The sequence below is a fragment of the Planomicrobium sp. CPCC 101110 genome (assembly GCF_007859395.1).
Lineage (GTDB): Bacteria > Bacillota > Bacilli > Bacillales_A > Planococcaceae > Planococcus.
On sequence record NZ_VOHD01000008.1, the window covers coordinates 346,029 to 451,792 of the forward strand.

The window sequence follows — 105,764 nt, forward strand, 5'->3', positions numbered from 1 at the left end:
TCAATGTAAAAACGGGAGCTCGGATTGCCGATTTCTTCATCAGAATCAAAGAGAACCACCACTTTTTTATTCAACTGGATGCCCGCTTCCCGGATGGCTTTTAACGCGAACAGCCCTTGGATCAAACCACCTTTCATATCAAAAACGCCTGGTCCGCTGACCCGGCCCCCTTCAATGAGGAAAGGCATTTCCTTCAATGTTCCGATTGGCCAGACCGTGTCAAAATGCGCCAAAATCAGGATTTGTCCATCGCCTTCTCCCCATTCGCATCTGACATGGTTGCCGTATTTCTCGACTTCAATAATTTCCGTTTTTCCGCCGACCAGCTCTTCAAATGCATCCGCTAGCCAAAGGGCAAGACTATCAAGCCTTTCTTTGTCGGCTGAAAAAGATTCGTGCTCCACAATATTCCGCAAGTAATGGACCATTTGCTCATGATTCCTTTCAATCTGCTCGATTACTTTCTTCATCCAAACCCCTTCTTTCTTTGTTATGAAAAGCTTTTAAATACTCTTCCGGCAGAATAACCTCCATCCACCAACAAATTCTGGCCGGTTATATAGGAAGCTTCCTTGCTGGCAATAAAATAAACAGCAGCAGCGATTTCCGAAAGTTCCGCAGTCCGGTTAAGCGGCGCAAAAGATACTTTTTCGTTATGTTCCGCTATGGCTTTTTCGTTATTGAGTGTCCCGAGCAACGCCTCTGTTTCAACAAGCCCCGGACCGACTGCATTGACGCGGATGCTGTGAGGGGCAAGTTCGAGCGCCAGCACCTGAGTCAACATTTTCACGCCGGCTTTTGATGAACAGTAATGGGCCACTCCAGGCCGGGCCACTTCGCTCGCCGTAGAGGAAATATTGATAATATTGGCGTTTTCAGGCTTTGTTTCCACCATCAGTCTTGCGATAGCTTGTGTTAAAAAAAACGTGGCCGACAAATTCAAACCGATCACACGGCTCCATTCCTCTCGAGAGATTTGCAGAAATGGCGTACTTGGAAAAATCCCTGCACAGTTCACCAAAACGTTCACGCTCTCAAACGCTGCTTTGCATTCCGCGATAATCTGTTCCACAAAATCAGCTGATGTTAAATCGCCAGCTGCCGTTTTTATTTCAGCATCGGGATAAGCAGCTGCCAAGTGCTGCTTAGTTTCGTTGAGCAGCTGTTCTTTAATGTCGACAAGCAATAACTTGCTGCCTTCCTCTGCAAATTTTTCGGCGATGCCTTTTCCGATGCCCGAAGCAGCACCAGTTACAATGACGGTTCTTTTTCCCATGCGCTTTCCTCCTTTTCTGCCTTCCTTATCCACCGATCAGCCGTCCGGCTTCTTGCAGGGCCCAGACCACACGATTTTGCCCGCGCATCAAATGGGTTTTCAGCACTTTGTATTCATGGCTTCCCTCTTCCATTTGTTTCAGCTCTGCAGCCGGAGCCAAGTCTGGTAGCGGCGGAACATTCAACGCCGGATCGTGGCGGAATTTTCCGGCCCTTGTAAAATTAATCGGAATCAGTATTCTAGCCAGTTTTTTTTGTTTTGTGTTTGCAATGCGGATTTCGGGATCTGTCAACGGCATTTCTTTCAGCTCTTTCAGTCTTTCATTGAACACCAGCAGCTCCTGCTCCAATTTTCTTGCTTGCTTCAAGGAGGGGCTAAAGTCAAAATGCGTTTCCGCATGCTCTTGATAGAATTGAATCGTTGTTTGGAATTCTTTTGCGACAGCCGCAAAATCGAACGGATGGACAGCTGCATTGACCGCCCGCAGCACTCCAATCAGGTAAATTTTAATATCTTTTATCAAGATGTCTAAATCGGCGACATGCATCAAATCCTCTTCTGTATGCCAATCGATGTTCCCGCCGCATCCCCCCACCGGATAATAGCCTTTTTCTTTCAGGGCTTCTTCCGGGATACTCGATGACAGCATGAAATACGACGTGATCCCGATATTGTTGAACGAATAATCGCCTGCGCGAATCGGCCGTGCGCCTTTGCTTTTCTGGCCGACCGCATCTTTGATCGCCTCTTTGCAAAAAGCATCCGCTTCACTCGTCCACATCATATAATCGTAAGACGTCGCCCAGCGGCAACCTGGGGAATCGCAATTGACCTGAGCGATACAGTTCCGTTCAAGATCCAAGCCGAAGTGGTCGGCAAACCATGCCGATCCTGCATAGCTGCCGGTTGAATGCCCCGGCCAGATGACCACGCGGATGCTGCGCTTAAGCTTGCTTTTGTTCTTATGGAAAATCCGAATCATTTCCAAAAGTCCCGCATTGCCCGTCGCATTGTCGCCGATGCCTTCATGCCATGAATCCAAATGGCCATGCAGCAGGACATATTCTTCCGGTTCCTCTGTTCCTTCAATGAATGCGTCGATGAGGGGACACACCATCCATCCTTTTTCGAGGTGCGTTTCATACTCTGCAAAAACAGGGCCTCTGTTGATCATTCCCTTGAGTTCCTCGCCGTCGCTTTTGCTGACGGCAAGCACCGATATAGCAGGTTCCCGGTCTGTATTGCCGAGATCAGGGGCTCCCCAAATCGGTGTGCAGATTCCTTCGTGGATATTTTCTCCGGGGCTGATGAAGACAATGGCCCCAGCTCCCAGCGCAGTAAATTCCTGAACTTTCCCTGGCATCGTATAGCCTTCTGTCAAAACGATTTTTCCCGCCAAATCCCGCGCTTCTTCTTGAAATGCTGTGCCGAAAATATCATTGATGCCTTTTGCATAGCCTGTAGCAACATAAGCCATTTCACCGGAAACAGCGTTATTCCCCGTAATGGCAGAAAAAGAAGGAGTTTTTGCACAAAATTCTTTTGCAACCGGGAAAGTGACCCTTAACCGCGCGCTTTTCGGCAAGCTCAAATACAGTTCGGGTTCACGGAGTTTATAAGGAACCTCCCATTCATCCAGATAGCTGGCCAGAAAATCCGCAGCAATGCGTTCATCCTCACTTCCCGATTCCCTGACTAAAGTCAAAAATTTGTTTAAGACAGAAACTGGCACATTTGTATTGATTTCATCCAGTAAAACTCTTTCTTGTTCCTTTAGCAGCATTGGCACAGCCTTCCCCCCTTAAGGTCTTTTGTTTTATACATATGCAAATTCTGTGCCAAATCTTCTATGACTCCAAATTCCAGTTTTTTGAACTGTTTCAGCAAAAACAGGAAAACACTAGGTTGTATTAGGTGCGATTAGGGTGCGCAACTGACATCAGGAAATTGAGCCTATAAGCATCAAAAAAAGAGCCCACATAGGCTCTTATGCAAACAAAGTTTGTTATGCTGATCGGCTGCTAGCTACTGAACTTTATACTTCCACTTCTAAAGAAGGTTTGATCATTTTTAACAGAGACTCCCCAGAGTCGGATATTTTGCTTCCTTTACCTTTGTTTCCCGAATAGATCAGGCCATGGTCGCGCAATATGGCCATTCGCTTTCTGACTTTCTGTTCGGAAAGCGGAAAGCCTTCCGTCGCTGCAGTTTCCACAACTTTTCCTCTTCCAATATTTTTCATCTGCTTTTTCGCTTGGCTTAAGCTGGATAGAATCACATAAAATTCGTTTAAATCCCCTTCTTTCCGCAAAATCTCCAGCAAGTCATCTTCCCTTTGTTCTTCCTGGACCAGCTTTTCTTTAAACTGCTCTGGCAGATCGCTCAAGGTGATTTCATTGTTTTCCATAACGGCAGTCATGTACTGGACAACGCCAATCAGTTCACGAACATTCCCAGGCCAATCATAACCGGCCAATTCCTTGATCACTTCTGGAGAAATCGATGGAGTAGCGGCAGAATTGCTTTCGATAAAATAATGAAGCAAATCCAGTATGTCTTCTTTCCGTTCCCGTAAAGGCGGCACCCGGATTGGCAAGACAAACAGGCGGTAGTAAAGATCTTCACGGAACTTCCCTTCTTGCACCAATTGTTTCAGGTCTTTATTGGTTGCGGCAATAACTCGGACGTTAACAGGGATCAGGCTCCGGCCACCGACCCGCATCACTTGTTTTTCTTGCAGCACCCGCAGCAGCAAAGTTTGGATATTGAGCGGCGCGTCTCCGATCTCGTCCAAGAATATGGTGCCGTTATGGGCAATTTCAAACAGACCTTGTTTGCCGCCTTTTTTGGCTCCGGTAAACGTTCCGTCTTCATATCCAAAAAGTTCGCTTTCTGCCAATGATTGCGGCAGTCCAGCAAAATTCACTGGGATAAGCGGGCCTTCGCAGCGAGCCGATAAGTCATGGATAGTATGGGCAAACAACTCTTTTCCTGTGCCATTTTCGCCTAGTATCAAAACGGTATGATCGGTTTTCGCTATCTTTTTGACGATATTTAAAGTTTCTTTTATTTTTTTGCTGCTGCCAAGAATATCTTTGCTTGTATACCTTGAGGAGAAACCGATTTTCTGCATTTCTTTGCGGATGCTTTTCTCCAAATACTGGATTCTGGTGACATCTTGAAACGCCGTCAGCTCCCCAATTTTCTGGTTGTTGACTACAATTTCGCTTTTATTCACCACAAGCTTTTTTTCATTGACGGTTACTACTTCGGTTTCTTTGTTTTCAGTTGTTTTTGGATATTTGGTAAACAGCCTTGGAAAGATAAGCCCTGCATTCTTGCCAATAATGGAATCCCCATTGGACAAGCCTAGGATATTTTTCGAGGACTTGTTAAGTTTTATGATAGTGTTGTGATCGTCCGTTGCGATCAAGCCATCATGCACTGTATCAAAAATCGCTTCAAGCTGGTGATTGAGCTTTTTTACTACTTCCAAAGAGGAAGAAAGCTTTCGGCTTAATGAAATGATTTCTTTCACATAGCGAGTCGATTGGGAATTCACTTTTTCAATGTCTAAGCCCAAGCGCATAGAGACTTCTATAATAGTTGAAAAATCCAAAGGGCGGATGCCGATATCGATAATATTTTTGATAGTGGGAGGCACAAGTTCGACAACTGCCGGTACGATAGCGATATCAATGCCTTCCACTTTCTGCTCAGCTCCAGGGTAATAAGGGTGCATTTTCAATTGAATCCCTAAACTTTTCAACAGATCTATCAGCTCATCTGTGTTTTCGGGTAAATTGTTTGCAACGATGCATTCTGTATCAGGCGGCAGCTGAACTAATTCTTCCAGCATTGAAATATCTATACTCCGCCTTGCAACGATTGTCTTGCGCTGAGGAAACTTCTGGGTGTCCATTAATTTGTTTGATGAGAGCAAAATGAGGTCGCTGTCGTGGCAATTGGTACTGTCTGCAGGAACAATGCATAAATCATCTTCTTTAAAGTACTCGGTCAACTGCTGATAAAAGGTGTCATAAGTACGTTTATCTTTAGTCGCTAACATTAGTTTTGGCCGCTTCAAACATACCTCCTCCTCCCCTTTAATTCACTGAATATTTTAAACTATCCGATATAATGAGTCAATACGGCAAAAAATACAACAAAAAGAAATGCCTTCCTAAAGTGTCTTTTAAAACTTTAGGGGCATTTCTTTTTCTTTGGAAGCTCAGTTATGTGTTTAAGAGAAAGAGTTCCAGGTCCACTCCATCCGACCATAGCTTCGCCAATTAATACAAAATCGAAGTTTCTATACTTGGTCTTCCATCAGCGCTTGCGTGCCGACATAATTTTTCAACAGAACCGCCAACACTTTTGTTGTTTGGATCAAATCATCAATGTCCATGAATTCATCATAACCATGGAGATTGTTGTCGTTAGTACCGGGGCCGAAATTGATGGCTGGAATTCCGTTTTGGATAAACCAGCGCGAATCCGATTGGCCAAGCATTCCGACAACCGGCAGCACTTTGCCCGTCACTTCTTTATTGGCTTCTTGAATTTGGGCGATCAGCGGGGAATCTTCTCCTGTCACTGTCGGATTTGTTTCAAAACTTGAAATTCGGTCCACTTTGACTTTCAGTTTTGAATCTTCTTCTTTCAAGCTTTCAATCATCGCCATCACCCGGTTGTAAATCTCATCCAATGTATGTTCAGGGATAACCCGGAAGTCCACTTCAATTTGGCAATTGCCCGGGACCACGTTTATTTTGGTTCCACCTTCGATTACTCCGACATTCACAGTGGTGTATTTCATGCCTTCTATTGAAGAAGGTTCTTTTTCAAGCGATTGCTGCAGCTCTTCCAAGCCCTGAATCACTTTTGCCATTTTTCCGATGGCATTAAGCCCTTTCCACTTGAATGCCGCATGAGCAGGAACTCCTTCTACTTGGATTTTCAATTGCAAGACGCCAGCCATCGCCCGGACAATTTGGTTACTATAGCCTTCCACAATCACCATGTCCCCCCGAACCAGTTTGTTATTCGTTACATAGCCGGCTCCTAAGGCGCCGCCTGTCTCTTCATCGCAAGTTGCGACGATTGATACTTTGCCGCTGAACGGGATATTCGAATTCTTTAGCGCCAATGCAGCCATCGTGTATGCCGCCAGCCTTCCCTTGGAATCGGTGGCGCCTCTTCCGTATACTTTGCCGCCAGCAATTCCTCCTGAAAACGGCGGATATGTCCAGTGGTCCGGATCTCCTGCAGGAACTGTATCAAGATGGGCATTGAATAATAGATGCGGGCCTTCTTTTTCGCCTTTGATGGTGGCAATGACGTTTTTCCTCGGCGTTTTCAACCCTGCTTGCTTCACTTCTTCATCGGGAACATTAACCACTTCCACTTCAAACCCCCATGCCGTAAACTGATCGTTCAGGAAGCGGCTTAAATCCTCATAGTCCCCCATGGGATTCTCCGACGGAATCTGAATCATTTGCTGCAAAAACTTGACGGCGTCAGGTTTTAACTTATCAACTGTTTGAACGATAGCGTTATCCATATAATCCCTCGCTTTTTATTTTTTCATTCAGGCTATATCTTTGAAGAAAGGACGGAGCGATTCCTGGGGCACCGGTTTTGTAAACAAGCTCACAGTTACATATAAAATGCTGCTGACAATTACGCCTGGAATAACTTCGTTCAATCCGAAAGGGCTTCCTGCTATATACCAGGACAGAGCCGTAGTGAATCCGCCCAACATCGAAACGATGGCGCCCGCTGCTGTACCGCGCTTCCAGTTCAGCCCGAATAGGACGGTGGCAAAGAAGAAGCTTGCCGACAAAGAAGCTTGCAGAATGACTATAAACTGGACCAAATCAATTTGCCTTAACGCCAGGAATACGGGAATAACCCCTAAAACCAAGACCGCCAAGCGGTTGACCGTCATCAACTCTCTTTCTGTTGCCCGCGGTTTAATCATCGTTGCGTAAAAATCATGTGAAATCGCCGAAGCCGATACAATCATAATTCCTGATACTGTACTCATGACGGCTGAAATAATCGCTAAAATGATTAGGGAACCGACAATCGGCGGCAAGATATTGATCGCCATGATTGTCGACGCAATATCCGGCGTGCTCATATATGGATAAAGCGCCCGGATGGCCATGCCAGCAATTGTCACAGAAACTGCGACGATTGCCTGGAACACCATCGAAACACCAATTGCCAGCCTTACTGTTTTCGGGCTTCGCAATGTATACATACGTGCCAGTTCATACGGGGCAACGCAGATTGACAAACCGAACGCCGCTCCAAATCCCAGCAAGTCAACAAATCCATAATGCCACGTCAGCATGTTTGGGCTGAAAGACTGCAAGAACGATCCGACAAATTCTGTTCCGCCTGCCTGGTTCAGCAAAATAGGAATGGCTGCAAAAAAACAGCCGGCCATTACGATGGCTTGTACAAAGTCACTATAGGCAGTTGCCCGCATGCCGCCGAACATTGTGTAAATCAGGGTGACGCCGATTGTAATGAGTACGCCCCAAAAGAAAGGGATGCCAAATACCGTTTGGAACACATTTCCTCCAGCCTGGTATTGGGCGGTCAGATAAATTGTGTAAGCCGTCACAATCAGAAGGGCTGAAATTCCATGGGCCATTCTGCTGTTATAGCGTTTGCCGACATAATCGGGAACTGTCTTGCCTTTGAACGCTTGAAACTTCGGGCCGACTACCGTAGCCGCAATCAGCCAGCCCGTCCACATTCCAAGCCAAATCCAGATATAACTTGCACCCGTCAAATAGTGTACGCCTAACGTCCCGACGAACGTCCCGGCACTCATTTGAGTGGCAGCAAAGGCGGCACCTCCCACAATCGGACCAATTGAGCGCCCCGCAACGAGAAAGTCCTCACTGTTCTTATTTTTCCTAAACGATACTACCCCGATCCCAAGAATAACAGCGAAATAAATGACCAAAACGACATAAAATGTTGTACTGACTTCAAACATTTCCATCCCTCTTTTCCACTTTTATTCTTCGCTTCGCAGTGCCCAAATAAAAAAGCCGCCAATGAAAACTACCGCATAAACCAAAAACAAGGTAAATGGTAATCCAAAATCAAACATTGACAGATCCCCCTGTCTTTTTAGTGGATTTGAATAAACTGAAAGCCATTGCTCCGATAAATCCGAGAATGATCACTAAACCGAGTGCCGTAAAAAGCGTGTTGTAATTGAAAAAACCGGGAGGTGAAGAACTGATTTCAAGACTTACAAAATTTGGAATGTTCATCATATACTCCGTTAATGTGCCTGTATCTCCTGCATCAATGACTGGAAACGAATTTTGCAAGTATTGCCCTTCCGGAATCGTTACTGTCAGCATAATATCGTTTCCATTGCCATCTGTACTGACAGTCGGAATTATTAGCGGAATTCGGTTTCCTGCTCCTGAAAAAGTATAAGAAATTTCGTAAGTGAATTCGTCCGCAGCTCCTTCCGGAAGTGTGACGACAACTTTGTTCAAGGTTTCATCTTCTGTCAATTGAAAATCGAGCGGCTGCCCATCTGATGTAACGGCAAGGCCGGAAATCGTGCCTAAGTTCGTTAAAATATGCTCAACGGTTCCTTCCGTATAAGCCACTGTATTCGATAAAGTCAGTTGTTCGGTAACTTGGCTTTCTTGATCTCCGGCGATGACTTCAATCGTCCCATTTTGCAGAATGGCCGGCCCTTCTGCCGCAAATACAGGTACAGATAGAGAAAAAGCGAGTAAAAGCAATAGAGCTAATCCCAATAGTTTCTTCATTTTGTTCCTCCCCCTATTGAGTTGATAAATCAATACGATAGACTGTTTTATAAATGTCCTGTTTTTGCCAGTGGATTTTCAGGCTCATCTTCCAAATTCCCCAATGAAAGAACAATACGGATGGCAAACAGCAGCAAACAGGAAAACCAAATCCATTGGAAATGCCCCGACAATTCAAAAAATAATCCAAACACATAGCCTGAAATGGCTGATGCGCTTTGTCCGACTGTGTTGATAATGCTGATGACTGCACCTTCACTTTCCTTGATCAGTTCTGAAGCAATCGTCAGCATTGGAGCCATCGCCCAGGAAATCCCTGTACCGATCAAAATCGCTGTGAAGAAAATTCCAGAATCTCCGAACACCAAAAGCCATACTGCACTAGCGGCCAGCATGACAGATCCGGCGACCAATGTCGATTTCCGTTCTTCCATCCAATCTGATACTTTCCCTGATACTGGCCCCATGATAATTTGGCTGACCATCGCCACCGCCATTACCCAGGCTGCTTGCTGTTTTGAAAATCCGCCTACCGCCTCAAGATACGTCGGCAACCAAGTCAAAAACCCATGCAGCCCAAAAAGTCCGAAAAAGGATATGCCGATCAATCTTATAACTACTGGTTTTTTGATCAAATCGATAAGGCGGATTCGTTTAGTGCCAGCCATGCTCCCTATTTTTTGTTCATTTCGCTTCCCTTCGCCGGATTTTGGCAAAAACAGGAACATAACAAGCAGCAGAAGCAATACAAATGATAAAGCGATGAATAGAGTTTGGAAATTTACGTATAGCGATAATAATGGGAGCAGGGTCAAGGTCATCAGCATTCCAAGGCCTGCCCCGCCTTCCATAATTCCGATGCTGAGGCCGCGTTTGGCTCTCGGCGTATAGGCGGAAATCAATTTTATCCCCGGCGAAAACAGCATTGCTGAAGATAATCCCATTACAAAGCGCAGAAGAAGCGCCAGCCAAAACGTATGAAGAACTGCAAACAGCAAAGAAGCGGCAAACATGGTCGACACGCCAATGAAAATAAGCTTTTTCGGCGAGTAGCGGTCTGCTAATACGCCGGCTGGAATTTGGAAAAGCGCATAGCCGAGCAGAAATGCTGAAGCAAGTCCGCCTACTTCGGCATAGCCAACGCCATAAACATCCCGTAAGTCGACTAGAAACGGAACCACATTCATTCTTTGCGTGAAAGCTGAAAAATGCACCATGCTCACGAATAAGACAAGAACCCATTGATACGTCTTCATAAGCTATTACTCACCTGCAATACTGTCAAAAGAGTCCTTTACGCCAAACCCTGGGAGATCATTCGGCTCATACACGCTCCTATTGGCACTTGAACCGAACGGATCGGAAGTGATGTAATGCGGCCCCACCAATTCTTGGGCATAGCCGCCTGAAAACAGCATGGAAATATGGCCGCCTGCATGGGTGCCAAGCTGCGTATCCCACGGGCTAATCAGCACACAATCAATGCCGGACGCTTCTGCTAGATGAAAAATTTTCAGCGCCTGGGTTATTCCCGCACATTTGATCAGCTTGATGCCAAACAGATCGACGGCGCCTTTATGGATTAGGTTCAGCGCATCCTGCACCGAATGGATACTTTCATCTGCCATGATTGGGATGCCGGTATGCCGTCGTATTTCAGCGAGGCCGTCTGTATTCCAGTAAGGAACAGGCTGCTCAATATAATCGATTGCGTACTGCTCAATTTTTCCCATCACTTTAATTGCTTTTTTTACCGTATAGCCTTGGTTGGCGTCTACCCGCAGAGAAATTTCTTCTCCCACCGCTTGGCGTACTTGTTTTACGGCTTCAATATCTTTTTCAGGATCGATGCCAATCTTTATTTTGACTGTTCCAAAACCTTGTTTCGTTTTTTCCTGAGCCAAGCGAGCCATATTTTGCGGAGTATCTTCCCCTAATGCATAGACCAGCGGAACAATTTTCTTTTCCGCTCCCAACAGCTGATATACAGGGGTCTGGAGCCGTTTTCCTTTTAAATCCCATAGCGCCATATCCACAGCAGATTTCGCTCCTGTTGCCGGATACAGCACCGCGTCCATTTTTTGATGGATTTTTTCGATCGAGAAGATATGCTCGCCGATAAGGGCTGGCCTAAGTTCGCTTTCAATAGCCAGTTTCATCATTTGAGCGGTTTCTCCAGTAAAAAAAGGAAGCGGCGACGCCTCGCCTATGCCAGTAACTTCATCCTCATCTGTTATCCTGACGATGATATGCGATTGACTTGTTGGCATATCCCCATAGCTAGTCCGGAAACTCACATTGAAAGGAGTTGAAATCACCTTTGCCTCGACTTTTTTAATAAACATCTCATCTCCCCTCTCCGCTTCTAACTGCATCCAATGTCATTGCGTCAGTTGTCCGATTGCTTTCTCTGCAGCCTGAATCGCTTTCTTTAAAGCAAAGTTCACTTCGTTTCTGCTGCGGAGAAGTGAAGTTTGAAGAAATTGAAATTCATTCGAATTCCGGTCTGTCTGTATCAATTCATCGAGTTCTGCCAGCTTCGGAATCACCGGCTGTTTGAGCGCGAAATCGTGGTCAAATGCATTGCCCTTCACGTAGTTCAACGGCACTAAAATCCGTGAAAGCTCCATTATGGCTTCATTGGCAAGCGATACTTTTACGCGGTCTTCTTTATCGGCCTTGGCAATTGCTCCTTGAAGTTCTTCTACCTTGCTCTTCAATTGCCCGGCCCGCGAAATCGCTAAGGACAAATCGAATAAATCACCCGCTTTTTCCTGCCAATCCTGCACCCCTTCCTCTATTTCTTCAACTCCAGCCAACGGATCGACCGGGATGAGTGGATTGTTCAAAGCTCGGTAAACGATAATGACATAAATTTCGCAATCTCGCTTCAAGAAGTCCGGATCAATTTTGTCGATTGTGTCTTCAGTAGTATGCCACCACCAGCCAAAACCTCCCGCTTTCCCTCCGCCAAACAGATTTTTGAACGCGGCGGCGGCCGGTTCATCTGATGGCACTTGTTCAGACAACCCCATGAAAACCGAAGGCGTGCCTGTTCCAAAAAACGATTGATCGCCTGCGCGCCCAAACCGCGACCCTTCGAATTCCTCTCCTGTCAACGTGCCGATCACTTCTTTTGCCAAGCTTTTCGTTTCCTTCATGCAGTTCGCTTCCGTCAATACGACCGCATCTTTCGCGCCGACCGAATCAACATTGATATGGAGAACGCAATTCTCATACAGCTCTTCCCAATGCGTGTCGCAATACCAAGCTGAACCTGCATAGCGGCCATGCGAATGGCCGGACCAAAATGCCAAACGGAGCGTGCGTTTTAATTTACCTTGGTATTGCGAGAGTATCCGGGCCACTTCCAGCATCACGGCGTTGGCCGTGCCGTTGTCCATGACACCGTAGTGCCAGGAGTCGATATGGCCGCTGAACATAACAAATTTCTCAGGTTCTTCGCTGCCTGCAAGTTCCGCCGTCAGTGTTGGAATGGAACGGAAGCCTGTTTCAACTTCTGTCGATATCTGGCATTTGTTGCCTTCTTTAATCGCTTGCCTGATGGCTTGACCGTTTTCAAAATTCACAGAAACCACAGGAGTTTTTGGCAAATAAGGAACCGTTCTTGGAATAGGCGTGCCCCACACAGGCGAAACAATCATTTCATGTGTATACCTCGCGTTAATGAACAGTGCTGCCGCTGCTCCGTAGGAAGCTGCTTTTTGTACGCCTGCCGGGGTTGCCAACCCATCGATTAGCACTATCTTTCCATTCGCATCATTGGCCCGGTATTCTTCATCCGATCCGCTGCCAATGTCGACAATTTCAGCGGCCAGATTCTGAACCGGTTTAGACATTGAATGGGTGATGCAATCGAATTCTTTGCCATTCACTTCGAGCGATGCGCTCAGTGGGATGCTGATATAGCTGTCACTAAAAAGCAGTTCCGTTTTCAGCCCAAAACTTTCCAACTGGCTTTTTGCGTATTGGAATGCCCTTAACTCCTCTTCTGAACCCGAGAGCCGGACTTCTTTCGCAATTTCTTTTGTGAATTCCATCAGCCCTTCTTTTGAAACCTTTGACAATAATTCGTTTTCAAATTCTTGCAGCTGTTCAGTTTTATGCAAGATAATTCCTCCTCTATTTGAATTTTAATCATCTCAAGGTCTGCTTTTTATCCTTTCTTAAGATTCACTACTTTCCATAATGCAATTTCTATGCCAATTCTTATTTTTTCCAATGAACGCTTGAATCCCCCCAAAAAGGGGAATTACTAAACTTCTAAAATGGCAGATTATGATTTAGGGTTCATTAGGTTGTCTGTTGCACATCCTAAAACAGGTAAAAAGAAAAAAGCAGCGGAAATCCGCTGCTTTTACTTTTTGCCTTTATTCCATTCTTCTGCAAGCACGCCGTACACTACATGGTCGACGTAATGGTCGTAGAGCCACTCGGCTTGACGGATGGTGCCTTCTTCCGTGAATCCCAGCCGTTCAGGGATGGCGCGGCTCCTCTTGTTCTCTGTCGCGACACGGATTTCGACTTTGTCCATTTCCAAAATGTTGATGGCATAGTCGGTCAACGCTCTCGCCACGCGAGTCATGATGCCTTTGCCTTGAAAGTCCTTCCCAAGCCAATAGCCGATTTTGGCGGTTTTGTTCGACTGGTTGATTTCGTTGAATCCGGCCAGACCCGCTATTTCCCCTTTATACAGGATGACCGTGTTCATGCTTCTGCTTTCTACAAAGTTCGTCCGGCCCATCTTGATAAAATCTTCAGTGTCTTCGGGCTTTTGCGTAAAGTCCAGCCAAGGAAGCCATTCTTTCAGATAGTCCCGCGATTGGTCGGTCAACTCGAAAATCCGTTTGGCGTCCCGCATTTCAACCAGCCGCAGGGATAAATCGTCGTCAATCTTATGTATGAACACCAAAATCCCCCCTTGTCTCTTATAACCATCCTAGCATAACCGGTTCTCGCCCCATATAATATTTTTCCTGCAAAACCGCTCGCTGTTTAGAACAAAAAGGAGCGGGAAGTTAAGTGTTGTACTGAAAAATTTGAAATGGAGGTTTTTGGAATGGTTCCAGAACAGCAATTCGAATTTATTCAAAGCTTGCAAAATTGCATGGTCGCCTGCAACAACTGCTACAATGCGTGCTTGCAGGAAGACGATGTGAAAATGATGGCTCAGTGCATCCGCCTCGACCGGGAATGCGCCGACATGTGCGCATTTTTGGCACAGGCTGTCTCCAGAAAATCGCCTTTTGTTTCAGAACTCGCCACGGTTTGCGCGTTCATCTGCGACGCCTGCGGCAATGAATGCAAAAAGCATGATCACGAACATTGCCAGATTTGCGCGGATGCTTGCTTTAAATGTGCAGAAGCGTGCAGAAGTATGATGTAATAGAACAAGGAAACCGGTCATGAATCGCCAAGATTGCGCAGAAGCGGACGAGCCTCCGCTTCTGCGCAATCTTTTTTAGAAAGGAACGGACCATGATGAGTTTAACGCTTGCTGCAGAGTTTTTCCTGCTCCTCTTGCTGAATATGGCAATCGGCGCTGTCGGGTTTATCCCGAGCTTTTTCGTGACGACGCTCAACATCAATTCGTTCGGCATATCAGGCGGCACGCTTCTGTCGTTGTCAGGGGAAATTTTCGGCGCGATTCTCGGCTTTTACCTGTACCGGCTGGGCTTCTCAAAAATGGATCCGGCGTGGCGGGCCCACCGCTTTTTTCAAACGCTGCAAAGCCAGCCGCCCGGACGCGTCTTCTGGTCGGTCATTGGGTTCCGGCTGATTCCGTTTGTGCCGTCCGGCCTGGTGACCGCTGGTGCTTCGCTGACCACAATATCCGCTTGGCGCTTTGCGCTCGCAAGCACCATCGGGAAGATCCCCGCCGTCTTTTTGGAAGTCGCGGCCGCTTACGGCTATACGCAAAGCCTCTCCGCGGAGCACCAGGCCGGCATACTTGCCGCCGTTCTTGTCATTTCCTTGATTCTTTGGATGCTCAGAAAACGAAAAACCGGCTCACGGTAGAGATCAAACGTTCACTTCCTGATCAATCTGCTCGTTGATCCGGCGGACAAATATGTCAGAGGGCTCCATTCCGTGCGACTTCAATCCGGCGACAACCGCACCCGCGACCGGGGCTATCTGCGTCGGCCGGAAATTGACGTTCGGCATCGTATCGGTCGCCAAGCTTTTGAATATGCTGCTGAACAAAGGCCAGTCGGAAAAAACACCGCCTGCCAAGATGATCGTGGTCGGATGATCCGGTTCAAACAGCTGGCGGTGGCATGTCTCAATGCTATGAAGCATTTCTGCGCATGCATCAACCAGGATGCTCAGGGCGATCTCGTCTGAAGCGGCAGCTTCTTCCACCACCAATGGCGCAAGCGGTGCAATGACGGCGCGCGCGTATTCCTGGCCATAGATCTGATTGATGATTTCCGTCAATTCATCGACATGGAAATGGTTCAACAGCCTTCCTGTCAGCGAAGTGGCCGGACCGCGCAAATCGTATTCCTTGAAAACCGCCCGCAGCGCCGCTTTGCCGATCGCAAAACCGCTTCCCGCTTCGTCGAATAAAAAGCCCCAGCCGCCGGCACGGACTTCCTGCCGCTGTTCGTTGATGCCGAATGTAATGGCGCCTGTCCCTGATATCTGGACGATGCCCGCTTCGCCGACTGTGCCCGAATACAAGGCGTTGATGGCATCGTTTTGAACGATCAACATCGCGCCTTCCGGCAAAAAGCCTCGGAGCAGTTCTGCCACTTCCGCGGTTCGCCGGCTTTCATCGACGCCCGCAATTCCAGCGAAACAGACGGTGATTTGGTTGTAGACTTCTTCGTTCTGCCGTTTCAATCCAAGCAGCAAGTCTTTCATCACTTGTTCGAATCCCCGCTGTGATAACGTATTGGGGTTGCTTCGGCCAGTGGCTACCTGCATATAGATATTCCCTTTTTCATCCGCCACGATTCCAGACGTTTTTGTGCCCCCACCGTCAATCCCTAATACATACATCTTGTTGCTCCCACCTTTTTTCGGTCATATAATTGGATAAAGCATTACCGAGATTCTACCATTATACTGGTTATCAAAGGAATTTTAAAAGCCTGCGGCCGGGAATTTTCTGGTGCAGGCTTTTATAGCTGCATGAGTTCAAAGGTTTAGGACAACAATGGAATGCGCTCTTGGTATTTTTTTACGAGGCCGTTGTTATGACCGTCGGCCCCATCGATATTGCCGCTGAGGAATATAGGCGGTTCCACGCCATTGTCCGCCAGTATCCGGATCGCTTCCGCAAAGATGGCATTCAGGATGACTGCGCCAACAACTGTGGAAGTCGGACCGAACGGCACTTTCACTTTTTCGTAAGACAGGATAGCATCGCCGCTCACCGAATGGTTATCGATGACAAGATCCACCGAGTTGAACAAGTGCTTACCGCTCGTGTGGCGTGATGGCTGGCTCTTGGAATATTCCAGTGAAGTCAAGCCGATCACATATGCCCCTTTTCCACTGGCAAACTGGGCCACGTCCACCGGTACAGGGTTGCGTCCCGATGTCGACAAAACAAACACCACATCTTCTTCCCTGAAATCCTGTTCTTCCAAAAAGCTTTCAGCATATTGGTTTTTCCGCTCCAATTGCGAAGAAGTCAACGCGCCTTCGTGAAGCATCAGCGGTTCCACAAAAATCGGCTTCATCGGGACCAATCCTCCCGCCCGGTAGAACACTTCTTCCGTTAAAATATGCGAATGCCCGCAGCCGAACAATTGAATGATGCCGCCTCTTTGAATCGCCTCCGCCACTTTCCGGGCGGCTTCCAGCATATTCGTTTTTTCGCTTTTTTCCACCAGTTCAATCCGTTCTTTCGCTCGTTCAAAATAATCGTTCAGCATTCCATCAGCTCCTGTTTTTTACTTGTTATAAGTATATCCTGAAGCAACTGCTTAGAATTCGAGTGCCGAGATTTTCTTCATGGAGTTTTCGCGTTCTTTTCTAAACTATCACATGCTATACATGCATTCCTCCCTCCCTTACATGAACTTCCTTCCTCTATTTTCCCCTGCAAAATCTCCGTACTACATTTTCCCAAATAAAAAACGCCAACCCCTTTTACCAAGGAGTTGGCGCTTTCATGAAATCCGTATTATTGAGCGATGTTTTGAGAAACCAGAACTTCGTCCACTTTAGCCATAAGCGCATCTTCATCAGAACCATCTGCAACGATTTGGATTTCTCCGCCCATTGCGATTCCAAGCGACATAACGCCCATGATTGATTTCATGTTGACTTGCTTTTCTTTGTACCCTAATTTCACATCTGCCGCGAATGGAGACACCGCTGCGACTAGTGCAGACGCCGGGCGTGCGTGAAGGCCTTCAGGGCTTGTGATTTTATAGCTTTTTTCGATCATGTTACATTCTCTCCTTTTGGTGGCTTCTTTCTAGTTAAACAGCCAATGTCTCTAGGATAGCATTGACCGCTTCCAAAAGTCTATTTTGCAATCCGTATAATATTAAAAATTTGTCTGATGCGTGAACAATTCGAGCGGATTCTTAGCCTCGCTGAAGGACAGTCTTCAGCCCTTACCGCTGGATTTCGCTAGTAAACTTATAGCGGTCGGCCCGGTATGTGCTGCGGACAACTTCAAAAGGCACTTGGCTGCTCAATTTGCTTACCCGTTCGATGACCAATACGGCAAACGGCGTTTCCACATGCAGCAAATCGGCGTCTTCCTTTTTGGCCAGCGCCGCTTCCATCCGCTGTACAGCTCCGCTGATTTTCAGCTTCGCCGTCTTTTCCACGTACTTGTAAAGCGATTCTTTCAGCACTTCTCCGCTAAGATCCGGAAAAAGGGCCACCGGCAAATAGGTCCGTTCAATAGCCATCGGAATGCCGTCAGCATAGCGGATCCGCTCCACAAAATAGATTTCGGCGCTTTCCGCAATATGCAATTTCTCAGCAATCCCTTTATCCGGCTGCCTTTTTTCAAATTTCAGCAATTGGTTGCTCGGCGCCATGCCTCTGGACAGCATGTCTTCCGTAAAGCTTGTCAGACCGCTGAGCGGCTGTTCGACTTTCGGCGCGGCGACAAATGTTCCGCGCCCTTTTTCCCGGTACAGCAAGCCATCATTCACCAGGTTGGTGATCGACTGGCGGACAGTCATGCGGCTGACGCCGAACGTTTCCGTCAATTCCCGTTCAGATGGGATGGCTGCGCCAGGCGGGAATTTGCCTTCTGCGATTTGGTTTTTCAGCTGTTCTTCGATTTGCGCGTAAATCGGGATCGGCGATTGTTTATCTACCACCGCATTCACCGCCCTTCTGTTTTCACAAGCCCGTACGCCTCCTGGTCGACCATGAGCGTAACGTTGTAGTGGTTCCATAAGAACGACGCCGGAAAATCTTTTGTCACTTTTTTCTCGAGCAGCGTCTTCACCGCTTCCGCTTTGCTTTTGCCGGAGGCCAATAAAAGGATTTCTTTGCTTTTCAAAATCGATCGAATCCCCATCGTAATGGCGTGCGTCGGCACTTCATCGATCGAGCCGAAAAAGCGGGCATTGTCTTCACGCGTCGAATCCGCCAATTTGACGCAATGCGTTTCCTCATCTTCTTCGGTCCCCGGTTCATTGAAGCCGATATGGCCGTTTGTCCCGAGCCCTAAAATCTGCAAATCAATCGGCCCGATCGAGTCAATCAACCGTTCGTAGCGACGGCATTCTTCTTCCACTGAATCCGGTTTGCCGTTTGGTAGATGCCGGTTCTCTTCCGGAATATCGATAAACTTGAAAAGATGCTCGTCCATAAATGTGTGGTAGCTTCTTGGATGTTCCGGATCGAGCCCCAAATATTCGTCCAAATTGATCGTTTGGACGTTCCGGTAAGACATGCCGCGTTTTTTGACGCCTTCGCTCATTTTCCGGTAAAGGCCGATTGGCGTGGAGCCTGTAGCCAAACCTAAAACCGAAGCGCTTTTTTCCTCAATCTGCTGTTCGACCCGTTTTGCCGCTTCCTTGCTCAGTGCTTCAAAATCTTTATATACATGGACGTTCATGACAACTCCTCCTTCGAATAAGCAATGATTCCTCTGCAGATGGTCAGTTGCACATTGAATCGTTCGTCAAGAATGGTGATGTCCGCGTCTTTTCCTGCTCCGATGCTGCCTTTTTGCTCAAGCCCCAGTTCCTTCGCCGCATTGGCCGAAGTCATCGCCGCCAAGTCAGCCAACGTACAGCCAGTGATCGAGGCCACATTTCTCACAGCCGCATCCATTGTCAAGATGCTGCCGGCCAGTGTACCGTCCGAAAGCCGTGCGTCCGTTTCCGTCACTTGGACTTCCTGGCCACCAAGGTCGTATACCCCCGGATCAAGCCCTTTTGCCCGCATGGCGTCCGTGATAAGGATCATCCGGCCGGCTCCTTTTTGGCGGAAAGCAAGCGCCACTGACTGCGGATGGCTATGGACGAAATCAGCAATCACTTCGACCGTTAACGCGTCCTCCAGCAAGGAGGCGCCGACCACTCCAGGATTCCGGTGGTGCAGCGGGCTCATTTGGTTGTATAGATGGGTTACGTGGCTCGCTCCCTTGTTTACCGCTTCCTGCACTTGTTCAAACGTCGCATCGGTATGCCCGATCGAAGCAATCACGCCGCTTTTGGAAACGGCTTCGATAAATTCCAGCCCGTTCTCCGCTTCGGGCGCGACGGTCACCAGTTTGATGCGGTTGCCGCTCCTTTCCTGCCACTGCGTAAACTGCGGGATTGAAGGGTCCGTGATGTGTTCAAGCGGTTGCGCGCCTGCCCGCTTCGCTGAAATGAACGGCCCTTCCAGATGGACTCCGAGCATTTCCGCTTGGCCATCACTTGCTTTGAAGCGGCTGGCGTTTTGCAGCGCTTCTGTAATGGCATTTTCCGATTGGGTCATCGTCGTCGCCAAAAAGCTTGTCGTCCCTTCGCTCGGAAGCGCGCCCGCTATTTCCGCCAATGCCTCTGGCGTTGCATCCATCGCATCAAACCCTGCGGCTCCGTGGATGTGGACGTCAATAAATCCTGGAAGAGCACTCCAGTTTTTATCGGCCGCATCGATGTGGATATCCGCCGTCCGGTCAATCCTCGGTGCCACTTCGACAATTTTGCCGCCTCTTAAAAAGATGTCGCCGTTGAATTCGCCAGTCAAGGCATCGGCAATCGTTATGTTGGAAATCAAGATGCTGTTAGCCATTTTAGCCCCTCCTTTGGAAAACCAGGAAAATCACAATGGATCTCCTGGCCTGTTTTGTCATTATTGTACCTTGATGATAGAACCCGTACCTTGGCGTTGGTTGCCGGTTTTCAATACTTCAAGTTTCTGATCGGTTAAATTGGTGAAAACAACCGGTGTAACGGTCGATGGCGCTTTTGCTCCGACATAATCCATGTCGACTTTCAATAACGCGTCGCCTCGCTGCACGAGCTGGCCATCTTTCACGAGCAAGTCAAATCCTTGGCCCCCAAGATGTACCGTATCCAATCCGAAATGGATCAGCACTTCGACGCCAGTATCCGTCTCCAGTCCGATAGCATGTTTTGTCGGGAAGATGCTGACCACTTTTCCATCGACCGGTGAATGGATGGTATTGCCCGATGGCACAATCGCGAATCCTGGCCCCATCATGCCTTGCGCAAACACTTCATCCGGAACTTCAGAAAGCGGAATAATCTTTCCGTCTACCGGCATCAGAAAATCTTCCGGCAGGATTTCTTTGCCCGCCGCTTTTCCGCCCGGAGCAGCTGCATCAAAATCAATAGCATCCCGCTGGTCCGGCGCTGGATTGCCGTTTGCGATGCGTTTCTTCATGGCATCCGCTAAAAATTCCACTGCTGTTCCGATAACCACTTGGATGTTGGTTTTATTGATCCTCATCAGTCCGCGTGCGCCTGTACGCTTCAATTCTCTTTCGTCCACCCGGTCCGCGTCTTTCACCGTCAAGCGAAGGCGCGTCGTGCAGTAATCGACAGCAACGATATTGTCGGTGCCGCCAAGCGCCGCAATCGTCTGGTATGCTCTGGCATCCGTTTCATCCCTCCCAGCTGCTGCATGTTCTGTGCTGTCCCCTTCAACCATTTCCTCGTCTTCATCTTCCCGCCCTGGCGTTTTCAAGTCCAGCTTGATGATCAGGAGATAGAAGATGGCAAAATAAATCACACTGGTAAAGAGGCCTATCACCAAAAGCATCAGCGGATTCTCGGCAAGCCCGAAATTCAGCACATAGTCGATGGCTCCGGCCGAGAAGCCGAAACCATGCCGGATATCAAAAGCAAACGCCACCATCATGGCGACACCTGTCAATAGAGCATGGACCACATATAAGATTGGAGACAGGAACATGAACGAGAATTCAATCGGTTCTGTGATTCCTGTCAAGAAAGAAGTAAAGGCGATACTGAAAAGCATCCCGCCGACAGCCGCTTTACGTTCTTTTTTAGCCGCCATGTACATGGCAAGACAAGCCGCCGGAAGCCCGAACATCATGATCGGGAAAAATCCGGAAAGGAATGGCCCCGCTGTCGGATCGCCTTTTAGGAAACGGTTGATTTCCCCGCGCACGACTTCGCCGCTCGCATCGGTGAACGTTCCAAAATCAAACCACACGATAGTGTTGATGACATGGTGCAAACCTGTCGGCAAAAGCAGGCGGTTCAAGAAACCGTAAGCTCCGACGCCGAACATGCCGGCATTCAAAATCCAATCGCCTGCCGCGTCAATGCCTTGTTGAATCGGCGGCCACGCATAACCCAGTACGCCCGCCAACACCGTCATGGCTGCTGCGGTGACAATGGGGACAAAGCGCCTGCCTCCGAAAAACGCCAGCCAAGCCGGAAATTTCACATTGTAGAATTTATTGTATAAAAGCCCGCCGACAATACCCGAAAGAATCCCGGCAAATACCCCCATGTTGATCGACTCGTTGATCGTTACGATTGCCGAAGTCAAGACAAGATAAGCGATGGCGCCAGCGAGTGCCGCCCCGCCGTTGCTGTCATGGGCAAGTCCGAACGCGATGCCGATGGCAAAAATGATGGCAAGGTTGTCGATAATCCCCGCACCCGCCGCAGACAAAAACGGAATGCCGAGCAGATCATCCTGGCCAAACCGCAAAAGCAAAGCGGCAGCTGGAAGCGTCGCAATCGGAAACATCAATGATTTCCCTATTCGTTGCAAAAAGTTAAACAAATGGTCTCACTCCTTTGTGTATGATTAAGTTCACTATAACCAACGCCTGTATAGTTGTCTATACCAATTTAATAAATAATTGAAAGCCTTTACATTCATTTTACAAGAAGCATTCTTGTCTGTTTACAACTAAAAAAGGCTGAACGCAAAAGCTTCAGCCTTTCTTTTCAGGATTCCTTCAAACCCAAATGATTTGAAATTTAACGCCGCCCTGTATCGATGCCAGCAAAGGCCGATCTTGCTCGATGATCCTGCCAATAACATTCACTTTTTCATCCGCCTGCAAATCCCTTTTTGTCAGCTGGATTTCGCCTTGATAGCGTCCGTATTTTTCATTGTCGACCGTAACGCTTCCGCGCAGCCTTTCAATGGTATTTTCGGGTGCAGCCGCATGAGGGCCGGTCAATCCGTATTCCCTGGATTCGATTGAGCGGACGCAATCGCGTGCAGCGTCCCGGCGATTGGTCTGGACCGCGGCCAGCCTCTCCAGCAACGGCGGATCGGAAATGAATGCTTCCGCGCGCAACTGAACCACGCCTTGGTCGTACAGCGCAAATTGGGCCATCGATTCTTCGCTGATGGCCGGGTCGCCTATCAGGATTTTATCGACTGACCCTGTTTTCAACAAATCGAGATACGCTGAAAACGGCGAAGAATGCCGATGGTCCTCCAAAGTGGGAAGCCCTTGAAAAAGCGGTCCCCTGCGTTTCCCGTCACCGGGAACAAATGCCATTACCGTAAGGCCTTCCCGCTTCAGCCATTGGTTCACCCGGACGAACTCCTCTGCATCTAATCCGGTTTCCGGGCGGGGATAAAAATTATGCCACGCTTCCACAGATTCCATCCGCAGCCCGGCACTTTTCAGGCGCTTTAAATTTTCCGCCGTTAACGTGCTGGCATTCAGCGCAATTTTCATTTTGCCGGACAATTCGGCAATCTTTTTTTCATCGATTCCATAATCGATCCGCAAACCGGCTAGCCCCCATTCAAGCAGGCCATCTGCGTTTTCCCAGTCAAAGCCAAGATGGGCGAGAGATTCAGGCGAGATATCCGCCATAAGCTCAAAATCATATTTAACAGCAAGCGCACCCAAGTCCTTTAGCCGCTCTTCGTACAGCGCCGGGTTTTCTTCCGGAATATGCAGCGATGTAAAAATCGAAGAAAAGCCGTTTTCCCGTATCCTTCGAATATAAGGTTCCAAATTCTTGATCGACTCTTCGCCAAGATATACAGAAATGCCGCGCATGTTGCTGCCTCCTTTTGCAAAAATGAAAAAAGGGAGAAGCATCCCCCTTTTTCTTTTGTTTCATGAGTTTTGCGGAGAATGCTGACTTAAGCCTGTCGGGGCTAGACGGCTGCCTCCGCTTTTCTTATTGTCCAGACTTCAACGGTCAGGTTCTCGGGTCATAAGCCAACCCAGCTGTGTGGCAGAAAGCGCCACTTCGCTAAATTGTCTAAAACCTTTATTGCTCCTGCAGCACTTCGTGCTTCGTCGCAAAGAGATCGCCCAAACTTCTTTTGGGCCATCTCTTGCCTGTCGAACCTGAACGACCGTTTCCACTTTTCTATATCCCCTCTGCCATTTCTTCTTTGAAGCCGAAGAGGTAGGTGAAGAGGAAGCCGAATGTGTAGGCGACGACCAGGCCTAGGAAGTAAAGGATGTATTTGTTTTCAGCAATCAATGGAATCAAGGAAATGCCCGATACGCCGATTCCGAGGGCTGCTGTGTGCATGATTGCCTGGAACGCTCCTCCGCATGCCGCACCAAGGCAGGCTGTGACGAAAGGGCGGCCTAACGGCAAAGTGACTCCGTATAACAATGGTTCCCCGATTCCAAGGACACCCACCGGAAGCGCGCCTTTGATGATATTGCGCAAACGCTGATTTTTGGTCTTGACGAAAATCGCGATCGTGCCTCCGACTTGTCCCGCTCCCGCCATCGCTAAAATCGGCAGCAGCGCGGTGCTTCCCAGCGTATTCATCAGTTCAAGATGGATAGGCGTCAGCCCATGGTGAAGGCCCAGCATGACAAGCGGCAAGAAGAATCCTGCCAGTATGGCTCCGGCAACCACTCCGCCAACATCCAAAATCGCGATCAGTCCCGTCGTGATGCCATCGGATAAAACGCCGGCAATCGGTACAATCGCGTACAGCGATACAAAACCGACGATCAGTATTGTAATCAATGGCGTAAAGAGAATGTCCACGGAACTGTGCATAACCGTCCGGACCCTTTTCTCAATGAAAGTCATCAGCCAAGCGGCAAACACGACGCCAAACAAACCGCCGCGACCGACAACGAGCGGCTCGCCATAAATCGTTATTTCCGCCAATAACGGATTGAACAAGATTCCACCGGCAATCGCCCCCAGCACCGGAGCGCCTCCGAATTCTTTGGCCGTATTCCAGCCGACTAAGATAGCCAAGTATGTAAACACCGTGCTTCCCAGCAGCAATAAAATCTGCATCCATGTGACAGTTGCATCAACGCCCGCGTTCTTGGCAAAGTTCGCCGCTCCGTTGATGATCCCGGACGCGACCAGCCCTGGAATGAGCGGAATGAAAATATTTCCGACCCTGCGCAGGAAAAGTTTAAACGGCGTTTTGTTCTTTTCTTTCATGTTCGCTTTCTTCAAAGCAGCGCGTTCACTGAAATCCATGTCCCTTTCATCAACCGGCGCTTCTTCCCCGATTGCCAGCCCTGTTTCCTGGCTCATTTCGGCAGCCACTTTGTTGACTGTTCCTGGACCGACAACAATTTGAAGTGTGTCGTCTTCAATAACTCCCATAACCCCATCAATTCTTTTCAGGTCATTGATATCTGCTTTGCTGTCGTCTTTCAATGACAACCGCAGACGCGTCATACAATGCGCCACTTTCTGGACATTCCCTTTTCCCCCGATTTTCCCGAGAATGTCATGAGCCATTTTTTGTTCTTTTTTCATACTGTCCCCCCGCTCTCCCGCTTCTTGTTTTTTCTAAACCGCTTTACGTACAAAACCGCCTGCTGATGCTAATTTCGCTTCCGCTTCTTCTTTTGTGCAGTCAAGTAAAATCATGACGATTGCCACCTTCACCTGCCCATCCGCTTTTTCATAATAGAGCTGTGCCGTGCCGTAATCGACTTGCGCCGAATCCATGATGATTTTTTTGGAGCGCTCGATCAGCTTGATGTTGGTCGCTTGCACATCCACCATCAAGTTTCCGTAGACTTTCCCGATGCCGATCATAGAAGCGGTGGAGATCATGTTCAACACCAGCTTCTGGGCAGTTCCCGCTTTCAACCGGGTGGAACCTGTCAGCACTTCAGGCCCAGTTTCAATTTCGATGGCAATCTGCGCATATTGGCTGATTTCAGCCCCTTTGTTGCAGGAAATTGCGGCTGTCTTTGCGCCTCTTTCATTGGCGTATTGCAAAGCCCCGATTACGTAAGGCGTTCTGCCGCTTGCCGCAATGCCGATGACCGTATCTTTCTCAGTTAAAGCAACGGACTTCAAATCTTTCTTGCCCATTTCCAGGCTGTCTTCCGCTCCTTCGACCGCTTCTGAGAACGCTTTCATCCCTCCGGCTAAAAATCCCATCACCACTTCCGGGGAAATCCCGAAGGTCGGTCCGCATTCAACCGCATCAAGCACCCCTAAGCGCCCGCTTGTTCCGGCGCCCAAATAAATCAGCCTGCCGCCAGCTTTGAATGACCCGATGACCGCTTTCACCGCCTGTTCAATTTGCGGCATTTCATCCGCGATTGCAAGCGGCACTTTCTGATCTTCCCTGTTCATCGTTTCCAATATTTCCATTGTTGACATTTCATCAAGGCGCATCGTTTCTTGGTTTCTTTTTTCTGTAGACAAGTTTTCCAGCATCGGATCATCCTTTTGGAATTTATTTCTTAAATCTATTGTAATTATTCGAAATTTTAAGTCAATACTTTTTATTTAAAATATGAAATTTAATTTCAAACCATAAACAAAAAAACACCACTTGAAGCGGTGTCTGTAAAGCAGGTCTGATTCATCTTCGCAGGTTTTCCATTTCCGCGCGCGCATCGTAATATTTCTGCACCACTTTTTCGCCGATGTGATGGAACATGCTCATATAGAGCGTATCAACAACTGTCAGTTGCGTCATTCTCGACGAGATGCTGCCGATCCGGAAATCCTGTTCCACGTTCGGTGTGCAGAGCCGGATGTCCGCTTCTTTATATAAAGGGGATTTGTTGATGGTTGTCAGCGCGATAACCGTTGCGCCTCTCTTTTTGGCAAAGCGGGATAACTCGAGAACATCTTTTGTTTTTCCGGAAGTGCTGATGGCGACAAAGACGTCTTTTTCCGTCAAATGCGGAATAAGCGACAGCATATAATGGAAATCCAATGACGTGATGGAATGATAGCCGAGCTTTGTGAATTTATATTGGGCATCAACTGCGGCTGTCGATGAACCGCCGACTCCAAAAAAGACAAGTTTCTCAGCCTCTTTGAGGGCTTCCACCGCTTTTGCCAGCTCTTTCCGGTCCATGGAATCTGCGCATGATTCTATGGCCGATTTGTTGACATGGATGATTTTGTGGAACAAGTCATAAGGCGAGTCCTTCTGCTGCAGAACCGAAAAATCCGTCAAATTCGTATCCATTAGCGTCACGTCTTTCAAAAGGGCCAGCTTGAAAGTCTTGAAGCTTCCCATCCCGATCGATTTGCAGAAACGGATGATCGAAGCTTCACTCACTCCCGATTTCTCAGACAGCTCTTTTGTGGTCATGTGGGGGACCGCATCCGGCCTTTCGATGATATATTCGCCGATCCGCCTTTCCGCTTCGGACAATTGAGGCAAACTCGATTCTATTTTTGCTACCAACGATTTCATAAACAAACCTCCAACCAAATTCAGGTGCTTTTCTAGCAGCGCTTCGCTTCTACTGAATAGTATAGGAGAAATGTTTGCCGCGCAAATAAAAACTTAACGCTTATGGAAAGATTGATTGGAATTGCCCTGATGTTCCAGTGTGACAGGAAGCTGCCCCTTCACTTCCGTTTTTCCCGCCAATGCTTCAGCCGCCACTTCCAAAGCGGCTGGCGTATATTCATATGTGCAGATCCTTCGGTTTGCCCCCGGAAACAGGGCCGCATCGTAAGGCGTTCGAACGGCAACGACATCAACCGGCTTCCCGCTGTCAATCAAGTGGGCAACCAATTTTTGCTGCTCTGGAATCCTGGCGGCATTCGAGGTCAGTACCACTATGTGATCGTGTTTTTTCAATTTGGGCTCTAGGGCAGCCAATTCATCTTCATAGCGGGACAAATCTATTTCACACGCTTCGGCATATTCATGGACAATCTGCAGTTTCTCCGCCAATGCAGAATTAGCAATGTGCAGATCTTCAACGATGGCGGAATACTCATCTGCTGTATGGACTACCAGCACTTTGTCTTTTGTTTTGATAGGCGCCCCCCTTTCTCCGACTAACGTAATGCCGTCCTGATAAATCCCTTTCACTTTATCATGGTGGGCCTGCGATCCAATAAAAGCTTCCACTTCATGAGTTGTCCAGACATCATCCCAAGACACGCAGCCGGAAATCATGCGTTCGATCCGCTCAATCGACTGGTCGACTTGCTGTTCTGAAATTCCGCCTCTTTCTACAGCTTCGGCTAATTCCAGAACCGCTTGTTCCTGCACGGCATGGCTATGCGATACCATCACCATATCAACTCCGGCTTCGACCGCTTTCACGCAGCCCTTTACCGTTCCAATCCCGTTGATAATGGCATCCATCTCCATGCAGTCGGTTGTGATGACGCCATCAAACCCAAGCTCTTCCCGAAGCAGCCCGGTTATGACCGAATGCGATAAGGTGGCTGGCTTGTTGGGTTCCTTTTCCAATGCCGGAAAATAGACATGGGCACTCATCACGGCATCGGCTCCGCTGGCGATGCATTTTTTGAACGGCACAAGTTCCACTTCATGGAGCCTTTTCAAATCATGGCTGATGACCGGCAGATCCCGATGGGAATCCACAGAGGTGTCGCCATGCCCCGGAAAATGTTTTAGCGTTGACATGACGCCTGCTTCCCTCATCCCCAGCATGAATTGTTCAGCCATTTCCGCGACGCTATGGGCCTCTTCGCCGAAAGAACGGACGCCGATGACCGGGTTTTGCGGATTGTTATTGATATCAACAACAGGCGCAAGGTTCCAGTTGATGCCAAGCGCCTTCATTTCTTTCCCGGTCAGGATGCCTGCCTGGAAAGCATGCCTGGGATTTCGGGTCGCACCGAGCAGCATCGCTCCGGGAATGGCAGTGGTGCCCTCGCTGATTCTGCGGACGGTGCCATTTTCCTGATCGAGGCAAATCAGCAGCGGCGTCGCATACCCGGCTGCTTTCGCCTCTTTTTGCAGATTCCGGGTAAGTTCTAAAACTTCTGCCGGCGTGCCGATATTGCGGACGAACAATATGACACCCCCGATATGATAGGTATGGATCAGATGTTTCATTTTCTCAGATACGGTCTTGCCGTGAAATCCGGCAATCAATAAGCGGCCCACTTTTTTCTGCAATGACATGTTCTTCCTCCTTTACTCCTCCGGCAGATTTGCCAGGATGATATTATGCAAGCGCGGACGCAAGCGGATGATTGCGTCCTGGCGTCCAAAATAAACGCGGTTTGTCAGTAAAATCACGGATGTCTCACAAACAGGATCAATATAAAAGCTGGTGCCGGTGAATCCGGTGTGCCCATATGAAAGCGGCGACATCAAATCCCCCATCGGGCCGGGCCCTTCATCTTTCAACTGCCAGCCAAGCCCCCGGCATTCATCCGAAAACGGGGTGAAATTCTCGCGTGATTTCTTCAGCCAAAGCGGATGCAAGATCCGCCTTCCGGCATGCATGCCATCGTTTTCGAGCATATCCGTGAAGATGGCGGTGTCCCCAAGAGTGGAAAACAGTCCGGCATGCCCGCTGACGCCGCCCATCGATTCCGTATTTTCGTCATGGACGATTCCGTATTTATGGTCCTGCAGCCGCTCGCTCCATTCGGTCGGCGCGTATTGGGAGCGCTTGTAATCCGGCCGATACTTAGTATTGTTCATTCCCATCGGGCCAAAAAGATGCTGCTGCGCACATTCTTCGATGGATTTCCCGGTGGCTTTCTCCACAATTCCCATAAGCAAAATAAAACCCAAGTCGCTGTATTCAACTTTTGTTCCCGGTGCATAAGCCAATTGTTCACCGCAAATTGCGCTATAGATTTCCTGCACTGTTCTTTTTTGTTCAAAGTAATGCCGGTGCGAAGGCAGGCCGGAGGAATGCGACAGCAGCTGCTGAATCCGGATGTTTTCTTTTCCATGCGCTGCGAATTCAGGAAAAAAGGTGGTGACCCGGTCGTGAAGGTAGATGTCTCCCGATTCAAGAAGCTGCAAGACGAGCGGCAGCGTCACCATCACTTTTGTCAGCGAAGCCATATCGAACACATGCCGCGTTGTAAGTTCAGTTTTATCCTTCCCTAAACTGTTGGTCCCAAGCGCTTCATTAAGGAGGATCCGCCCTTTGTGCTTGACGCGGATAACAGCGCCCGGTGTTGTTTGTCGATCGATTTCCCGCTGCAAAAATGAAACCGCCTTGTCCCTCATCGTCTCTCCACCCTTTCAGCGGACGCTTTTATTTCTTCCATAAAAGCGTCGCTTGTCCCTATTCCTTGCGTCTTCAATCCCGCAATCAATGCTCCCCCGACCGGCGCAACTTGCGCTGGCTGAAACACCGCGTTCGGCAAGGATACGCGCGCCAGCTTTTCGAACAGAGGGATGAACAATTCGGAATCACTGAAAACGCCGCCTGCCAATACGATTGGCGTCGGATGCGCTTTTTCGAAAAGCTCCTGATGGCACGCTTCAATGCACAGGAGCATCTGGGTACATGCATCCTCGAGCATGCTTTGCGCCAATCCGTCTCCCGATTTCGCCTCTTCGATAACAAACGGGGCTAGCGGTGCAATGACAGAACGGGGATGTTCCTTTCCGTAGACTTTGTCGATCAAGTCCGGCACACGCCCGACACCAAAATGGTCAAGCAGCCGTCCAGTCAAAGATGTGGCAGATCCGCGGCCATCATGATGCCGGAACGCTGCGCGAAGCGCCTTCTTTCCTAAATCGAATCCGCTGCCCTCATCATCAAACAAATAACCCCAGCCGCCGGAGCGTACCGTCTTGCCGTTTTCATTGATCCCGTAAGCGATCGCACCAGTCCCGGCTATTTGGACAATGCCTGCTTCGCCGGCCGTCCCGGCATACAAGGCGTTCACCGCATCGTTTTCGACAAATACTTTTGTTTCAGGAGGCAAGTGCTCTTTCAGCAAGGCCGCAATTTCAGCATCCCGGCCGCTTTCGCCGACTCCTGCCATGCCGGCGAAACAAACCGACAGCTGGCTGAACACGGCCGGATCCTGCTCTCTTAACTGCAGCAGCAAGCCCTCCATCACTTGATGGAATTCTGCCTGTGTCAGTGTATTCGGGTTGCTACGCCCAGCTGCTGCGTGCATATAAACTTTGCCCTGCTCATCAGCGACCATGCCGGCGGTCTTCGTTCCTCCTCCGTCTATTCCTAAAACATACATCTGTGTCCCTCCGCCTTTTCGTATATTACTCTCATTATAAATTGTTGAAATATTTTTTCAACTTTGCATTTATTATCCAGTATTAAACTCGTCCTCAAAAAGAAGAGCCAAAAGCAATTCCGCTTTTGGCTCTTCTCAATTTGTTGAATTGGAAAATATACCCCTTGCTATTCCATCAATCAGTTCTGCATTCCTCGAACCCGCGCCGAAGCGGCTCAACGCTCGCCTGCGGAATGCGGCCGGCTGGAGCGTGCCAGCCGGCTTTCTCATTGTCAATCCTTGTAAGGATCCAATTCATTGGCTCCTGCCATGCAGACGCCGACCGGCTTTAGGACATGCAGCACTTCGATGGTGTCTTTATGGGCATCGAGAACCGTTTCGAGCTTCCGGTAAACGAACGGGCTTTCGTCCGTGCCAGCTCCACGGAGTTCGACGCCGAACGCTTTGACTGCCCGGTACATTTGCTTTTCCGTTATTTGGCCGCCGGAACGCTGGCGGGTTTTCCAGTTCATCTTCCCGGCCGCTTGTGTCCGGCTCATGATGCGGCCGGCACCATGCACCGTGCTGCTGAACGCATTGGTGGTTTCTTCCGTATCTTTCCCTTGGACAATGACTGAAATGTCGCCCATGCTACCGCCGACAAAACCGAGCTGGCCGGCTGCGGAAGGCGTTGCCCCTTTTCGGACCACAATCGTATCCTGCCCGAAATGATTTTCTTTCCAGGCGAAATTATGGTGATTGTGGACTGAAAACACAGATTCCGCACCAAGAATCGACAGCACCTGGTCAGCCACGTAATCCCGGCCCGCATATGCGTAGCGGCCGGCGAGCGTCATCGCGCGGTAGTACATATCGCCGACTTCCGAATCCAAATCGAGCAAAGTCGGCGCTTGTTCCATGCTTTCGCCCGGCGCTTTGTCGGAAAATTGGCGGCCGCTCGCCAAGTTGAGAAATCCACTGGCCGTTTTATGGCCGAACCCGCGGCTGCCGAAATGGTTCGCCACCCAGACGTCTTGTGTTTCTTCGTCCACAAGAAGATCGACGTAATGATTGCCGGAGCCGACCGTGCCAAGCTGTTCAATCGCCAGCTTCTTCAATTTATCGTGTTCCTGCTTGCCGATCTGCTGATAGACATTCCAGTCGGGATCGTCAAACAGTTCATGGTCGACGCGCTCTTTGTTCTTTCGTCCGATGCCGAATGAAATGGTGCTGTTGATGGCGTCCATAAGGCGCGGCAGATCGGCTTTGATGTCGCGGTATTTCAGGTTGGTCCGTACGGCTTTATTGCCGCAGGCGATGTCGTACCCGACACCGGATGGCGAAATCTGGCGGTCGTATACAACCACTCCGCCCACCGGCTGGCTATAGCCGTAATGGCCGTCGGCGCAGAGCACGCCGCCAAGCACTTGTCCGGTATTCAAGCAGTTCTGGAACTGCCGCAATGTCTGTGCTTCATGTTCTCCGAAAATGGTCGTTTTCATTCTTTTCCTCCTGACAATTCTTATATGGCGTCTTTCACTATTCTGATGATTACCCTCGGAATAAAGAGGATAATCTCCAGCAGCACACCACCCATTTCGATGATGGCATCCGGTATCCATGACCGGTCTTTCTTCTTCTTCCCCTTTTTCATGTTTATCCCCCGTTTCTTTCCTCATGCCAATCCTTACGAAAGATTTCGGGAGAAGTTTCGTTTGGCGGAAAAGTTTTGCTGCTTCTTGCGCCTCAAGCGAAAAAGAGTTCAGCCCCGCTTGAAAACAAGGGACTGAACTCTTTACCACACTTATTTTAATCCTTCAATAAATGGTCCATAGTCACGCGGAGTGTGCTGGATGGAAATCCACTTCATTGTCGTGAATTCCTCTAACACCCAATCGCCGTTGAATCGTCCAAGCCCGGATTCTTTCTCTCCGCCAAATGGCACGTGGGCTTCGTCATTGACCGGCTGGTCGTTGACATGGATCATTCCGGTGTAAATTTGATGCGCAAGCTTCGTGCCGCGTTCAATATTGGAAGAATGGATCGCACCGCTCAGGCCATACGGAAAGGCATTGACCATGTCCGCCGCTTCCTCGTCGCTGTCAAACGGAATCAGCACCGCAACCGGGCCGAAGATTTCATTTTCAGCAATCGGCATGCTGTTTGTCCCGCTCCCTAGAACTGTCGGCTGAAGGACGTTGCCGTCCCGCTCTCCGCCAAGCAGGATTTCTGCACCCTGTTCGACGCTTGCCTTGATGTCGTCCATGATGCGGTCGACTTGATTGCTGTTGATAAGCGGCCCGACATGCGTATCTTGGTCGGCTGGATTGCCGTATTTCAATTTCTTCGCCCGCTCGACAAAAAGTTTGGCAAACTCATCATAGCGGTCCTTGTGGACAAGGATCCGATTGGTTGCCATACAGATCTGCCCTTGATGGTAAAACTTGCCGAAGAGCGCCGAATCGACCGCGTAGTCGAGATCCGCGTCGTCCAGCACCAGGAAGGCATTATTGCCGCCAAGTTCCAGCGCGGTTTTCTTCAAGCTGCCGCCCGCCAATTCCCCGATGTGCTTGCCGACCGGCGTGGAACCGGTGAACGAAATCAAGCGCGGAATCGGGTGTTTGACGATATCATTCCCGATTTCCGATCCGCGGCCGACAATGACATTCAACAAGCCTTTCGGCAAGCCGGCCGCCTCAAAAATACTGGCAAAAATCAAACCGCCTGTGACCGGTGTGTCGGTCGCCGGCTTGATAACCACGCCATTTCCTGTCGCCAGTGCCGGCGCTACTGATCGCATCGCCAAATGGAACGGAAAATTCCACGGGCTGATGACGCCGATGACGCCGATCGGATTGCGGTAAATGCGGTTTTCTTTCCCTGCTGTTTGCGATGGCAGAATTTTGCCTTCCATCTTGAAAGGAAACGTCGCCACTTCTTTTATGACGTTCAAGGCCGCCCCAAATTCTGTCGCCGCTTTCATATACGTGCTGCCCGCTTCTTTGATCAGCCATTCGATGATCAGCTCTTTGTTTTCCCCCATGACGTCGACGACTTTCTCCAAGATCGCCCGCTTGTTTTGGGGAAGCTCCTTTGCCCATTCCGCCTGCGCTTTTGCCGCCGACCGGTAGGCGCGGTCCAAATCTTCTTTGTCCGCCGCCTGGATGGCAACAAGTTCCTCACCTGTAAACGGGTCCGTGTTTTTCATCATATTGTCGCTCGATCCATTTTGCCATTGCCCATCAAAATAAATTTTGGTGAAATCAGTGTGTATCATTCTAGAAACCTCTCCCTTTTGGTTCAGCATTAGTTTGGCTGTTGTCTTGGCCGGATCAGGATTTCATTGACATCCACATGTGCCGGCTGTTCGACTGCATAAATGATAGCTCTCGCAATGTCGGCTGCCTGCAGCGGCTCCATGGCGCTTCTGCTTCGGAAATTGGAAAGGACATCTTCGTCGGTTATCGTATTGCGGAGTTCGGTCTCAACCGCACCCGGCGACACGATGGTCGCGCGGATATTCAGCTCTGGATCGATTTCCTTGCGGAGCCCTTCGGTGATGGCCCGGACCGCAAACTTCGTCCCGCTGTAAACCGCGCTTCCCGGCGACACGACATGGCCCGCAACAGAAGCGACGTTGATGATATGCCCTTCTTTTTGCTGCTCCATATGCGGCAGCACCGCGGCAATCCCGTACAGCACCCCTTTGATATTCACATCAACCATCCGGTCCCATTCATCGATTTTCAATTTGTTCAGGTAAGAGAGCGGCATCAGCCCTGCATTGTTGACGAGGACATTAATCTGCCCAAAATGCTCGAGGGCCGCTTCCGCCAACGCTTTCATCTCAGCGGCAGACGTCACATCGGTCACTTTATATTCCGCCCGTCCACCAGCTTTCTCGATTTCCTCTTTCAACTCGATCAAACGGTCCTCCCGCCGCGCAGCCAGCATGACGCCATATCCTTCCTTCGCCAGCTCCTTTGCCGTCGCTTGCCCAATTCCGCTGCTCGCGCCTGTAATGATTGCCGATTTCACTTTCTCCATCTTTAGCCATCTCCATTTCTGTAGGTTAACCCAAAGATTTCGTGCATCTCTTTCTGTACCCGTCTTGGAACTGTTCTGAAACTAGGATATATTGACCTGATGGCCGGCATGCCCGGATTGTCCATATTCGTTGACCTTCTTTCTTGCCGAGTGTTACGCTTTGCCCAAACGCATTACTAAAAAACGGGGAGGAATTGCATTGATGCCAACAACACAGAAAGAAATCCATTTGGCGAACCGGCCAAAAGGCATGCCAACAAACGACGATTTCGAATTTGTCCAACAAGATATTCCTTCACTTGAAGAAAACCAAGTTTTGCTGCGGACACTGTATTTATCGGTCGACCCTTATATGCGCGGCCGCATGCAGGACACCAAATCTTATATCGCACCTTTCCAGCTGCATAAAGCGATTGTCGGCGGCGGAATCGCCGAAGTGGCCGAATCGCGTTCCGACAAGTTCAAGCAAGGCGATATCGTAACCGGAAGCTTGAAATGGGCCGAGTACAGCCGGATCAGCGACCAAAAAATCCGGAAGATCGATCCAGCTGCAGCGCCCATCACAACACACCTTGGAATACTCGGCATGACCGGGCTTACGGCATACTTCGGCTTGCTTGACATCGGCAAGCCGCAGACTGGAGAAACGGTCGTCGTTTCCGGGGCAGCGGGCGCCGTCGGGTCAGTGGTCGGACAGATTGCGAAAATCAAAGGCGCCCGTGTTGTCGGCATAGCCGGCAGCGACGAAAAAACCGCTTTTTTGAAAGATGAACTTGGATTTGATGAAGCCCTCAATTACAAAAAAGACACGTTCGCCGCAGATTTGGCAAACGCTTTGCCCGACGGTGTCGATGTGTATTTCGACAACGTCGGCGGCCCCGTGACTGATGAAGTGTTCAAACTATTGAACACCAACGCCCGCATTCCGCTTTGTGGGGCCATTTCTTCCTACAATAAAGAAGAAGATCTCGGACCCCGCCTCCAGTCCTATATGATCAAGACGAGTGCACTGATGAAAGGCTTTACCGTCGGCAATTATGCGGCCGATTTTGAAAGCGGCTCAAAACAGCTTGCCGCTTGGCTCCAAGAAGGCAAACTGAAGTATGAAGAAACGATTGTTGAAGGCTTTGAAAACACACCGGATGCATTTCTTGATCTTTTCAAAGGCACAAACGTTGGCAAATTGCTTGTCAAAGTTGCAGAGCCCGAATATGCGAAGCTTTAAGCAAAAGAAAACCCGCCATTTCACGGCGGGTTTTCTTTTGGCATGATTTTCACCAATTACTTTTATACAGGACATTAAAAAAGCGGAGAAATTTTCCGTTTTGGATTATAATGGACCATAGCAAATCTATTCTAGTTCGATAATGGAGATAGGATAACCTGAACCCGTTTGGAGGAGAAATCATGACCGAAGAACAATTGCTGGATGTAAAAGACGCCCGCACTTATTTTGTCTACCTTACGAACCGGCAAAACCAATTTTCCATGTTTGAACGAAATGTAGCGGATATTTTAGAGCGGATGCATGATGAAATTTCGACAGGCTCCACAAACTTATGGGTGATGAAACGCATCGGAATCATCCATTGTCCGGAAACCTTGTCGTATTTTCCGGACAACGAATTGATCGTCGAAGGAAAAACCATTTACGATAAGCCACAGAAACAGCCTTACCTGACATTCCTATTTTCAAAAAATGCGCCTGCTTCTCCAACCTTGCATTCCCCGCATGAGGCAATTGCACGTCATGCGTCTTTTGAAAGCGCGGCTGAATTTTCCGCTGAAAAAATACGGTCGATGAAGTCCCGTTATCCTGATCATGATTTCTCGATTTTATGCGCCAAACTGCTTTACGATATTGATTGGCATTAATAAAAAGGTGGGCCGCTGCTTGTTTTTTAACAAGCAGCGGCCCACCTTTTTTCTGTAGGGCCGCCAAAAACTTCTTCATGAAGATTTCACTCCTGCATGAGCTTTCGGCGCAGTTTTAGGAACAAGCGCCTTTCCTAGATGCCAAATTATAAATCAAACGCTTTTGCCAACAGTTCAATTTCGTTCATGCGGTTTTCAGCTTCCGCGATGCTTGGAATGATGGTGATTTCGTCCGCCTGGTAAAGCGCGGCGATTCGCTCGATTTCCGCTTTCACAAAAGCCGCGTCCCCGACAATCATCCGCTTCCGGTTGCGCGCCACTTTTTCCTGCTCGGACGCACTAAACCCGCGCTTTTTCACCGTTTCAATGGACGGGTAATAGGGAGGCGGCGTACTCGACTCCACAAACAGCAGCCACAAGTCAAACGCTTTGGCGATTTCTTCCGCATGTTCCGCCGTGTCCGCTACAATCGCAAAAACCGCAACCATCACTTTCGGCTCTTCCAGCAGTTTTGACGGCTGAAAGAGCTGCCGGTATGCATTCACGGCTTCCACTCCTGCTGCGGATGGCTTTGCAAAATGCGCGTACGCAAACGCCATTCCGTTCGCTGCGGCAATCTCCGCGCTTTCTCCGCCCGTCCCGAGCATCCAAAGCTCAGGCGCCGTATCGGTGATAGGTGTGGCAATCAATTCCTGGAAGCGATGCCCGGACGTTTTATCGTCTGTAAAGTATTTCTGCAAATCCTGCACTTGCTGCTCGTAGGAAACCTTTATCCCCTTCGATTCATTCAATGCCTGGTTCACAATGCGAAAACTCCGGGAACGGCCAATTCCTAGATCGATCCGGTTTGGATGCAGCGCTTCAAGCATCCGGAAATTCTCCGCCACTTTATACGGGCTGTAATGCGGCAGCATCACCCCGCCCGAGCCGATGCGGATGGTTTTTGTCGAGGTCGCCAAATGCATCATCAGCATTTCCGGCGAGCTGCCCGCCACTGAAAATACCTGATGATGTTCCGCCACCCAAAATCGATGATAGCCAAGAGCCTCTGCCCGTTGCGCAAGCTGCGTTGTCTGCAGCAGCGCTTCTCTCGCTGTCGTCCCCTCGTCTATAGGGGAATAATCCAAAATATTCAACGCCAGCATAAACTTCCTCCTTGATGTCTCATCCTGTTAGTGGATACATTCTTTCTCCCCATAAGTGTATCATTCCTGACAAAAATAAAAAGCAGTGCCGCTTGGCTGGGCATCAACCGGTTCCCATATCCTCTTCATGAACTTTTCGGGCTCTTACATGAAGTTTTGCTCTTCTTACATGAACTTTCAATGTCCATACATGAACTTCCGATGTTCTTTCATGAAGAACAAAGCTTTATACGCGAAGTCCTCCAGAACTCTTCAAAATAATCATCTAAAAAAATAAAACCGCTGAAGGAACACTCCCTCAGCGGTCTCAATATAAAAATCAATAAGGCCCGCGAATTTCCGGGCGCACTTCTTCCACATAAAACTGTTCCAAGCGCGATAGCTCTTCTTCTGTGAAAGGCGCTGCATTCAATGCCTGCAGATTGTCTTCCACTTGTTTTACATTTTTGAATCCCGGGATGACCGATGAAACAGCCTGGTGCTCCAAAATCCATCTCAATGCAGCGCGCGTCCGGTTTCCGCGGTTGTTTTCGATCCACGCCAGCTTGTCGCTCAGCTCGACGCCTTTTCTGAATTCCAATCCGGCGAACGTTTCACCGACATTGAAAGCGGCTCCGTCGCGGTTGAAATTCCGGTGATCGTCTTCTTCAAATTCCGAATCGACTTTGAACTTCCCAGTCAACAAACCACTCGCCAATGGAACACGCGCAAGAATACCGACCCCTTTTTCCTGGGCTTTAGGGAACAGTTCTTCTATCGGCTTTTGGCGGAACATATTGAAAATCACTTGCAGGCTGCTGACATCCGGGTTCTCCAGGCACAACAAGCCTTCTTCCACCGTTTCGACGCTGACGCCGTAATAGCGGATTTTCCCTTGTTCTTTCAAGCGGTTCAACACATCGAATACTTGGCCGTCGCGCAGAATCTCGATTGGAGGGCAATGGATCTGAAACAGATCGATCTGTTCCCGCTCCAATCGCTTTAGGCTGGCTTCTGCGTATTTCGTGACGCTTTCCAACGAATAAGTAGCGGGATTATGGATATCTCCAGCCCGGCAAAATTTTGTCGCGATTTGGATTTCGGAATTCCTTCCTTTTGTCGCTTTTGCAAGCAGCTCTTCGGCATGGCCATCTCCATAAACATCCGCCGTATCAAAAAAATTGACGCCGTTGCCCATCGCATAATCCAGAGCACGAAGCGATTCCTGGTCATCTGTCGAGCCCCACGAACCGCCGATTGCCCAAGTCCCAAAGCTCAATTCACTTACATTCAAATCCGTCTTGCCAATTTGGCGATAATTCATTTTCTGCACCTCACCATTCTGATTTAAATGAATTTCTTCTTATTAATAAAGCGCTTTACAAACAAGAGCCTCAACAAAAGGTTGAGGCTCTTATTCTATATCCTTATTTACGGAATTCTAAAAGCTTTTTGTTCAACTCTTTTGTTTGCCCGTAAACGTCCTGGTAAATGGAGAACATCTTTCGGTAAACTGCTGCTGCTTCTTCGTCCGGCTCGAATTGTTTGTCTTCCTGCAAAAACGCATCCGCGCATGCTTGAAGCGAATCAAACCACCTGCAGCCATAAGCCGCGAGCATCGCAGCCCCCATGCCCGGACCTTGTTCGCTCGTCAAGCGGACAATTTTCGCATTGAAGATATCCGCCTGCATTTGCAGCCAGTCCTCGTTTTGCGCCCCTCCGCCGATCGATACAATAAGGTCGATCTTTTTGCCGTTTTGGCGGAAGATCTCAATCGATTCGTTCAGTGAGAACGTAATGCCTTCAAGCACCGCACGGGCAAAATCCTTTCTCCGGTGGGAGCTGTCCATGCCGATAAAGCTTGCGCGAATCGCCGCATCCGCATGCGGCGTCCGCTCGCCCACCAAATAAGGCGTGAACAACAAGCCGTTCGATCCGGCAGGCACCGTACCGATTTCAGCCAGCAAATCTTCGAACGATTCATCCGGCGCAAACGTCTCCTTGAACCACGTCAAGCTGTATCCAGCCGCAAGCGTAACACCCATCGTATAAAATGCATCCGGAGCACCATGGTTGAAATAATGGACCTTGCCGCCAAAGTCTTTCGCTTCACTCGCTTCATATGACAATACGACACCGGATGTCCCGATGCTGCAAAGCGTTTTCCCGTCTTCCAAAATTCCTGCGCCGATTGCGCCGCACGCATTGTCGGCTCCGCCAGCGAACACGCGCGTCGATTCCGCAAGGCCGGAAGCTGCCGCAAATTCAGCCGTCACCGTCCCCACTTCATCATGCGAACCAACGAGCGGCGGGCATAATCCCGGATCCAGCTCCAATAGTCCGCACAGTTCCGTGCTCCACTCTTTCTTGCTGATATCAAGCAGCAGCGTTCCCGCTGCATCGGAATATTCCATCTGCAGCTGGCCCGTCAACTTGAAGCGCAAGTAATCTTTCGGCAGCACAAAGGTTCTCGCTTTGCTGAAAATTTCCGGTTCAAATTGTTTGACCCATAAGATCTTCGGCAATGTAAACCCTTCAAGTGCCGGATTTTTTGTGATTTGCAGCAAGCGTTCTTCGCCGACCGCTTCGTAAATCTGCTGGCATTGCAAAGTAGTCCGTGTGTCATTCCAGAGAATTGCTGGACGCAGCACGTCGTTGTTTTCATCCAGCAAAACAAGTCCGTGCATCTGCCCTGAAAAACTGATGCCTTCAATATCTCCGGCATCCCCCTCAAAATCCTTCAGGAGATCAGCCAAACCGGAAGTTGTCTGATCCACCCAATCTTGCGGATTTTGTTCGCTGTACCCGGTTTTTTCCTGAATCAGCGGATACGGCTTTGAAACGCTTTTCACCACTTCGCCCTGCCTGTCTACGAGCAGAATCTTTACTGCGCTTGTCCCTAAATCCACCCCAATTACATATTTCATCATGACAGCTCTCCTACCGTTAGAAACTTCTATTAACGCACGTTTGCAGTTGCGAAAGCTTGCAGCAAATACTGGTTGATTGTTGACTTGATCAATTCAAGGCGGCCAGAAGTTTGTTTGATATCCGTCAATCCCAAAGCGTACTGTTCAAGCTTGTGGAAGTCGGTGTTCCCAGAAACGATATCAAGGCCGATGCCTTCAGTGTATGTTTTGTAGCGCTCGTCCACTATGTTTTCCAATACTTTGTCATCGATCAGGCTTTGGGCAACGCGCAAGCCTACTGCAAACGAGTCCATCCCGGCAATGTGTGCGTGGAACAAATCTTCCTGTTCGAACGATCCCCGGCGCACTTTCGCATCAAAGTTCAATCCACCGCGGCCAAGCCCGCCGTTTTGAAGGATTTCATACATCGCAAGCGTCGTTGTCCAAAGATCAGTCGGGAATTCATCCGTATCCCAGCCAAGCAATGGATCGCCTTGGTTGGCGTCAACAGATCCGAGCATCCCGTTGATGCGGGCATAGTGCAGTTCATGCTCGAAAGTGTGCCCGGCAAGTGTTGCGTGGTTCGCTTCAATATTGAACTTGAATTGGTCTGCCAAGCCGTAGTTTTGCAGGAACGCATGAGCTGTAGCCACATCGTAATCATATTGATGAGTAGTCGGCTCTTTTGGTTTTGGCTCGATCAGGAACTGGGCGTCAAAGCCGATTTCTTTCGCGTAATCAACAGCCATATGATAGAAGCGGCCCAAATTGTCCAATTCCAGTTTCATGTCTGTATTCAATAGCGTTTCATAACCTTCCCGGCCGCCCCAGAACACGTAGTTTTCAGCGCCAAGCTCTTTCCCGATTTCCAGGCCTTTTTTCACTTTCGCCGCTGAATAAGCAAACACATCCGCATTGCTTGAAGTTGCCGCACCGTGGACAAAACGCGGGTGGGTAAAGTTGTTCGCTGTGTTCCATAGCAATTTCGCTTTGCTGTCTTTCATGTAATCTTTGATCATGCCGACAACCGTATCCAAGTTTTGGTTGGATTCTCTTAAATTGCTGCCTTCCGGCGCGATATCCGCATCGTGGAAACAGAAAAATGGCACGTCCAATTTGTTGTAAAACTCGAATGATGCCTCTACGCGCGCTTTCGCCAAATCCAAGGCGCTGTATTTGTCCCAAGAACGCTGCATTGTGCCGGCTCCGAACGGATCTGATCCGTCCATTGTGAATGTGTGCCAATACGAAACTGCATAACGCAGAATCTCTTCCATTGTCTTGCCGCCGACTTTTTCTTCCGGGTTATAGAATTTAAATGCGTAAGGGTTTTTTGATGTTGCCCCTTCAAACTTAATTTTGTCAATGTTCTGGAAATACGCCATAATTTTTTGCCCCCTAAGATTGTTTAAGTTATTCGGTGAATATGTAAAAACACGGGAATATAAATGAAAAGGCTTACAATTAAACTATAACAACATATCGTTAGTTTGTCTATTAGTTGAACAAAGTTTTCCTTTTATTGATGAAAAGAAATTTGCCGGCTGAAATAGTGAACTTTTTTGCCGGGTTGGTGTATGCTTTTATGGAATCCTTCTCATTCTGGTGAGAAGGCGCTAAAATCCAATTGCAAGGACGGTTATCTGAATGAATGCTGCAAGCAGTTTTATTTATAATATTTTGGAATGGATCACCCGCTTCGCCTATTTGAATTTATTGTGGCTCCTCTTTACGCTCGCCGGCGGCATCGTATTCGGCTTTTTCCCATCCACGACCGCCATGTTTGCCGTCAGCCGGGAATGGCTAAGGGGCAATACCGACAAACCGCTCTTCAGCACGTTCTGGGATTATTACCGCACCGATTTCTGGAAAAGCAACCGCCTCGGTTTGTTTGTCACTGTCATCATCGCTTTGATCGCGCTCGATATTTTTTATATCCAAGGCAGCAGTGAACTCTCAACATGGACCTATGCTCCGTTATTCGCCTTCATGCTGCTGTTCATCTTGTTCCTGTTTTACCTTTTTCCGAGTTTTGTCCATTACGATATCAAAGTGCGGAGCGTTTTCAAAAATTCCTTTTTTCTCATGCTGGTCAATCCCATCAACAATGTGCTGATCCTGCTTACCATAGTGCCGCTCTTTTTTCTTATGAGCCTGGTCCCTGCCCTAGCTGTCATCTTCGGCGGCAGCGCATACGCCTTCATCACCATGTGGTTTGCGCTGCACGCTTTCAACAAAACCCACAAGGCAGGCGGCCAGACGGAAGGATTGTCTGAATAGATCGGCTGATCCCATATTGCCACAGCGGGAACATAGTGAAAAAATCTTCTCCGTTTGAAGCCTTGGAATTTGGGAACAAGCGGGGCTGCACACAGCCATACAAAAAGGCTTCACACAATAGGGGCACATCCCCTACTGCGTGAAGCCTTTTTTCTATTTCCATTATCCTTTGACTGCGCTTGAAGAGATCCCTTCAACCACTTTGTTGCTGAAGAAAATGAAGGCGATGATGATCGGCAATACGCTGATGATAAGCGTTGCCCCGATTGCGCCCCAATCCGTCATGTACTGGCCGATAAAGTTTTGGATGCCGACAGTCAGCGTCTTGTATTTTTCCGAGCTGATGAACGTGTTCACAAATACAAATTCGTTCCAGTTGTAGATCATATTGATGACGATGGTTGTCGCCATAATCGGTGTTGTCATCGGCAGGATAATCCGGAAGAACATCCGGTTGACCGAACAGCCGTCAATGACCGCCGCTTCTTCGATCTCATGCGGCAAAGTGTAATAGAAGCCCAACAGGATCATGAGCGTAATCGGCAAGTTATACGCTGTGTACGTTAAAACAATCGCAAGTGGATTGTCGATCAGATCGACGCTTAAAAACATGCTGTAAAGCGGAATCAGCGCCGAGTGGATCGGAATCATCAAACCGACCATGAACAAGCCGAGCACCAGCCCGCTCAACTTCCAACGCATACGTGTAATGGCAAAAGCGGCCATGCTTGCGAACAATACCGTCAAAACAATTGCTGCAACGGTGATCCATACACTGTTGAAGAAATACGTGGCAATTCCGCCATCCCAAACTTTCTGGTAGTTTTCCCATCTGAACTCGCTCGGCAGCGAGAACGGCGAACCCGCGAAAATTTCCGCGTTGCTTTTCAGCGAGAACATGAACAGCCAAATCAGCGGGAGGATTTGAAATAATGCCACTGCGATCAGACATGCGTACAAAAAGAAATAACCAATGCGATTCATTAACCAAACCTCCTCTTAATACTCGATTCTTTCTTTAGTGGTGGTAATTTTCCGGATGATGAACGTCACGATCAGCGTGATGATCAGCAACAAGAAACCGATTGCGCTTCCGTAGCCGAAGTTATAGCTTGAGAACGCCAGTTTATACATATACGATGCCATAACTTCACTGGCTCCGTTCGGACCACCGGCAGTCATAACATAAATCAAATCAAAGTATTTCAGCGATCCGACAATCGCAAGGACGATCGTTACGCTGACCACTTCTTTGATCAATGGCAATTTGATGCGAAGGGCGATTTGGGCAGGTGTGGCTCCATCAATTCTTGCCGCTTCAATCAGTGATTCGGGAATGTTTTTCAAAGCTGCATAGTAGATCAAAATATAGAATCCGGCGTATTGCCATAAAATCGGAATGAAAATCGCATAAAGCACGATGGACGGATTTGCCAGCCAAGCCGGTGGGTTGTCCACGCCGATCAAGTTAAGAAATGCGTTCAACATCCCGTTTGACGGGTTATACATTTTCACCCAAAGCTGAGCGATTGCCACAGAAGACAAAAGCATCGGGATAAGATAAATCTTTCTTAAAAAATCAGATCCTTTGATTTTTGACGCCAAGATAAATGAAACGAGCAGGTAAACCGCCAAACTTAATGTCGAGAATACAGCCAGTAAAAACGAGTGCAAGGCACTATTCCAAAAAAGCTTGTCCTGGACTCCATTAATATAATTTTCTAACCCAATAAAAGTTTTAGCACCGATGCCGTCCCAGTCCATCAATCCGTAATACCCCGAAAGGAACAGCGGGATGAAGATCAATATGGTGATCATTAATAGGGCTGGCGCGATATAAAATGCGATAAACAGCTTATTAGACATGACTTTGTTCATTACATTCAACCCCATATCCTTAGAAAGTAGAAGAGGAGAGTCCAAATTCAAGGACGTCCCCTCTTTTTTAATCTGGTTTGAAACGTGCTATTTTACTGCTTGGAAAGAGCGTCTTCGTGGGCTTTTGCAAATTCTTCAGGTGTCATTTCTTTTCCGAACAATGCCTGGATCGAGTCAAGATGGGTTTGTGCTACTCCTGGGCTCATTTGAACATCCGCAAACAATGTGATGTTGCTGGCGCTGTTCAATTCGTTCAGGATATCCGTATACATTTGAGGAAGCTCCAATGATTCAGCATCCACTTTTGTTGCCGGGATTACGCCAGCTTCAGTAACGGCTTTTTCGCCCCATTCTTTGACGAAGTAAGCTGCAAAATCTTTCGCATCTTCTTTTACATCTGAATCTTCAGCTACAAACAGCCCAACTCCGGGACCGCCGACAAAGCTGGTCATGTCTCCCTGGCCTTTTACAGTCGGGAAGTTCATGTACTTGACAGAATCTCTGAATTCCTGCGGCACATCTTCATTTGTCGTGAAGTTCGGAAGGTCCCAAGTCGCGATCATGTACATTGGCGCCTGTTCGCTCATGAACATGCTCTTCGCTTCTTCATCCGCAAGGCCGTTGAAACCGTCCACGAATACGCCATTGTCTACAAGTGTCTGAACTTCTTTAGCTGCCTCGACTAGCGCAGGGTCTTCAAAGCTGCCGGAACGGTCGATCGCTTTGTTCAATGTATCAGCGCCGCCGATGCGGTCAGCCAAATACATGTACCACATCGAACCTGTCCATGAATCCCTGTTTCCTAGAGCAACCGGCTGGATGCCTTTTTCTCTGAACGCTTTTGATGCTTCGATCAACTCTTCGTAAGTTGAAGGCACTTCGATGTTGTTGTCTTTGAACATTTTTTCGTTGTAGTAAAGGGAGACAATGTTCAATTCCAATGGCAGGCCGTATGTCTTATCGTCAATTGCATATGCTTCGGCAGTTCCAGGAACGAAAGCATCTTTTAGATCCGATTCGATAACATCATCAAGCGGCGCGAACATGTTCCCGCCCACGTATGGCTCCAAGAATCCTGCAGACCAAGTCAAGCCGACATCCGGCAATTCTTTCGATGTTGATAAGACACGCAATTTATCTTTGTACTGTTCGTTGCTCAATACTTCCAAATCTACTTTAACGCCCTCGTGCTCTTTTTCATAATCCGCAATAATGTCGTTTACTACGTCATAATGCTTTTTCGAACTTCCTTCAGGCCATAAATGCATAAACTGAATTTCTTTTTCCCCACTTGCACTTGTCGCTTCGCCTGAATCAGACGAACACCCAACCAACATGAAAGATGAAGCAACCGCAGATAATAAAACTGTAAGCGTTTTCTTCTTAATCATCATCTTTTCCCCCAATGCTTCTATTGTTACAACAATTTTCTGATTGTTGTATGCGTTTTCATTATAGCAAAGAGAATTTTGTTAGTCTAGTGGATAAACAAAGTTTTTTTCTGTTAAGATTTACACATAGAGATTATTGTAGAATGGAAGCGATGAAATTCAAGGCAGCTTTCCGTCCGCCATAAGCATCCCATCCTATAGTAAATTCATATGATATTATTAACTCTTCACTTTATTTGTTAGAATGGAGAAAAATAGAGAGGGCTGGTCCGAATGAACATGAAAGAAAACAGGACGTGGAACCATCACGTTGTCAAAGAAGGCAACAAATCGCTCGTTTTGGAGAAGATCAAAAACAATTCCCCTATTTCGCGGGCAGCAGTCGCAAGCCAGACAGGATTGAACAAAGGGACTGTTTCTTCTTTAGTGAGCGATTTGCTGGATGATCACTTGATCTATGAATCCGGCCCAGGCGTTTCAAGCGGCGGCAGACGGCCGGTGATGCTTTTGTTCAATGGCTCCGCCGGCTATTCCATCGGCATCGATCTCGGCGTCAATTATTTGCTTGGGATTTTGACCGATTTGAACGGCAATATTGTCGAGAAAAAGGAAATCATCTTCAAAAAACTTTCCTATGAAGAAATTGAAGAAAAGCTTTTTGAAATGATTGACCTGCTCTCCTCAATCGCGCCGGCAAGCCCGCATGGCATTATCGGCATCGGCGTAGGCGTTCCAGGAATTGTTGATACAAACGGCGATATTTTGCTGGCCCCGAACTTGAACTGGAAAAACGTCAACCTAAAAATGGTTCTCGAAGCCCGGTACAAACTCCCGGTCATCATTGAAAACGAAGCGAATGCGGGCGCGTACGGAGAAAAACATTTCGGCGCCGGCAAGGAAAGCGATAACATCATTTATGTGAGCGCCGGCATCGGCATCGGCGTGGGCCTTATCTTGAACGGTTCTTTATACAAAGGCTCCAACGGATTTTCAGGAGAACTCGGCCATATGACGATTCAAGTGGATGGGCCTCTGTGCCGCTGCGGAAACCAAGGATGCTGGGAATTGTATGCTTCGGAACAAGCTTTGCTTGCCAAAGCTGCAGAGCTGGACCTCCCTCTTCCCTCGAAAGAAGAATTGGACTTGGCAAACTTAATCTCATTGGCCGAACAAGGCGATCAGCAAGTTATCGAATTGTTCGAGCAAACCGGCGACTATTTAGGTGTCGGCATCAACAACATCATCAACACATTCAATCCGCGCCAGGTTATCATCGGCAACCGCATGGCATCTTCTAACCGCTGGCTGGAAGACTCCCTGAACAAACGGGTGGCCAAGCAAGCGCTATGGTTCCAGCAAAATGATCTTCAAATCAATTTCTCTGAGCATTCGACGTTATCCGCGGCTCTGGGAGTCTCAGCTTTTTCAATCGAAAATTTCCTAAGCGTCTGCATGCAGCCGAAAACCTTGGTGTAGAAGCTTAGCTTTTCGGCCGCAACCAGCTTATGCTTGGTTGCATATACTTTGTTTACTTATTAAACTAAGTGTTGTATCATCAAATATAACGTTGTGAAAAATCTGATTTTTGATTTTTGGCCATATGGCTTTTTGGCTTTGGCCTCAAATAAAATCAACAATCGTTTTTTTGCATCCAGCTCTCATCTTCCGTTATTTTTGAAAGCACTTACATCATAGCTGTCGGGATAGCGATAGATGAAAATCTTACATAAAGGGTGACTCCATTGACAATTATCCAAAATCCGATTTTGCCAGGCTTTAACCCCGATCCAAGCATTTGCCGCGTAGGAGAAGATTATTACATCGCCGTTTCTACATTCGAGTGGTTCCCGGGCGTCGGCATCTATCATTCAAAAGATCTGAAAAACTGGCGCCTCGCTTCCCGTCCGCTCAATCGCATCAGCCAATTGAACATGATGGGCAATCCGAATTCAGGCGGCGTGTGGGCTCCCGCACTTTCGTACAGCGATGGCCAGTTCTGGCTGATTTTCACGGATGTGAAAGTGACTGAAGGCCAGTGGAAAGATTGCCATAACTACCTAGTGACTTGTGAAACGATCAACGGTGAATGGTCGGAGCCGATCCACTTGAATAGCTCTGGTTTTGATCCCTCCCTGTTCCACGATGAATCAGGCAAAAAATACCTGGTTAACATGTATTGGGACCACCGGGTTGGCCACCATAACTTTTACGGCATCGCACTGCAGGAATACAGCGTGGAAGAACAAAAGCTTGTCGGAAAACCGGAAATCATTTTCAAAGGCACCGATGTGATGCTGACGGAAGCGCCGCATCTTTACAAAATCGGCGGCTATTACTACTTGCTGACAGCTGAAGGCGGTACAAAATATGACCACCAGGCAACCATTGCCCGTTCAAAAGAATTGCGCGGGCCTTACGAAGTGCATCCGGAAAATCCGCTGATCACGTCGTTCTTCTCACCAAGAAATCCGCTGCAAAAAGCTGGACACGCATCTCTGGTCCACACCCACACAGAGGAATGGTTCCTGGTCCATTTGACAGGACGCCCGTTGTCGCGTGCCGGGCAGGCGCTTCTTGATCCTCGCGGTTTCTGTCCGCTTGGCCGTGAAACCGCCATCCAGCGTGTGGAATGGAAGGACGATTGGCCTTTTGTTGTCGGCGGAAATCAGCCTTCACTACAAATTGAAGGACCGGCTATCGAAGAAGTCCAATGGGAACCTGACTTCCCGGAAAAAGACGAGTTTGATTCTGAAATTTTAAATCCACACTTCCAAACGTTGCGCATTCCACTGGGCGAAAACATTGTATCTTTGAAAGAAAAACCGGATCATTTGCGCATCCGCGGAAAAGAGTCGTTAACTTCAAAATTCACCCAAGCGCATGTTGCAAGACGCTGGCAGCACTTCCACTTTACTGCGGAAACGAAAGTCGCGTTCAATCCGGATACATTTCAGCAAGCAGCAGGCCTCGTCAATTACTACAACACAGAAAACTGGACAGCTCTGCAGATTACATGGAATGAAGAAAAAGGACGCATCCTGGATATCATGACTTGTGACAACTTCACATTTGACCAGCCGCTTCAGGGCAATGAAATCGCCATTCCGGAAAGCGTGGAATACGTATACTTGAAAGTGGACGTCAATGCGGATATTTACCAGTATTCCTACTCATTTGACGGCGACAGCTGGAATTTAATCCCGATCAAATTCTATTCACACAAACTGTCGGATGATTACATTCAAGGCGGCGGCTTCTTCACTGGCGCATTTGTCGGCATGCAGTGCCAAGACACATCCGGGCAGAACTTGCCAGCTGATTTTGATTATTTCACGTATAAAGTAAACGAATAAAAAGAGAGCGGCTCATTGTGAGCCGCTCTCTTTTACTGGTTTACTATCTTGCCCCAATCCTTGTGCTGGCGATTTTTCAAAATCAGCCTCGTTCCAACCGGTCGCTTTCCTCCATCAAATTCAGTTTGCGCATTTCTTTGAGGATCATTCTTTTCAAGCCGGGATCGTCTTCTGTATGATAGAAAAACTGGGCATCCCGGATGAACGCCAGCCGACTCTCAATCGGAGCGCGTGCAAAAAAAGCTTCAGCTTGCTCTAAATCTACAGCTACATCCTTTTCTACTTGAAAACGCTCTTGCTGACCGGTTGTGTTATTTATCGGCACTACGCCAAGCCCGTCATGAGTAGCAAGCACGGTTTGCTTAGCCCGCTCTTCTTTTACTTCTACTTCGACATACTGGTACACATCTTCAATTGTTTGGCAGCCAAGTGAATCTTTCATTTTTTCGATCACCCGATTGGTTACAGCTTCATATTCCGGATATTCTCCTTCACTTTCCTTACTGTACTTTAGAAATTTCTGATAATGTGCCTGCTCGCTCATAAGAAGAAAATTAGAAACAGCCACAGCACTTTTCATGGTATAAAGAAGATCCACAAACTCAGCAGCATTTTTCGCTACTAGCTTGATATGATCGCCATAATCCGTCGGACTGAGGCAGACGACAAAAGCATTCTCTAAATCGGGCACCGTCCCAAAATCACTTAACAACCCATAATGGATGCCATCAGATCCAATATGGCCAAAAACGATTACATCGTAAGGAGTTACAGTATAGGCCATCTCGTTGTCCGTCCACATGAAGCTAATGCCGGCATCAAGCGACAGCCCTTCTTTTTTTAGCGCTGCGTCAAAGTTCCTCAACTGTTCTAAAGCAGTTGGCAGCTTAGCGTATTTGCCGTAGTCGTCCATGTCAGGTTCTCCTCATTGTCATTTTAAAACCGTTCAACTCTCCTAAAAAAGTTCTTTCAGCGTATCTAGTGGTTTTGCGCCCTTATTGTATTTATAGCGCTCGAATTCGATTTCTCCGACATTCATGCCGACATTGTATTCGCCGATTGCGGTATCAAGCAGCACGAATGCTAAGGAAATGTAATCTTCTTCGTTTTCCGCCGTTAACCCTCGTATATAGAGACACAAGTGAATCAGCTTTGTTTCCTCGCCTATTTCGTGTGAATAGAAAATATCGTCCATTGTCAGTTTTACACCGTTGCATTCCGCTGAAAATTCCTCTTCCCTCGGTTGCCGGAATGGAACGATTTCAAAATCCGGCAGTTCCGGAGCTGCTTTCACCAAATCAATCACATCTTCAAACGCTTCTACTATGCCATCCGCGCTGACAGTAAATTCACGCTTCCCGTCCACTAACTCTGCACTAAATTCCCATGCCAAATCTTGGTTGACTTTACGGATTTTCTTATCCAGTTGATAAAGCAGTTTTTCTGTTTTGTCATCCGACAAATCGTAATACGATTGGCCGTTTGCTTCAAACCATTGCCAAAATGCCACAACTTTGTCTTTTCTCTTCGGCAACCAGTTCATCCCATCTACCCCCTTAGACTAGAATGGCTTTTTTCTATCATAAACCTTTTATCTGAGTAATCCATCATTTATTTCGGCTTTCCCACAGTGAAATCAATAGATTTTCATATCATGCACCTTGAATTTATACCAAGTGAACGGACCCTCCTCGAGCAGCCACGTAATTGCAATTTCTGCTGGCACGACCATGCCATCCACCTTCATGTGCTGTTTGATTTCTGCTACACACGGAAAGCGTCGGGCATCGGCTCCACTGTCTTTGAACCGGGAAGCGATGACTTTGAACAATTCCCCTTGTTCATTCACATGAAAAGTCGCCGTCCCTTTCACTCCCCCATAAATTATCGTCGCTTCTGCCGTTGTTTCATTCATTTCTTTCCAAGTTATATAGGGAAGAAGCGCCGCAGTCGGATACCACACCATCTCCATCAAAAAGCGCTGAAGAGCCGATTCGTTTGTTTTTGCATCGTCTTCAACTTGCGCCAATGGAACAAGCGCTGCCAGTTTGATGAGCATCTGCGCCTTTCCTTCCTTGAAGCTGTCCCTGCCGATCACTGCCACAAACGGCTTCATGTTCATCTTCACTGTCCACATGAAAGAAGGCGGATCAGTTGTAATCACTTGTTCTGCTTCTGCTTTGATCCATTTCTGCTGCTCAGGCTTCAACCGCATCAGCCCACTTTGTTTCAAGTGGACGCTCTTGATTGCACTTCTTTCGGCCGCTCCGCTGTTTTTCAGCCAGCGCTGTACAGATAGGGGAAGTGTTTCAAGTTCAGCACCGAGCGCTTCAGCAGTCGAATTCACCGACAAATCGTCTATGTCTTTCTTATTTTGCGCAGTAAAATTCCAGGCAGACTTCTGATACAAAACAGCCAGTATAGCGGCAAAAATTGCGAAAATGCCTCTCATTCGTGTTCCTCCTCCGAGTGAGCAATTATAAAAGCAATAGTTTCCAGCATAGAAAAAACTCCCAATGTTGTATAGACTCTATACGACATTGGAAGCGGTTTTTCCTTTAGTTCACATTGGCAAATATGTAGTTGTTATTTTGAAACTTTCATGTTGTTCACATAGTCCAGTACTTCAGACAACGTCATGTCGGCCATCGATTCCAGCCTGTGCTCCACATCGCAAAAATCCATCGTATGCGTCACTGGGTTCGGCACGATGACACAATTCATCCCCGCCCGTTTTGCCGCCAATGCTCCATTTGCCGAGTCTTCGAATACCAGGCATTCTTCCGGGGTCAAGCCAAGGCATTCGGCTGCCAGGAAATACAGCGCCGGATCAGGTTTCACATTCTCCACATGGTCTGATGTTTTAATGCATTCAAAATATTCGTAGAGACCAAGTTTCTTGAGGTTAGTCGAGACCCATTGGAAATTCGAGCTTGATGCCAGGCCGATTTTCAAGCCCTGTTCTTTTGCGGCTTTTAAATAGTCTTCCACTCCCGCCCGCGCTTTTTCCTCTGCCATTTTCGCATGATACTTCGTGCTGAACTGTTCCCTCAGCACGTCCTGCTCCAATTTCCGTTCAAGCAGCTCTTCCAGGTAGTCGAGAGCCGAAAACCCGGAATGCGTCCCGATCTCCTGCTGCCAGCGGGCAATCGGAAGCTCAGCGCCGTGTTCAGCAAACATCTCCTGGTAAACTGCATACTGGTTGGTTTCCGTATCAAAAATCAATCCGTCAAAATCAAAAATAATGCCTTTGATCATTTCTTTGTCCTCCTCTTCTCTCCAGCAAAAATGATAAAAAGCACCCGTATTCAGGTGCACTGAACGAAAGACGGCAAAATCGGCCATCTCCTATGTTCAACTGAAAGAGGCTAATCCGTGTAATCCGATTCAATGTAAAACTTCACCCGGTCGCCCGCCAAGTAATATTTGGAGTAATGGACAGGTTTGCCGCTTTCCCCGTAAATGATTTTTTTGACCAGGATGACCGACGAAGTTTTGCTGACGCCCAAATAGCGGCAAATTTCACTTGAAGGATGGACATATTCAATTTCTTTCTTCACTTTTGTAAATTTGATTTTATACTTTTCACGGATCAGCTGAAACGTCGAAGCGGTATTGGTCAACAATGGCTCGATATCCGGATATACGCTCAACGGCAAATAAGCATAGTCGACACTGAACGGGCCTTCTCTGTCTTTTACGACACGCACCAATTCCAGAAAACCCGTTTCTTCATTTGAAAAAACTTTCGAGACTTCATGTTCGTCAAGGATGACACGCTTGTACAAAATCTCTTTTTCGATATTGTTTTCTTCTGTCGAAAGCCCTTCTGTAAACCCTTTCAGGTTCAACAGATGCAAGTCCTTTTTGGAAGCTTTGACAAAAGTCCCTTTGCCTCGGATCACTTCGATAAATCCTTCTTCGCCCAGCTCTTTGATGGCTCTGCGAATGGTGATGCGGCTCACCTTGAAAATCTCGCACAACTCCGATTCATTCGGCAATTTGTGCCCGGCCTTCAAGTTATCATTTTTAACCAGTTCCTTGATGCCGGCTTTTATCTGCTCATACAACAATACAGGACTCTCTGCATTCATACTATTCTGGTTCTTCATAGCTTCTCTCCTATAGATGCATTTTGTAGGTGCTGTTTTTTTCACTTTACAGGAGGAGAATCTGTTTTACAATTTCTAGAAACTTTTCGGATACCCGAAACCTCCGTACATCCCGCAAGTAACTTCAGCTGATCTGGTCGCTTTATCAATGGCGGCTTCCGGGCTTTCCCCATTAATATAATTCACTAAAAATCCTCCGATCAAACTATCCCCTGCGCCCATTGTATCCACCACTTGAATCGGCTTCAGCTTCTGTTCGAATCGTTCTCCATTGCAGACAAATACGGCAGGCAAGCTTCCTCTTGTCATCGCGAACACTTCAAAATTGAACGCTTTTACCTGGTCGATAAACTGGTCAAGTTCGTTGTCAGCCAAATCGGCTGCGGAAAAAAAGGCATAATTGATATAAGGCGCAATCGATTTTACATAGTCGATTTCCAGCCGGTTCGAAAAATCAAAAGAAACATTGATGGCCTTGGAGAGCTTCGGCAATTCGCTTTCCATCGATGAATAGCAGCTCACATGGCAAAGGTCGAATTCGGAGATATACTCCAATTCCTCAGGGACCAGCTGCAGCTTCAATTTATGCTGCACCGTATTTTTGGGTCCTCCGACAAAAACGCGGTCGCCTTCTTCAGTCAGCGACACTTGCGGCTGGCCGCTTAGCCCATCGGCAGTGCGGGAAAACTGGAAATCCACCGCTTCTTCGTTCAACGCGTATTTGATGTGTTCCGCCTTGTCATCTGTGCCGAAGATTCCGATATAAGCCGCATTTTCAGCGCCATTCTTCTTGGCGTTCACGGCAACATTCACGCAATTCCCTCCCGGGTAATACGTTTGTTGATCCAGGTAGCAATCCACTACATTATCTCCAACAGCAATCAATCTCATTCCATTTTCCTCCTCTTACCCCTTAACGGACCCTTCTGATAAACCTCTTACTAGGAATTTCTGCAATAATACCAACAAAATCACCATCGGGATCGAAGCGATCACCATTCCTGACAGCAATACTCCCCAATCTGTTCTAAGGGCGTCTTTGAAATTCATCAAACCTGATGGAATGGTCTTCAGCACTTCCGAATCGATAAATACGGTCGCAAACAAGAACTCGTTCCAAGCGAAAAATGCGGTCAGCACGACCGTCGTCAAAACGATCGGAATCGACAGCGGAAGATAGATTCGCGCGTAGATGCCGAATTCGCTGCACCCATCAATAATAGCAGACTCTTCCAATTCCTTAGGGATACTTAAAAAGAAAGCCCGGATCAAAATGATCGTCAACGGCAATCGAAATGCCACATAAGTCAAAATCAATGCCCAGCGCGTATTGATAAGATCGAGCCAAGTCAAAATTTCAAACAAAGGAATAAGCGCAACCTGGGGGTTCATCATGATTCCGCCGATTATGAAAATCAGCGCCGCATCGATCCATTTTGAGCGGTATCTTGAGAGCGTAAAAGCCGCCATGGAGCCGATCAGCACCACCAAGGCGATGGTCGCCAGCGTCACCACCACACTATTGAAAAAGTAACTTGAAATCCCCATGGACCAAGCAGTGGCATAGTTTTCAAAATGCCAGACCGATGGGAGCCCCCACACATTGTTGTAAATTTCGTCATAGCTTTTAAAAGAAGAAACCACCATCCAAAACAGCGGATAAAGAATCAGAAAGGCAAACAGCAGCAATCCGAGAAGAACCGTGTACTTCGAGAGGCCGGCAGTCAAGTTCAACTTCGCTTTAGCGCGCGGTTTGCTGGCAGTCCGATCCCGTTCCAAAAACTCTTCTTTGATATCCGTTTTGACCATCCTAATCATCCTTTCCTGTTCCGGAAACCCTTATTTGAATCAATGCGAAAATGGCAGACAAGACAAAGATCAATGTGGCAATTGCTGAAGCATAACCCATATTGTCTTTCCCGAACCCTTGCTCATACATCAGCACCGACAGGGTCGTCGAACTGAATCCTGGCCCTCCGCCAGTCAATATGAACGGTTCGTTGAATACAAGGATCGAGCCTGTTACTGTGATCAGGACGTTTACAAACATGGTTTCTTTCACTTGGGGAACTGTAATGTTGAAAAACTTCCGGATCTTGCCGGCCCCATCTATATCAGCTGCCTCGTACAATTCTTTAGGAATTTTTTGGATCGCTACGATGAACAGCATGGTGATGAATCCGATGCTTTGCCATTGGGACATGGCAATGACGGCGTAGATTGCTGTGGTAGCATTTCCTAACCAAGGGACAGCCAGATTTTCCAATCCAATCAATTCTAGGAAACTATTCAAAAGACCCATTTGCGGGTTGTAGACAAACGTGAACAACAAAGCGATAACGGAAATGGAAATCATTACGGGCATAAAGTAAATCACGCGCAAAGCAGGCGCTATTCGCCTAAAAACCTTATCTTCCAAAATCGTCGCAAGGATCAGCGCGAAAAACACTTGGAACAAAACGGAGATGACAGCGTATTTCACGTTATTGATGAACGCCGCCATAATCACTTTATCCTGGATCAACTGTTGAAATGAAGCGAAGCCGACAAACTCCTTTGTCGGGGAAAAGACACTAAATTCGAAAAAACTGTTGTACAGATTCTGGACCAGCGGAAAGTAGATGAAGATGCTTAAAAACAACAAACTCGGCAACAGGAACAGGGTTGGAATAAGCGGGATTTTTCTGGCGATCATACATACACCTTCTCTCATTATAATAAGTCCTAACATTCCAGGAACATTAGGACTTATTTAATTTTTGCGTTTTATTCTCTAAGGCTTTGGGCTTCTTGCTGGACTGTTTTCATAATGTCTTGTGGAGTGGATTGGCCGGTAGCCAGTTCCTGGCCGCCGCGCATAAACACATCCGCAATGTTGATGTTGACCGCGTTGTCAAACCATGGAGCCGTTGAAGTGGCATTGGTCACCAGCTCATAAGCTTCCTGGCTTGTTGCATTGACATTGTCCGGAGTCACCGCTCCTTTGACTGCATTCAATTGGCCATCCGTTTTCGTGAACTCGGCAGCCGTTTCTTCAGAAGTCAGGAATTTCAAGAAGTCGATTGTTTCTTTCGGCGCTGTTTTGCTGACCATCCAGCCTTCAGGGGCGCCTGTCAATGCTGTCGGATCGCCCTTGCCATCCCCAACAGCCGGGAAGTCGAAGAACCCGATTTCAACATTGCCTGCTTCTTCCACCATCTTGATCTCCGCGAACTGCATGTACAGGACCGGCACTTCGCCAGCAGCGAACATATTGCGGGCTGCTTCATGGTCCATCGCTGTCGAAACGTCTCCCATATAAGCCGTCAATTGCTTGAAGATTTCCAAGCCTTTGATATAGCCAGGGTCTGTGAACTCCCCTGTTTCCGCCTTATAGTCTTTTTCCAGTACAGCCGGATCGACAACCCGTTCAAAAATAGTGCCAAGATAGTGGGAAATGGCCCACGTATCAGTCAAACCTTCAACTAGCGGCTGTTCATAGCCTGCTTGCTTCAAAGAATCGAGCGCCGAGATAAATTCGTCGTATGTTTTCGGAACAGCGATATTGTTTTCTTCAAAAATGGCTTTGTTGTAGAAAAACGCTTTTCCGTCTACCGTGAACGGAACACCGTAAGTTTCATCGTCGAACTTGAAACCGTCATACTGTGATTCGATGATGCTTGATGACCATTCCTTATCTTCATTAAGAACATCATTCAGCGGCATGATTTTTTCCGATGACACCAGGTTTTCAGCAAACGAGTAGGACCATGAAGAGAAAATGTCCGGCAGGTCATCGCTGGAAACCAGAACTTTGATTTTTTCTTTGTATGAATCGTTCAATACCGAGTTGACATTGATATGGACGTCAGGGTTGGCTTCCATATACTCTTTGATTTTTTCATCGTAGAAAGACTTGCGAGGCTCGTTTGGCCATCTGTGGAAAAAGTCGATGACGACTTTTCCGTCTTCAGTGGCGGCGGTAGTTTCATCACTGGAATTACATGCAGACAAAACTGAACTGAGGAGAAGCAAAAAGATTGAGAACAACAGCATCTTCTTCATTTCAAGACCCCCTTCAAATGGTGTAGCATTTGTTTTTCGGAAAGAAAGTATGCAGAAAATCTACATACTTAATATTCCATTTTCCACATATATCTTCTGACGGACAACGGGTGGCCAGTGTGTTCTGCTAAACCGTCTGCATACAATCGCAAAACGAAACCTGTCAAAGCCGGACCAAAGTATTCCTTCAAATCTTCATCGATTCCCTCATAGTTCAAAGTCGCGATGTCCACCACTTCCACTTTGTCGCTGAACTTCTGGACAAAATCGATTGCGCGCTGATCAAGCGGACGGCTGGAACCTTCGCCTTTCACGACCAGGAACGGAACATCGTAATCCGTGATTTCGAATGGTCCATGGAAGAATTCGCCTGAATGGATCGCGTTCGAATGGATCCACAGCATTTCCATCAGCAAGCAGCTTGTGAACGAATACGCGTGGTGGATGTAAGCCCCGCTCGCCATTGTATAGATGATTTTGTCGCGTTTGTATTTTTTGCCGAATTCGTTTGCAGCTTCTGAAAACTGGTCAACGTTTTTCTGGATCAAGTTTCCAAGGTTCGGAAGCTGATTGACAACACGCTTGTATTTTTCGTTAGGAGCCAATGCATTCAATAGTTCGAAGAGCAGCGTATAGAACATGCCAGCTTCGCCATCGATAGCATCTGAGCCGTCTTTATAGTTATAGTGAACAAGATATTCTGCAGCTTGGGCAAGCGGAGATTCCGCCTCCATGGAAATCGCTACAGTCAAGGCACCCTTCGCTTTCGCAAAGCTTGCAGCTTCCACAGTTTCCGGAGTCGTTCCTGAGTGGGAGCGCAAAATCACTAAGCTGTTCTCACCAAGTGATTTAGGATCGCGGTGGATGAACTCATTAGAAGTATATACAAAGCTTGGAGTTTCAATTTCTTTGCTTAAGAAGTACTCGCCAAATGATAATGAAGCCATTGAACCGCCGCATGCCACAAAGTATACATTCTCGATATTCTTTGCATTAACTGCATCGACCACAGCGGCAATCTGAGCTGCATGTTCCGGCTTCATCTCTACTCCTTGAACGCTTTTCGTCTCTGTTGCGCCCACTACGTCTTCGATTAATGTTCCTTGATCTTGTTTCATTCCGACACCTCCATTATTTATAACGTCATATGACGTTATATTAATTGTATTATATGTCTGACTATTTGAAATAGTCAATACATTTCCGGATAATTAATTTCAAAAGTTTAAAAACCTTGTTATATCAAGGTTTTTTCTAAGGCTACAAAGTTTATGCCGGAGTCCAAGAACGCCAAAAACCCCATTCCAGCAGATAATATGCCTGGCGATGAGGTTATAACGTCATCATAATATCAGCGGCTTCTAACAAAACCTTTTCTCGTCCTTACATGAACTTTTCCGTTCTCTCTATAAAGTTTTCAGCTTTTTACATGAACTTTTGAAATCCTTATATGACGCAGCTGATTTCCATTCTGTTGGACGCTTTTACTCCACACAGCTAGTTCTCAAAAATAAAAAACGCAATCCTTGTACCAGCAAGGATTGCGTTTCTCATTCACTTATTCATTTCCGGTATTTCATCGCCAACCCTTTTAAGAAGTTCCGCGCATACCGGTCGCCGCAGTTGCTGTAATTTTTGTGCCCTTGCTTCCGCAGCATCGCAGTCATCTCGCTTTTCGTGACCGTCACTCCGGCAAGCTGCAGGATTTCCAGCATGTCCTCGCTCGTCAGCTGCAGCGCGATTTTCACTTTCTTCAGCAACAGGTTTTTGGACGGCTCATTGGTCAATGGCGGCATCGCCGGCTGGCCTGGCTTCGGCTCTTGTCGGCCGCGCTTGAAAATGATCAACCCATTCAAAAACGACTCGAACATCGCATTATCCGCTTTGATGTGATCTTCGTTTTCTTTTTCATCCCAAATGCCATCGGCTTCATCATCGCTGTCCGGTGATTTTGTCAGCACCTTCAGCACTTCCTCTTTTGTCAGCTCGATGCCTCCGAGTTTGAAGATTTCTACCATGTCGTTGTTTTTTATGTCGAGTGCATACCGCAATCTGATCAATAAATCGTTATTGTCCATTGGTGGACCTCCTGTTGTACTTCGTTATATGTGACAATTATTCATCCCTTATAATAGCATATATGAAAAAAATTATTCTTGGACTGAAACAGGCATTGATCTTCATCGTGTAGAATAAATCAACTATCGGAAAAATAAACTGGAAATACACCTTTATTTTCCCGAAAAGAACAAAGGGGGATTTCTTGTGGAAGAAAAAGTGCATCCGGATTTAAAAGCTATGTTCTCGGTCTTGCCAGCAGCACCTCTTACTCCTGAAAGTTTGGCGATGGTACGAAGCTCACTCAATGAAATCGTTTTAGCCAACCCACCACAACACGACTCTGTTGCAACCATAGATAAATTGGTGCCGGGACCGCCCGGCGCTCCAGAAGTCCGCATTAGAATTTATGAGCCGCTCGCAAAACACGAAGGGATGCCCGGGCTGTTATGGATCCACGGCGGCGGCTACATAATCGGCATTCCCGAGATGGATGATGCCTTATGCCAGCGTTTTGTACTTGAAGCCAATTGTGTTGTCGTTTCTGTCGATTACCGCCTTGCGCCTGAAACGCCATTCCCTGGACCCGTCGAAGATTGCTATGCGGCTTTGAAATGGTTTGCCGGACATGCCAAAGAACTGGGCGTTGATGCTTCCCGCATCGCTGTGGCCGGTGCCAGTGCCGGCGGCGGGTTGACTGCGGCGGTCTCGCTATTGGCCAGAGACCGAAAAGGTCCGGATATTTCTTTCCAGATGCCGCTTTATCCGATGATTGATGACCGGTTCATCACAAAATCAAGCCATGAATTTTCCGACGAACGGGTCTGGAACAAAGAAAAAAACATCCACGGCTGGTCAGCGTATCTCGGTTCCGATTACGGCGGAGAAGTTTCGCCATTTGCAGCGCCCGCCCGCGCGAAATCTTTCGAGGATCTACCTCCCACTTACACTTGTGTCGGCGATTTGGACCCTTTCCGCGATGAAACCTTGGAATACGTAACAAAACTGTCCCAGGCCGGTGTCCCGACGGAATTCCATCTCTACCCAGGGTGTTTCCATGGGTTCGATATGCTGGTGCCTGATGCCGGAATCAGCCAGCACGCTGCTGCGCAGTATGTTGATGCTGTAAGGCGCGCTTTCCAAAAATAAGAAAGCACTTCATCGGCCGTTGGAACCGGTGAAGTGCTTTCCTTTATTGATGCCGGGATATCTGGCGTAAAAATCAACTTTGTGCGTATCCTATCTTTTCACGACCCGCTCGATGTGAATCATCAAATAAAGCATTTCATCGTTGGTCAAATCATGGCCATACTCTTTTTTAATGTAGTCCTTGATCTTTTCGGTGCATTTTGATGCGTCTTTATGTTTTTGCTTGACCAGCATATACAAGTCATCATCGGTTCCTTCGTAATGCGTCCCTTTGAAAATACGCTGGGCAAAAAATTTCAGATGCGTGATAAAGCGCATATAATTCAAAGAATCCTCTTCAAATTCCACTTTGAAATGGTATTTCACAATCGTGATGATCTGATGGATGAATTTCGTGATATTCAATGTGTTCGGCACATTTTCATTCATCTCTGCATTGATCAGGTGGATGGCGATAAACCCTGCTTCATCTTCAGACAAGGAGACATCAAATTTTTCATTTATATATTCTATGGCTTTTACGCCAACCGAAAATTCCTCTTTGTAAAGCTGCTTCACTTCCCATAACAAGGCGTTCTTGATTTCGATGCCCTCGCGCAGACGCTCCAGCGCAAAATTGATATGGTCCGTCAACGAAACATAAATGTTTTCATTCAACTTTTTGCCTAATGTATTTTTTGCGTATGTAATGATTTCTTCAACCACTACCATAAGATCGACAGGCACTTCCCGAAGAAGCATCTTAAAATTATCGGACGTCTCCTTGTTTTTCAAGGCGAAAACTTTCTGGATTTTTTCTTGATCGACTTCTTCGCCTATCTTTTTCTGGAATGCCAGGCCTTTCCCCATCATAACCAATTCTGAACCATCCGCTTGCAGCACGCTAATTACATTGTTATTAATGACTTTGGCTATTTTCATGGCTTCTCCTCAGTTCTTTTTCTATCCAATATAAATAACCTAAGCCATACTAAATCGAATAAAATCAAGGCGATTTTACTCTTTTAGCGACTTAGGTTTTGCCTGCACAACCAGTAACAACCCTAATTTCACTCTATCAATTTAGCCTTAGTATATCCTTGCATTCCCTCTCTTGTCAACGCTTCCAAAACAGCATTTCACAAACAAAAAAGCGGAAATCCCCAATTCATGGATTTCCGCTTTTTGCTTAATTATTGGAAGGGCTCTTGATTTCTAAGTCTTGCCCGTTCGATGCAATCACGTTTTTATACCAGTCGAAGCTTTTCTTTTTGATCCGTGCCAATGAGCCGTTTCCTTCATTGTCGCGGTCCACATAAATATAGCCATAGCGTTTTTTCATCTCCCCGGATGAAGCACTGACAATATCAATCGGCCCCCAGCTGGTATAGCCGATAATTTCGACGCCGTCTTTGATCGCTTCGCCCATTTCAGCGATATGCTGCTTCAAGTAGTCGATTCGGTAATCGTCATTGACTTCGCCTTCAGGCGTTACTTCGTCGACTGCCCCTAAGCCGTTTTCCACAACGAAGAGCGGTTTTTGATAGCGGTCATACAATTGGTTGGCGGTAATGCGGAAGCCTTTCGGATCGATCGGCCAGCCCCACTCGGAGGCCGCTAAATAAGGATTTGTGATGGAGGCGAAAACATTGCCGCCCGTCACGTTTTTGTTGACTTCCGGATCCGCGCTTGTTGTGCGGCTTGAATAATAGCTGAAGCCGATATAATCCACTGTATGATTTTTCAAAATGGCCGCATCTTCATCTTCCATCTCAATGGAGATATCGTTGTCTTCAAAGAAGCGCTTTGCATAGCCAGGATATTCCCCGCGTGACTGCACGTCAATGAAGAAGTAGGATTCGCGGTCTTTTTCCATTCCTTGGAATACATCTTCCGGATTGCATGTGTAAGGGTAGACACTTCCTGCAGCCAGCATGCAGCCGATCTGGGCGCCCGGAATCATTTCGTGGCAGGCTTTGACAGCCAATGCGCTGGCAACTAATTGGTGATGGGCCGCCTGGTACTGGATCTGCTTTTTGTTTGCCCCTTCTTCGAAAGCGAGGCCTGCACCCAAGAACGGCAAATGAAGCAGCATATTGATTTCATTGAATGTCATCCAGTATTTCACCTTGTCTTTATAACGGGCAAACACTGTTTTTGAGTATGTTTCAAACAAACCAATAAGCTTGCGGCTCCGCCAGCTGCCGTATTTCTCGATCAAATTCACCGGCACATCGAAATGGGCAAGCGTTACGACCGGCTCAATGCCATTACGGATCAATTCATCAAACAAGTCATCATAGAATTTTAAACCCGCTTCGTTCGGGGTTTCTTCTTCACCTGTCGGAAAAATGCGCGACCAGGCTATTGAAACACGAAGGGCCTTGAAGCCCATCTCGGCAAACAAAGCAATGTCCTCTTTGTAACGGCGGTAAAAATCGATCGCTTCATGCGACGGGTAAAATTCCCCCTCTGAAGGGGTGAATGAAGAAATGTTTCCTAGCATGGCGTCCATTCTTTTTTCCCCTGTCGGCAATAAATCGACAATTGTCAAGCCTTTGCCGCCTTCCAGATATCCGCCTTCCGTCTGGTTGGCCGCAATCGCCCCGCCCCAAAGAAAACCTTTTGGAAATGTGTAGTTTGACATGAAAAAGCTCCTTTCAGATTTTAAAATCAAAGAATGCCAAGAAATCGACTTTCTTGCAGGCAGAAGAAAATAAAAAAACCCGAACGGATTTGGACACACGGATAGTGTGGACAACTCAGCTCAGGTTATGCCCTTATCGGTAACATTCCTCGAATTCAATATGTAATATACCCTAAATCTACCAGTTCTTTTGGGCGATGTCAATTTGGCACCCCTGCCGCCAAAAAGCTTCATTTCATGAAAACCCTAAGCCCATAAACGCTCCGGATGGTTCGTCGTCAAAGCGATGGCTCCATCAAATCCAAGGACTCTTTCCGCTTCCGCTTTTTGGTCGACTGTCCAGACAACAAGTTCGATTCCGTTGCTGCTGAGGCTGGTGACCATCTCCTGGTCTACGTACAAATGGTTCATCGATACGGCGGAAGCCCCTATTTCATTCACTTGGTCGACAAGCAACAGCGGAGACCCGAGCATCACCAAAGTACGTTTTACCTCCGAGCTGAATTTCATGCAGGTCTGCAGGCTTTTGTGGTCGAAGGAAATCAAATCGCAACGGGTTTCGAGGCCATATTTCCGTATCAGTCCGATCACTTTCTCCTCCAGGCCCGGATACATGCCAGCCACCTGCTTCAGTTCGATCAACAGCTTTTTCTCGCCTCCTGCAGCCACCAGCACTTCTTCGAGAAGCGGAACTTGTTCTCCCGCAAAAGCTCCATCAAACCAGCTTCCCGCATCGAGTGATTTCACTTCCGCGGCCGTCATGTCTTTCACATAACCGCTGCCGTTTGTCGTGCGATCGACCGTGAAATCATGGATGACCACCGGAATCCCATCTTTCGTTAAATGCACATCAATTTCGATGCAATCGATCTTAGGTTCCTCGAGTGCCAGTTTGATGGCGCTCAACGTATTTTCCGGCGCTTTCCCCGACCAGCCTCTGTGGGCGATTAACTTTCTCATATGTTTGCCTCCCTATTTTACTCCTGTGTAAACAAATGCCCGTATGATATGGCGCTGTGCAAAAAAGAAAATGACCAAAATCGGCAGCACCAACAGAAGGTTTCCAGCCATCACGATATTCCAGGACGCGCCGCCTTCCACTTGTCGCAGCATAGCGATGCCAAGCGGCAGCGTACGCGCGGTGTCGGTTGTCGTCATGACCAAGGGCCAGAAATAATCGTTCCAGTGGGCGATAAAACTGAACAAGGCGAGCGTCACCAGGACAGGTTTGGCTAGCGGCAGCATGATTTTCCGGATGATCTGCCATTCCGTTGCATCGTCGAGACGGGCCGCTTCCAGCAGTTCTTCCGGAACTTGCATGAACGATTGCCGCAGGAGGAAAATTCCGAATGCGCTTGTCACAAAAGGCAGGATCAGCCCCCAGATCGTGTCAAGGATTCCCCAAGAACTCAAATTCAAGTAGACCGGCAAAAAGATCAATTGGCTTGGAATCATCAGGCAGATCATCGTCAGCGCAAAGAAAAAGTTCTTCAACGGGAAATTGTAGCGGGCAAACGCATAAGCGGCCGGGATGATGGTGGCAAATTGCAGAATCAATATGAACAGCGTGACGATGACGCTGTTGAAAAAGTATTTCAGGAACGGGCCGGAATTCCAGGCCTGGGTGAAATTCTCCCATTGGAGAGTTTCCGGAATCCAGACGGGCGGAAACGTCAGCGTTTCGCCGAGTGTCTTAAACGCGGTGCTGGCCATCCAGACAAATGGCATTGCAAAAATGATGAACAACAGGAGCAGGCCCAATCCGTTGACGGCTTTGAAAATCGATGGTGTCTTCATCCTTTTCTCCTCACTTTTCTATCTGTAATGGACTCGTTTGCTTAGTACTTTGAAATAGATGACGGTCAAGACACTTAAAATCACCAGCAAAATCACACCCGCTGCAGATGCGTAGCCAATCTTGAAAAATTGGAAACCGTTCTGGTAGATGTAATAGACAAAGGTGTTTGTGGAATTGATCGGTCCGCCGGCAGTCATCAAGTTGATCGTTTCGAACACTTGAAAGGAATTGATCAGCCCGATGATGGTCAAAAAGAACAATGTGGGCGACAGCATCGGAACGGTCAGCCGCAAAAACCTTCTCCACGGCGGGGTCTGGTCAAGTTCCGCCGCTTCGTACAAATCCTTCGGAATGCTTTGCAGCCCGGCGATAAATACCAGCGTATTGAAGCCGATCCCTTTCCACACCGCCACCAGGATCAAAGAAGCGAGCGCATAATCGGGGCTTGTCAGCCACGGAATGGATTCAATGCCAATCAGGTTCAATGCCCAGTTCAGCAACCCGTAGTCGGCGTCCATGATCCACATCCACAGCATCGAAACGGAAACGAGCGAAATAATATGAGGGCTGAAAATGGATGCCTGCATGAAAGAGTAGATCGCGCCACGCCGGTTCAGCCATAAAGCGAGCATCAAGGAAATGCTGATTGTCAAAAAGACGGAAGCGAACGTATAGATGAACGAATTGACGATCACTTCCCGGAAATCGCGGTCAGACAATAAGTGCGTAAAGTTCGCTGTGCCGACAAACTCTTTTGTCGGGCTGACAAAGTTCCAATCATGGAAACTCAAGTAAATCATGTAACCGATGGGATAGATGAAAAACAGGCAGAACACAACGATTGCGGGGGAAATCATGGCATAAGGCCGGACGTTCGCCCAGGAAACCAAGCTTCGGCGCTCCGCTCTTCTTTCCATGCCCATCGAAGCTTTAATCAACGCCATTGAGTGCCGCCTCCTTTTTCACGGACAAGTCCAGGCCAGGGCCGGCGGTTTTGTCAGCACCGAAAGGATACAATTTTTCAAATGGAATCGTCACAAAACAGGAAGCATTCTTCGGCAGCGGAGCCGCAAAGCTTCTGATGTTCATGACGCCGATGCGGTTTTTCACTTTATAGATCGTCTCCGCTCCCAAGGTTTCAAGCGCCAGGATTTCACTTTCCAGCTCGATCGTGTGGGGCACTGAAGCCGATGTTGAAGAAATGCCGGCATGTTCCGGCCGGAAGCCGATATAATGCGCTTCTTCCGGCAAGCCATCGAGAGTCCCGGCGAAAGCGCTCCGCTCGAACACATTCATAGGCGGCTGTCCGATAAATTCGGCCGCGAAGATATTTCCTGGATTTTCATACACATCGATTGGCGCCGCTTTTTGCTGGACGACGCCATGGTTGAGGATGATGATTTCATCCCCCATCGACATCGCTTCCACTTGGTCATGGGTCACATAGACAAAAGTGGTCCCCAGCTTTTCATGCAATTGGATCAGCTCCGTGCGCATCTGCGTGCGCAGTTTGGCGTCAAGATTGGACAATGGCTCATCAAGGATAAATACTTTCGGTTTTTTGACCATGGCGCGCGCCAATGCCACACGCTGCCGCTGCCCTCCCGAGAGCTTGTCCGGCTTTTTGTTCAGGTGCTCCGTCAGGCCGACAATGCCGGCGATTTCCCCAACCAATTGCTCTCTTTCTTTCTTCGGCACTTTGCGGTTCGTCAAGCCGAATTCGATATTCCCTTTGACCGTCATGGTCGGATAAAGCGCGTAGTTCTGGAACACCATCGCAATATCGCGCTTGCTCGGGCTCAAGTCGTTGACCAGTTTATCGCCGATCCAAATATCGCCTTCCGTCTGTTTTTCAAAGCCGGCAAGCATGCGCAGAATGGTCGATTTTCCGCATCCGGAAGGGCCGACAAGCACAGTGAACGATCCGTCTTTGATAGTCAGTGAAATATTTTTGACCACACGGTCTTCGTTGAATGTCTTGGAGATGTTTTCAAATCTGATTTCAGCCATACGCCTCTTCCTTTCATTTTGCAGTTATTGTTGTCTCATTCATCTGCCGGACCAGATCCACCAATTCATCGATGGTCTTGACTGATACCGACCATTTTGTCGCGTCGTTGTGCTCGTACTGGCTGATCAGACACGTATGGCCGCCTGCTTTATGGATAGGATACAAGTCATTCCATGGATGATCACCGATCGACAGGATCTCCTCCGGCTGATAGCCCTCATCAAACAGTTTGTTCATCAATTCCTGGATGCCACGCGGTTTTTTGCCGTTGAAGTAGTATTCATCGAATACATCGCCGATTTCCAAAAAGTCCACAAATTCCTGGCCCGTAGGCAGCGGCGAATTGGTCATTAGGATGGTTTTCTTTCCTTCCAGCTTGTTGATCTCATCAAACAAATCCGTCCGTTTGATGATGCAATAAGCTTCCATCAGCATCTCAGCCCGCACATCCTCAAACGCCTTTTTCATCGTTTCTTCAGCGATATTGTTCTTTATGCCCATCAAATGAGCGATGCCCCAAGGGTCGCCTATATAAGCAAGCGGGCCGTCCCCTCTTTGGGCCATTTCAATTTCAATGCCGTCCCAGTTGTACGAAACCACCGGCTTCAAATCGTTATGGCTGTAGAAAATCAATTCTTTCGGATCGTATAAAAATCCCAGCTTGATGGATTTTTTGCCTTCGAGAATATCGTAAGCCAATGCCACCGTCTGCTGGATTTCGCTCTCTGTGTGATTCGCTTGCAACATCTTTTGGATATAGCGCCCCATAAAGGAGTAATCCTGATATAACGTTCCGTCCATATCGAAAATGATTACATTGATATCTTTTAGCCAATTCATCTTATTGCCTCCTCGAATTTGGAAAAGGAAGTACAATTTAGCACTTCCTTCTCTATTGAAGTTGAACAGTTTTTATATACTGCCGATATCCCGCAAAACAGCTGCGCTTGCCGCGGGCAAGTATCGGCCGAACGCTATTCGGCCGATACTTTGCGACGAAGTGCGCAGCGATGCAACGCTTTTTCATGTCTCGAAGCTAGCGCAGCGATGCAGAGACAGGAGCAGTCGGTTTTTCTCCGCTGTTTTGCTTCATATCTATTGAAGAGTTATAGAAGAAAGAGTGGAAAGCGTTCGCCCGGAGCTATCTCTCCAACTCTTTTACTCTAATAACTTCTCGCCCACTTATATACCTGCAGTCTATTCAAGCAGTGCGCTTGATTTTTCAGCTGCATTATCCAAGACTTCTTCGGTCGGGATGCTTTCATCCAAAATGCCGCGCGTCAGTTCATCAATCAAAATTTGGACAATTTCCGGATAATTCTCTGCCATCGGGCGCGCAACTCCATTTTCAAGCTGGTCTACAGCCACTTTGAATTGCGGTTTTTCTTCATACAAAGCCTGGATTCTCTCGGACTCGGCCGCCGACTTGCGGCTTGGCAGGTAACCTGTGAATTCTGATGCATAAGCCGTTTGCTCTGTTGCCGTCATGAATTTGATGAATTCCCAAGCCGCCTTTTGCTTTTCTTCTTCCAATCCGCTTGTCATCACAAGGTTCGCGCCGCCAGTCGGCACTTTCGCTTCTTTGCCGCTCGGCCAGAAGTACGTGTTCAATTCAAACCCTTGTTCCTCAGCAAGCTGCAGCAAGTAAGACAAATCCGCAGTTGAAGCAAAGTGCATGCCGGAATGTCCGTTGACAAAATCTTGTCTCGTCTTTTCGCCTGCTTCAGTGCCGGAAGACAATTTCATCGTCCCTTCTTTTGCCATGTCTCTCCAAAGATTGTAAGCCTCCGCTCCCGCTTCGCTGTTGAACGTCACTTCCGTGCTGTCTTCGTTCATTGTCGAACCGCCCGCTTGCGCGATAAACGCTTCAAAGAACCAGATATCGATCGGCATGGATACTCCCACACGGCCTTTTTCCTCGTCCGTGAAAGCTTTTGCGTATTCCTGGAACTCTTCCCAAGTCTTCGGTCCAGCCGGATCCAATCCCACTTCTTCAGCCATTGTCGTATTCATGTAAAGAATCGGCGTGCTTCTCAAATAAGGCAAGCCGTATAGTTTGCCTTCAACGTATGAGTTCCCCATCAAGCCTTGATTAAAGTCGTCCATGTTTATATCAGGATCATTTTCAGCCAGTGCAGTCAAATCCTGGGTCATGCCGGACTTTGCGAAAATCCCGATCGATGCGATTTCATTTTGCGTTACTTCCGGTGCGTTTCCAGCCGCAAAAGCAGCTTGTGTCTTTGCGTGCAATTCATCATATGTGCCTTGGAATTCTGCGGTCACATGGATCTTGTCTTGCGACTCGTTAAACTGCTTCACCAAATTCTCATTGTTTTCACCGATTTTATCTCCCCAGGCATACCAGTAAGTCAACTCGACTTTTTCACCTTCCGCTCCAGCTGAAGGTGCTGCCTCGTTCCCTTTGCTTTCCCCTGAACTGCTGCATGCCGCTAATACCATAAGTGCTATTGCCATTACCACTAAAAAGCTGAGTTTCTTCATTTCCCTGCCTCCGTTTCTTTTTTAAGCCGATAAACAACGGATGGCAAAACAAAAAGACCTCAAATAGCCCTTCCGCGTCTGCGGAGGTATTTGAGGTCTCTCTAAGTGCACCCGGTTATCTATCTACTTGTTACATCCGATTGTAGTCCTTCATTGTTAAGGCCGTGTGATAAGGATGTAAAAATCATTTTAACAATCCGCTTTTCGAAAAATCGCAGGCCCACAGCGATTCATTCGAGGTGCTGACGGCCAGTGCCCCGGCTTCCAAAGAAGCTTCCACGTGTTCTATGGTAGAAAGCAAGCCTCCCGTAATGACCGGGATATCCAAAATCTTCGAGTAGGAGCGGATCACATCATACAGCGCCGAAGGCATGATCTCAATCATATCCGGTGCAAGTTTCTGCTTGTTTTCCAGAACACTGTCGTAAACTTCAGAGTCGATCATGAACACCCGCTGGACAACAAACAGCTTGCGTTCTTTCGCTTTTTTGATGAGCGCCGTTTTTGTTGTCACGATCCCAAACGGCTGAACATAATCGGCGATGAAATCCAGCCCCTCGTTGTTCAGTAAAAGGCCGCCGATCTTTTCCGCATGCACCAGCACCGGAATGCCTTCATTTTGAAGCACATCGACAAACCGTTTCACATTCATAATGGATCCCGCCAACAGAAACACAGCCGCAATGTCATCTTTGTTGGCCAACACCTTTTCGATTCCTTTATGATTTTTCACCGCCGCAATTTTTTTATGCCGCTTCAGGCGCTTGAATACTTCGGCATTGCTCCATTGTCTTTTCATTTTTCATGCCTCCTTCTGAAACCTGTTGCTTTCAGTATAGTTTTCTTTAAGCTTCTAAAACGGGATTTTTACAAATCTTAACAAGTTCTTAAAAGCAAATTAGCATCCATCTGAAATACTGAAGCTGTTACACAATAGAGAGGAGATGGAAACTTTGAAAATTGCAGTTATCGGCGACTTGCACTATCCGGCACTTGAAGAGGCATACGCATCTATTGAAGAAGATCGAAAGGTATTTTACGAAACCTTTATGGAGCGCTTTTTCTCGGTGCCGGCGGACTTGTACATATCCATCGGCGATTTGACAAATTACGGGTTGAAAGAAGAACTGGACGATATTTACGAAATGATCAACCGCTACAACAAACCGTTCGTCCATGTGTTAGGAAACCACGACGTATGTGCTTTGGCGCGCGATGAAGTTCTTTCGATTACGGGGCAGCAGCGTTTTCATTCTATCTCGACGGATGCGGCTACTCTGGCTTTTATCGACACAGAAAGAGAACAGGACTTGGAGAATTGGGGCGGAACGCTCGACTCGGCTCAGCTTGATTGGCTCGAAGGCGTTGTGGAAGAAAGCGGAGAAGCACCGCTCATTGTCTTTGCACATCATCCCATCCACGGCACCACCACCAATTCCGAAAAAGATAAATTATGCATCCCGGCAGACATACCGATCTGGGAGCTGCTGAGCAAAAAACAAGGCATGGGGCTGTATGTGAATGGGCATAACCACTTCAACTCTGTTGCAATCAAGGAGCAGTGGAACTTCCTCCAGCTGGCGGCTGTGCTCGACGAACAATCGATCCGCACCATCGAAATATCAGATACACACATTTCCGTCGACTCTGTTGAACTGAACGATTTCGAGCTGCAAAAAAGGGCCCGGACCATCGGCAACGCCATCAATCATTTCCAGCTGAACCCGGCACCGCTCGGACTTGAAAGCGACGTGAAATGCCTGATTCCGATTCCAGCACGGACTGTGTCTGCTGGGGAGAAGGTGTAAGGTAATACGGCTTTAGTGATAATAATTATTAATACTCCACAAAAAAGTTGCGAAGCCATTGGTCAAAGTTTACTTGGACAATGGCTTTGCGACGAAGCGCACAGCGATATAGGAGTACACGATTTTCTTCGATATTTTGCTCCATATACTCTGTTTCTTAAAATGTATAGAATTTAAAAAATTCAAAAGACATCTATACTTTGGGATACCCAATTGATAGATGTCTTTTGATTTTCTTTACTCTCTATTAGCTTCGATTTTATACAGAGGAACCAAAATTATTTTAAAATATCTTTGTAGGTTCTATTTTCCCTGTTCTGCTTAAAGCCTTCAAGCGTTTCATGACATTGTTTTCGCCCTTGCCAAAGTAGTCATATAAAATAGTGTATTCACTGTAAAGGTAATCGTATATTTCTTTGTTCTCCGGATTCGGATAGTAAACTTTATCGTCCAACTTACCCATTACACTTCCAGCTTCAAAAATATCTTCGTAACCACCAGCTTCAGCTCCTGCTGCCACGGCTCCAAAAATCGCACTCGCCAATGCCGGCCCTTGGGATGTCCCCCCAATTTTGATCGGCATATTTAATACATCCGCATAAGTTTGCATTAGCAGTGGATTTTTTCGAGAGATACCCCCAGTGGCATAAAACTCATCAACTGGCACACCATTTTCTCTAAATGCTTCTACGATTTTCCTTGTTCCAAAAGCAGTGGATTCGATCAAAGCTCGATACATTTCTTCTGGTTTTGTTTGTAAGTTCAATCCAATAAACATACCTGTTAATTCAAGGTCTACCAATGTAGAACGATTGCCATTCCACCAATCAAGTGCCAGTAATCCGCTTTCACCGGCCTTTAACAGAGAAGCTTTTTCCGTTAAATAGCTATGAATATTTTTATGTTCGGCTTCGGCTACTTTTTTATAACTTGCAGGAACACAGTTATCAACAAACCATGCAAATTGATCACCAACGCAATTTTGGCCTGCTTCGTAACCGAAAAATCCAGGAATGATTCCATCTTCTACAACTCCGCAAATACCAGGAACCAGTTGCTCCTTTTCACTTAATACCATATGGCAGCTTGATGTACCAATTATATTCAACATTTTTCCTGGACCATCAACTTTAACAGCCGGCAAACAGTTATGTGCATCGGCATGAGCTACAGCAACAGCCGTGCCAACCTTCAATCCTGTAATTCCGGAAGCTTTCTTTGTTATAAAACCAGCACGCTCGCCAATTGGGGTCACCGGTATATCAAGCTTCTCTTCTACAACATTTTCCAAACGCGGATCCAGAGCTTTAAAGAAAGATTTATCCGGATACCCGTCTTGTTTATGCCACATTCCTTTATAACCGGCTGTTGCCGCGTTACGCGTATGGACACCGGATAGTTGCCAAACTATCCAGTCTGCCGCTTCAATAAAGTAGCGAGCTTCTTTATACACTTCTGGCGATTCATCTAAAATTTGCCATACTTTAGGAAATAACCATTCTGAAGAAATTTTACCTCCATACCTTGGTAACCAAGATTGATTCGTTGCCTCAGCTACTTCATTTAGTTTATTTGCTTTGTCTTGCGCAGCATGGTGTTTCCACAATTTAACATAAGAATTCGGGTTATCCTGGAACTCCTGCAGGAAGCATAGGGGGGTGCCATCTTCTTTGACCGGAAGAATGGTGCAGGCAGTGAAGTCTACACCAATACCGATAATATCGTCACGTGAAACATTGGATTTTTCAATAACTCGGGGAATCGTAGTAGCTAATACGTCTAAATAATCTTGTGGATGTTGTAATGCCCAATCCGGCGGAAGCTTTTTGCCATTCGGCAATACATCTTCCATCACACCATGCCGATAATCAAGCACATCAGTCGCTAATTCTTCTCCAGTTGTTACATTAACAAGAATGGCCCGGCCTGAAAGTGTACCAAAATCAACACCTATTGTATACTTTGCCATGAATGTTCTCTCCCATTGTTCTGATAGTTTTTCTGCTTATCCCGTCTAAGACCTGTAAGATATCTCCTTTTATATCGGTATTAATTTTCATGTAAACGTTCCCCAACTTTCCCTCCCGGATGAATAATAGAGAATTGCTCTTTAGTAAAACCTCTTAATCTTGTGATTGCGATACAGATTGCATCAAAGATAGCAATGGTTGCAAGAGTGCTTGATGTAGCTAGCATATTGAAGTCATCAGGCTCGTTCTCAATTTTCACTTTTAATATATAGTCACTTTTTTGGGCTATAAAAGAATCTTCCATTTCTGTAACAGCAACCAAAGTGGCGCCTTTTGCTTTGCAGCCCGGGATCAGATTGTTGATTTCCGTCGTGGCTCCTCCTTTTGAAAATGCAAAAACGAGGTCATCCGCTTGTACAACTCCCAATGCTCCATGTACAGCATCTGCAGGGTTCAAGAATAAGGCCGGACAATCGACACAATTTAAAGTGTGAGCGATTTTACGTGCGGCTGCTCCAGAAGTTCCGCTCCCTGTCGTAATTATTTTCCCTTTGCAATCCCGGATCAATTCGTATATTTTGTTGACTTGGTCAGGATTGAAATTATTTTTAATTTCCAATATTGCTTCCGATTCCTTTTGGAGCGTATCATGAATGGATTCCAACAACGTAAACTTTGTCATAAGCGCACCTCTTTTGATTAGTTATATATATTTATACGTCTAAAAGGGAAACTCCCTTTCCAAAGGAGCTTTCCCAATCGCTTTTAAAGTTAATCACCGCTTCTTCAATAGAAGGCATTTTTAATGCATCAGCGAGCAAATCGGGATCAACCGTTGTACAGTGGGCACCCCATTCATAAGCGCTCATCACTTGTCCCATATTTTTAAAGCTAGCAGCGAGGATTTTGGTTTCTTTGTTATTTGCTTTGATAAGATGTGCGTAGTGTTTGATGACCCTTTCCGGTTCAATGTTGATATTTTCCATCCGATTGAAATATGGGGCGATATAGTCAGCACCTGCCATAATGGCAAAATCACCTTGAGCCATTGTATATATGGCTGTTGCCGTAATTTTGAAGTTTTCTTTTTTGAGGACTTTAACAGCTTGAAGGCCTTCAATAGTAGTTGGAATTTTAACATAGGTTTCATAACCTAATTCTTCAACTATTTTGTAAGCTTCTTTAATGATTTCTTCCTTGGTACCAGTTGTTACTTGAACATGAAGAAAGGTTTTTTCGCCAATAATTTTTTGTATTTGCCGAAAGTGCTCCCATATCTCTACTTTTCCCTCTTTTTTTAGAATACTAGGATTTGTTGTAACACCTGCAATCGGGAACACTTGGGAGTAATATTCAATCTTTTCTATATTGCCTGTATCAAACATCAATTCCATTAAATTGCCCCTCCCATTTTTCCTGCTTTAATGCTTTCACAACTCATTTATTTCGCGACATTCTCTGTTATTGCGTGTTCAAAATTTTTATATGCTTTTTCACAAGCGGTTTTCAAATCTTCATGGATACCGAACAAGCCAGAAGACCCCAAAACATAAATATCAGCGCCAGCTTCATGTAGCTGATTGAACGTTTTCTCGTTTACTGATCCATCAACTTGAATGGAGTAGTTATAACCTTTTTCTTCTCGTATACGTTTTGCTTCCTTGATTTTTTGTAGCATTTCGGGAATAAAAGGTTGGCCTGGAAATCCTGGATCAACCGTCATAATGGTTAATAACTCAGCACGGTTCAAGTAATATTCCACATGGTTTAACGGAGTCGCTGGATTTACTGCAATACCGACTTTACATCCCGCTGCTTTTATCATATTTAAGATACGGAAAGCATCTTTGTTGATTGTTTCAGCATGAACGGTTATATATTCTGCTCCAGCTTTTGCACACATTTCAATCCAATCATCCGGATTTGTCGTCGCCAAGTGGACATCCATCGGTTTAGTAGCCACTTTTTTAAAAGCTTTCATCAAATCTGGTGATAAAGAAAAATTCTTACTGTAATGGCCATCAATAATATCAATATGATAATACTCAATATTTTCATTTAAGATCTCTATTTGATCTTTTATATGTAAAAAATCCATACACATAAGAGACGCCGAAAACATGGGTTTCATCTCTTCCCCTCCATATCTTAAGTTTTTATTACTACTCAAGATTAGCGTGAAATTGCCATAAATCTTCAAGAGGTATATTTTTTTCTTCTAATATCATCATGGCTGTAATATCCCCGAATAATAGCAGAGACTGTTCAAACAAAGAGGTCATTGGTTGTCGGGAAACAATTTCATCGATACGTTTTAATTTACTAGAAACAGGAATTCGAATAAATACATCTGTGTATTCACTCAAACTGCTTTCCGGATTGCTTCCGATATGAACGACTGTAGCTCCTAGTTTTTTCGCTTTTCCAGCAATGGATAATGGTATGAGCGTTTCACCGCTACCAGACCCTACGACTAAAACATCTTTTCCAGTTATCGCGGGCTCTGTAATGTCCCCTACGACAATGGCGTTGATTCCAAGATGCGAATATCTTTTACATATTGACTTTAATGATAGAAGCACCCGTCCAACACCTATAAAGAACACTTTTTCGGCTTCCATTAAAACTCTCAAATAGTGAGCAACACTATTCGAGTCTACTGACTGCAGTGCTCTTGTACATTCATCAAGAACAGTGCTGCACTTATCAATGTAATTTTGTTGGGCAGTCATGTGGCTCCTCCTCAAACAAGTCTGCTTTTATATTTTGTCCATTCTAATTGCTTGTCATTTCTTCCAGTAACTTCAACCTTCTGATATTTCTTGCTTCATTTGCAAAAGATGACTCCAAAAATGTATCCAAAATTTTAATAGCTAAGCTTTCGCCAATCACACGAGCGCCAAGAACGAGAACATTCGCGTCGTTATGTTTCTTTGTCATTTCTGCAGTAAATGTATCAGAGCAAAGAGCCGCCCGAATTCCTTTTACACGATTGGCAGCAATCGACATCCCAATCCCAGTTCCACAGATTAATATTCCTTGTTCGGATTCTCCGTTTATAATAGAATCTGTTACTTTCTGGGAAATGCCAGGAAAATCACACATCTCCGTTGTATATGTGCCATAATCCAACACCTTAATATTTTGCTCTTCCAAGTGGCGAATTATGGTGTTCTTTAACATTACACCACTATGATCACACCCAATGGCAATCATACGGATCACTCTTTTCTAAGATTATTTGTTTTCATTAAGCAATTTGAAAATTACGCTCGCACTTTCATGTCGATTCGTTTGTCCAGTAATACCATTTCCTACAATGACAATGCCGGGCTGATAATCAAGAACTCGCTCAACAGAGTTTTGATTGATTCCGCCTGCAATTGCACAAAATTGGGAACCGATAGCTTTTTGTATCTTTTCTAATGATTCAAATGGACTTTCCGTGCTTTGGGCATCAACTCCCACATGAATACAGACATAGTGGACACCAAGTTTCAACAATTGCTTGGCGCGTTCCTCTAAATTTTGTACAGCCATCATGTCGGCTACAATTTCCCCGCCAAACTCTTTGGCTGCTTTAACTGCGCCTTCTATTGTATTATCGTGAGTAACGCCCATTACAGTAACGATATCAGCACCGGATTCAAAGGCAATTTTCGCTTCATACTCTCCAGCATCCATAATCTTCACATCAGCTAAGATAGTTTTTTCTGGATAAGCAATTTTTATCGTCCGAACTGGCTCCATTCCATAACGAATGATCAGCGGTGTACCAATTTCCACAATATCAACAAAATCATAAACTTCTTGGACAATATTTAATGCTTCTTCTGTATTACAAGTATCAAGGGCTAATTGCAACTTCATCTTTTCTCCCCCTGGTCAGCTATTGATTCTTTTAAAATTGCTATAGCAATTGATATGTTCTAAATAAAAGCCAGTTGATTTAACACGGCTTATAACTCCATAGATTGGGAATAAACTCCAACCTTTTCCATTTGAGCAAAGCGGATATCGAGATCAGTTTCCAACAAGCTTTTTTTCTGGATTTCCGTACAACCATTATCAACGATCAACATATCAACTTCATTGAGCCCGCAAATTTTACGAGTTGTAACTTGTCCAATCTTAGAAGAGTCAGCAAGAACGATTGTAGAAGTTACTTGGTTCCGTATAACCTGTTTAATAGGTATCATTTTTGTATACGGTACGGTGAATCCATCCTTTGGATCAATCCCATTACATGTCATGAAATAGTAATCTGCATGGATTTTCTTATAAAACTCTACCGATTCGGAAGTATCCAAGGTGTCTAAATGGCTATCATATTCTCCACCAGGTACTATAATTACTAATTTTTTGTTTTTGGTTAATATGCTCGCCGTTTCTATAGAATTTGTTACGATATTTAATTCTAATGAAGATTTTGAAATGTATTCAGCAAGAATTAACGTTGTAGTACCTGTGTCCAGAACAATTGTGTCGTTATTTTTTAAAATATGGTCAACTACATATTGGGCAATTGCTTTTTTTTCATTTTTTTGTACTTCTAATGCTTCATCATGAGAACTATCAGCTTCACTATTTGAAAGAACTCCGCCATGTGAGCGTTTGATCAAACTGCTTTTTTCCATCTCACGCAAATCATTGCGAAGAGTTGCTTCACTGCAGCCCAGTATCTGGGCTAATTCCCGAACACCAATTAACTGCCTTTCAACTAGTAGAGCTTGGATCTTTTGATGTCTTACCTGTCTTTTATTCATTTTTCATATGAACCTCCTTGGTAGATCGGGCTCATCTCATAAAAACCGAAAGCAATTAGCCTTCTATTTTCATGCAAAATACTAGAGGATTTCTTTGGACCCGTTATGCATTAACAATTTCTCTCATTTTTTGGCTATTTTCTAAAATTGAAGAGTCTTTATGGAAAACGCTTGAAGATCCTCCTACATAAATATCTGCTCCGCATTCATACATTAGCTTTGCTTTTTCAAAACTTACATTGCCATCCACTTCAATTTCAATATGGCCATGCCCACTTTCATCAAGCATTTTTCTTAGTTTAGAGATTTTATTTAATGTTGCGGGGACTAATTGCTGCCCGGCAAATCCTGGATTGACCGTCATCACCAATACAACATCAATATCCGGAAGCAAATCTTCCAATACTTGGATTGGTGTTCCTGGATTGATGGCTACTCCTGCTTTTGCCCCTAGGCCTTTTACAAGAGCTAAAGCCCGGTGAATATGAGGTGTAGATTCGTAATGAAGACTCACGATATCTTTTGGACTACAGTTTTTTATATATGACAAACTGTTTTCCGGATTTTCAATCATCAAGTGGATATCTAACGGTAAGTGTGTGATTTTTCGAATGGCATCAATAAAATCGAAACCAAGCGTCACGTTAGGCACAAAATGGTTGTCCATGATATCAATGTGCAAATAATCGACTTCCGCTTCTTCTAAAATTTTTATATCTCTTTCTACGTTCATCAAATCAACGCACATCAAGGATGGTGCTATCTTCCCTTTCATTTTACGTCCTCCTCCAAACTTTTAAATATGGCTTAATACGGTGAAACCTTATAATCCGATGCTTTTATGAAGCTATGCACTTCATTTTCATAAGGTATTGATGGCTGTGCCCCTAGTCGGGATACACAAATCGCCGCCGCTGCGCTGGCAAATGAAATAGCCTCTTCTACCGAATCGCCTTTGCAAAATCTAGTGATAAACGCTGCATTGAACGTATCTCCTGCCCCGGTCGAATCAACCGCATCCACCTGGAAAGCAGGAAAAATCGTTGCTTTATTGCCGTCGTAAAGGCAAGATCCACGGCTTCCAAGTTTTAACAGGACGTATTGTGGTTTTGCCCGTTCATATAATTGTTTTGCCGCCTCTAAACATTCGGATTCACTATCAACTGAAATTCCTGTTAAAGCTTTTGCTTCGGCTTCATTTGGTGAAATGATGAACAAGCCTTGTAATCGATCTAACGGGATATTCATCGCAGGGCCAGCATCCAGGAAAACAGGAATGTTTCTTTCTTGAGCTAATTCATAAGTTCTGTATACCGTTTCTAAAGGCATTTCAAGTTGCATGAGAATCATATCGAACTGATCAGAATCGATTGCCATTAAAACGTCTTGAGCACTCAGATGATCATTTGCGCCTAATATGACGTAAGATACATATTTGCCAGTTTCATCAACCATTATGGGAGCAAGCCCAGTTTGAGCATTTTGATCAAAAACAACGTAATCTGTATTGATGCCTGCTTTCTTTAAATTTTCAGCAAGTAAACGGCCATTCGGATCATCACCGACTCGACCGGCCATTGTAACATCAGATCCTTGAAGAGAAGCGGCATAAGCTTGGTTCGCGCCTTTTCCGCCAGTTGCATACGAATAAGTGGAACATACCACCGATTCGCCGAAATTTGGTATCTTCGGGACGCCGTATACGTTTAAATCCATGTTCATGCTTCCGACGACCAAAATTCTGGGGCTTGTCATACCGGTTACCTCCTGAAAGAAATTAAATATTAGTTTGCAGTTGCTTTCGCTAATTTAGCTGTAGTTTTTTTGTTCGCAGAAAAGTTGACGATTAAGACACCGATTACTGCTACCCCCCAGATCAAATCACGATAGTAGTTACTGATTTCCGGGAACATGTTTAGGAAAGAAGAGATAACTTGAACCGTAATAGTGGCTAAGAAAATGCCTCTTATTGTTCCATATCCACCGTTCGGGTTAATGCCGCCTAATACAACGATCAGGATGGTTTGCATGATATAACTTGACCCAAAGTCGGCTTTAGCAGAGCTTAAACGAGCCAGGCTTAATATACCTGCCAATGATGCTAGCAACCCGGATAATATATAAGTCTTGATCAGGACATTATTGATCTTGATGCCTGAAAATGCAGCTGCTCTGGCATTTGTTCCAATCAAGAATACCCGCATACCAAACTTGGTCTTGCTCATAATAAAGATAATGAACCCCACTACAAACAAATAAATGAAGAACGACAACGGAATTCCAAATAAATAGCTGTTGGAAATAAGCTGGCTGAATACTCTTGGGATTCCACTTACAGTACTGCCTCCACTAATAATGATGGCGATTCCCATGTATAGCTGCATAGTCCCTAATGTTGCCAGCATCGCAGGAATATGAAGTTTCGAAATTAAGAAGCCGTTAAATGCGCCACAAAGGAATCCTGTCAAAACTCCGGCTAGAACAGCAATTAAAATGAAAAGCAGCAGTTCAGGTCCAACAGCAGTTAGAACCAGTGCTTTCATAACCATTCCAGTAACAATGGCACTTAAGTTCGCAATGTAGACAACGGACAAGTCGATACCGCCGGAAATCATTGCAATACCAACCCCTAGTGATAACAATCCATATTCAACTAGTTGCTTTGACATAGATTGAAAATTCCCGCTTGAAAGGAACATATCGGGTTTTGTTAAACTCGCAACTAAGAAAATGGCCACAAACATCGTCAACAAACGCGCCGTATTTCCATCCAATTGGTTTAGTGAGAGACTATTGTTTTTGAGCAGTTTCATTAATTACCACCTCCGAATTTTGAAGGCCTTTCGAATCCTTCGATTTTTTCGATTTGAATAAGTTATGGCTTTGAATAACTGAAATAGCTGTTCCGATTATAATGATTGCGCCGATAAAGAATTTTTGCCAGTACACCGGAATACCCACAAGGATCAAACTGTTGGTTACAATAGTGATCAATAAAGTTCCCAGAATTGTACCTTTCAATGTACCGACGCCACCCATTAACCGGGTACCGCCCAGGATGACTGCTGCAATAACAATCATTTCTTCGCCAGCGAATTCCGTTGGCAAATAGTACAAGGATTCGACTGTATAACAAACCCCGGCAATAGCAGCAATAGCACCACTCACAGTGAATACACCAAAGCGGATTAGTTTTACGTTAAATCCAGCACGTTCTGCAGAAGTTTCATCTCCTCCAACTGCAAAAACCCCTCGCCCAGCCATGGTATGGTTTAGAACAAAATAAACGATAATATAAAGACCAACAAAAATTAAGAATGTCATTGGTAACGAAGAACCTATACCTGCTTTAGCATTCGTAACAGCTAATAAAGATTGTCTTCCGAAATCAGCCATCGTTGCAGGCAATTCCATCCGGCTTGCTTCGAACGCCCCCAGCAAGATTCCACTGAAAATAGTAGAAGTGCCTAGCGTAACAATCAAGCTTGGGAAATTATATTTTGCGATGATGAAACCGTTTATTGATCCTAAAACTAGGCCCACTGCAATCGCTACCAAGAAAACAATGGCGATAGAACCCTGAAACCCAGTAATAACAACAAATTGCGTTGCAATATAACTGCTTAACGCTGCAATCAAAGGAAATGATACATCTGGTCCAGTACTGATAAATCCAAGATATGCGCATAGTGCAAAAATGGATGGAACAATCATGGACCGCAATAAATCGACAAGATTGTTATTGGTAAAAAATAAACCCGATTGCATTTCAATAAAAACTGCTAATAAAACGATGAGTACCAAAACAAAAAATTCAGTACTCACCAAACTCTTTTTCAGTTTTTTTGTTGTTAAGGAATTCATGTTTACACCTCTTTTGATTAAATATATTGGGAAAGCATATCTGCATTCAAATCACCTGAAGCTATTTCATTTATAATTTTCCCTTGCTGCATGACCATTACTCGATCACATACATCTACAAGTTCTTTCACATCATCGGAAACAACAATGATTCCTCTTCCTTCATTGGCTAGATTTCGAAGCAATGTGTGGATGTCATGTTTTGCACCAATATCAACTCCGACTGTCGGAGCATTCAAAATCAAGACATTTGGATTTGTCGCCAGCCAGCGTGCCAGCACTACTTTTTGCTGGTTGCCGCCTGAAAGGGTTTGAACTGGATACTCATGGTCTTTTGTTTTAACGCCAATATTCTTGACCCAGCCTTTCGATTCATCAGTCAAAGCCGTTATATTCATGACCCCTAACTTGCTGGATAGTTCATCTAATTTTGTAACATTAATATTCCGCTTTATTGATTGTGATAGGAAAAGGCCTTCTGTTAAGCGGTCTTCAGGAACCAGTGCAATCCCTAACTCTTGTGCTTTTGCAGGACTAGTAATATTGACTTCTTTCCCATCAACCACAATAGACCCTTCATACGGCTTCAACAGACCGAAAAGAGCTAAAGATAATTCGGTGCGTCCTGAACCGAGTTGTCCAGAAATGCCTAAAACTTCTCCTTTTCTTAGATTGAAGTTTACATTATCGAATCCTGGCGCAGATAAATTCTTCACTTCAAGAATCGAGTCCCCTGCTTTTGCATTTTGTTTGATATTTTGACTATCAAATTTACGGCCAGTCATGTAATATGCAAACTTCTCGTCGTCCATTTCAGATACCTGACAAGAAAGAACGTTTTCGCCATTTCTGAAGATTGTTATGCTGTCGCAAATTTCATATACTTCATCGAGCTTATGGGAAACAAAAAGAATTGTTACACCTTGTTCCTTTAAATCTTCTATGATTTCAAACAACCGCTTGACTTCAGTCTTCGTTAAAGTCGTCGTAGGTTCATCCATGATAATAAGCTTAGCGTCGGCAAGCAATGCCCTGGAAATAGCAATCAATTGTTTATCAGCAACGGGAAGGTCTTCTACAAGCGCATCCAAATCCACTTTGAAATTGATTTTATTAACAGCTTCTTCTGCAATTCTGCGGAACTCTTTTTTATTGATGAATTTCTTTTTACTGGCCAAGGCCTTATTGATCGCCAAATTTTCCATTACAGTAAGGTTGGGGAAAACAGAGAAGTCTTGATAGATGATTTGGACTCCTGCTTCAATAGCTTCTGAAGGAGTGATGGATGTATATTTTTTGCCGTTAAGTTCTACTTCTCCGGAGTCTGGTTTATGCACCCCAGAAATGACTTTTATAATAGTGGATTTGCCGCAACCATTCTCGCCAGCTAAACAATGCACCTCACCTTTTTTTATAGTCAAGTCAACACCCTTTAAAGCATGAACACCACCGAACGATTTATGGACTCCTTTTACGGAAAGAATGTTTTCAGACATTTTAAGCCTCCTAATGTAATGGAAATTACAATTTAATTTTGAAAAAGGAATATCGCTTCATCTTTCAGATGGACGATATCCCTTTTGGTCACCTTAACAATTTCGATTAGAAGTCGTAGTCATCAATGTTTTCTTCAGAGATTTCAAGTGCTGCATCCCCGATAACGGTTTTGTTTGTTCCTTCAATGATGCGAACTTTTTCGTAACCTTCCACTCCCAAATCTGTTCCTTCAGTGATTTCTTCGCCTGAAAGAATTTTTACAGCAGCGGATACCATTGCATAACCAGCATTTGCAGGGTCCCAAAGCAATAATTTATTAATTGTTCCGGCCTTTACAAATGTTTCAAATTCGTTTGGTGTTCCAACTCCAACAATATTAACTTTGTCTTGCAAGCCTAATTCTTCAACTGCTTTTGCAATTCCCGGGCTGTCAGGAGAAGCAACACCTGTGAAACCGCTCAAATCTGGGTTAGCTTTCAAAATCTCTTTTGCTCGCTCATAAGCAATGTCAACACTTTCCTCAGACTCTGCGCTCGGAACTTGTCCATCATTGATCAGTTCCATATCTGCATAAGTTTTTTCTTGATGAGCTTTTTGAGCATTAGCATACTCCATATGAGTAGTACTTGTTGTGTAACCAACCATCATGGCATATTTACCTTTTTCTCCCATTTCTCCCGCCAGCGCATCCATCAAAGAAGCACCAAAAGCTTCAGAAGTGAAAGCTTCAATATCAAACAGTGTATTTTCTTGGTTGGATGCTTCATGTGTAACTACAGCAATCCCTTGGCTCAAGGCATTTTCTAATGATGATTCAATGGCGCCTGGATCGATAGGAACAACAGCAAGTGCATCTACTCCTTGAGCAATCAAGTCATCGATAACTTGTACTTGAGAAGCAGCGTCTGCGTTAGCAGGGCCTTTTTGAATAACATTTACAGAAAGTTTTTCGCCAGCTTCATTAACTCCCACTTCCATACGTTTGAACCATGCAGCAGTATTGTCTTTAGTAACTACAGCAATTGTCCACTCTGTTTTATCTTTATCAGATTTGAAATTTGCTGGGTTTAGTAAGTCTTCACCAGATGTTGCACCCGATCCCGATCCTGAACTTGAAGCAGAATCTGTACTTGTGCCCATCGAACAAGCTGTCAACGAAAAGAACATCAGAACAATAATGAGTGTTGATAAAATCTTTTTCACAAAAAAACCCCCCGTTAAATTTTTTATATTCATTCAACTACGTTTTCGTAGCTGCCTATAAAGGCCATTTTAAAAATATCACTATCCAATCGCTTTCTTACTCCAGATTCGCATGATTTTTAAACATTTCATCCGATTCCAGATTAAGCGCTTTCATTGTTTTGATAACTAATGTATCAAAGGATAATAGTAAGGTTTGTTCAAACAAAGACCCCATAGGTTGTTTAGAACTGATAGATGACTGTTTATCTGATTTTGGAGTCGGAGCAGGAATTTGCAGAACTATATCTGCCATCGTTCCTAAAGTGGACTCTGGAAAACTAGTAATCGCAACAATTTTTAGTCCATTTTTTTTAGCCTTTTGCGCATAAGCTTTCAAGCTCTCTGTTTCTCCTGATCCAGTAGCTAAAACAAGCAAATCTCCTTGACGAGAACTTGAAGTAGTAATTTCCCCAATGACATTTGCATCAAGACCCGCATGCATTAATCTCATTGCAAACGCTTTTGCCATTAAACCAGATCGTCCGGCTCCTGCAACAAATATTCTTGGTGCATATGTAATCGCTTCCACTACAGAGTCCAGTCTTTCTTCGTTCACATTTTCAGCCACGGATTTTATTTCATTAATGATGGCCGTCAATATTGCATCCAATAAATCTCTGCCTCCCCACCCTAAAATTGAAAGCGTTTTCTGTTATAAGAAAATTCGCTTATCGATATTTTTATATTACTATCACTAAAGTTTTTAATCAATAGGAAATATTGCGATAATTGAAAGTTTTTTTATCGAATACGTAAAAAATAATTGGCGTTTTATTTATTTTTATTATTTCAGTTGACTTTCGAAGAGAAATTCCCCTTATTTTAGATTTCAGTATGAATAAAACTTTCCTTATAAAATCATTTTTGCCTTAAACTTCTCTCTAATTCGATTATTCATAGAAATTTGGCGGGTCCGATGAGATAAAAAAAGCATTTGATAAAAACCGTTGGAGCAACATCTTTTTAATTTAAAACTGAAGTAATTCATTTTTCTCCAAACAAAAAAGCACCTCAGCTGAGATGCTACAAAACTACGTATTATGGTTGCTCTCCATATTCTCCAGCAACAAACGGATATTGGCGATATCATCTGCATGCTCTTCTTCGATGGCTTGCTTTTCTCTTTCGAGTACTTCGATCCCCATTCGCGCAAACTTCAGATGCTCGCTGTATTCCTCGAATATTGACCCTTGGCCGTTCCCGTTTTCTATGGCTGAATAAAATTTTTCCAATGCACGAAGTTTTTGAAGTTCTTTGTCGACATTTATTTGCTCTTCAGTGCTGATTGGGAAATCGTATGGGGTGTTGATCGTATAAATTTCATCGAGCGCTTTGTTCAATTTCTCGTGATGCTCTTTCAAAAATTCGTTCATGATTTCACCTCCTCCTTATCTATTCCATGGCCGCAGTGAATTTTCCTGTCGCATTGCATCAAACAAAAACCCGGACAAGGAATCTTCCTTGTCCGGGCGTATGGATTGGTCTTATAGTTCTTCGCCATTCGTCTGAATGACTTTTTTGTACCATTCGAATGAATCTTTCTTGGAACGTTCCATTGATCCGTTGCCTTCATTGTCGCGGTCAACGTAGATCATGCCATAGCGTTTTTTCATCTCGCCGGTTGTGAACGAAACGATATCGATGATGCCCCAAGGCGTGTATCCCATCAAGTCTACGCCATCGTAAGTGACGGCTTTTTCCAGCTCTTCGATATGGGATTTCAAGTACTCGATTCTTTGTTCATCGTGGATTGAGCCGTCTTCTTCCACTGTATCAATTGCGCCAAAGCCGTTTTCAACGATGAACAATGGAATCTGGTAGCGGTCGTAGAAACGGTTTAATGTATAACGCAAGCCTGTCGGGTCGATCGCCCAGCCCCAGTCGCTCGATTTGATATACGGATTGTCTATGCCATTCGCCAATCCGCCGTTTACAATACTGCCTGTGTTTTCGTTTTGGACATCGCTTTTCACTGTTGTCGACATGTAATAACTGAAGCCCAGGTAATCCACTTTGCCGTTTCTGAGGATTTCATCATCGCCCGGCAAAAACGGGATATTGTAGCCTTCACGTTCGAATTCTTTCAGCGCGTAGCTTGGGTAATAGCCGCGCACATGGACATCCGGGAAAAAGTAGCGCTGTCTCATTTCTTCTTCCGCCAGCATCACATCCGCCGGGTTTGAAGAATAAGGGTAAATCGGCACGTGGGATACCATTGCCCCGATCTGGAAATCAGGATTGATGGCTTTTCCTTTTGCTACAGCCAATGCACTTGCAATCAGTTCGTGGTGCCCTGCCTGGTACATCACTTCTTTGGCATTTTCGCCTTCTTTTACGACAACACCTGAGTTTGTCCATAAGAATAACGGGTTATGAACGTCCATTTTGTTGTTGATCTCGTTGAACGTCATCCAGTATTTCACTTTGTCTTGGTAGCGGCCGAAGCAAACTTCAGCAAATTTCACGAAATGATCCACCACTTTCCGGCTTCGGAATCCGCCGTACTCTCTTGCCAAATGCAACGGCATTTCAAAGTGGGAAAGGGTGATGACCGGTTCGATTCCATGCTTCAGCAATTCATCAAACACATTGTCATAAAACTGCAGGCCTTCTTCGCACGGCTCCGCTTCATCGCCTTTCGGGAAAATGCGGCTCCAGCCGATCGACGTACGCAGGCACTTCAAGCCCATTTCGGCAAACAATGCGATATCTTCCTTGTATTTGCTGTAGAAATCAATGGCTTCATGGTTCGGATAAAACTTATCCGCTTCTATCGTTTCTGTAATTTCCCTCGGCACACCGTGTGCGCCTGCCGTCATAACGTCCACAACGCTCGGCCCTTTTCCGCCTTGGTTCCAGCCGCCTTCAAATTGGTGAGCGGCTAAAGCGCCGCCCCATAGAAAATCATTTGGTAGTTTACTCATTAGATCTCTCTCCTTATTTTACGACTGTCAGCAATTTTTCGCCGACAATGCCGTCCAGAATGTTCTCAACGATGATTTCTTTATAAGAGTGTGTGTTCGTGACAATCAGCGGCGTCGTGATTTGGATGCCTTCTTTTTGAATGGCTTCTCTGTCAAATGTGATGAGCAAGTCGCCTTTTTTGATTTTGGCGCCATCTTCCACATGCAGCGTGAACGGTTTTCCATCCAGCTTAACTGTGTCCAAACCGATGTGCACAAGCAGCTCAACACCTGCGTTTGAACGCAAGCCGATTGCGTGTTTTGTCAAAGCGATCATTACAACTGTTCCATCAAACGGAGCATATAATTTATTGTCCAGCGGCTCAATGGCAACGCCTTGTCCCATCGCGCCTGAACTGAACACTTCATCCGAAACTTGTGAAAGCGGAACGATCTGGCCTCTTAATGGCGTAGCGATCGGTTCTTCGTTCTGGTAATCGGTGCCTGTCTCAGGCTGACCTTGTTCTTCTGCTGTGTCTCCGCCCGCTTTTTTCGCCATATTCTCTCCGAATCCGAAGATTTGGATCAAGACGATCGGAAGGACAATCGCAATGGCAGAACCGATCAAGATTCCCCAGATGGACATCGGAGAGTCAGGGCCGATGCCGTTCACAATGGTCAATGGCCCCGGCAGCCCGGCATACGCAAAGTAATACGGATTGAAGAAACTTGCCGTGACGGCGCCAACAGCGCCCGCGATGCTTCCGAAGATAAACGGTTTCTTGAACTTCAGCGTAATTCCGTAAATAGCAGGTTCCGTGATGCCGAACAATCCCGTTACCCCGGCTGAAACACCGAGTTTCCGCGTTTCTTGGCTTTTCGACTTGATAATGACACCCAAGACAGCGCCGATTTGCGCAATGACGGCAATCGTTTGGTAGGCCTGGAACGAATCGCGGCCGTACAAATCAAAGTTCGCCAACACCATTGGAGTGATCCCCCAATGGACACCGAAAATAACAAGCACTTGCCAAAGCCCGCCGATAATCGCCCCAGCCACAGCCGGTGCATTTTCCGCAAGGAAGTTATAGCCATTCGCAATTCCGTTTGCCCCCATTGTTGAAAGAGGACCAAGCACTAGAATCGTCAACGGAACCATGATGATAAGGCATAAAAATGGAACAAACAATGGACGGACGATTTCGTGTATCCGTTTATTCAAGAAGCGTTCCAGATAAGACAGGATCCATACCAGTATCAGCGGCGGCAACACAGAAGATGTATACACCGTTTGGCTTAAAGCAAGGCCGAAAAACGTAATGCTTTCTCCCGCTGCAATTCTTCCGGCCATCTCAGCCCAGGTCGGACTGACCAATGCCGCACTAGCGGCAACCGCTATATATGGATTTGTTTTAAAGTGGTTCGCTGCTGTTATAGCAATGAAAATCGGTAAAAAGGTAAATGGCGCCCAGGAGATAAAGCTGAAAACTTCATAAGTCCCTGTTCCCGAAAAACTAGGAAACAATAAATTTATCAATATCAGCAAACCCTGCAAAATACCGGCTGCCGCCAAAATATAGACAAACGGAGCAAAAACAGCGGACATTGTCGCAATGACGCGGTTCAGGATGGTTCCTTTGTTTTCAGTCACATCAGCTGTTGTGTCGAGTTTCACCAAGCTTGAAAACTCTTCAAAAACTTCCCCTACATGCTGGCCGATGACCACTTGGAATTGTCCACCGGTTTCAACTACTGTAATAACGCCCGGCATTTCCGAAACGGCTGCTTTCGCTTCCGGTTTGGAACGCTTTAGGACGATCCGGAGTCTTGTCGCACAGCGGGTTGCACTTACAATATTCTCTTCCCCGCCTACTGCTTCCAATATATCTTTTGCAAGTTTTGAATAATCTCTGACTTTTGCGGCCACTTCTAGCCCCCCTTTTCTGAGTACGCTTTCATTATATATTGTACCGGTACAATATATCAAGTACGAAACAAATAAATTAATAGTATATAATTTATTTGAATCGTTTTTAAGGGGGTTATGATATAATTCTCGTATCTTATCAGCCAAATAAACTAATGAGGAATGCATATGTTAAAATATCAGCACATCGCAGAAGAAATCGAAAATTACATTGAAGAGCATAAACTCCAGCAAGGAGACAAGCTTCCAGTCCTGCAAGATTTGATGAGCCAATTCGAAGTAAGCAAAAGCACGGTCACAAAAGCATTGGAATTGCTGGAAACAAAAGGGGTCGTGTTTCAAGTCCGGGGAAGCGGGATTTTCGTCCGGCGGCATAAGAGAAAAGGATATATCAGCCTTCTTTCAAACCAAGGATTCAAAAAAAACCTGGAAGAATTTCAGATCACTTCAAAAGTGATCCAGCTGGATGTGCGGAAACCGACAACAGAAGCCGCACTGAACCTGAACATCGGCCCTGATGACGATGTCTATTATGTAAAAAGGGTTCGTTATATCCAGGGGCAGCCGCTTTGTCTGGAAGAATCGTATTTCAACAAATCGATCGTCACGTATTTGAACAACGAAATCATCACTGAATCGATTTTCAATTACATCACAGATGGATTGGGGCTGAATGTCGGGTTTTCGGATATGTTTCTTCATATCGACAAGCTGACCGAAGAGGAAGCGGGTTACTTAGGCTTGGAAAAAGGCGATCCGAAACTGTACGTTGAATCGATCTTCCATTTAACCAATGGCCAGCCATTCGATTTTTCAAAAGTGACATACAATTATGTGCAGTCGCAGTTCTTTATTCAGGCGGTTATATAGAAAATTCAGGTTCGTGGACATGGCTGATGTCCACTTCGGCGGACGCTTTCCGCGGGCACGGCTTGAAACCGTTGCTCCTGTTTCTGCATCGCTGCGCTAGCTTCGAGACATGAAAAAGCGTTGCATCGCTTTGCTGCTTCGTCGCAAACAAGTTGGCCAAAATCCTTTTGACCAACTTGCTCGCCGCCTTCATTCCCATCAGCTAGTTTTATAGAAGCTTTATAAAGTACGCAAAGAAAAAGCACCAATTCCTTGAACGGGAATTGGTGCTTTTTTATTCACTTCGCGCCGCGTGATTCTTTTGGCGGTTGGCATACGTCGCATTTGCGCTGGTTGTTCTTGTTGAATTTCGTGAATGTTTTTTCGAAGTTGTTGCCGCATGAGCATTTGAATAGCAGCTTTTGTGAAAATCCGTGATATTCCGTTGACAGCAATTTGCTGTCGGAGTTTTTTTCTACAAATTTTTGAATTTCAGCGTACGTCCATCGTTTATTCATTTTGTTACACCTCTATATTTTATTGGTAGGCGAAGGCTTGGGGCATCCGATCAATTATGAGCAAAAGTCGTAATCATCCTAAGTTCCTCATTATAGCACGGGTAGGTGCACAATGAGAAACCTAATCTAATCATCGTCTTACAGGAGATTTTCATCTTCCGGTTATCCCCATGCCAATCACACAAAAAAGCTGCCGACAACCGTCGACAACTCTCATATTTTGCATGACCAATTCCTATTTTTCTGCTTTGATGCTTGCAATGACTTTATTATCTTTATATTTCACAGTCACTTTGTAGCCATCGGCAATTACATTGTCGAACTTGCCTTCGAGTTTTTCGGCAGTCATCAAAGTGATGTCTTTAACCTTTCCTTTTCCGATTTCATACTCTGAAAGGTCCAAGTTCAAGTTTCCGCCTTCAAGGTATAGCAGTCCATCCACATCAACTTGGCTGTTGTCGTTGTTCATTTTGATGTCCAGGTTTCCGGCTTCCATCGTTAAGTTGCCGTTCACCTCTACAGGTCCATCCGCATTGACCACGACTGTACCGCCTTCCACGTAAAGGTCACCTTTACCAAAAGCTGTTGCAGATGCAGCTTCCAGCGTCCCGCCTTGCAGCAGGGTGCCGCCTGAGTAGCTGTTATCGCCTGTCAATGTAAGCGTTCCTGTCCCTTTTTTGGTAAGCATACCGCTGCCAGAGATATCATTTCTCCACCAGTCGTGGGCATTGAATCTTCCTTTTGAAGCATCCATATCGACAGTTACATTGCTTAAAAATGCGCCATAGCCATCAGCTGCAGTGACCAAATCCAGTCTTCCCCAGCCGTTCGACTCGTCGATTACAGGATATCCTGAGTCGATTTCTGTCGTATACAACACTTCTCGGCGCTGCTCATCCGTCAAATACGGCTGGCGTGTTTCCAGCAACACTTCCGCTCCTTTAGGAACGACAGGGGCTAACCCTTTTGTACCTGTTTGCGGCAAGCCGTACGTCAGCTTTTCACGGTAGAACGCTTTATTGGCTTCGTGGTCTTCCCACTTTTCTTCGTCGTACGCACTTTCAAACGTATACTCTTCCGTTACCGTATGGGCGTATTCGTACAAGCTCATGCCTTTTGCTTCGGCTAGTTCACCGAATACTTCTCCGGCGTTTTCATACGCCTTGTCCAAAACTTCTTGGTTTTCTGCAAGGTTGTATGCATAGGCAGTCATTGCTGTCGACTGGATTCGTGCTCCAATCACATCAAGCGGCGAGTGCATGCCGGCCACGATTCGGTTTTCCCCCATTTGGGCTGCTCTTGTTAAAAATTCTGCATATCGCTCCGGTGTTGCGTATGCAAACCCGAATGTTGACAAGTACGATGCGCTTGTATGGCCGCTTGGGAATGCGCCGTCTTTCCCTCTGCCGTCTTCCGCTTTTCTTTTCACATATTCCAAAGCCGGAATGACTTCCACAGCTGTTTCATATTGTTGGAAATGTTTTTCCCCTGTTTCTTTTTTGCCGCCTGAAGGCAGTGCTTCTGATGTAGTTTTACCGCTGCCGATTGTTTCCCAGACAGGCAAGCCGTTCGCATCCACGATTTCTTTCACTTCTCCATTTGAATTGATCCGGTATGGTCTTGGAGAAGAATAGAAATACTTCGACGGGTTTGACGAAGCGGGGCTCCGGAATCGGATCAAATGGACCAAATCCAGCGCATCCTTAAGTTCAGATTCCTGCCACTGCCCCATTCCTTGGCTTTGGTCTTCAGCCGTCTCTTCTTCCAATACTTTATTCATATCCTCTGGAGATCTTACGATGCTCGTTGTCGGGTTAACAATGTCTGCATATGTATTTGCCAAAGGCCCATAAGCTTCCATCATGCTGTAGATCTTATCCCGTTGATCATCATAGTAGGCGGCTAGCGCTTCTTCGGCTGTTCTGTTTTGCGTCACGTCTTCCACGTATTTAATATTCGCTTCCCACGTCGCTGCATCTCTGATTTCTTCGTTGGCATAGGTTTTCTTATCAGCCACTACTTTTGATGCGTCATTTTTAAAGCCATCAAAATAAACGGCAGGTCCGTCGCCATAGTTTGCAGCTTTGCCATTCACGCCTGGCTGGGTTAACGCAGTTCCGTCTCTCCAGTCCGGCTGGTTCAGCGACCAAATGGAATCAAAACCATCCAGAATATTGATGAAAGGATTCGTCGCAGCGATGTTCTTCAAGATCGGATCATTGGCATTTCCGCCGTAATCCACTGCTGGCATTTCCACTTTCGGAGCGTCTGTATTTACTTCTCCAGAAATCCCTTGCGGCTTTGAAGGTTTTGTAATCCCTTCTTTTTTCGAAGCTTTATGGGACTTGCTTTGTGTCTCAGCATAAGAGCCTTTTTCGTAGCTATGTATTGAACCTGCCTCGTTTGCTGCAGGTGTAGCGGCTTGAACAGGAAGCACAGAAGAACCCACGGATAGCGCCAGAAGTACTGCTACTGATTTCTTTTGAAAATATTTCATATGTTTTGTATTTCTCCTTTTCTGCTGCGATTTTTTATATGTATTATTTTTACTTCAATTTTCAGTTCAACCTCATAACTGAAGTTCAAAAGGTTCAAACTCTCTCATCCACACAAATTTCAGTATAAGGAGAATTTGTTATTCGAATATAGGAATACTGTTAATGTTGTGTAAATCCATGTAAAGCGGCAGAAAGTTTTGCGTTTCTTCGCTTCTTCTTCCTAATAAACTTCGATATAAAAATTTCAGCAAAGAAAAAACTGCCTCCCGTTTTTGGGAAGCAGTCTTTTCTTTGTGCTTGGACAATCCAGCTCTTCAAGTTCGCCGTTTCAGCCAATCGCTATTCTCTGTTCGAACTCCAGAAGCAATGCCCGCACTTCAGCCGTCGATTCGGTCTTCAGCAATCGGTTTCTCAGTTCATCGGCGTCCGGGATTGCGCTGACGTAAATCTTAAAGAAACGGCGCAGCGGCCTGAATGGCAGCGGATTGGTTTCCGTGGAGTATTGATCGTGCAGATCCAGCTGCAGCTTCAGGAGGCCAAGATATTCCTCAGTGCTGTGCTCCCGTGGCTCTTTTTCAAAGGCGAACGGATTGTGGAATATCCCGCGCCCGATCATGACGCCGTCGATGCCGTATTTCTCGGCAAGCTCCATGCCTGTCTGGTAATCAGGGATATCCCCGTTGATCGTCAAGAGTGTATCCGGCGCCAGCTCATCGCGCAACGCCTTGATTTCCGGAATCAGTTCCCAATGCGCAGGCACAGCGCTCAATTCTTTTTTCGTGCGCAGGTGGATCGACAGATTGGCGATGTCCTGCTTCAAGACATGCGACAGCCATCCTTTCCATTCATCCACATGGGTATAGCCAAGGCGCGTCTTCACGCTGACCGGCAATCCGCCCGCTTTTGCGGCTTGGATCACTTCCGCCGCATTATCAGGAAAGCGGATCATGCCGCTGCCTTTGCCTTTCGTTGCCACGTTCGGCACCGGACAGCCCATATTGATATCGATTCCTTTAAAGCCTCGCTTCGCCATCCCGATGCTCATTTCCCGGAACTGCTCGGGTTTGTTCCCCCATATATGCGCCACGATCGGCTGTTCATCTTCTGTAAACGTCAATCGCCCTTCTTCACTGAAGATGCCATCCGGATTGCAGTAACTTTCAGTGTTCGTGAACTCCGTAAAAAACACATCCGGCCGCGCAGCTTTCGCCACCACTTTCCGGAAAACCACATTCGTGACCTCTTCCATCGGCGCCAGGATAAAAAATGGCCGCGGCAAATCACGCCAAAAATTCTCTTTCATGTTCAACTTTCAATCCTTTCAAAAACCTTTAATCTATCTATGCTGATGTTAAAATATATGAACTTTATCTATCTAATCATTTCTCTTTTCTTGACTTCACTAGTTTACATGAGCCAGCCTTTTGTGAAAAGCGGCGCGGGCTGGAAACTTAAGAAGCAGAATACCCATTCCTTATCTCTCAATATATTCAAAAAGAAACGACTGTCCATCACGGTAAAAACGCGGATCATACAATCCCAGCCGCTTCCCATCATCCACTACAACAACAAAAGGTGACCATTCATATAGTGTTTTTGCTTCAGGACGCTGAGAGAACAGATAATCGAGATCCGCATCTTCCTTAGAAGCTAAAACATACTGTTCTTTCTCTTCCTGGAACAGATTATCCTGAAAAATAGTCACGGTATCGTCCTGTTTCGTAATGACTGAATAGGTCCAAGGGACAAAATTAGCCGAAAGAGCGACCTCATCGTATTTTTCATCATACTGGTTGTAGATGAGAAGCCCTTGAACGCTTTGAATAATAAGATGGAGGCTCATAAATGCCCAAGCCATTTTGAAGTAGTGGGGCGACTTTTGCTTGTTTCTCTTCGATAAAACAAAAGCAGTCCCCATAATGAACCAGAATACCAAATCAACAATCGGGATGGTCCCGAAAGTAATTCGAGTACTTAAGAAAGGTTCAAGATAACCTGTTCCCCATGCATTAAACAAATCACTCGTGTCATGGATAACCACAGCCAGCCAGCCAAGCCAAAACAGCCTTTTATCCCTTGTTTTGAAAATGACCATACAAATCAAAAAGAGCAAGGCCGCCCATAGCGGTGTCAGGAAAATAGAATGTGTGATGCCTCGATGCCACATCTGGTATTGCCCAGCTGTATCCCACAAACGGGAAACCACATCGATATCGGGAATCAAGCTCGCCCCTACCGCGGTTAACAAATAAGCACATTTATGATTTTTATCTAACTCTCTTTTATCCACTGTTCCGTATAATGTAAGTCCGAATAAGGTATGCGTGATAGTATCCACACTGCTGCCTCCGATTTTTTCTTATCTTTGTATTAATGAATTGTACTATAAACTGTCGAAGAGGAGCTTGAAAATAGCCTTATCTATATTTCAATATTGTGCCAAGTTGTGGAAAATGGAAGGGCTTACCTGCTTAACCTGTTCATTGGTTTGATTTATCACTTTTACAAAAAAAGCGCCAACTCCCGGTAAAGGAGTTGGCGCTTTTGAATTTTGGTGATTGGCTTACATCATGCCGCCCATGCCGCCCATATCAGGCATGCCTGGTGCTACAGTTGTGTTGTCTGGAATGTCTGCAACGACTGCTTCAGTCGTCAAGAACATCGCCGCAACAGAAGCTGCGTTTTGAAGAGCTGAACGCGTAACTTTAGTCGGGTCAACGATTCCTTCAGACAGCATGTTCACCCATTCACCGTTTGCAGCGTTGAAGCCGATGCCGACTTCTTCTGATTTCAAGCGGTGAACGATGATTGAGCCTTCAAGGCCAGCGTTTGTCGCGATTTGGCGAACCGGCTCTTCAAGTGCGCGAAGGACGATTTTCACGCCTGTTGCAGCGTCGCCTTCTTCGGTTTCAAGAAGTTCAGCCACACGGTTATGGACGTTCACTAGTGCAGTACCGCCACCAGCTACGATTCCTTCTTCTACTGCCGCGCGAGTTGAGTTCAACGCGTCTTCGATGCGAAGTTTACGCTCTTTCAATTCGGTTTCAGTAGCCGCTCCGACTTTGATCACTGCTACGCCGCCGGCAAGTTTCGCCAAGCGCTCTTGCAGTTTTTCCTTGTCGAATTCAGAAGATGTTTCTTCCAATTGGCTGCGGATTTGGCCGACGCGTGCAACGATCTTTTCAGTGTCGCCAGCGCCTTCAACGATTGTTGTGTTTTCTTTCGAAACGACAACTTTGCTTGCGCGTCCAAGCTGCATGATGTTTGTGGATTTCAGATCAAGGCCCAAGTCTTCAGTGATAACTTCAGCACCAGTAAGAACTGCGATATCTTCAAGCATCGCTTTGCGGCGGTCGCCGAATCCTGGAGCTTTAACCGCTACAGCATTGAACGTTCCACGAAGTTTGTTGACAACAAGTGTAGCCAGCGCTTCGCCTTCTACGTCTTCAGCAACGATCAGCAATGGCTTGCTTTGTTGGACCACTTGCTCAAGGATCGGAAGGATTTCTTGGATGTTGTTGATTTTCTTGTCTGTTACTAGGATGAATGGATTATCAAGGACAGCTTCCATTTTCTCAGAATCCGTCACCATGTATGGCGATTGGTAACCGCGGTCAAACTGCATCCCTTCAACTACATCAAGTTCAGTTGTGAATCCGCGTGATTCTTCCAACGTGATAACGCCGTCGTTGCCAACGCGCTCCATCGCTTCAGCGATCAACTTGCCGACTTCAGCATCTCCGGATGAAATCGCCGCAACTTGTGCGATCGATTCTTTTCCTTCGATTTCTTTGGAAATCGCTTTTAGTTCGTTTACTGCAGATGCTACTGCAAGTTCAATCCCGCGGCGGATGCCCACTGGGTTTGCGCCAGCTGTAACGTTTTTCAGCCCTTCACGGATCATTGCCTGCGCAAGAACCGTTGCAGTTGTCGTACCGTCACCAGCGATATCGTTTGTTTTTGAAGCCACTTCAGCAACCAGCTTTGCGCCCATGTTTTCAAAAACGTTTTCAAGTTCGATTTCTTTTGCGATCGTTACACCATCGTTCGTGATAAGCGGCGAACCGAATTTCTTCTCAAGAACAACGTTGCGCCCTTTCGGCCCAAGTGTCACTTTAACCGCATCTGCTAATTTATCCACGCCTTTCAACATCAAACTGCGTGCATCTTCGCTGAACTTAATCTCTTTTGCCATTTGTAATATCCTCCTCTGTCTATTGAAAAATAAATGTTTCTATATTTTCTTACGTCATGATATGGAGCAAATCGGCGAAGACTCCCGCGGGAAAGCGAAGTGCCGAAATCCACTCGGGCGCTAGTCCCGAGTTAGTTCGGCGCGAGCCCGCAGGAAAGCGGAGCCGGTTTGCGGAATATCACCAAGTGTAAATCTAAGAAAGAATCAGTATTAGCCTAAAACAGCCAAGATGTCGTTTTCACGTAGGATCAAGTATTCTTTACCTTGATATTTCAATTCAGTACCTGCATATTTAGAGAAGATGATGCGGTCGCCTTCTTTGACGTCCAATTCAGTGCGCTGTCCGTTTTCACGAATAAGCCCATTACCAACAGCGATTACAGTGCCTTCTTGCGGTTTTTCCTGAGCCGAACCCGGCAGCACGATACCGCTTGAAGTTTTTTCTTCTGCTTCGATGAGTTCAATAATTACGCGATCTCCTAATGGTCTCAACAATTGAAACACCCTCCTCAAATTAAATGAATATTCTACATTAGCACTCTCATGTCTTGAGTGCTAACCCAATACTCAGTTTAATAAAATCCACTCTTTTTTGCAAGCGAGAACATTTAAAATTCGCATATCTTTGCGCTCCCGTTTTGAAAGTTCTACAATAGAAAGAGGAATAGAAGACGAAAGGATACGGATATGAAAACAAACAGCGCGCCCACAAAAACAAAACGAACCGCCAAGCGGACCCCGCTTTATGTATTGCTTATTTTTATCGCGGTGCAATTGCTGCCGATTTTAGCGGTCGTTCCCACATTCAATTATTTCAAAAACCAAGGGCTTGATGAAAATACAGCGCAAATCACCACTTCTGGCTGGCTGGTGGTCATCGCCATGGCCATCGGATTTGTCGTCACTTTGTTCGTCATTGCCCGCGACCGGAAGTTCTTTGATATCTGGAAAGGCAAAAAATCAAGCTTTCCCGCAGCAGTCGGCTGGGGCTTGCTTGGCTTTCTGATGCTTCTTGTCGGCCAGACGCTTGCCGCTTATATCGAAATGGCCATCGGCATCGACCCTGGGTCCGCCAACACCCAGAATATCGTCACCATTGCGGAAGTTGTTCCGCTTACCGTCATTGCAGTAGTGCTGTTTGGCCCAGTGCTCGAAGAACTGGTCTTTCGCCGCGTCGTCTTCGGCTCGCTCAACCAGACGACCAATTTCTTCATCGCCACCGCTGTCAGCGCCTTGGTATTCGCCTTGGTCCACCTGGAATTCATGCATTTGCTGCTGTATTTCACAACCGGTTTGATCTTGGCGTTCCTGTACCAAAAAACCAAACGCATCATTACGCCGATCATCGCTCATGTCATGCTCAATGGCTATGTGATGCTCATTCAATTGAACATGGAGAAAATACAGGATTTTCTGAAACAGCTTGAAAACATCCAGCCATAACAAAAACCTTTCCCGCATTCGGGAAAGGTTTTTAATGTTGCTTGATCTGATAGATCAAGGTCTGCAGCTCCACCGACAAGTCGATGGTCTGGACCCGTATATGGTCCGGCACGGAAATTCGTACAGGAGTGAAATTCAAAATGCCTTTGATGCTGGTTTTCGCCAGCCGATCCGTCACTTCCTGCGCCGAGCGGGAAGGCACCGTCAAGATAACCAGCTCTATGCCGTATTCTTCAATCTTCCCTTCGATTTCATCAGGGTGGAACGTATCGATTCCGCTGATTTTCTCGCCTTCATGCGGGCTGTTTGAATCGAACGCTACAATGATTTTGGTGTTGTGGTTCCGATGGAAGTTGTACTTTAAAAAAGCGCTGCCAAGTCCACCCACACCGATCAATGCCACATTCGTCTCTTCGTCCTGGTCCAGTGTTTTCCGGAAGAATGCCAGAAGTTCCTGCACATCATATCCATATCCTTTTTTCCCTAAGGCGCCTAAATAGGAGAAATCCCGCCGGATCGTTGCTGAATCAATTTTCATAGCGTCGCTCAACTCTTGTGAAGAAATTCGTTTTTGTCCGGCGTTCGCGAAGTTTTGAAGGAAACGGTAATATAGCGGCAATCTTTTTGTAGTGGCCAGAGGAATTTTTGCTGCTTCTTGTAACATACGCTTTCGCAACCTCCTGAGCTCGTCTTAAATCGCTTTCATATTACATTAGCGAAGCCAATATGTAAAGGCTTGGCTAATTGCACACATGCAACGCATGGGCTACACTGATATAGAATAGAGGTGACCTATATGATTGTCTTACAAGTAAATCAAGTCCATAAATCGTTCGGAGCGGACGAAATTCTTTCCGGCGTTAAATTGGAAGTCCAACACCGCGACCGCGTAGCTTTAGTAGGCCGCAACGGCGCGGGCAAATCCACCCTGCTGAAAATCATATCCGGTGAAATGTCTTATGACAGCGGCGATATCATCATGCCGAAAGACTTGACCGTCGGTTATTTGGAGCAGCAGTCCACGTTCGAATCGACTGCCACCATATGGGATGAAATGATGTCGATTTTCGCTCATTTCCGTGAACAGGAAAACAAGCTCCGCGGACTGGAGAAGCAAATGGCCGATCCCGCCGTTTATAATGACGCTGCCCAGTACGAAAAAGTTCTAAAAGAATACGACCTCCTGCAAGTCCATTTCATGGATGCGGGCGGCTATCAGTATGAAGCGGAAACGCGCGCCATCCTTCACGGGATGAAATTCTTTCCTGAGGATTACAGCAAACCGATCGTTTCCTTGTCGGGCGGACAGAAAACGCGTTTATTGCTTGCAAAACTTTTGCTCAGCAAACCGCAGCTGCTCATCCTCGATGAGCCGACTAACCACCTGGACATCGAAACGCTGAGCTGGCTCGAGAACTACTTGAAAAACTATCCCGGCGCCATCTTGATCGTTTCGCACGATCGTTATTTCCTGGATCAGGTGGTGACCATCGTCTATGAAGTATCACGCCATCGCGTCAAAAAGTACACGGGCAATTACAGCCGCTATTTGGACGAAAAAGCCAAGCAATACGAGCTGGACTTGAAACAGTTTGAGCGCCAGCAAAGCGAAAAAGCCAAACTTGAAGATTATGTCCAGCGCAACCTGGTGCGGGCTTCGACAACCAAAATGGCGCAAAGCCGCAGAAAAGTTCTGGAAAAGACCGAATGGATGGAAGCGCCGGACGGCAATGAGAAATCCGCACGGTTCGGCTTTACGATCGAGAAGCAGAGCGGCAACGACGTACTGAGCGTCAACTCGCTTGCTATCGGCTACAACGAACAGCCCGTATCGCACAACATCTCCTTCAAACTGTACCGCCAGGAAAGCCTGGCGCTGGTCGGTCCGAACGGCGTCGGGAAATCGACGCTTCTGAAGACCATCATAAAAGAATTGAAGCCTCTGGCAGGCGATATTCATTATGGCACCGGCATCCAGTTTGGCTATTACGACCAGGAACAAGCCAACCTAAAAGGAAACAAACTGGTGCTGAACGAACTGTGGGACGATTATCCCCATATCAATGAAAAAGATATCCGAGGCGTCTTGGGGCGTTTCCTGTTTTCAGGCGATGATGTGCTGAAGCCGCTGTCCTCGCTTTCAGGCGGCGAGAAGGCCCGAGTGGCACTGGCCAAGCTGATGATGCAAAGGGCCAATGTACTGCTGTTGGATGAGCCGACCAACCACTTGGATCTCGACAGCAAAGAAGTGCTGGAAAATGCGTTATTGGATTATCCGGGAACCATTCTTTTTGTTTCCCATGACCGCTACTTCATGAACCGCATTGCGACAAAAGTGGTCGAACTGACGCAAAACGGCACAACCGATTATTTTGGCGATTATGATTACTATGTGGAAAAGAAACTTGAACTCGAGGAATTAGAGGCGCTTGAAGCAGGCCCGACTGCTGCCGTTGCCAAAACAGCCGCTTCAGCTTCCACTTCCCAAATCGACAAAGAAGCTAAAAAACTTGAACGCCAGTTGATGCGCCTATCGGAAGAAGCCGAACAAGCGCTGGAAAAGCTGGATGGACAAATCGCTGAAATCGAGGATTTGCTGTGCCAGCCTGAAATATTCCAAGACCATGAGCAAGTTTTGCCGCTGCAAAGCCAGCTGGAACAACTAAAATCGGCTCATGAAGAAAAAACTGATGAATGGCTTGAACTGCAAGAAAAAATCGAACAAATCCAAGGCTGATCGCATACACCAGTATGCGATTTTTCTTTCGCTATATGTAGGTCAATACCTTTTCCTGCAATAATTATTCTCCACAATCTTATCCACATCTTTTTTGTGATAAGAACGCCTATCAACAAAGTTTTACACATTGTCCACAGATTAATAAAAAGTTATACACATAGTTTTCCCCTTTTGGGTATACAATATGTAGAAAACTCTTCTTTTCTCCCTACTTTATTAACAAACTATTCACAAATTGTGCATAAGTACAAATGTTCTCTATTGACATAACAATCGATTTTTGCCTTTGAAAGAAGTAATATTATATAAAAAAAAGAAGCTTTGGAACTCAGCCTTTGCTGGTTCCAGAGCTTCTTTTTACGAGGTCCAAGAGGTAAGTTCCATTCCTGGCCGCCCGTTCATTTTCATAGTGCCGCGAATACCTTTTTCATACATGACCGTTCCGGCTGCCGCAATCATTGCCGCATTGTCCGTGCAAAGCGGAAGAGAAGGGATATAGAAAGGAATGCCTTTCTCCTTGAATGCCGCTTCCAGCGAAGTGCGCAGCCCTTTGTTCGCAGCTACTCCACCGGCCGCAATCACTTGGCGCACATTGTATTGCTCCGCTGCGCGCAAAGCTTTTGTTGTAACCACTTCGACAACGCTGTTTTGGAAACCTGCTGCAATATGTTCCGGCTTCACATCTTCCCCGCGCTGTTTGGCATTATGCATATAATTCAAAACAGCAGATTTCAGGCCGCTAAAACTAAAATCATAAGAGCCTTCCTCAAGCCATACCCGTGGAAATTGGATCGCATCATCGCTTGCATGCGCCAGCCGGTCAATATGCGGACCGCCAGGATAAGGCAAGTTCAATGTGCGCGCCACTTTGTCATAAGCTTCCCCTGCTGCGTCATCCCGCGTTTCACCGATCACTTCAAAATGGCCGTGTTCTTTCATATAGATCAGTTCCGTATGTCCCCCTGAAATCACAAGAGCCAACAATGGAAATTCCATTTCCTGCTCCAGCCGGTTAGCGTAAATATGGCCGGCAATATGGTGTACGCCGACAAGCGGCAATTGATGGGCAAACGCGAATGCCTTTGCCGCATTTACGCCGACAAGCAATGCACCGACAAGCCCAGGCCCTTCTGTTACCGCCACCGCACTCAAATCACTTGGCGCGAGATCAGCCGCCTTTAATGCCTCTTCAATCACCAAGGTTATTTGCTCAACATGATGGCGTGATGCAATTTCCGGCACAACGCCGCCAAAGCGTTTATGGCTTTCGATTTGGGAAGCGACCACATTGGACACGATTTCCGTTCCGTTTTTTATAACGGACGCCGCGGTTTCATCACAGCTCGTTTCAATTCCTAAAACAAAAATATCTTCATTCATTAAAATTCACCCACATAACTATGGCATCTTCGTAATTGTCCGAGTAATAGCGCTTACGGATGCCACCATTTTCAAATCCTAGTTTACGGTACAGATTTTGGGCGACATGGTTGCTGACTCTTGCTTCTAGCGTCATCAACATAGCGCCTTTTTCTTTAGCAATTTCCATTGCCGCTTTCATCAAGTGTTCCCCCAGCTTTTTCCCGCGCTCATCCGGATGGATTGCAATATTGGTTACATGGCATTCATCCATGACAAGCCACATCCCGCAATAACCGACAATGCCCTTTTCTGTCTCTGCAATCACATAATACGCGTGTTCATTGTCTACCATCTCATAGAAAAAAGCTTGCTTCGTCCATGGCAATGAAAAAGACAAAACTTCGATATCGTAGACAGCATCGATATCTTCAACTGTCATCTTCCTGAATGTGATGTTTTCATTCATTTGGATTGCCCTTCCTGCGCCTTGATATAGTTGGCTTCCGCTTCTGTGATCCGGTGGTATTCCGGAATTGCCTGATGCACGTCAACCGGCTCGCTGCCTTTTGCCAGCATAATCAGATTGGACGCACGCGGCAGACGGTTTTGAGGGGCACTGAAAAACGCCTTGTCTCCCATTGCATCCCGGATCGTCGCCTCATGGATACTAACATCTATTCCTGTAAACAATACTGGTTTATTGTATTGCTGCAGTTTTTCAAGAAATTCTTTCAAGTCACTGTGTCCATCAGGAATGATTTCTTGAAGGCTCAATCCATCATAAGCGCCTGTGAAGACAGTGCCGCGTCGAGCATCCATAATCGGGCAAACCAAGCCATCAAAAAACTGCCCATTGGCAGCCAGCACTTTTAAGCTTGAAACCATATAAAGAGGAATCTTCAATGACCAAGCCAAGGTTTTAGCAATGGTCAGCCCAATCCGTACCCCCGTGTAAGAGCCTGGACCTTCTGCGACAGCAATATGCGTCAAATCGGCTGGCGCTACTTTGGCTTTGGCCATTATCTCTTCAACTGCAGGCATCGCGGTTAAGGAATGGTTGATTTTTAAATTTGTCGTTTCTTCTATTAACACCGTACCGTCTTTCACCAATGCAACTGCAAGCGGTGAATTGGATGTATCGATCCCGAGAAATATCATAGTTTAAGCTCCTTGCATACAGTTTCATAGCGTTCACCGATTGGATGCAACACAATAACACGGCCTGTTTCAGATTGCCGGGTTATCGTAATTTCCAGGCGCTCTGCCGGTAAATACTCTTCAATGAATTTTGCCCACTCAACAACAGAAACGGCTTCACTTGAAAACAATTCGTCAAAGCCGATGTCTTCTTCACTGTCTTCTAGGCGATACACGTCAAAATGGTTCAAATCCAGATTGCCTGAGTACTGCTTTAAAATGGTAAACGTCGGGCTGTTCACCATCCGTTTTATGCCAAGACCTTTGGCGATTCCTTTTGTGAATGTTGTTTTTCCTGCCCCTAAATCGCCTTCAAGCGTCAAAAGGTCTTGAGGCTGCAGAAGGCTGGCAAGTTGCAGTGCAAACTTTTCCGTTTCTTCGGGCGAATCAACGTATATCGTATATGTCATGGTTTCAGTCACCTCTATTGAGTCTGTCATAAGTTTAGCGAAGATATGCAAGTAAATCAAAATATATAATCTAGAACATGAAGTTATGAATGGCTTTGAGACAGGTTATTGAACAAAAAAAATAAACACAGCAGAATCGCTGTGTTTATTTATAAGAATGACGGTCCCGACCGGGATCGAACCGGCGATCTCCTGCGTGACAGGCAGGCATGTTAACCGCTACACCACGGGACCAAAAAAAAACAGACCAGCGACGTCCTACTCTCACAGGGGGAGACCCCCAACTACCATCGGCGCAAAAGAGCTTAACTTCCGTGTTCGGGATGGGAACGGGTGTGGCCTCTTTGCCATCATCACTGGACTCTTTTTTTAGAGTGCTTGTTCACTCAAAACTGGATACACGACGGTTGAAACGAAACAGATTTGGTTAAGTCCTCGATCGATTAGTATTCGTCAGCTGCACATGTCGCCACGCGTCCACCCCGAACCTATCTACCTCATCGTCTTTGAGGG

General features: G+C 46.3%; 98 protein-coding genes, 1 tRNA gene and 2 rRNA genes (1 of these 101 only partly in view). 12 read left to right on the plus strand and 89 right to left on the minus strand.

All coding sequences use genetic code 11. The annotated features are described in order from the left end of the window. The 11 genes from FQV30_RS13470 to FQV30_RS13520 form a co-directional block, all read right to left on the minus strand. Positions 1–470, minus strand: the start of a protein-coding gene (locus FQV30_RS13470; RefSeq protein ID WP_146500668.1) for a M20 family metallopeptidase. The gene continues 715 nt to the left of window position 1, outside the view; 470 of the gene's 1,185 nt are visible here — the first part of the coding sequence; the start codon lies at positions 468–470; its stop codon lies beyond the left edge, outside the window. Between the two features lie 20 nt (positions 471–490). Beyond that, positions 491–1,276 carry an SDR family NAD(P)-dependent oxidoreductase gene (locus FQV30_RS13475; RefSeq protein WP_146500669.1) on the minus strand — a complete coding sequence of 262 codons (786 nt, stop codon included), beginning with the start codon at positions 1,274–1,276 and terminating at the stop codon, positions 491–493. 25 nt (positions 1,277–1,301) lie between these two features. Further along, the gene (locus FQV30_RS13480; protein ID WP_146500774.1) at positions 1,302–3,059 is read right to left on the minus strand and encodes a M28 family peptidase; all 1,758 of its coding nucleotides are present in this window, start codon (positions 3,057–3,059) and stop codon (positions 1,302–1,304) included. A 252-nt stretch (positions 3,060–3,311) separates the two neighbouring features. Beyond that, entirely contained in the window at positions 3,312–5,363 is a 2,052-nt protein-coding gene (locus tag FQV30_RS13485; protein WP_186725659.1) for a sigma-54 interaction domain-containing protein, read from the minus strand. 225 nt (positions 5,364–5,588) lie between these two features. Next, a complete protein-coding gene (locus FQV30_RS13490; protein WP_146500671.1) occupies positions 5,589–6,839 on the minus strand; it encodes a M20 family metallopeptidase in 1,251 nt (416 codons plus the stop codon). A 27-nt stretch (positions 6,840–6,866) separates the two neighbouring features. Further along, positions 6,867–8,294 carry a sodium/proline symporter gene (locus FQV30_RS13495; protein ID WP_186725660.1) on the minus strand — a complete coding sequence of 476 codons (1,428 nt, stop codon included), beginning with the start codon at positions 8,292–8,294 and terminating at the stop codon, positions 6,867–6,869. A 109-nt stretch (positions 8,295–8,403) separates the two neighbouring features. Next, positions 8,404–9,093, minus strand: a complete 690-nt coding sequence (locus FQV30_RS13500) for a M1 family metallopeptidase (protein ID WP_146500673.1) — start codon at positions 9,091–9,093, stop codon at positions 8,404–8,406. Positions 9,094–9,140: 47 nt separating this feature from the next. Continuing rightward, complete coding sequence (locus FQV30_RS13505) at positions 9,141–10,349, minus strand: MFS transporter (protein WP_146500674.1); 1,209 nt, start codon at positions 10,347–10,349, stop codon at positions 9,141–9,143. Between the two features lie 6 nt (positions 10,350–10,355). Further along, positions 10,356–11,438 carry a mandelate racemase/muconate lactonizing enzyme family protein gene (locus FQV30_RS13510; protein ID WP_186725661.1) on the minus strand — a complete coding sequence of 361 codons (1,083 nt, stop codon included), beginning with the start codon at positions 11,436–11,438 and terminating at the stop codon, positions 10,356–10,358. A 36-nt stretch (positions 11,439–11,474) separates the two neighbouring features. Continuing rightward, a complete protein-coding gene (locus tag FQV30_RS13515; protein WP_255473463.1) occupies positions 11,475–13,223 on the minus strand; it encodes a M28 family metallopeptidase in 1,749 nt (582 codons plus the stop codon). A 248-nt stretch (positions 13,224–13,471) separates the two neighbouring features. Then, the gene (locus FQV30_RS13520) at positions 13,472–14,023 is read right to left on the minus strand and encodes a GNAT family N-acetyltransferase (RefSeq protein WP_146500676.1); all 552 of its coding nucleotides are present in this window, start codon (positions 14,021–14,023) and stop codon (positions 13,472–13,474) included. Positions 14,024–14,173: 150 nt separating this feature from the next. Here FQV30_RS13520 and FQV30_RS13525 point away from each other — a divergent pair, with 150 nt between their 5' ends. Continuing rightward, positions 14,174–14,500, plus strand: a complete 327-nt coding sequence (locus tag FQV30_RS13525; protein ID WP_146500776.1) for a four-helix bundle copper-binding protein — start codon at positions 14,174–14,176, stop codon at positions 14,498–14,500. 92 nt (positions 14,501–14,592) lie between these two features. Continuing rightward, the gene (locus FQV30_RS13530) at positions 14,593–15,132 is read left to right on the plus strand and encodes a TVP38/TMEM64 family protein (protein WP_146500677.1); all 540 of its coding nucleotides are present in this window, start codon (positions 14,593–14,595) and stop codon (positions 15,130–15,132) included. A 3-nt stretch (positions 15,133–15,135) separates the two neighbouring features. Here FQV30_RS13530 and FQV30_RS13535 read toward each other — a convergent pair whose 3' ends face one another. The 18 genes from FQV30_RS13535 to FQV30_RS13615 form a co-directional block, all read right to left on the minus strand. After that, complete coding sequence (locus FQV30_RS13535) at positions 15,136–16,119, minus strand: N-acetylglucosamine kinase (protein WP_146500678.1); 984 nt, start codon at positions 16,117–16,119, stop codon at positions 15,136–15,138. Positions 16,120–16,265: 146 nt separating this feature from the next. Next, positions 16,266–17,000, minus strand: a complete 735-nt coding sequence (locus tag FQV30_RS13540; RefSeq protein WP_146500679.1) for an SIS domain-containing protein — start codon at positions 16,998–17,000, stop codon at positions 16,266–16,268. Between the two features lie 251 nt (positions 17,001–17,251). Next, positions 17,252–17,518, minus strand: coding sequence for an HPr family phosphocarrier protein (locus tag FQV30_RS13545; RefSeq protein WP_146500680.1), 267 nt, complete (start codon positions 17,516–17,518; stop codon positions 17,252–17,254). Positions 17,519–17,690: 172 nt separating this feature from the next. Further along, entirely contained in the window at positions 17,691–18,413 is a 723-nt protein-coding gene (locus FQV30_RS13550; protein ID WP_146500681.1) for a GntR family transcriptional regulator, read from the minus strand. A 5-nt stretch (positions 18,414–18,418) separates the two neighbouring features. Beyond that, positions 18,419–19,159: a glucosamine-6-phosphate deaminase gene (gene nagB / locus FQV30_RS13555; protein ID WP_146500682.1), complete on the minus strand. Its 741-nt coding sequence runs from the start codon at positions 19,157–19,159 to the stop codon at positions 18,419–18,421. After that, complete coding sequence (gene nagA / locus FQV30_RS13560; protein WP_146500683.1) at positions 19,156–20,325, minus strand: N-acetylglucosamine-6-phosphate deacetylase; 1,170 nt, start codon at positions 20,323–20,325, stop codon at positions 19,156–19,158. The genes nagB and nagA overlap by 4 nt, the downstream gene beginning before the upstream one ends. Before the next feature lie 60 nt (positions 20,326–20,385). Further along, positions 20,386–22,317 (minus strand): N-acetylglucosamine-specific PTS transporter subunit IIBC, encoded by a 1,932-nt coding sequence (nagE, locus tag FQV30_RS13565; protein ID WP_146500684.1) that lies wholly within the window; start codon positions 22,315–22,317, stop codon positions 20,386–20,388. Positions 22,318–22,495: 178 nt separating this feature from the next. Next, positions 22,496–23,563, minus strand: a complete 1,068-nt coding sequence (locus FQV30_RS13570) for a DUF871 domain-containing protein (RefSeq protein ID WP_146500685.1) — start codon at positions 23,561–23,563, stop codon at positions 22,496–22,498. Between the two features lie 319 nt (positions 23,564–23,882). Then, the gene (locus FQV30_RS13575) at positions 23,883–25,262 is read right to left on the minus strand and encodes a PTS transporter subunit EIIC (protein ID WP_146500686.1); all 1,380 of its coding nucleotides are present in this window, start codon (positions 25,260–25,262) and stop codon (positions 23,883–23,885) included. 33 nt (positions 25,263–25,295) lie between these two features. Then, entirely contained in the window at positions 25,296–26,180 is an 885-nt protein-coding gene (murQ, locus tag FQV30_RS13580; RefSeq protein WP_146500687.1) for an N-acetylmuramic acid 6-phosphate etherase, read from the minus strand. A gap of 148 nt (positions 26,181–26,328) precedes the next feature. Continuing rightward, entirely contained in the window at positions 26,329–27,177 is an 849-nt protein-coding gene (locus FQV30_RS13585) for a MurR/RpiR family transcriptional regulator (RefSeq protein WP_146500688.1), read from the minus strand. A gap of 93 nt (positions 27,178–27,270) precedes the next feature. Beyond that, on the minus strand, positions 27,271–28,875 hold the full coding sequence (gene nagZ, locus FQV30_RS13590; protein WP_146500689.1) for a beta-N-acetylhexosaminidase: 1,605 nt from the start codon (positions 28,873–28,875) through the stop codon (positions 27,271–27,273). 12 nt (positions 28,876–28,887) lie between these two features. After that, positions 28,888–29,943, minus strand: a complete 1,056-nt coding sequence (locus FQV30_RS13595; RefSeq protein WP_146500690.1) for a serine hydrolase domain-containing protein — start codon at positions 29,941–29,943, stop codon at positions 28,888–28,890. Then, entirely contained in the window at positions 29,940–30,923 is a 984-nt protein-coding gene (locus tag FQV30_RS13600) for an N-acetylglucosamine kinase (protein ID WP_146500691.1), read from the minus strand. The genes FQV30_RS13595 and FQV30_RS13600 overlap by 4 nt, the downstream gene beginning before the upstream one ends. Before the next feature lie 272 nt (positions 30,924–31,195). Beyond that, complete coding sequence (locus FQV30_RS13605) at positions 31,196–32,404, minus strand: RtcB family protein (RefSeq protein WP_146500692.1); 1,209 nt, start codon at positions 32,402–32,404, stop codon at positions 31,196–31,198. Positions 32,405–32,424: 20 nt separating this feature from the next. Then, on the minus strand, positions 32,425–32,556 hold the full coding sequence (locus FQV30_RS18240; RefSeq protein ID WP_255473467.1) for a hypothetical protein: 132 nt from the start codon (positions 32,554–32,556) through the stop codon (positions 32,425–32,427). Positions 32,557–32,706: 150 nt separating this feature from the next. After that, positions 32,707–34,176 (minus strand): aldehyde dehydrogenase family protein, encoded by a 1,470-nt coding sequence (locus FQV30_RS13610; RefSeq protein WP_146500777.1) that lies wholly within the window; start codon positions 34,174–34,176, stop codon positions 32,707–32,709. A 32-nt stretch (positions 34,177–34,208) separates the two neighbouring features. Continuing rightward, positions 34,209–34,949: an SDR family oxidoreductase gene (locus tag FQV30_RS13615; protein ID WP_146500693.1), complete on the minus strand. Its 741-nt coding sequence runs from the start codon at positions 34,947–34,949 to the stop codon at positions 34,209–34,211. Positions 34,950–35,151: 202 nt separating this feature from the next. Between FQV30_RS13615 and FQV30_RS13620 the strand changes: the two genes are divergently transcribed. Continuing rightward, the gene (locus FQV30_RS13620) at positions 35,152–36,174 is read left to right on the plus strand and encodes an NADP-dependent oxidoreductase (protein ID WP_146500694.1); all 1,023 of its coding nucleotides are present in this window, start codon (positions 35,152–35,154) and stop codon (positions 36,172–36,174) included. 182 nt (positions 36,175–36,356) lie between these two features. After that, the gene (locus tag FQV30_RS13625) at positions 36,357–36,824 is read left to right on the plus strand and encodes a hypothetical protein (protein ID WP_146500695.1); all 468 of its coding nucleotides are present in this window, start codon (positions 36,357–36,359) and stop codon (positions 36,822–36,824) included. A 146-nt stretch (positions 36,825–36,970) separates the two neighbouring features. Here FQV30_RS13625 and FQV30_RS13630 read toward each other — a convergent pair whose 3' ends face one another. The 4 genes from FQV30_RS13630 to xylA form a co-directional block, all read right to left on the minus strand. Continuing rightward, entirely contained in the window at positions 36,971–37,969 is a 999-nt protein-coding gene (locus FQV30_RS13630; RefSeq protein ID WP_146500696.1) for an LLM class flavin-dependent oxidoreductase, read from the minus strand. A 319-nt stretch (positions 37,970–38,288) separates the two neighbouring features. Continuing rightward, complete coding sequence (locus tag FQV30_RS13635; protein ID WP_146500697.1) at positions 38,289–39,272, minus strand: aldo/keto reductase; 984 nt, start codon at positions 39,270–39,272, stop codon at positions 38,289–38,291. A gap of 103 nt (positions 39,273–39,375) precedes the next feature. After that, a complete protein-coding gene (xylB, locus tag FQV30_RS13640; protein WP_146500698.1) occupies positions 39,376–40,875 on the minus strand; it encodes a xylulokinase in 1,500 nt (499 codons plus the stop codon). 32 nt (positions 40,876–40,907) lie between these two features. Beyond that, positions 40,908–42,242 carry a xylose isomerase gene (xylA, locus tag FQV30_RS13645; protein WP_146500699.1) on the minus strand — a complete coding sequence of 445 codons (1,335 nt, stop codon included), beginning with the start codon at positions 42,240–42,242 and terminating at the stop codon, positions 40,908–40,910. Positions 42,243–42,504: 262 nt separating this feature from the next. Between xylA and FQV30_RS13650 the strand changes: the two genes are divergently transcribed. Beyond that, on the plus strand, positions 42,505–43,137 hold the full coding sequence (locus FQV30_RS13650) for a YesL family protein (protein WP_146500700.1): 633 nt from the start codon (positions 42,505–42,507) through the stop codon (positions 43,135–43,137). A gap of 162 nt (positions 43,138–43,299) precedes the next feature. Here the strand turns inward: FQV30_RS13650 and FQV30_RS13655 are convergent, their stop codons facing one another. The 3 genes from FQV30_RS13655 to FQV30_RS13665 form a co-directional block, all read right to left on the minus strand. After that, on the minus strand, positions 43,300–44,121 hold the full coding sequence (locus FQV30_RS13655; protein ID WP_146500701.1) for a carbohydrate ABC transporter permease: 822 nt from the start codon (positions 44,119–44,121) through the stop codon (positions 43,300–43,302). Between the two features lie 15 nt (positions 44,122–44,136). Then, a complete protein-coding gene (locus tag FQV30_RS13660; protein WP_146500702.1) occupies positions 44,137–45,015 on the minus strand; it encodes a carbohydrate ABC transporter permease in 879 nt (292 codons plus the stop codon). A gap of 92 nt (positions 45,016–45,107) precedes the next feature. Next, entirely contained in the window at positions 45,108–46,406 is a 1,299-nt protein-coding gene (locus FQV30_RS13665; RefSeq protein WP_146500703.1) for an extracellular solute-binding protein, read from the minus strand. Between the two features lie 279 nt (positions 46,407–46,685). Here FQV30_RS13665 and FQV30_RS13670 point away from each other — a divergent pair, with 279 nt between their 5' ends. Then, entirely contained in the window at positions 46,686–47,882 is a 1,197-nt protein-coding gene (locus FQV30_RS13670) for an ROK family protein (protein WP_146500704.1), read from the plus strand. A gap of 266 nt (positions 47,883–48,148) precedes the next feature. After that, complete coding sequence (locus FQV30_RS13675) at positions 48,149–49,759, plus strand: glycoside hydrolase family 43 protein (protein ID WP_146500705.1); 1,611 nt, start codon at positions 48,149–48,151, stop codon at positions 49,757–49,759. A gap of 82 nt (positions 49,760–49,841) precedes the next feature. Here FQV30_RS13675 and FQV30_RS13680 read toward each other — a convergent pair whose 3' ends face one another. From FQV30_RS13680 to FQV30_RS13730, 11 genes are all read right to left on the minus strand, one after another. Beyond that, the gene (locus FQV30_RS13680; RefSeq protein WP_146500706.1) at positions 49,842–50,672 is read right to left on the minus strand and encodes a hypothetical protein; all 831 of its coding nucleotides are present in this window, start codon (positions 50,670–50,672) and stop codon (positions 49,842–49,844) included. Between the two features lie 42 nt (positions 50,673–50,714). After that, the gene (locus FQV30_RS13685; protein ID WP_146500707.1) at positions 50,715–51,302 is read right to left on the minus strand and encodes a hypothetical protein; all 588 of its coding nucleotides are present in this window, start codon (positions 51,300–51,302) and stop codon (positions 50,715–50,717) included. A 93-nt stretch (positions 51,303–51,395) separates the two neighbouring features. Continuing rightward, positions 51,396–52,211, minus strand: a complete 816-nt coding sequence (locus FQV30_RS13690; RefSeq protein WP_146500708.1) for a DUF6920 family protein — start codon at positions 52,209–52,211, stop codon at positions 51,396–51,398. Between the two features lie 134 nt (positions 52,212–52,345). Then, positions 52,346–53,017, minus strand: coding sequence for an HAD family hydrolase (locus FQV30_RS13695; RefSeq protein ID WP_146500709.1), 672 nt, complete (start codon positions 53,015–53,017; stop codon positions 52,346–52,348). Positions 53,018–53,127: 110 nt separating this feature from the next. Continuing rightward, positions 53,128–53,871: a GntR family transcriptional regulator gene (locus FQV30_RS13700; protein ID WP_146500710.1), complete on the minus strand. Its 744-nt coding sequence runs from the start codon at positions 53,869–53,871 to the stop codon at positions 53,128–53,130. A gap of 75 nt (positions 53,872–53,946) precedes the next feature. After that, positions 53,947–54,762: a PfkB family carbohydrate kinase gene (locus FQV30_RS13705; RefSeq protein ID WP_146500711.1), complete on the minus strand. Its 816-nt coding sequence runs from the start codon at positions 54,760–54,762 to the stop codon at positions 53,947–53,949. Between the two features lie 15 nt (positions 54,763–54,777). After that, on the minus strand, positions 54,778–55,689 hold the full coding sequence (locus FQV30_RS13710; protein ID WP_370512400.1) for a carbohydrate ABC transporter permease: 912 nt from the start codon (positions 55,687–55,689) through the stop codon (positions 54,778–54,780). Then, positions 55,682–56,563: a carbohydrate ABC transporter permease gene (locus FQV30_RS13715; protein ID WP_370512403.1), complete on the minus strand. Its 882-nt coding sequence runs from the start codon at positions 56,561–56,563 to the stop codon at positions 55,682–55,684. The genes FQV30_RS13710 and FQV30_RS13715 overlap by 8 nt, the downstream gene beginning before the upstream one ends. Before the next feature lie 74 nt (positions 56,564–56,637). Next, positions 56,638–57,915, minus strand: coding sequence for an ABC transporter substrate-binding protein (locus FQV30_RS13720; RefSeq protein ID WP_146500714.1), 1,278 nt, complete (start codon positions 57,913–57,915; stop codon positions 56,638–56,640). Between the two features lie 68 nt (positions 57,916–57,983). Further along, positions 57,984–59,033, minus strand: a complete 1,050-nt coding sequence (locus tag FQV30_RS13725; protein WP_255473468.1) for an SIS domain-containing protein — start codon at positions 59,031–59,033, stop codon at positions 57,984–57,986. A 444-nt stretch (positions 59,034–59,477) separates the two neighbouring features. Further along, positions 59,478–59,993: a YehS family protein gene (locus FQV30_RS13730; RefSeq protein ID WP_146500715.1), complete on the minus strand. Its 516-nt coding sequence runs from the start codon at positions 59,991–59,993 to the stop codon at positions 59,478–59,480. 187 nt (positions 59,994–60,180) lie between these two features. On the opposite strand from FQV30_RS13730, the gene FQV30_RS13735 reads away from it, so the two are divergent. After that, positions 60,181–61,122: an alpha/beta hydrolase gene (locus FQV30_RS13735; protein WP_186725663.1), complete on the plus strand. Its 942-nt coding sequence runs from the start codon at positions 60,181–60,183 to the stop codon at positions 61,120–61,122. 90 nt (positions 61,123–61,212) lie between these two features. Here the strand turns inward: FQV30_RS13735 and licT are convergent, their stop codons facing one another. The 9 genes from licT to FQV30_RS13780 form a co-directional block, all read right to left on the minus strand. Further along, positions 61,213–62,043: a BglG family transcription antiterminator LicT gene (gene licT / locus FQV30_RS13740; RefSeq protein ID WP_146500716.1), complete on the minus strand. Its 831-nt coding sequence runs from the start codon at positions 62,041–62,043 to the stop codon at positions 61,213–61,215. 247 nt (positions 62,044–62,290) lie between these two features. Then, complete coding sequence (locus FQV30_RS13745; protein WP_146500717.1) at positions 62,291–63,748, minus strand: 6-phospho-beta-glucosidase; 1,458 nt, start codon at positions 63,746–63,748, stop codon at positions 62,291–62,293. Positions 63,749–63,994: 246 nt separating this feature from the next. Continuing rightward, positions 63,995–64,708, minus strand: a complete 714-nt coding sequence (locus FQV30_RS13750; RefSeq protein WP_146500718.1) for a glycerophosphodiester phosphodiesterase — start codon at positions 64,706–64,708, stop codon at positions 63,995–63,997. A gap of 12 nt (positions 64,709–64,720) precedes the next feature. Continuing rightward, positions 64,721–65,545 carry a carbohydrate ABC transporter permease gene (locus FQV30_RS13755; protein ID WP_146500719.1) on the minus strand — a complete coding sequence of 275 codons (825 nt, stop codon included), beginning with the start codon at positions 65,543–65,545 and terminating at the stop codon, positions 64,721–64,723. 18 nt (positions 65,546–65,563) lie between these two features. Further along, positions 65,564–66,490, minus strand: coding sequence for a carbohydrate ABC transporter permease (locus tag FQV30_RS13760; protein WP_370512401.1), 927 nt, complete (start codon positions 66,488–66,490; stop codon positions 65,564–65,566). Further along, a complete protein-coding gene (locus tag FQV30_RS13765; protein ID WP_146500720.1) occupies positions 66,477–67,556 on the minus strand; it encodes an ABC transporter ATP-binding protein in 1,080 nt (359 codons plus the stop codon). The genes FQV30_RS13760 and FQV30_RS13765 overlap by 14 nt, the downstream gene beginning before the upstream one ends. Before the next feature lie 13 nt (positions 67,557–67,569). Then, entirely contained in the window at positions 67,570–68,397 is an 828-nt protein-coding gene (locus FQV30_RS13770; protein ID WP_146500721.1) for an HAD family hydrolase, read from the minus strand. A gap of 357 nt (positions 68,398–68,754) precedes the next feature. Continuing rightward, on the minus strand, positions 68,755–70,059 hold the full coding sequence (locus FQV30_RS13775; protein WP_146500722.1) for an ABC transporter substrate-binding protein: 1,305 nt from the start codon (positions 70,057–70,059) through the stop codon (positions 68,755–68,757). Positions 70,060–70,243: 184 nt separating this feature from the next. Then, entirely contained in the window at positions 70,244–70,858 is a 615-nt protein-coding gene (locus FQV30_RS13780; protein WP_146500723.1) for a glycerol-3-phosphate responsive antiterminator, read from the minus strand. Between the two features lie 154 nt (positions 70,859–71,012). On the opposite strand from FQV30_RS13780, the gene FQV30_RS13785 reads away from it, so the two are divergent. Then, a complete protein-coding gene (locus FQV30_RS13785; protein WP_186725664.1) occupies positions 71,013–71,867 on the plus strand; it encodes a metallophosphoesterase family protein in 855 nt (284 codons plus the stop codon). A 283-nt stretch (positions 71,868–72,150) separates the two neighbouring features. Here the strand turns inward: FQV30_RS13785 and FQV30_RS13790 are convergent, their stop codons facing one another. From FQV30_RS13790 to FQV30_RS13875, 18 genes are all read right to left on the minus strand, one after another. Continuing rightward, positions 72,151–73,836 carry a ribulokinase gene (locus tag FQV30_RS13790; protein WP_146500725.1) on the minus strand — a complete coding sequence of 562 codons (1,686 nt, stop codon included), beginning with the start codon at positions 73,834–73,836 and terminating at the stop codon, positions 72,151–72,153. 80 nt (positions 73,837–73,916) lie between these two features. Beyond that, positions 73,917–74,519, minus strand: coding sequence for a KpsF/GutQ family sugar-phosphate isomerase (locus FQV30_RS13795; RefSeq protein WP_146500726.1), 603 nt, complete (start codon positions 74,517–74,519; stop codon positions 73,917–73,919). A gap of 31 nt (positions 74,520–74,550) precedes the next feature. Beyond that, complete coding sequence (locus tag FQV30_RS13800) at positions 74,551–75,231, minus strand: fructose-6-phosphate aldolase (RefSeq protein WP_146500727.1); 681 nt, start codon at positions 75,229–75,231, stop codon at positions 74,551–74,553. A 47-nt stretch (positions 75,232–75,278) separates the two neighbouring features. After that, positions 75,279–75,968, minus strand: a complete 690-nt coding sequence (alsE, locus tag FQV30_RS13805) for a D-allulose 6-phosphate 3-epimerase (RefSeq protein ID WP_146500728.1) — start codon at positions 75,966–75,968, stop codon at positions 75,279–75,281. 31 nt (positions 75,969–75,999) lie between these two features. After that, on the minus strand, positions 76,000–76,569 hold the full coding sequence (hxlB, locus tag FQV30_RS13810) for a 6-phospho-3-hexuloisomerase (protein ID WP_146500729.1): 570 nt from the start codon (positions 76,567–76,569) through the stop codon (positions 76,000–76,002). 43 nt (positions 76,570–76,612) lie between these two features. Beyond that, positions 76,613–77,053, minus strand: coding sequence for a ribose 5-phosphate isomerase B (gene rpiB / locus FQV30_RS13815; RefSeq protein WP_146500730.1), 441 nt, complete (start codon positions 77,051–77,053; stop codon positions 76,613–76,615). A 21-nt stretch (positions 77,054–77,074) separates the two neighbouring features. Continuing rightward, the gene (gene hxlA, locus FQV30_RS13820; protein WP_146500731.1) at positions 77,075–77,707 is read right to left on the minus strand and encodes a 3-hexulose-6-phosphate synthase; all 633 of its coding nucleotides are present in this window, start codon (positions 77,705–77,707) and stop codon (positions 77,075–77,077) included. A gap of 89 nt (positions 77,708–77,796) precedes the next feature. After that, the gene (locus FQV30_RS13825) at positions 77,797–78,603 is read right to left on the minus strand and encodes a DeoR/GlpR family DNA-binding transcription regulator (RefSeq protein ID WP_146500732.1); all 807 of its coding nucleotides are present in this window, start codon (positions 78,601–78,603) and stop codon (positions 77,797–77,799) included. Positions 78,604–78,706: 103 nt separating this feature from the next. Further along, positions 78,707–79,378, minus strand: coding sequence for a ribulose-phosphate 3-epimerase (gene rpe / locus FQV30_RS13830; RefSeq protein ID WP_146500733.1), 672 nt, complete (start codon positions 79,376–79,378; stop codon positions 78,707–78,709). Positions 79,379–79,410: 32 nt separating this feature from the next. Beyond that, positions 79,411–80,358, minus strand: coding sequence for a ribokinase (locus FQV30_RS13835; protein WP_146500734.1), 948 nt, complete (start codon positions 80,356–80,358; stop codon positions 79,411–79,413). Positions 80,359–80,387: 29 nt separating this feature from the next. Then, positions 80,388–81,416: an ABC transporter permease gene (locus tag FQV30_RS13840; RefSeq protein WP_146500735.1), complete on the minus strand. Its 1,029-nt coding sequence runs from the start codon at positions 81,414–81,416 to the stop codon at positions 80,388–80,390. Next, on the minus strand, positions 81,394–82,467 hold the full coding sequence (locus tag FQV30_RS13845) for an ABC transporter permease (RefSeq protein ID WP_146500736.1): 1,074 nt from the start codon (positions 82,465–82,467) through the stop codon (positions 81,394–81,396). The genes FQV30_RS13840 and FQV30_RS13845 overlap by 23 nt, the downstream gene beginning before the upstream one ends. 17 nt (positions 82,468–82,484) lie before the next feature. Continuing rightward, positions 82,485–83,963 (minus strand): sugar ABC transporter ATP-binding protein, encoded by a 1,479-nt coding sequence (locus FQV30_RS13850; RefSeq protein ID WP_146500737.1) that lies wholly within the window; start codon positions 83,961–83,963, stop codon positions 82,485–82,487. A gap of 106 nt (positions 83,964–84,069) precedes the next feature. Further along, positions 84,070–85,167: an autoinducer 2 ABC transporter substrate-binding protein gene (locus FQV30_RS13855; protein WP_222434328.1), complete on the minus strand. Its 1,098-nt coding sequence runs from the start codon at positions 85,165–85,167 to the stop codon at positions 84,070–84,072. A 97-nt stretch (positions 85,168–85,264) separates the two neighbouring features. Beyond that, positions 85,265–85,819, minus strand: a complete 555-nt coding sequence (gene hxlB, locus FQV30_RS13860; protein WP_146500738.1) for a 6-phospho-3-hexuloisomerase — start codon at positions 85,817–85,819, stop codon at positions 85,265–85,267. Between the two features lie 421 nt (positions 85,820–86,240). Then, on the minus strand, positions 86,241–86,582 hold the full coding sequence (locus tag FQV30_RS13865) for a hypothetical protein (RefSeq protein ID WP_146500739.1): 342 nt from the start codon (positions 86,580–86,582) through the stop codon (positions 86,241–86,243). Positions 86,583–86,693: 111 nt separating this feature from the next. Next, positions 86,694–88,133 carry a 6-phospho-beta-glucosidase BglA gene (bglA, locus tag FQV30_RS13870; RefSeq protein ID WP_146500740.1) on the minus strand — a complete coding sequence of 480 codons (1,440 nt, stop codon included), beginning with the start codon at positions 88,131–88,133 and terminating at the stop codon, positions 86,694–86,696. A gap of 13 nt (positions 88,134–88,146) precedes the next feature. Next, on the minus strand, positions 88,147–90,039 hold the full coding sequence (locus FQV30_RS13875; protein ID WP_146500741.1) for a beta-glucoside-specific PTS transporter subunit IIABC: 1,893 nt from the start codon (positions 90,037–90,039) through the stop codon (positions 88,147–88,149). A 168-nt stretch (positions 90,040–90,207) separates the two neighbouring features. Between FQV30_RS13875 and FQV30_RS13880 the strand changes: the two genes are divergently transcribed. After that, positions 90,208–90,909, plus strand: coding sequence for a GntR family transcriptional regulator (locus FQV30_RS13880; protein ID WP_146500742.1), 702 nt, complete (start codon positions 90,208–90,210; stop codon positions 90,907–90,909). Here FQV30_RS13880 and FQV30_RS13885 read toward each other — a convergent pair. The 7 genes from FQV30_RS13885 to groES all read right to left on the minus strand — a co-directional run bounded on the left by FQV30_RS13885 (position 90,902) and on the right by groES (position 98,594). Beyond that, complete coding sequence (locus FQV30_RS13885) at positions 90,902–91,084, minus strand: hypothetical protein (protein WP_146500743.1); 183 nt, start codon at positions 91,082–91,084, stop codon at positions 90,902–90,904. The genes FQV30_RS13880 and FQV30_RS13885 overlap by 8 nt on opposite strands. 103 nt (positions 91,085–91,187) lie before the next feature. After that, on the minus strand, positions 91,188–91,406 hold the full coding sequence (locus tag FQV30_RS13890; RefSeq protein ID WP_106532346.1) for a hypothetical protein: 219 nt from the start codon (positions 91,404–91,406) through the stop codon (positions 91,188–91,190). Positions 91,407–91,641: 235 nt separating this feature from the next. After that, the gene (locus FQV30_RS13895) at positions 91,642–93,903 is read right to left on the minus strand and encodes a phosphatase PAP2 family protein (RefSeq protein ID WP_146500744.1); all 2,262 of its coding nucleotides are present in this window, start codon (positions 93,901–93,903) and stop codon (positions 91,642–91,644) included. Positions 93,904–94,232: 329 nt separating this feature from the next. Further along, positions 94,233–95,207 carry a tRNA dihydrouridine synthase gene (locus FQV30_RS13900; RefSeq protein WP_146500745.1) on the minus strand — a complete coding sequence of 325 codons (975 nt, stop codon included), beginning with the start codon at positions 95,205–95,207 and terminating at the stop codon, positions 94,233–94,235. Between the two features lie 171 nt (positions 95,208–95,378). Then, positions 95,379–96,242, minus strand: a complete 864-nt coding sequence (locus tag FQV30_RS13905; protein ID WP_146500746.1) for a metal-dependent hydrolase — start codon at positions 96,240–96,242, stop codon at positions 95,379–95,381. Between the two features lie 225 nt (positions 96,243–96,467). Next, entirely contained in the window at positions 96,468–98,099 is a 1,632-nt protein-coding gene (gene groL / locus FQV30_RS13910; protein ID WP_146500747.1) for a chaperonin GroEL, read from the minus strand. 210 nt (positions 98,100–98,309) lie between these two features. Then, complete coding sequence (groES, locus tag FQV30_RS13915) at positions 98,310–98,594, minus strand: co-chaperone GroES (protein WP_146500748.1); 285 nt, start codon at positions 98,592–98,594, stop codon at positions 98,310–98,312. A gap of 192 nt (positions 98,595–98,786) precedes the next feature. On the opposite strand from groES, the gene FQV30_RS13920 reads away from it, so the two are divergent. Then, entirely contained in the window at positions 98,787–99,542 is a 756-nt protein-coding gene (locus tag FQV30_RS13920) for a CPBP family intramembrane glutamic endopeptidase (protein ID WP_146500749.1), read from the plus strand. Between the two features lie 31 nt (positions 99,543–99,573). Here the strand turns inward: FQV30_RS13920 and FQV30_RS13925 are convergent, their stop codons facing one another. Further along, positions 99,574–100,206 carry a redox-sensing transcriptional repressor Rex gene (locus tag FQV30_RS13925; protein WP_146500750.1) on the minus strand — a complete coding sequence of 211 codons (633 nt, stop codon included), beginning with the start codon at positions 100,204–100,206 and terminating at the stop codon, positions 99,574–99,576. A gap of 132 nt (positions 100,207–100,338) precedes the next feature. On the opposite strand from FQV30_RS13925, the gene FQV30_RS13930 reads away from it, so the two are divergent. After that, complete coding sequence (locus tag FQV30_RS13930; RefSeq protein ID WP_146500751.1) at positions 100,339–102,279, plus strand: ABC-F family ATP-binding cassette domain-containing protein; 1,941 nt, start codon at positions 100,339–100,341, stop codon at positions 102,277–102,279. Positions 102,280–102,639: 360 nt separating this feature from the next. On the opposite strand, the gene tsaD is transcribed toward FQV30_RS13930, so the two are convergent. The 7 genes from tsaD to FQV30_RS13965 all read right to left on the minus strand — a co-directional run. Further along, on the minus strand, positions 102,640–103,662 hold the full coding sequence (gene tsaD / locus FQV30_RS13935) for a tRNA (adenosine(37)-N6)-threonylcarbamoyltransferase complex transferase subunit TsaD (protein WP_146500752.1): 1,023 nt from the start codon (positions 103,660–103,662) through the stop codon (positions 102,640–102,642). Further along, the gene (gene rimI, locus FQV30_RS13940; RefSeq protein ID WP_146500753.1) at positions 103,655–104,110 is read right to left on the minus strand and encodes a ribosomal protein S18-alanine N-acetyltransferase; all 456 of its coding nucleotides are present in this window, start codon (positions 104,108–104,110) and stop codon (positions 103,655–103,657) included. The genes tsaD and rimI overlap by 8 nt, the downstream gene beginning before the upstream one ends. Then, complete coding sequence (gene tsaB, locus FQV30_RS13945) at positions 104,107–104,802, minus strand: tRNA (adenosine(37)-N6)-threonylcarbamoyltransferase complex dimerization subunit type 1 TsaB (RefSeq protein WP_146500754.1); 696 nt, start codon at positions 104,800–104,802, stop codon at positions 104,107–104,109. Before tsaB ends, rimI begins: the two co-directional genes overlap by 4 nt. Continuing rightward, positions 104,799–105,251, minus strand: coding sequence for a tRNA (adenosine(37)-N6)-threonylcarbamoyltransferase complex ATPase subunit type 1 TsaE (tsaE, locus tag FQV30_RS13950; RefSeq protein ID WP_146500755.1), 453 nt, complete (start codon positions 105,249–105,251; stop codon positions 104,799–104,801). The genes tsaB and tsaE overlap by 4 nt, the downstream gene beginning before the upstream one ends. A 161-nt stretch (positions 105,252–105,412) precedes the next feature. Beyond that, positions 105,413–105,485: transfer RNA gene (locus tag FQV30_RS13955), tRNA-Asp, on the minus strand. 11 nt (positions 105,486–105,496) lie between these two features. After that, positions 105,497–105,612: ribosomal RNA gene (gene rrf, locus FQV30_RS13960) — 5S ribosomal RNA — on the minus strand. Positions 105,613–105,674: 62 nt separating this feature from the next. Beyond that, positions 105,675–105,764: ribosomal RNA gene (locus tag FQV30_RS13965) — 23S ribosomal RNA — on the minus strand; the annotation flags it as partial.

Bases quoted from the DNA above. Each gene is read 5' to 3' on its own strand.
- FQV30_RS13475 (WP_146500669.1), bottom strand. From the start codon at position 1,276: ATGGGAAAAAGAACCGTCATTGTAACTGGTGCTGCTTCGGGCATCGGA.
- FQV30_RS13480 (WP_146500774.1), bottom strand. From the start codon at position 3,059: ATGCTGCTAAAGGAACAAGAAAGAGTTTTACTGGATGAAATCAATACA.
- FQV30_RS13490 (WP_146500671.1), bottom strand. From the start codon at position 6,839: ATGGATAACGCTATCGTTCAAACAGTTGATAAGTTAAAACCTGACGCC.
- FQV30_RS13495 (WP_186725660.1), bottom strand. From the start codon at position 8,294: ATGTTTGAAGTCAGTACAACATTTTATGTCGTTTTGGTCATTTATTTC.
- FQV30_RS13500 (WP_146500673.1), bottom strand. From the start codon at position 9,093: ATGAAGAAACTATTGGGATTAGCTCTATTGCTTTTACTCGCTTTTTCT.
- FQV30_RS13505 (WP_146500674.1), bottom strand. From the start codon at position 10,349: ATGAAGACGTATCAATGGGTTCTTGTCTTATTCGTGAGCATGGTGCAT.
- FQV30_RS13510 (WP_186725661.1), bottom strand. From the start codon at position 11,438: ATGTTTATTAAAAAAGTCGAGGCAAAGGTGATTTCAACTCCTTTCAAT.
- FQV30_RS13525 (WP_146500776.1), top strand. From the start codon at position 14,174: ATGGTTCCAGAACAGCAATTCGAATTTATTCAAAGCTTGCAAAATTGC.
- FQV30_RS13530 (WP_146500677.1), top strand. From the start codon at position 14,593: ATGATGAGTTTAACGCTTGCTGCAGAGTTTTTCCTGCTCCTCTTGCTG.
- FQV30_RS13535 (WP_146500678.1), bottom strand. From the start codon at position 16,119: ATGTATGTATTAGGGATTGACGGTGGGGGCACAAAAACGTCTGGAATC.
- FQV30_RS13540 (WP_146500679.1), bottom strand. From the start codon at position 17,000: ATGCTGAACGATTATTTTGAACGAGCGAAAGAACGGATTGAACTGGTG.
- FQV30_RS13545 (WP_146500680.1), bottom strand. From the start codon at position 17,518: ATGATCGAAAAAAGCTATAAAATCACAAGCCCTGAAGGCCTTCACGCA.
- nagB (WP_146500682.1), bottom strand. From the start codon at position 19,159: ATGAACGTCCATGTATATAAAGATTTTGAAGCACTGAGCAAGGAAGCG.
- nagA (WP_146500683.1), bottom strand. From the start codon at position 20,325: ATGGCTAACAGCATCTTGATTTCCAACATAACGATTGCCGATGCCTTG.
- FQV30_RS13570 (WP_146500685.1), bottom strand. From the start codon at position 23,563: ATGCGCGGCATTTCTGTATATCTTGGCGAAGAGTCGATCAAGAATTTG.
- FQV30_RS13575 (WP_146500686.1), bottom strand. From the start codon at position 25,262: ATGAAAAAAGAACAAAAAATGGCTCATGACATTCTCGGGAAAATCGGG.
- murQ (WP_146500687.1), bottom strand. From the start codon at position 26,180: ATGCTGGAAAACTTGTCTACAGAAAAAAGAAACCAAGAAACGATGCGC.
- FQV30_RS13585 (WP_146500688.1), bottom strand. From the start codon at position 27,177: ATGAAATCGTTGGTAGCAAAAATAGAATCGAGTTTGCCTCAATTGTCC.
- nagZ (WP_146500689.1), bottom strand. From the start codon at position 28,875: ATGTCATTGCAGAAAAAAGTGGGCCGCTTATTGATTGCCGGATTTCAC.
- FQV30_RS13595 (WP_146500690.1), bottom strand. From the start codon at position 29,943: ATGAGGGACAAGGCGGTTTCATTTTTGCAGCGGGAAATCGATCGACAA.
- FQV30_RS13600 (WP_146500691.1), bottom strand. From the start codon at position 30,923: ATGTATGTTTTAGGAATAGACGGAGGAGGAACGAAGACCGCCGGCATG.
- FQV30_RS13605 (WP_146500692.1), bottom strand. From the start codon at position 32,404: ATGAAAACGACCATTTTCGGAGAACATGAAGCACAGACATTGCGGCAG.
- FQV30_RS18240 (WP_255473467.1), bottom strand. From the start codon at position 32,556: ATGAAAAAGGGGAAGAAGAAGAAAGACCGGTCATGGATACCGGATGCC.
- FQV30_RS13615 (WP_146500693.1), bottom strand. From the start codon at position 34,949: ATGGAGAAAGTGAAATCGGCAATCATTACAGGCGCGAGCAGCGGAATT.
- FQV30_RS13620 (WP_146500694.1), top strand. From the start codon at position 35,152: ATGCCAACAACACAGAAAGAAATCCATTTGGCGAACCGGCCAAAAGGC.
- FQV30_RS13625 (WP_146500695.1), top strand. From the start codon at position 36,357: ATGACCGAAGAACAATTGCTGGATGTAAAAGACGCCCGCACTTATTTT.
- FQV30_RS13630 (WP_146500696.1), bottom strand. From the start codon at position 37,969: ATGCTGGCGTTGAATATTTTGGATTATTCCCCTATAGACGAGGGGACG.
- FQV30_RS13635 (WP_146500697.1), bottom strand. From the start codon at position 39,272: ATGAATTATCGCCAAATTGGCAAGACGGATTTGAATGTAAGTGAATTG.
- xylB (WP_146500698.1), bottom strand. From the start codon at position 40,875: ATGAAATATGTAATTGGGGTGGATTTAGGGACAAGCGCAGTAAAGATT.
- xylA (WP_146500699.1), bottom strand. From the start codon at position 42,242: ATGGCGTATTTCCAGAACATTGACAAAATTAAGTTTGAAGGGGCAACA.
- FQV30_RS13650 (WP_146500700.1), top strand. From the start codon at position 42,505: ATGAATGCTGCAAGCAGTTTTATTTATAATATTTTGGAATGGATCACC.
- FQV30_RS13655 (WP_146500701.1), bottom strand. From the start codon at position 44,121: ATGAATCGCATTGGTTATTTCTTTTTGTACGCATGTCTGATCGCAGTG.
- FQV30_RS13660 (WP_146500702.1), bottom strand. From the start codon at position 45,015: ATGAACAAAGTCATGTCTAATAAGCTGTTTATCGCATTTTATATCGCG.
- FQV30_RS13665 (WP_146500703.1), bottom strand. From the start codon at position 46,406: ATGATTAAGAAGAAAACGCTTACAGTTTTATTATCTGCGGTTGCTTCA.
- FQV30_RS13670 (WP_146500704.1), top strand. From the start codon at position 46,686: ATGAAAGAAAACAGGACGTGGAACCATCACGTTGTCAAAGAAGGCAAC.
- FQV30_RS13680 (WP_146500706.1), bottom strand. From the start codon at position 50,672: ATGGACGACTACGGCAAATACGCTAAGCTGCCAACTGCTTTAGAACAG.
- FQV30_RS13685 (WP_146500707.1), bottom strand. From the start codon at position 51,302: ATGAACTGGTTGCCGAAGAGAAAAGACAAAGTTGTGGCATTTTGGCAA.
- FQV30_RS13690 (WP_146500708.1), bottom strand. From the start codon at position 52,211: ATGAGAGGCATTTTCGCAATTTTTGCCGCTATACTGGCTGTTTTGTAT.
- FQV30_RS13695 (WP_146500709.1), bottom strand. From the start codon at position 53,017: ATGATCAAAGGCATTATTTTTGATTTTGACGGATTGATTTTTGATACG.
- FQV30_RS13700 (WP_146500710.1), bottom strand. From the start codon at position 53,871: ATGAAGAACCAGAATAGTATGAATGCAGAGAGTCCTGTATTGTTGTAT.
- FQV30_RS13705 (WP_146500711.1), bottom strand. From the start codon at position 54,762: ATGAGATTGATTGCTGTTGGAGATAATGTAGTGGATTGCTACCTGGAT.
- FQV30_RS13710 (WP_370512400.1), bottom strand. From the start codon at position 55,689: ATGATTAGGATGGTCAAAACGGATATCAAAGAAGAGTTTTTGGAACGG.
- FQV30_RS13720 (WP_146500714.1), bottom strand. From the start codon at position 57,915: ATGAAGAAGATGCTGTTGTTCTCAATCTTTTTGCTTCTCCTCAGTTCA.
- FQV30_RS13725 (WP_255473468.1), bottom strand. From the start codon at position 59,033: ATGAAACAAGATCAAGGAACATTAATCGAAGACGTAGTGGGCGCAACA.
- FQV30_RS13730 (WP_146500715.1), bottom strand. From the start codon at position 59,993: ATGGACAATAACGATTTATTGATCAGATTGCGGTATGCACTCGACATA.
- licT (WP_146500716.1), bottom strand. From the start codon at position 62,043: ATGAAAATAGCCAAAGTCATTAATAACAATGTAATTAGCGTGCTGCAA.
- FQV30_RS13745 (WP_146500717.1), bottom strand. From the start codon at position 63,748: ATGTCAAACTACACATTTCCAAAAGGTTTTCTTTGGGGCGGGGCGATT.
- FQV30_RS13750 (WP_146500718.1), bottom strand. From the start codon at position 64,708: ATGAGAAAGTTAATCGCCCACAGAGGCTGGTCGGGGAAAGCGCCGGAA.
- FQV30_RS13755 (WP_146500719.1), bottom strand. From the start codon at position 65,545: ATGAAGACACCATCGATTTTCAAAGCCGTCAACGGATTGGGCCTGCTC.
- FQV30_RS13760 (WP_370512401.1), bottom strand. From the start codon at position 66,490: ATGGCGTTGATTAAAGCTTCGATGGGCATGGAAAGAAGAGCGGAGCGC.
- FQV30_RS13765 (WP_146500720.1), bottom strand. From the start codon at position 67,556: ATGGCTGAAATCAGATTTGAAAACATCTCCAAGACATTCAACGAAGAC.
- FQV30_RS13770 (WP_146500721.1), bottom strand. From the start codon at position 68,397: ATGAATTGGCTAAAAGATATCAATGTAATCATTTTCGATATGGACGGA.
- FQV30_RS13775 (WP_146500722.1), bottom strand. From the start codon at position 70,059: ATGAAGAAACTCAGCTTTTTAGTGGTAATGGCAATAGCACTTATGGTA.
- FQV30_RS13780 (WP_146500723.1), bottom strand. From the start codon at position 70,858: ATGAAAAGACAATGGAGCAATGCCGAAGTATTCAAGCGCCTGAAGCGG.
- FQV30_RS13790 (WP_146500725.1), bottom strand. From the start codon at position 73,836: ATGGCAAAGTATACAATAGGTGTTGATTTTGGTACACTTTCAGGCCGG.
- FQV30_RS13795 (WP_146500726.1), bottom strand. From the start codon at position 74,519: ATGACAAAGTTTACGTTGTTGGAATCCATTCATGATACGCTCCAAAAG.
- FQV30_RS13800 (WP_146500727.1), bottom strand. From the start codon at position 75,231: ATGGAATTGATGTTTGATACAGGCAATATAGAAAAGATTGAATATTAC.
- alsE (WP_146500728.1), bottom strand. From the start codon at position 75,968: ATGAAACCCATGTTTTCGGCGTCTCTTATGTGTATGGATTTTTTACAT.
- hxlB (WP_146500729.1), bottom strand. From the start codon at position 76,569: ATGACTGCCCAACAAAATTACATTGATAAGTGCAGCACTGTTCTTGAT.
- rpiB (WP_146500730.1), bottom strand. From the start codon at position 77,053: ATGATTGCCATTGGGTGTGATCATAGTGGTGTAATGTTAAAGAACACC.
- hxlA (WP_146500731.1), bottom strand. From the start codon at position 77,707: ATGAAGTTGCAATTAGCCCTTGATACTTGTAATACAGAAGAAGCATTA.
- FQV30_RS13825 (WP_146500732.1), bottom strand. From the start codon at position 78,603: ATGAATAAAAGACAGGTAAGACATCAAAAGATCCAAGCTCTACTAGTT.
- rpe (WP_146500733.1), bottom strand. From the start codon at position 79,378: ATGAAAGGGAAGATAGCACCATCCTTGATGTGCGTTGATTTGATGAAC.
- FQV30_RS13835 (WP_146500734.1), bottom strand. From the start codon at position 80,358: ATGACAAGCCCCAGAATTTTGGTCGTCGGAAGCATGAACATGGATTTA.
- FQV30_RS13840 (WP_146500735.1), bottom strand. From the start codon at position 81,416: ATGAAACTGCTCAAAAACAATAGTCTCTCACTAAACCAATTGGATGGA.
- FQV30_RS13845 (WP_146500736.1), bottom strand. From the start codon at position 82,467: ATGAATTCCTTAACAACAAAAAAACTGAAAAAGAGTTTGGTGAGTACT.
- FQV30_RS13850 (WP_146500737.1), bottom strand. From the start codon at position 83,963: ATGTCTGAAAACATTCTTTCCGTAAAAGGAGTCCATAAATCGTTCGGT.
- FQV30_RS13865 (WP_146500739.1), bottom strand. From the start codon at position 86,582: ATGAACGAATTTTTGAAAGAGCATCACGAGAAATTGAACAAAGCGCTC.
- bglA (WP_146500740.1), bottom strand. From the start codon at position 88,133: ATGAGTAAACTACCAAATGATTTTCTATGGGGCGGCGCTTTAGCCGCT.
- FQV30_RS13880 (WP_146500742.1), top strand. From the start codon at position 90,208: ATGTTAAAATATCAGCACATCGCAGAAGAAATCGAAAATTACATTGAA.
- FQV30_RS13890 (WP_106532346.1), bottom strand. From the start codon at position 91,406: ATGAATAAACGATGGACGTACGCTGAAATTCAAAAATTTGTAGAAAAA.
- FQV30_RS13895 (WP_146500744.1), bottom strand. From the start codon at position 93,903: ATGAAATATTTTCAAAAGAAATCAGTAGCAGTACTTCTGGCGCTATCC.
- FQV30_RS13900 (WP_146500745.1), bottom strand. From the start codon at position 95,207: ATGAAAGAGAATTTTTGGCGTGATTTGCCGCGGCCATTTTTTATCCTG.
- groL (WP_146500747.1), bottom strand. From the start codon at position 98,099: ATGGCAAAAGAGATTAAGTTCAGCGAAGATGCACGCAGTTTGATGTTG.
- FQV30_RS13920 (WP_146500749.1), top strand. From the start codon at position 98,787: ATGAAAACAAACAGCGCGCCCACAAAAACAAAACGAACCGCCAAGCGG.
- FQV30_RS13925 (WP_146500750.1), bottom strand. From the start codon at position 100,206: ATGTTACAAGAAGCAGCAAAAATTCCTCTGGCCACTACAAAAAGATTG.
- FQV30_RS13930 (WP_146500751.1), top strand. From the start codon at position 100,339: ATGATTGTCTTACAAGTAAATCAAGTCCATAAATCGTTCGGAGCGGAC.
- tsaD (WP_146500752.1), bottom strand. From the start codon at position 103,662: ATGAATGAAGATATTTTTGTTTTAGGAATTGAAACGAGCTGTGATGAA.
- rimI (WP_146500753.1), bottom strand. From the start codon at position 104,110: ATGAATGAAAACATCACATTCAGGAAGATGACAGTTGAAGATATCGAT.
- tsaB (WP_146500754.1), bottom strand. From the start codon at position 104,802: ATGATATTTCTCGGGATCGATACATCCAATTCACCGCTTGCAGTTGCA.
- tsaE (WP_146500755.1), bottom strand. From the start codon at position 105,251: ATGACATATACGATATACGTTGATTCGCCCGAAGAAACGGAAAAGTTT.